The sequence below is a fragment of the Streptomyces sp. enrichment culture genome (assembly GCF_964273255.1).
Lineage (GTDB): Bacteria > Actinomycetota > Actinomycetes > Streptomycetales > Streptomycetaceae > Streptomyces.
Genome location: NZ_OZ186835.1, coordinates 4099552 through 4214214, shown reverse-complemented (window position 1 = coordinate 4214214; position 114663 = coordinate 4099552). Strand labels below are relative to the sequence as shown.

General features: G+C 72.4%; 103 protein-coding genes, 2 tRNA genes and 1 pseudogene (1 of these 106 only partly in view). 60 read left to right on the top strand and 46 right to left on the bottom strand.

The features are described 5' to 3' along the window. Nucleotides 1–63 precede the first annotated feature (63 nt). A complete protein-coding gene (locus tag ACSU53_RS18305; RefSeq protein WP_437029080.1) occupies nt 64–1002 on the top strand; it encodes a hypothetical protein in 939 nt (312 codons plus the stop codon). 65 nt (nt 1003–1067) lie between these two features. Here ACSU53_RS18305 and ACSU53_RS18300 read toward each other — a convergent pair whose 3' ends face one another. After that, nucleotides 1068–1733, bottom strand: coding sequence for a YdcF family protein (locus tag ACSU53_RS18300; RefSeq protein ID WP_437029078.1), 666 nt, complete (start codon nt 1731–1733; stop codon nt 1068–1070). Beyond that, a complete protein-coding gene (locus ACSU53_RS18295) occupies nt 1730–2524 on the bottom strand; it encodes a GntR family transcriptional regulator (protein WP_437029076.1) in 795 nt (264 codons plus the stop codon). Before ACSU53_RS18295 ends, ACSU53_RS18300 begins: the two co-directional genes overlap by 4 nt. Nucleotides 2525–2921: 397 nt before the next feature. Between ACSU53_RS18295 and ACSU53_RS18290 the strand changes: the two genes are divergently transcribed. From ACSU53_RS18290 to ACSU53_RS18215, 16 genes are all read left to right on the top strand, one after another. Then, complete coding sequence (locus ACSU53_RS18290; protein WP_391663111.1) at nt 2922–3095, top strand: hypothetical protein; 174 nt, start codon at nt 2922–2924, stop codon at nt 3093–3095. 93 nt (nt 3096–3188) lie between these two features. After that, the gene (locus tag ACSU53_RS18285; RefSeq protein WP_437029074.1) at nt 3189–3458 is read left to right on the top strand and encodes a DUF6284 family protein; all 270 of its coding nucleotides are present in this window, start codon (nt 3189–3191) and stop codon (nt 3456–3458) included. Beyond that, nucleotides 3455–3736 carry a DUF6303 family protein gene (locus tag ACSU53_RS18280; RefSeq protein ID WP_437029072.1) on the top strand — a complete coding sequence of 94 codons (282 nt, stop codon included), beginning with the start codon at nt 3455–3457 and terminating at the stop codon, nt 3734–3736. Before ACSU53_RS18285 ends, ACSU53_RS18280 begins: the two co-directional genes overlap by 4 nt. Continuing rightward, nucleotides 3733–4593 carry a protein spdB gene (locus tag ACSU53_RS18275; protein WP_437029070.1) on the top strand — a complete coding sequence of 287 codons (861 nt, stop codon included), beginning with the start codon at nt 3733–3735 and terminating at the stop codon, nt 4591–4593. The genes ACSU53_RS18280 and ACSU53_RS18275 overlap by 4 nt, the downstream gene beginning before the upstream one ends. Next, nucleotides 4593–4946, top strand: a complete 354-nt coding sequence (locus ACSU53_RS18270) for an RRQRL motif-containing zinc-binding protein (protein ID WP_437033268.1) — start codon at nt 4593–4595, stop codon at nt 4944–4946. Before ACSU53_RS18275 ends, ACSU53_RS18270 begins: the two co-directional genes overlap by 1 nt. Beyond that, nucleotides 4943–5260, top strand: a complete 318-nt coding sequence (locus tag ACSU53_RS18265) for a hypothetical protein (protein ID WP_437029068.1) — start codon at nt 4943–4945, stop codon at nt 5258–5260. Before ACSU53_RS18270 ends, ACSU53_RS18265 begins: the two co-directional genes overlap by 4 nt. Before the next feature lie 102 nt (nt 5261–5362). Beyond that, complete coding sequence (locus ACSU53_RS18260; RefSeq protein ID WP_437029067.1) at nt 5363–7486, top strand: FtsK/SpoIIIE domain-containing protein; 2124 nt, start codon at nt 5363–5365, stop codon at nt 7484–7486. Nucleotides 7487–7690: 204 nt separating this feature from the next. After that, a complete protein-coding gene (locus tag ACSU53_RS18255) occupies nt 7691–8155 on the top strand; it encodes a hypothetical protein (RefSeq protein WP_437029065.1) in 465 nt (154 codons plus the stop codon). Nucleotides 8156–8551: 396 nt separating this feature from the next. Then, nucleotides 8552–9439 carry a bifunctional DNA primase/polymerase gene (locus ACSU53_RS18250; protein ID WP_437029063.1) on the top strand — a complete coding sequence of 296 codons (888 nt, stop codon included), beginning with the start codon at nt 8552–8554 and terminating at the stop codon, nt 9437–9439. A 2-nt stretch (nt 9440–9441) separates the two neighbouring features. Beyond that, complete coding sequence (locus ACSU53_RS18245; protein ID WP_437029061.1) at nt 9442–10926, top strand: ATP-binding protein; 1485 nt, start codon at nt 9442–9444, stop codon at nt 10924–10926. Between the two features lie 444 nt (nt 10927–11370). Beyond that, on the top strand, nt 11371–11607 hold the full coding sequence (locus ACSU53_RS18240; RefSeq protein WP_391663100.1) for a helix-turn-helix domain-containing protein: 237 nt from the start codon (nt 11371–11373) through the stop codon (nt 11605–11607). Nucleotides 11608–11687: 80 nt separating this feature from the next. After that, nucleotides 11688–12953, top strand: a complete 1266-nt coding sequence (locus ACSU53_RS18235) for a tyrosine-type recombinase/integrase (RefSeq protein ID WP_437029059.1) — start codon at nt 11688–11690, stop codon at nt 12951–12953. A 340-nt stretch (nt 12954–13293) separates the two neighbouring features. Next, entirely contained in the window at nt 13294–13821 is a 528-nt protein-coding gene (locus tag ACSU53_RS18230; protein ID WP_437033266.1) for a DUF6932 family protein, read from the top strand. Then, nucleotides 13818–14801: a hypothetical protein gene (locus ACSU53_RS18225; RefSeq protein ID WP_437029057.1), complete on the top strand. Its 984-nt coding sequence runs from the start codon at nt 13818–13820 to the stop codon at nt 14799–14801. Before ACSU53_RS18230 ends, ACSU53_RS18225 begins: the two co-directional genes overlap by 4 nt. A 324-nt stretch (nt 14802–15125) precedes the next feature. Then, complete coding sequence (locus ACSU53_RS18220; RefSeq protein ID WP_437029055.1) at nt 15126–16769, top strand: penicillin-binding transpeptidase domain-containing protein; 1644 nt, start codon at nt 15126–15128, stop codon at nt 16767–16769. Nucleotides 16770–16948: 179 nt separating this feature from the next. After that, nucleotides 16949–18619: a penicillin-binding transpeptidase domain-containing protein gene (locus ACSU53_RS18215; RefSeq protein WP_437029053.1), complete on the top strand. Its 1671-nt coding sequence runs from the start codon at nt 16949–16951 to the stop codon at nt 18617–18619. Nucleotides 18620–18844: 225 nt separating this feature from the next. Here ACSU53_RS18215 and ACSU53_RS18210 read toward each other — a convergent pair whose 3' ends face one another. Next, nucleotides 18845–19207, bottom strand: coding sequence for an SsgA family sporulation/cell division regulator (locus ACSU53_RS18210; protein ID WP_437029051.1), 363 nt, complete (start codon nt 19205–19207; stop codon nt 18845–18847). Nucleotides 19208–19501: 294 nt separating this feature from the next. On the opposite strand from ACSU53_RS18210, the gene ACSU53_RS18205 reads away from it, so the two are divergent. Then, nucleotides 19502–20704, top strand: a complete 1203-nt coding sequence (locus tag ACSU53_RS18205) for a serine hydrolase domain-containing protein (RefSeq protein WP_437029049.1) — start codon at nt 19502–19504, stop codon at nt 20702–20704. Nucleotides 20705–20871: 167 nt separating this feature from the next. On the opposite strand, the gene ACSU53_RS18200 is transcribed toward ACSU53_RS18205, so the two are convergent. Further along, entirely contained in the window at nt 20872–21147 is a 276-nt protein-coding gene (locus ACSU53_RS18200; RefSeq protein WP_437029047.1) for a DUF1876 domain-containing protein, read from the bottom strand. 539 nt (nt 21148–21686) lie between these two features. On the opposite strand from ACSU53_RS18200, the gene ACSU53_RS18195 reads away from it, so the two are divergent. Then, on the top strand, nt 21687–22175 hold the full coding sequence (locus tag ACSU53_RS18195) for a hypothetical protein (protein WP_437029045.1): 489 nt from the start codon (nt 21687–21689) through the stop codon (nt 22173–22175). A gap of 72 nt (nt 22176–22247) precedes the next feature. Here the strand turns inward: ACSU53_RS18195 and ACSU53_RS18190 are convergent, their stop codons facing one another. The 3 genes from ACSU53_RS18190 to ACSU53_RS18180 all read right to left on the bottom strand — a co-directional run bounded on the left by ACSU53_RS18190 (nt 22248) and on the right by ACSU53_RS18180 (nt 25883). After that, nucleotides 22248–22775, bottom strand: coding sequence for a YbaK/EbsC family protein (locus tag ACSU53_RS18190; protein WP_437029043.1), 528 nt, complete (start codon nt 22773–22775; stop codon nt 22248–22250). A 157-nt stretch (nt 22776–22932) separates the two neighbouring features. Then, nucleotides 22933–25146, bottom strand: coding sequence for an MMPL family transporter (locus tag ACSU53_RS18185; protein ID WP_437029041.1), 2214 nt, complete (start codon nt 25144–25146; stop codon nt 22933–22935). A 137-nt stretch (nt 25147–25283) separates the two neighbouring features. After that, a complete protein-coding gene (locus ACSU53_RS18180; protein WP_437029039.1) occupies nt 25284–25883 on the bottom strand; it encodes a TetR/AcrR family transcriptional regulator in 600 nt (199 codons plus the stop codon). A gap of 212 nt (nt 25884–26095) precedes the next feature. On the opposite strand from ACSU53_RS18180, the gene ACSU53_RS18175 reads away from it, so the two are divergent. After that, nucleotides 26096–29380, top strand: a complete 3285-nt coding sequence (locus tag ACSU53_RS18175) for a S41 family peptidase (RefSeq protein WP_437029037.1) — start codon at nt 26096–26098, stop codon at nt 29378–29380. A gap of 228 nt (nt 29381–29608) precedes the next feature. Here ACSU53_RS18175 and ACSU53_RS18170 read toward each other — a convergent pair whose 3' ends face one another. The 4 genes from ACSU53_RS18170 to ACSU53_RS18155 form a co-directional block, all read right to left on the bottom strand. Then, a complete protein-coding gene (locus ACSU53_RS18170) occupies nt 29609–29788 on the bottom strand; it encodes a hypothetical protein (protein ID WP_437029035.1) in 180 nt (59 codons plus the stop codon). A 76-nt stretch (nt 29789–29864) separates the two neighbouring features. Beyond that, nucleotides 29865–30749 carry an SDR family oxidoreductase gene (locus tag ACSU53_RS18165; protein ID WP_437029034.1) on the bottom strand — a complete coding sequence of 295 codons (885 nt, stop codon included), beginning with the start codon at nt 30747–30749 and terminating at the stop codon, nt 29865–29867. After that, nucleotides 30746–31804, bottom strand: a complete 1059-nt coding sequence (locus ACSU53_RS18160) for an alpha/beta fold hydrolase (protein ID WP_437029032.1) — start codon at nt 31802–31804, stop codon at nt 30746–30748. Before ACSU53_RS18160 ends, ACSU53_RS18165 begins: the two co-directional genes overlap by 4 nt. Then, entirely contained in the window at nt 31801–33327 is a 1527-nt protein-coding gene (locus tag ACSU53_RS18155) for a flavin-containing monooxygenase (protein ID WP_437029030.1), read from the bottom strand. The genes ACSU53_RS18160 and ACSU53_RS18155 overlap by 4 nt, the downstream gene beginning before the upstream one ends. A gap of 262 nt (nt 33328–33589) precedes the next feature. On the opposite strand from ACSU53_RS18155, the gene ACSU53_RS18150 reads away from it, so the two are divergent. After that, on the top strand, nt 33590–34243 hold the full coding sequence (locus tag ACSU53_RS18150) for a MerR family transcriptional regulator (protein WP_437033265.1): 654 nt from the start codon (nt 33590–33592) through the stop codon (nt 34241–34243). 53 nt (nt 34244–34296) lie between these two features. Here ACSU53_RS18150 and ACSU53_RS18145 read toward each other — a convergent pair whose 3' ends face one another. Continuing rightward, nucleotides 34297–35100 carry an exodeoxyribonuclease III gene (locus ACSU53_RS18145; protein ID WP_437029028.1) on the bottom strand — a complete coding sequence of 268 codons (804 nt, stop codon included), beginning with the start codon at nt 35098–35100 and terminating at the stop codon, nt 34297–34299. A gap of 91 nt (nt 35101–35191) precedes the next feature. Between ACSU53_RS18145 and ACSU53_RS18140 the strand changes: the two genes are divergently transcribed. The 4 genes from ACSU53_RS18140 (at nt 35192) to ACSU53_RS18125 (ending at nt 37396) form a co-directional block, all read left to right on the top strand. Further along, the gene (locus ACSU53_RS18140; RefSeq protein ID WP_437029026.1) at nt 35192–35680 is read left to right on the top strand and encodes a GNAT family N-acetyltransferase; all 489 of its coding nucleotides are present in this window, start codon (nt 35192–35194) and stop codon (nt 35678–35680) included. Further along, nucleotides 35677–36060, top strand: a complete 384-nt coding sequence (locus tag ACSU53_RS18135) for a hypothetical protein (protein WP_437029024.1) — start codon at nt 35677–35679, stop codon at nt 36058–36060. The genes ACSU53_RS18140 and ACSU53_RS18135 overlap by 4 nt, the downstream gene beginning before the upstream one ends. Nucleotides 36061–36495: 435 nt before the next feature. Then, complete coding sequence (locus tag ACSU53_RS18130; RefSeq protein ID WP_437029022.1) at nt 36496–36891, top strand: DUF5958 family protein; 396 nt, start codon at nt 36496–36498, stop codon at nt 36889–36891. A 280-nt stretch (nt 36892–37171) separates the two neighbouring features. Next, entirely contained in the window at nt 37172–37396 is a 225-nt protein-coding gene (locus ACSU53_RS18125) for a hypothetical protein (RefSeq protein ID WP_437029020.1), read from the top strand. A 167-nt stretch (nt 37397–37563) separates the two neighbouring features. On the opposite strand, the gene ACSU53_RS18120 is transcribed toward ACSU53_RS18125, so the two are convergent. The 7 genes from ACSU53_RS18120 to galU all read right to left on the bottom strand — a co-directional run bounded on the left by ACSU53_RS18120 (nt 37564) and on the right by galU (nt 43343). Beyond that, nucleotides 37564–37637, bottom strand: a tRNA-Ala gene (locus tag ACSU53_RS18120). Nucleotides 37638–37718: 81 nt separating this feature from the next. Beyond that, a complete protein-coding gene (gene sepX, locus ACSU53_RS18115) occupies nt 37719–39113 on the bottom strand; it encodes a divisome protein SepX/GlpR (RefSeq protein WP_437029018.1) in 1395 nt (464 codons plus the stop codon). A 172-nt stretch (nt 39114–39285) separates the two neighbouring features. Continuing rightward, nucleotides 39286–39957 carry a GNAT family N-acetyltransferase gene (locus ACSU53_RS18110; RefSeq protein ID WP_437029016.1) on the bottom strand — a complete coding sequence of 224 codons (672 nt, stop codon included), beginning with the start codon at nt 39955–39957 and terminating at the stop codon, nt 39286–39288. 17 nt (nt 39958–39974) lie between these two features. Beyond that, nucleotides 39975–40517: a MogA/MoaB family molybdenum cofactor biosynthesis protein gene (locus ACSU53_RS18105; protein ID WP_437029014.1), complete on the bottom strand. Its 543-nt coding sequence runs from the start codon at nt 40515–40517 to the stop codon at nt 39975–39977. Next, the gene (gene moaC, locus ACSU53_RS18100; protein ID WP_437029013.1) at nt 40514–41026 is read right to left on the bottom strand and encodes a cyclic pyranopterin monophosphate synthase MoaC; all 513 of its coding nucleotides are present in this window, start codon (nt 41024–41026) and stop codon (nt 40514–40516) included. The genes ACSU53_RS18105 and moaC overlap by 4 nt, the downstream gene beginning before the upstream one ends. An 86-nt stretch (nt 41027–41112) precedes the next feature. Then, nucleotides 41113–42435, bottom strand: a complete 1323-nt coding sequence (gene glp / locus ACSU53_RS18095; RefSeq protein WP_437029011.1) for a molybdotransferase-like divisome protein Glp — start codon at nt 42433–42435, stop codon at nt 41113–41115. Then, nucleotides 42432–43343, bottom strand: coding sequence for a UTP--glucose-1-phosphate uridylyltransferase GalU (galU, locus tag ACSU53_RS18090; RefSeq protein ID WP_437029009.1), 912 nt, complete (start codon nt 43341–43343; stop codon nt 42432–42434). The genes glp and galU overlap by 4 nt, the downstream gene beginning before the upstream one ends. 92 nt (nt 43344–43435) lie before the next feature. On the opposite strand from galU, the gene ACSU53_RS18085 reads away from it, so the two are divergent. Then, complete coding sequence (locus ACSU53_RS18085; protein WP_437029007.1) at nt 43436–44050, top strand: 5-formyltetrahydrofolate cyclo-ligase; 615 nt, start codon at nt 43436–43438, stop codon at nt 44048–44050. 201 nt (nt 44051–44251) lie between these two features. Here ACSU53_RS18085 and ACSU53_RS18080 read toward each other — a convergent pair whose 3' ends face one another. Continuing rightward, nucleotides 44252–47113: a penicillin acylase family protein gene (locus tag ACSU53_RS18080; RefSeq protein WP_437029005.1), complete on the bottom strand. Its 2862-nt coding sequence runs from the start codon at nt 47111–47113 to the stop codon at nt 44252–44254. Nucleotides 47114–47385: 272 nt separating this feature from the next. On the opposite strand from ACSU53_RS18080, the gene ACSU53_RS18075 reads away from it, so the two are divergent. The 6 genes from ACSU53_RS18075 to mscL all read left to right on the top strand — a co-directional run bounded on the left by ACSU53_RS18075 (nt 47386) and on the right by mscL (nt 54124). Next, nucleotides 47386–48891 carry a potassium/proton antiporter gene (locus tag ACSU53_RS18075; RefSeq protein WP_437033263.1) on the top strand — a complete coding sequence of 502 codons (1506 nt, stop codon included), beginning with the start codon at nt 47386–47388 and terminating at the stop codon, nt 48889–48891. 668 nt (nt 48892–49559) lie between these two features. Further along, the gene (locus ACSU53_RS18070) at nt 49560–50849 is read left to right on the top strand and encodes an MFS transporter (protein WP_437029003.1); all 1290 of its coding nucleotides are present in this window, start codon (nt 49560–49562) and stop codon (nt 50847–50849) included. Nucleotides 50850–50916: 67 nt separating this feature from the next. Further along, on the top strand, nt 50917–51252 hold the full coding sequence (locus ACSU53_RS18065; protein WP_437029001.1) for an FmdB family zinc ribbon protein: 336 nt from the start codon (nt 50917–50919) through the stop codon (nt 51250–51252). A gap of 263 nt (nt 51253–51515) precedes the next feature. Then, on the top strand, nt 51516–52394 hold the full coding sequence (locus tag ACSU53_RS18060) for an S-methyl-5'-thioadenosine phosphorylase (protein ID WP_437029000.1): 879 nt from the start codon (nt 51516–51518) through the stop codon (nt 52392–52394). A 569-nt stretch (nt 52395–52963) separates the two neighbouring features. Beyond that, entirely contained in the window at nt 52964–53521 is a 558-nt protein-coding gene (locus ACSU53_RS18055) for an RcpC/CpaB family pilus assembly protein (RefSeq protein WP_437028998.1), read from the top strand. 132 nt (nt 53522–53653) lie between these two features. After that, nucleotides 53654–54124, top strand: coding sequence for a large conductance mechanosensitive channel protein MscL (gene mscL, locus ACSU53_RS18050; RefSeq protein ID WP_437028996.1), 471 nt, complete (start codon nt 53654–53656; stop codon nt 54122–54124). 49 nt (nt 54125–54173) lie between these two features. On the opposite strand, the gene ACSU53_RS18045 is transcribed toward mscL, so the two are convergent. After that, nucleotides 54174–54356, bottom strand: a complete 183-nt coding sequence (locus tag ACSU53_RS18045; RefSeq protein ID WP_437028995.1) for a hypothetical protein — start codon at nt 54354–54356, stop codon at nt 54174–54176. 108 nt (nt 54357–54464) lie between these two features. Here ACSU53_RS18045 and ACSU53_RS18040 point away from each other — a divergent pair, with 108 nt between their 5' ends. From ACSU53_RS18040 to ACSU53_RS18030, 3 genes are all read left to right on the top strand, one after another. Beyond that, nucleotides 54465–55514 (top strand): P1 family peptidase, encoded by a 1050-nt coding sequence (locus ACSU53_RS18040; protein ID WP_437028993.1) that lies wholly within the window; start codon nt 54465–54467, stop codon nt 55512–55514. 665 nt (nt 55515–56179) lie between these two features. After that, on the top strand, nt 56180–57412 hold the full coding sequence (locus ACSU53_RS18035) for a L,D-transpeptidase (protein WP_437028991.1): 1233 nt from the start codon (nt 56180–56182) through the stop codon (nt 57410–57412). A 200-nt stretch (nt 57413–57612) separates the two neighbouring features. Continuing rightward, on the top strand, nt 57613–58359 hold the full coding sequence (locus ACSU53_RS18030; RefSeq protein WP_437028989.1) for a DUF6227 family protein: 747 nt from the start codon (nt 57613–57615) through the stop codon (nt 58357–58359). Between the two features lie 358 nt (nt 58360–58717). Here ACSU53_RS18030 and ACSU53_RS18025 read toward each other — a convergent pair whose 3' ends face one another. The 5 genes from ACSU53_RS18025 to ACSU53_RS18005 form a co-directional block, all read right to left on the bottom strand. Then, the gene (locus ACSU53_RS18025) at nt 58718–59122 is read right to left on the bottom strand and encodes a hypothetical protein (RefSeq protein ID WP_437028988.1); all 405 of its coding nucleotides are present in this window, start codon (nt 59120–59122) and stop codon (nt 58718–58720) included. Nucleotides 59123–59362: 240 nt separating this feature from the next. Then, complete coding sequence (locus tag ACSU53_RS18020; RefSeq protein ID WP_437028986.1) at nt 59363–61642, bottom strand: PTS fructose transporter subunit IIABC; 2280 nt, start codon at nt 61640–61642, stop codon at nt 59363–59365. A 214-nt stretch (nt 61643–61856) separates the two neighbouring features. Continuing rightward, complete coding sequence (pfkB, locus tag ACSU53_RS18015) at nt 61857–62804, bottom strand: 1-phosphofructokinase (protein ID WP_437028985.1); 948 nt, start codon at nt 62802–62804, stop codon at nt 61857–61859. Next, nucleotides 62801–63562, bottom strand: coding sequence for a DeoR/GlpR family DNA-binding transcription regulator (locus ACSU53_RS18010; RefSeq protein WP_437028983.1), 762 nt, complete (start codon nt 63560–63562; stop codon nt 62801–62803). Before ACSU53_RS18010 ends, pfkB begins: the two co-directional genes overlap by 4 nt. Before the next feature lie 623 nt (nt 63563–64185). Next, nucleotides 64186–65709, bottom strand: coding sequence for an MFS transporter (locus tag ACSU53_RS18005; RefSeq protein WP_437033261.1), 1524 nt, complete (start codon nt 65707–65709; stop codon nt 64186–64188). Nucleotides 65710–66113: 404 nt separating this feature from the next. Here ACSU53_RS18005 and ACSU53_RS18000 point away from each other — a divergent pair, with 404 nt between their 5' ends. Then, nucleotides 66114–67142, top strand: coding sequence for a helix-turn-helix transcriptional regulator (locus ACSU53_RS18000; protein WP_437028981.1), 1029 nt, complete (start codon nt 66114–66116; stop codon nt 67140–67142). A gap of 90 nt (nt 67143–67232) precedes the next feature. Here ACSU53_RS18000 and ACSU53_RS17995 read toward each other — a convergent pair whose 3' ends face one another. Both ACSU53_RS17995 and ACSU53_RS17990 read right to left on the bottom strand, forming a co-directional pair. Then, nucleotides 67233–68024, bottom strand: a complete 792-nt coding sequence (locus ACSU53_RS17995; protein ID WP_437028979.1) for a TetR/AcrR family transcriptional regulator — start codon at nt 68022–68024, stop codon at nt 67233–67235. Nucleotides 68025–68891: 867 nt separating this feature from the next. Then, on the bottom strand, nt 68892–69890 hold the full coding sequence (locus ACSU53_RS17990) for a sigma-70 family RNA polymerase sigma factor (RefSeq protein WP_437028977.1): 999 nt from the start codon (nt 69888–69890) through the stop codon (nt 68892–68894). 194 nt (nt 69891–70084) lie between these two features. Here ACSU53_RS17990 and ACSU53_RS17985 point away from each other — a divergent pair, with 194 nt between their 5' ends. Further along, the gene (locus tag ACSU53_RS17985; protein WP_437028975.1) at nt 70085–70627 is read left to right on the top strand and encodes an N-acetyltransferase family protein; all 543 of its coding nucleotides are present in this window, start codon (nt 70085–70087) and stop codon (nt 70625–70627) included. Nucleotides 70628–70944: 317 nt separating this feature from the next. Here the strand turns inward: ACSU53_RS17985 and ACSU53_RS17980 are convergent, their stop codons facing one another. Then, on the bottom strand, nt 70945–71730 hold the full coding sequence (locus tag ACSU53_RS17980) for a dioxygenase family protein (protein ID WP_437028974.1): 786 nt from the start codon (nt 71728–71730) through the stop codon (nt 70945–70947). Nucleotides 71731–71883: 153 nt separating this feature from the next. Here ACSU53_RS17980 and ACSU53_RS17975 point away from each other — a divergent pair, with 153 nt between their 5' ends. Next, a complete protein-coding gene (locus tag ACSU53_RS17975; RefSeq protein WP_437028972.1) occupies nt 71884–72399 on the top strand; it encodes a MarR family winged helix-turn-helix transcriptional regulator in 516 nt (171 codons plus the stop codon). 224 nt (nt 72400–72623) lie between these two features. Here ACSU53_RS17975 and ACSU53_RS17970 read toward each other — a convergent pair whose 3' ends face one another. Beyond that, entirely contained in the window at nt 72624–74132 is a 1509-nt protein-coding gene (locus tag ACSU53_RS17970) for an MFS transporter (RefSeq protein ID WP_437033259.1), read from the bottom strand. Nucleotides 74133–74754: 622 nt separating this feature from the next. Next, nucleotides 74755–75399, bottom strand: coding sequence for a TetR/AcrR family transcriptional regulator (locus ACSU53_RS17965; protein WP_437028970.1), 645 nt, complete (start codon nt 75397–75399; stop codon nt 74755–74757). Between the two features lie 385 nt (nt 75400–75784). On the opposite strand from ACSU53_RS17965, the gene ACSU53_RS17960 reads away from it, so the two are divergent. Together ACSU53_RS17960 and ACSU53_RS17955 are read left to right on the top strand one after the other, a co-directional pair. Beyond that, nucleotides 75785–77101: a M6 family metalloprotease domain-containing protein gene (locus ACSU53_RS17960; RefSeq protein ID WP_437028969.1), complete on the top strand. Its 1317-nt coding sequence runs from the start codon at nt 75785–75787 to the stop codon at nt 77099–77101. Between the two features lie 102 nt (nt 77102–77203). Beyond that, nucleotides 77204–77276, top strand: a tRNA-Arg gene (locus ACSU53_RS17955). Between the two features lie 55 nt (nt 77277–77331). Here ACSU53_RS17955 and ACSU53_RS17950 read toward each other — a convergent pair. From ACSU53_RS17950 to ACSU53_RS17940, 3 genes and pseudogenes are all read right to left on the bottom strand, one after another. Further along, nucleotides 77332–77469: pseudogene (locus ACSU53_RS17950) on the bottom strand (DUF2637 domain-containing protein); the annotation flags it as partial. A 111-nt stretch (nt 77470–77580) separates the two neighbouring features. Next, a complete protein-coding gene (locus ACSU53_RS17945) occupies nt 77581–77931 on the bottom strand; it encodes a hypothetical protein (protein ID WP_437028967.1) in 351 nt (116 codons plus the stop codon). Then, nucleotides 77928–78533: a hypothetical protein gene (locus tag ACSU53_RS17940; RefSeq protein ID WP_437028965.1), complete on the bottom strand. Its 606-nt coding sequence runs from the start codon at nt 78531–78533 to the stop codon at nt 77928–77930. The genes ACSU53_RS17945 and ACSU53_RS17940 overlap by 4 nt, the downstream gene beginning before the upstream one ends. Before the next feature lie 693 nt (nt 78534–79226). Here ACSU53_RS17940 and ACSU53_RS17935 point away from each other — a divergent pair. Further along, a complete protein-coding gene (locus ACSU53_RS17935; protein WP_437028963.1) occupies nt 79227–81440 on the top strand; it encodes an MMPL family transporter in 2214 nt (737 codons plus the stop codon). Between the two features lie 140 nt (nt 81441–81580). On the opposite strand, the gene ACSU53_RS17930 is transcribed toward ACSU53_RS17935, so the two are convergent. The 3 genes from ACSU53_RS17930 to ACSU53_RS17920 form a co-directional block, all read right to left on the bottom strand. Further along, a complete protein-coding gene (locus ACSU53_RS17930; RefSeq protein WP_437028962.1) occupies nt 81581–83035 on the bottom strand; it encodes a HAMP domain-containing sensor histidine kinase in 1455 nt (484 codons plus the stop codon). Beyond that, nucleotides 83032–83724 (bottom strand): response regulator transcription factor, encoded by a 693-nt coding sequence (locus tag ACSU53_RS17925; protein WP_437028960.1) that lies wholly within the window; start codon nt 83722–83724, stop codon nt 83032–83034. The genes ACSU53_RS17930 and ACSU53_RS17925 overlap by 4 nt, the downstream gene beginning before the upstream one ends. A 174-nt stretch (nt 83725–83898) precedes the next feature. Beyond that, nucleotides 83899–84501 carry a hypothetical protein gene (locus ACSU53_RS17920; protein ID WP_437028958.1) on the bottom strand — a complete coding sequence of 201 codons (603 nt, stop codon included), beginning with the start codon at nt 84499–84501 and terminating at the stop codon, nt 83899–83901. 431 nt (nt 84502–84932) lie between these two features. Between ACSU53_RS17920 and ACSU53_RS17915 the strand changes: the two genes are divergently transcribed. From ACSU53_RS17915 to ACSU53_RS17905, 3 genes are all read left to right on the top strand, one after another. Then, nucleotides 84933–85109: a hypothetical protein gene (locus ACSU53_RS17915; protein WP_437028956.1), complete on the top strand. Its 177-nt coding sequence runs from the start codon at nt 84933–84935 to the stop codon at nt 85107–85109. 430 nt (nt 85110–85539) lie between these two features. Further along, nucleotides 85540–85887: a GntR family transcriptional regulator gene (locus tag ACSU53_RS17910; RefSeq protein ID WP_437028955.1), complete on the top strand. Its 348-nt coding sequence runs from the start codon at nt 85540–85542 to the stop codon at nt 85885–85887. Further along, the gene (locus ACSU53_RS17905) at nt 85884–86870 is read left to right on the top strand and encodes a DUF1648 domain-containing protein (protein ID WP_437028953.1); all 987 of its coding nucleotides are present in this window, start codon (nt 85884–85886) and stop codon (nt 86868–86870) included. The genes ACSU53_RS17910 and ACSU53_RS17905 overlap by 4 nt, the downstream gene beginning before the upstream one ends. A 159-nt stretch (nt 86871–87029) precedes the next feature. Here the strand turns inward: ACSU53_RS17905 and ACSU53_RS17900 are convergent, their stop codons facing one another. Then, entirely contained in the window at nt 87030–87443 is a 414-nt protein-coding gene (locus ACSU53_RS17900; protein WP_437028951.1) for a thiol-disulfide oxidoreductase DCC family protein, read from the bottom strand. A gap of 650 nt (nt 87444–88093) precedes the next feature. Here ACSU53_RS17900 and ACSU53_RS17895 point away from each other — a divergent pair. The 3 genes from ACSU53_RS17895 (at nt 88094) to ACSU53_RS17885 (ending at nt 91734) form a co-directional block, all read left to right on the top strand. Next, entirely contained in the window at nt 88094–88297 is a 204-nt protein-coding gene (locus ACSU53_RS17895; protein ID WP_437028949.1) for a cold-shock protein, read from the top strand. Nucleotides 88298–88537: 240 nt separating this feature from the next. Next, a complete protein-coding gene (locus ACSU53_RS17890; RefSeq protein WP_437028948.1) occupies nt 88538–90130 on the top strand; it encodes a DEAD/DEAH box helicase in 1593 nt (530 codons plus the stop codon). Between the two features lie 494 nt (nt 90131–90624). Further along, nucleotides 90625–91734 (top strand): hypothetical protein, encoded by a 1110-nt coding sequence (locus ACSU53_RS17885; RefSeq protein WP_437028946.1) that lies wholly within the window; start codon nt 90625–90627, stop codon nt 91732–91734. 224 nt (nt 91735–91958) lie between these two features. Here the strand turns inward: ACSU53_RS17885 and ACSU53_RS17880 are convergent, their stop codons facing one another. Both ACSU53_RS17880 and ACSU53_RS17875 read right to left on the bottom strand, forming a co-directional pair. Continuing rightward, nucleotides 91959–92861, bottom strand: a complete 903-nt coding sequence (locus tag ACSU53_RS17880; protein WP_437033257.1) for an AraC family transcriptional regulator — start codon at nt 92859–92861, stop codon at nt 91959–91961. A gap of 174 nt (nt 92862–93035) precedes the next feature. Further along, complete coding sequence (locus ACSU53_RS17875; RefSeq protein ID WP_437028944.1) at nt 93036–93248, bottom strand: DUF4287 domain-containing protein; 213 nt, start codon at nt 93246–93248, stop codon at nt 93036–93038. A 740-nt stretch (nt 93249–93988) separates the two neighbouring features. Between ACSU53_RS17875 and ACSU53_RS17870 the strand changes: the two genes are divergently transcribed. The 11 genes from ACSU53_RS17870 to ACSU53_RS17820 all read left to right on the top strand — a co-directional run bounded on the left by ACSU53_RS17870 (nt 93989) and on the right by ACSU53_RS17820 (nt 102866). Then, nucleotides 93989–94327: an RNHCP domain-containing protein gene (locus ACSU53_RS17870; RefSeq protein ID WP_437033255.1), complete on the top strand. Its 339-nt coding sequence runs from the start codon at nt 93989–93991 to the stop codon at nt 94325–94327. A gap of 24 nt (nt 94328–94351) precedes the next feature. Then, nucleotides 94352–94807, top strand: a complete 456-nt coding sequence (locus ACSU53_RS17865) for an RNHCP domain-containing protein (RefSeq protein ID WP_437028942.1) — start codon at nt 94352–94354, stop codon at nt 94805–94807. Nucleotides 94808–95303: 496 nt separating this feature from the next. Beyond that, entirely contained in the window at nt 95304–95498 is a 195-nt protein-coding gene (locus ACSU53_RS17860) for a hypothetical protein (protein ID WP_437028940.1), read from the top strand. Nucleotides 95499–95614: 116 nt separating this feature from the next. Next, nucleotides 95615–96022 (top strand): YciI family protein, encoded by a 408-nt coding sequence (locus ACSU53_RS17855; RefSeq protein ID WP_437028938.1) that lies wholly within the window; start codon nt 95615–95617, stop codon nt 96020–96022. An 8-nt stretch (nt 96023–96030) separates the two neighbouring features. Continuing rightward, nucleotides 96031–97176: an RNA polymerase sigma factor gene (locus ACSU53_RS17850; RefSeq protein WP_437033253.1), complete on the top strand. Its 1146-nt coding sequence runs from the start codon at nt 96031–96033 to the stop codon at nt 97174–97176. Between the two features lie 166 nt (nt 97177–97342). After that, nucleotides 97343–97564, top strand: a complete 222-nt coding sequence (locus tag ACSU53_RS17845; protein ID WP_362099531.1) for a CarD family transcriptional regulator — start codon at nt 97343–97345, stop codon at nt 97562–97564. A gap of 1213 nt (nt 97565–98777) precedes the next feature. Beyond that, nucleotides 98778–99602: an SAM-dependent methyltransferase gene (locus ACSU53_RS17840; RefSeq protein ID WP_437028936.1), complete on the top strand. Its 825-nt coding sequence runs from the start codon at nt 98778–98780 to the stop codon at nt 99600–99602. 73 nt (nt 99603–99675) lie between these two features. Beyond that, complete coding sequence (locus tag ACSU53_RS17835) at nt 99676–100368, top strand: nucleotidyl transferase AbiEii/AbiGii toxin family protein (protein WP_437028934.1); 693 nt, start codon at nt 99676–99678, stop codon at nt 100366–100368. Nucleotides 100369–100711: 343 nt separating this feature from the next. Further along, on the top strand, nt 100712–100942 hold the full coding sequence (locus ACSU53_RS17830; RefSeq protein WP_437028932.1) for a hypothetical protein: 231 nt from the start codon (nt 100712–100714) through the stop codon (nt 100940–100942). Nucleotides 100943–101082: 140 nt separating this feature from the next. Further along, nucleotides 101083–101592: a glutathione peroxidase gene (locus ACSU53_RS17825; protein ID WP_437028930.1), complete on the top strand. Its 510-nt coding sequence runs from the start codon at nt 101083–101085 to the stop codon at nt 101590–101592. Nucleotides 101593–102005: 413 nt separating this feature from the next. Continuing rightward, on the top strand, nt 102006–102866 hold the full coding sequence (locus ACSU53_RS17820; protein ID WP_437028928.1) for a MerR family transcriptional regulator: 861 nt from the start codon (nt 102006–102008) through the stop codon (nt 102864–102866). A gap of 275 nt (nt 102867–103141) precedes the next feature. On the opposite strand, the gene ACSU53_RS17815 is transcribed toward ACSU53_RS17820, so the two are convergent. From ACSU53_RS17815 to ACSU53_RS17805, 3 genes are all read right to left on the bottom strand, one after another. Further along, nucleotides 103142–103333: a DUF397 domain-containing protein gene (locus ACSU53_RS17815; protein ID WP_362099549.1), complete on the bottom strand. Its 192-nt coding sequence runs from the start codon at nt 103331–103333 to the stop codon at nt 103142–103144. 260 nt (nt 103334–103593) lie between these two features. Then, nucleotides 103594–104451 (bottom strand): helix-turn-helix domain-containing protein, encoded by an 858-nt coding sequence (locus tag ACSU53_RS17810; RefSeq protein WP_437028926.1) that lies wholly within the window; start codon nt 104449–104451, stop codon nt 103594–103596. 538 nt (nt 104452–104989) lie between these two features. Next, nucleotides 104990–105748 carry a GOLPH3/VPS74 family protein gene (locus ACSU53_RS17805; RefSeq protein ID WP_362099555.1) on the bottom strand — a complete coding sequence of 253 codons (759 nt, stop codon included), beginning with the start codon at nt 105746–105748 and terminating at the stop codon, nt 104990–104992. A 237-nt stretch (nt 105749–105985) separates the two neighbouring features. Between ACSU53_RS17805 and ACSU53_RS17800 the strand changes: the two genes are divergently transcribed. Together ACSU53_RS17800 and ACSU53_RS17795 are read left to right on the top strand one after the other, a co-directional pair. Continuing rightward, entirely contained in the window at nt 105986–108880 is a 2895-nt protein-coding gene (locus ACSU53_RS17800; RefSeq protein ID WP_437028923.1) for a D-alanyl-D-alanine carboxypeptidase, read from the top strand. A gap of 182 nt (nt 108881–109062) precedes the next feature. After that, nucleotides 109063–111171 (top strand): MFS transporter, encoded by a 2109-nt coding sequence (locus ACSU53_RS17795; protein WP_437028922.1) that lies wholly within the window; start codon nt 109063–109065, stop codon nt 111169–111171. 75 nt (nt 111172–111246) lie between these two features. Here the strand turns inward: ACSU53_RS17795 and ACSU53_RS17790 are convergent, their stop codons facing one another. The 3 genes from ACSU53_RS17790 to ACSU53_RS17780 all read right to left on the bottom strand — a co-directional run. After that, nucleotides 111247–112365: an ADP-ribosylglycohydrolase family protein gene (locus ACSU53_RS17790; RefSeq protein ID WP_437028920.1), complete on the bottom strand. Its 1119-nt coding sequence runs from the start codon at nt 112363–112365 to the stop codon at nt 111247–111249. Nucleotides 112366–113033: 668 nt separating this feature from the next. Next, on the bottom strand, nt 113034–113606 hold the full coding sequence (locus ACSU53_RS17785) for a hypothetical protein (protein ID WP_437028918.1): 573 nt from the start codon (nt 113604–113606) through the stop codon (nt 113034–113036). Between the two features lie 192 nt (nt 113607–113798). After that, nucleotides 113799–114663, bottom strand: the 3' end of a protein-coding gene (locus ACSU53_RS17780; RefSeq protein ID WP_437028916.1) for a bifunctional FO biosynthesis protein CofGH. 1724 nt of this gene lie beyond the right edge of the window; 865 of the gene's 2589 nt are visible here — the last part of the coding sequence; its start codon lies beyond the right edge, outside the window; the stop codon is at nt 113799–113801.

Below are 114663 nucleotides of genomic sequence, written 5' to 3'. Positions count from 1 at the left end.
AAGGGCAGCTTTGCCCCCTCTCTACACCTAGACTGTTCAACCCGTCTCAACAGAGGAGGCTAGATGACACCTGAGGAACGCGCGCACGCTCTTGAGTTGACCAGCGAGCTACTGAGCGACATCGAACTTGACCGCATCCCTCTCGACAAACTCCTCCTAAAAGGAGCGCGACTCGCGCGTCTAGCTTCAGACGAAGAATTCTCATCTTGGATACGTAGAGAACTAAACGCGTACAGCACCAAAGATTTCGACGGAAAACTATGGCGGATGACGCAGCGCGGCCGCGACGAGGAGGACGCAATCTACGCAGGGGCCGCCTACCTTGCATCTTCAACGGCCATCCTCGAAGAGGAACTGAGAAGCCTGCGGCTCCCTAACCTATCGGGCGATAACTTGACTGTTCCGTTGAGTCAAACGAGACAGCACATCGTCAAGGTGCGAAACATGATAATCAAGTATAATCGCGTAATAACTGCCGTGAGGGGGATACTGCACGAGTATACATCGAAACACTTTTACAGCTTGCGCTTTTCCGTTCATCAAGGGGAGATGTTCGATGCTGCTAAAGCCAGCATCGACGCACTGTTGGACACTATGCCAGGAGACGCACTCCAGAAGATCGATTCAGCGTACCGGAACATCAAGACTGGCGACCCAGAGTCCATCGCAGGCGCAATGAATAGCGTTCGACGGCTGATCGATAGCGCAGCCGATTCCCTATTTCCTGCCACTAAGGAAATTCGTCGTGGCGGCGACGGAAAAGAAATCAAACTTGGGGAGCAGCAACGCCTGAACCGTATCAAAGCCTACGTTGACGACCACGTCGAGAGCAAAGGACGCGGAGATCGACTGAAGCGATCCCTCAGTGACATCTACGCTCGAGTATCCAGTGGCGTACATAATAACGTTACGGCCGCAGAAGCCACCCATCTATTCCTTTCGACGTACGTACTCCTGGGAGAGGTAATGACGCTGCCGGAAGATGGCAGTCCGGAGGTATAAATAGATCAGCGCAGAATCGGAGTTCTACATGATCACATTGGGTCTCGTAAATGCACTCGCTGCCGTCACTTCCGCTCTGCGACATCCGGCACAAGTCGGCTTGTGAACCCGGCGTCACGCAGGCGCTCGTACGCTGCGACCACGTCCTCGGGTACGCGCTGCTCGGTCATAAATCCCTGTCGCGGGTAGATTATGAGCCGCTGCTGCGCGCCGACCAACATGTCGATGACCAGGCGTGCGTCTCCGATTGAGTCGACGTAGTCAACCAGGGTCATGGGTGTAGACGCGCTGACCCACTCGACTTCGGGCCACAGTTTGCGTGCGGTCGCGTAGGCCCGCCGCTCCTCGTACGGCTTGCTCACCAACAGGACGGACGACACGGCGGCCCCGCGCTCTTCGAGTAGTGCGCGAGAAAAGCGGATGTTCTCTCCTGTGTTCCGGGCCCGCGGCTCCACGAGGATGGCGTCAGCCGGCACCCCCAGGTCCATCGCCCGCTCGCGGTAGTGCTCGGCCTCACCACGGGGCATGCGGTCGCGTGTGGTGCGGCTGGTCGCCCCGGTGAAGACGATCAGCGGCATCATGCCCCGGTGGTAGAGATCGGCGGTTGTGTCCGCGACTCCGAGGTCATGGCTGCCGAGTCCGATCGCGACAGAGCATGGGCGCAGCTCGTGGCCCATCTGCTGGAAGTCCCAGAGCCGTTGTGCGTCGGCCCATGCCTGTGCTGAGATCACTTGCTCTCGCCCTCCGCTTCTGCTGAGTCGGGGACCTTGAAGTCGTACGTCCAGGCGAAGCGCGTCGCCGCGTGAACGCCGATGGCGAACTCCACCACGGTGCCGTCGGCCGTGTACGTCGTCCGATGCAGTTCCACTACCCATTCGCCGGGTGCGAGCTGGAGGAGCTGGACTTCGTCCGCCGTGGGGACGCGTGCGAACAGCGTCTCCTGCATGTGGTCGATCTCGTACCCGGCGTCGTACAGGACACGAAAGCCACCGCCCCGGCCGGCGGGCCCCGGCATCGGGTCGACGATGCGCGTCCCTTCCACGTGCTCCGGGCGGTAGTAGCTGGTCAGCGTGTGCGTCGGCTGCGCGCCTTCCTTGACGACGCGCGCACGTGCGTAGACCTCCGCACCCTCCGGCAGCCCGTGCGCCTGGGCGACGACAGCCGACGCCGGGACACGACTGACCGTTTGGGTCTGTTCGTTCCGCTTGTACGTGCGTCCGGACGCCACGCGGTCCGCGATGAACGCCACTTCATCGCCGTCCCGCCACTTGGCCTTGTCGTACCGCGCGATACCGAGTCGCTTGAGCGGGGCCTGCTCACGGACGACCGTGCCGTGTCCGCGCGACGACGTGACCAGCCCTTCGGCCTCCAACGCCTTGTATGCCGCATGGACCGTGGACTTCGAGCCTTCGCCCGCTTCCACTAGGTCCCTGATCTGCGGCAACTGGGCACCGGGCGTGTACTCGCCGTTCCTGATCTGTTCTGCCAGTCGGTCCGCAAGCTCCCGCCACTTGGGCGCCATGCAGCACTCCTTTCGACATCGACCAGTGAAACACAGTCCCAGGACTGTTGACAGTCCTGGGACTGTGCGCCATGGTCTTACTGAACGGCCCGCAGTCCTAGGACAGCGAGCCGGGGGCGTCCTATTGGGCTGCTCCCATATCGCCCGGAGGGCTCCGTTAGACGGGCTCGAAGGAAGCGCTGGTTCTTTGACAACTGCACAGGTGGGTCCCGCCTCCCCGAGTCGAAAAGGCGGGCCGCGCGACTGGATCGCGCATCGACCCTCGCGGCTCTGGCCGCGCCGGTTGCCTCCGCTGCGCGTCTCGTACGTGCAGCGCTGAGGGGAGCCGGTTCCCCGCCCGCAGTCTCGCGGGCGAGCCGGTCGTCCACTCCGTCCCAGTGACCCGAGAGGGGCAGGCATGCGCCGGATCACCAACCCCAAGCACATCTACGTCGACCACGTCGGCACGGTCGTCGACTACGAGGGCGAGAAGCACGTCATCACCGACGTGGGCGGCGGCTGCTTCCAGATCGTCCGCCTGCGCGACGGCTACGGCCGCAACGTCGAGATCAAGAAGATCGTCCGCCACTGACCGCGGACCCCACCCCCACCAACGGCGCGCCCCCGGAGCGGCAACTCCGGGGGCGCTTTCGGGCCGTTCACCCTGTGAGAGGAACACGACCCAATGAACGTCATCGTCACTGTTCAGGACGCCGTTACGGCGTTCGCCGACTTCATGGAGCCGACGAGCGCGGAGCTGGACGCGATCGAGCGGGAGATGCCCGTCATCCTGGCGGACGTCGACCTGCTCGACGCCTACATCACCACCCTGGACCGCACGCCCACGGAGCTGGACAACCGGCGCATCCGCCGGGCCCGCCGCCGCGCGCTCGCCGCCCGCCTCGCCCTGCTCAACCGGGACGCCGGCGCGAGCCTGCCCGGGGGTGCGGCATGAAGACGCTGACCGCGCAGATGTCGAGCGACGGCAGCGCCTGGCGCCTGTACGTCGTGCTGTACGGCGAGACCGAGTGGCCCACGTTCCGGTGGGAGCGCACGGGGCCGGTGCCCACCATCGCGGAGCGCCGGGCGGCGCTGGCCGCCCTCGGTTACGAGGTGGCGCCGGGCGCGGTGTGGTCCTGGACGGAGGACAGCCGGGACCCCGACGACGACTCCACCGCGGTGGTGCTGATCGCGGCCGTCACGGTGCGCGAGCGGGACGGGGGTGCGGCATGAACGCGAAGACCGTTCTGCCGGCCGTCGCGATGACGGCCGTGTCCATGGTGCTCACCCTCGCGGTCGTCGTCATGTGGCTGGGCACGGCGGTGCCGTGGCCGGTCGCTCTGGTCGTCGGTCTCGGTATCGACGGGGGTTGGCTGGCCACCCTCGCCTACGAGCGCCGCCTCGCCGCCCAGGGCGACCACAACCGGGCCGTGACCGCCGTCGGCTGGTCCTTCGGCACCCTGGCCACCGGCGTCCTGGTCGCCCACGCACTCACCGCGGAGCATTCCGCCGGGGCGTGGCTGGCCGTCGCCTGGCTCCCGCTCGCGGCCAAGGCCCTGTGGCTGGTGCACGCGATGTGGGAGCGCACCGCCCTCACCCCCGTTGCGCTGGACGCGATCCGCGGTATCCAGCAGGAGGCACGCGATGAGGCGGCCGTGGCCCGCGCCCGCCTGCGGGCGGAAGCGGCCACCGAGGAGACGCGGCTGACGGCCGTGACGGAGGCCGGGGCCCGCGTCGCACGGGTGCAGGCGAAGACCGCGCAGGCGCTCGCGGGGGCGTGGTCGACGCTGGAGACGGCCCGCGCGGGCGAGGAGACCGGCAGGGCGCTGACCTGTGTGACGGCCCGCGTCACGCCCGGTGTCACGCCCCGCTGGGAACTGCCGGTGTGGGGGCCGACGGAGCCGGTTGCGGCCCGGTCGTTGGAGAGTGCGCCGGCGCTGACGGATGAGGCGCTGGACGTCATCGTCGACGAGATCCGCACCAGCGAGACCCCGGCCCTGTCCTACCGGGAGATGGCCGCCCGGTTCCGGGCCGCCGGGCATTCCGCGTCCGAGGTCCGCTTGCGGGCCGCGTGGAAGCGCGTGGCGTGATGGGGGCGCTGCCGGTGTTCCGGTGGCGCTACGCCCCGGACGGCTACGCCACCCGCCGCCAACTCCGAGCCCTCGGTTTGCGGCCCGGCGGGCAGGACGTGGCCGCGCAACTGGAGCGGCCCCGCCGACGGCGGGGGCCGCTGGTCGCCTACCTCTACCGCGTCGACCTCGCCGTGCCGGTCCGGCCGATGACCCCGGCACGACGGGCGGCGCTCGCCAAGGCCAATCGGGCGCGCCGCACCTGCCCCGTCGGCCGGCGCGATGCCGGATACGTCATCCCCGCCGCGCTGGGCTGTTGCGTGCCCTGCGCCTACCCGAGCCCCGGCGAGGGGCCGGAAGGGAGCACCGAGTGAGTAACGCCGACCTGCGGCGCCTGGACCGCGAGATCCAGGCGGCGCAGAAGAAGCTCGAAGCGGTCCGCCGGGGCGAGTGGTGGCCGCTGAACGGCAGTGAGCGCCGGGCGATGGCCCGCGCCGTGGCCGCCGGTGGCTACAAGGTCGCCCGGGGCCGCAGCGCGGGCCGCGAGGAACAGCGCATGGACACCACCGGCAACAGCGCCGAGATGCGGCTGACCGCGGAGCTGAACGCCCTGCACGCCGAGCGGCAGCGGCTCATCACCGAGGCCGCCCGCGCCAAGGCGGCGAAGAAGTCGTCCGGCTGGTGGTGACCAGCCACTTCCCCACCGGGGTGGCCGCGCTTTCCACGGCCCCGGCCACCCCGGCTCTCCCTTACTCCCGCCCCGAACGGGGCAGTCAGGAGCCCTTCCAGCATGGCTGAGAACGTCGTTCACCTCCACAAACCCACCGACCCGCCCGACCCGGCGGCCATCACCACCTTGACCGTCGTCCCCGACGTCCCCACGGCACGGCCGGTGCCGTTGTGGGTGCGCTCCGGCCGCGCCGTGAAGACGGCCGTGACGCATGAGCGCACCCGGTCGGCCGGCCGCGCCGTCGTCCGGCACGGCCTCTACACCCTCAACGGCGGGCGGATCGTGGCCCGTCGGGCGTGGGACGGCCGTACCGGGTCCCGCTACGAGCGGATGATCCGCGCGGCGGAAGCCGCGGGGAACCTGGAAGCGGCCGAGGAGTGGGAGGAGCGGCTGCAGCGCTTCCGCGCCGCCCGCCACCACCGCCGCATGGACCTGCTCCACTCCCCCATCGACGCCGCCAAGGGCGTGGCCGTCGGCGCCGGCATGAGCGTCGGCGTGCTGGTTGCCCTCGGCATCGTCATGGCCATCAACACCGGCCAGGCCGGGGACGTCATCACCCCTCTGTCGGCGACCATCGACTTCATCGCCTTACTGATCCGCATCGTTCAGGTGGTGTGGGGACCGGCGATCACCATCGGCCCGTTCCTGGTGCTGCTGGCTCTGTGGTCGGTCGGCCGCAAGCAGCACGCCGCCCCCGCCTGGGCGCTGCCCGCGAACGTCCGCAACGGTGAGGGGGAGCCGATCACGCCGTCCATCGTGGTCAAGGCCCTGCGCGACCTCGGAGTCCCGGCGCTGCGCAATGCCATCAAGGAGATGGGCGACGCCGGCGCCTCGATGCTGGGGCCGATCCGGATCGCCGGATGCGGGGTCGAGGTCGACGTCACCCTCCCGTCGGGGGTGTCCACGGTCGAGGTGCAGAACCGGCGGCGCAAGCTCGCCGAGAACCTGACCCGGCACGAACACGAAGTGTTCATCACCATCCCCCAGGCCGCGCGGACGGTGCGGTTGTGGATCGCCGACTCCGGCGCTTTGGACGAGCCGATCGGCCCGTCTCCGCTGGTCACCGACGACACCCTGACCGCCGACTACGCCAAGGGCAAGGCGCCCTGGGGGCAGGACCTGCGCGGCGACGCCGCCGCCCTGTCCCTCTACCAGCGGCATCTTCTGATCACGGGGTTGTCGAACCAGGGCAAGACGGCCGCGCTGCGGGCGCTCGCCCTGTGGGCGGCGCTGGACCGCCGGGTGGAGTTCCGGATCGCCGACCTCAAGGGCGTGGGCGACTGGGCCATGTTCGATGGCCTGGCCACCATCCTGATCCAGGGCCCGGCCGATGAGCAGGTGATCGAGGCGACCGAGATGGTCGAGGGCCTGGTCGAGGAGATGAACCGCCGGATCGAGGCCCGCCGGCGCGACCCCGGTGCGCTCTTCGCCCCGTTGATCGGGATCGTGGACGAAGCGCAGGTGGCGTTCATGTGCCCGGTCAAGGACGAGGACGGCCGCCCCTATGGCGGCTCCAAGGCCACCTCCCGCTACTTCATGGCGGTGCGCAAGGTCCACAACCAGGGCCGCGCGGTCGACGTGATCCTGTGGGAGGGCACCCAGGACCCCACCGACCAGAACCTCCCCAAACTGGTGCGCGAGGGCGCCCACACCCGCGCCTCGCTCGCCCTGGGCACCGAATCCCAGGCCCGTATGGCGCTGGGGGACAAGGCCGTGGACGGCGGCGCGGCCCCGCACCTGCTGCGCCAGGGCCTGGACAAGGGCACCCTCGTGGTCGCCTCCGACGGGATCGAGATTCCCGCCGGGCAGGCGTCCATCACGGTGCGCACGCACTACATCGACGACGAGGCGGCTGTGGCCATCACCGAGCGGGCCAAGGCCCTGCGCGGCGGCGTCACCACCCTGCACAGCATCGACCGTGGCGAGGAATGCGACCCGCTCGCCGACATCGCCACCGTGCTGGGCAACGACGCCCGGGTGCGCACGCAGGAGGTCATCACCCGGCTCGCCGCACTGAACACGGACGCCTACAGCGGCTGGTCGTTCATCGACCTCAAGCGCGTGCTGGACGCCGCCGGCGCCGAACCCTACAAGTCCGACGGCCGCATGGTCGTCGGCCGCGACCGCGTCGCCCGCGCCCTCGCCGACCGCGACACCGACGATTCCGCTTCCGCCTCCCAGTAGCAGGGAAGCGACCCCCGGCGGGGCAGGGAGGCAGGGAGAACTCCCTGACCGCCTCCCTGACCCGCCTCCCTGGCCCTGACCTGCACGAATGATCGTCCAGGGAGTCAGGGAGGGCCGCAGGTCAGGCCCCCGAAAACCCCCTCCACACGCCACCCCCACGGGGGTGCCTCCGCCTCCCTGAACCGGCAACAGAAGGGATTCCGCATGTTCCCCGAGCACATCCGCCACGCGCCCGTCGAGCGGGCCGTGACCACCTACCGGCCCACCCCGGTACCGCCTGCCGTCGTCCACCCGGCGCCGGTCGTCCCCGTCCAGCCGGGCATGATCCCGGCGGTCGCAAGCGTCGTCCTGCCGGACGGCCGGGTGGTCACCGGCTACGCCATTGACCACCCGCAGCCCGCACCCCTCGCGGCCAAGCCGGTCGTCTCCCGCACGGCGGTGAACGTTGCCCTCGGGGGCGTCGGGTTCCTCGCGGTGTGCGGCGGGCTCATCCTGCTCACCTCGTTCATCGCCGCGCTCACCGCGTTCATCATCCAACTGATCGTCCTGGCCGCCGTGATCTTCGGCGGTTGGATCGCCGTACAACTCTTCAGCGTGAGCGGCCACCGAGGCGGCACGACTGTGAACATCCGTAAGGCCGTGATCAAGCACAGCCACTTTCGCGGCTGACGCTCATCTGTTGCGGCGTTGCCTCCGTCGGAGGTTCGGGGGCGGCCAGAACTCCTGCGTCACCACCCAGCCCACGGCAAGCCCGACGGCCAACGAGAGCGCGCCACCCCACGACTTACCAGTCAGGACGTGCGTGACCACTGCGCAGCATCCGTAGATCACCAACGCGAGGGCGAGTCTCCACAGCCGTAATGCCCAACGCGATCGAACCGATCGGGGCTCAACGCCGCCGCTCTTTCTCTCCTCCGCCATGCACAACCGGCTACCCCGAAGAGCCATGCATGCGCGAAGCGCGCTGCACCACCTAGCCACGTCAAGGGCGGCCCCCGTCTCGCCAAAGTCCGGGGCCGCCCTCGTCCAACCAGTCCGCAATAGACCCATTGGAGGTCTCCCAGCATGACCGAACCCACCCTCATCCGGCGAGTTCCCGGCCCACAGCCGCGGCTGCCCGAACCCCTGCGGACCGCCATGGAGCTGGCCGCGACTGGGGTGCCGGTACTGCCTCTGCGTCAAGGGAAGGTGCCGATCGGCAACTGCCACCGGTGCGCAGGCAACGTGTGCGGCGGCCGGCCGAACATGAAGAGTGCGGGTCCGTGCCGGTGCCCCGGCGTCTGCCACGCGTGGGCCGCCGCCAGCGCCGACCCGGCCGTCCTGTCCTCCCCGGCCTGGAGGGCCGCATGGCGACGGGCCGTCGCCGTCGCCTACCACCCCGGCGGCGCCGGCCTGACCGTGGTCGACCTGGACGACGCGGACGCCGTCGCGTGGGCCCGTACCGCCCTGCCCGCCACCCGGACGGTGCCGACGACGCGCGGTGAGCACTGGATCTACCGGGGTGCCATGACCTCACACAACGCGGTCCGCCCTGGCGTCGACATCAAGTCGACCATGGCCTACGCCCGCTACCTCGGACCCGGCACCGGCATCACGACCGACCTGCCGGACGTCGTCCGCGCCCTGGCGGTGAAGGAGCCGCCCGCGGATCGGCCTGCGCCGCACGCACTCACCGTGCCCGCAGGGTCCGGGGGCGGGGAGTGCCCGCACCGCACGCCCGCCTACCTGGAGCGTGGCATCGCCATGGCCGAGCAGCACATCACCGAGGCGTCCAGTGCGATCCACGCGACCGTGTACCGGACGTTCCTCGCGGTGCTGTCCCGGCACGGCCGGTGTGGCTGCCTCACCGACACCCACATCACACGGCTGTTCACCGCCGCGCAGGCCAAGGGCGAGACCCTGCGGCACTGCACCGACGCGTGGGCCAACGCCCGCACCCGGCTGGGGATGTGACCATGTCCGACGACGACAAGACCCCGGCCCGCGAGGTCATCGCCGACTACGCGCAGCAGCACTTCCGGTACTTCCGCACCGCCGACGGCACCGTGTACGCGCAGAGGAACGGCCACCCCGTAGCCCGCCCGATCCGCTCCCAGGGCACCACGGGCAGCCACCGCCAGGAACTCATGGTCGGTCTCTTCCGTGACGGCCTGGGCGTGTTCAACGGCACCGCCCTCAAGGAGGCGTTGGACTTGATCGAAGCGCTCGCGCTGACCGAGGACGTGCAGCCCGTGCACATCCGCGTCGCTCCCGGATTCGACGGGGCGACGTGGCTGGACCTGGGCCGCGACGACGGGCGGTCGGTCCGTATCCACCCCACCGGGTGGACCATCGCCGTCCCCGACCCGCGCGAGGTGTGCTGGCGGCGCACCCAGCTCACCGGGGAGCTGCCGCTGCCCGCCAAGGACACCGACGGCAAGGGCATCGACGCCCTGCTGAGGCTGTGCAACTTCGCCGGCCCGGCAACCGAGTGCCTGGCCATCGCGTGGCTCATCGGCTGCCTGGAGCCGTCCGTGCCCGTCCCCGCCCCCTTCCTCACCGGCCCGCAGGGTGCGGGGAAGTCCACCGGCGGCCGGATGCTCGTGCGGATCATCGAGGGCATGAGCGGCGACCTGCGCCGTGCGCCGAAGGACGAGGAGAACCTGATCGCAGCGGTGGCCGCCGGATGGGTCACCGCCCTGGACAACCTCTCTCACCTGGCCCCGGACCTGTCCGACCTGATGTGCTGCATCGTCACCGGTGCCGAGACCATCAAGCGCGCCCTGTACACCGACGGCGACGTCGTCCGCGCCCGCTACCGCCGTCCGCTGCTGCTGACCGGCATCGACGTCGGCGTCATCCGCCCCGACCTCGCCGAACGCCTCCTCCCGCTGCGTCTGGAACGCCCGCAGGTCCGGCGGACCGAGGCGGAGCTGTGGGCGGAGTTCGAAGAGGTCCTGCCCGTCATCCTGGGCTCGCTGCTGGACCTCACCGTCAAGGTCCGCGCGGCGGACGCGGACATCCCCACCGACCTGCGCATGGCCGACTTCGCCCACCTGTGCGCCCAGCTCGACGCCGCGACCGGCCTCGGAGCGCTCACCGCCTACCGGGCCGCCCTGGACGACCTCAACGACGACGTCATCGAGGGCGACCTCCTGGCGCAGACCGTGCTCAAGCACGCCGCCGGCTTCGAGGCGGGGGCCCAGCAGCGGATGACGTCCACCGAGTGGCTGCACTGCCTCACCGGCCTCTACAGCGGCGAGGAATGCCGCCCCCTGCCCAAGGGCTGGCCGACCACGGGCAAGGTGCTCTCCGACCGTCTCAAGCGCCTTCAGCCCACCCTCGCCGCCCGGGGCGTCCTCGTCGACTGGGGTCGCACCAGCACGGCCCGCTACATCGAGATGACCCGTCCCCGGGCCACGCCGCCCCAGCAGGGGCACGAGCAGCCGCCGGCGTTCTGACCGGAGGCGCTACGGCCCTCCGGCACAAGCAAGAGGAGCACCCCGGCCAGGCGTGCTCTTCTTGCTGTTCGGCGGCGCCAGCCGCCCTGCAAGGGTCGCGCCGCGAAGCGGCTCCCTCCTCACTCTCTGAGTCGCACCGCACCACAACAGACACCCCCTTCTCTTGTCCGAAGAGAAAAGACTCTGCGTCACCCGCGTCATCCGACGACGGCAAGCAGTCCACAACCTGCCGTTACAGCGGTGACGCAGGTTGCCAGAGGCTGCGTCACCTCGCGTCACCTACGTCATCCGGTGACGGAGGCCCGCGTCACCCGATGACGTGCCCCGAATCCCTGCGTCACCGTAAAACCACAGGTCAGAGCAGTGGGTGTCGCAGGTGACGCGATGACGCAGAAATCCGCACCTCGGACAGACGCAGCCATGCCCTCCCCGCTTGGAGTCCCTATGGCACAACCGGCAGCCCTCGACCCCCGCGCCACTCTCCGCGGCGGCCTCCCCGACCGGTACCTCACCCCCGACGACATCGCCAGGATCTTCGAGGTGCCCCTGGAGACCGTCTACCAGTGGCGCAAGAAGCGCACCGGCCCGCCCGGCTTCCGCATCGGCAAGCACCTCCGCTACGACCCCGCCGACGTACGCGCCTACGTCACCGCCCTCAAGAACAGGGCCACCGCCGCCTAGCCAGGCACCCGCCACAGACAGCAGGGAGAGCCGCCGCCCGCGGCTCTCCCTGCTGTGCGTTGAGAAAGGACCGCCGCCACGTGGCAGGCCACATCCAGGACCGCTGGTACAAGACAGAAACCGACACCACCGGGAAACCCGTCAAGGTCAAGACCGACCGTCACGGAACGGGTCTGCGTTACCGCGCCCGGTACGTCGGCCCGGACGGCACCGAGAAAAGCAAGTCGTTCCGCGACAAGGAGCTGCGGCTCGCCAAGCAGTGGCTCGCGCACATCGAGGCGGACATGTCCCGTGGTCAGTACGTGGACCCGCGAGCCTCCCGGACGACGTTCCGGCAGTACGCGGAACGCTGGGTGCAGACGCACACCGGCGAGATCAACAGCCGTGAGGCCGCGGAGCGTCGGCTCCGGCTGCACGCCTACCCCCACCTCGGCTCGCGCCCGCTCGGTTCCTTCAAGCCCGAGCACATCCGCGCTTGGATCGCCGCCCTTGAAGCCACGGTGCCGGCGGAGTCGCACCGGCGCATCATCGTGGGCACCGTCTCCGCAGCGTTGAGCGCGGCGGTCGATGACGGCCTTCTGAGCAAGAACCCGTGCCGCGCCCGCACGGTGCAGCTCCCGAAGGCCGGCAAGCCGCGCGTCATCCCGTGGACGGCGGAGCAGGTCTTCAGGGTGCGCGCGGCCCTCCCCCGTCGCTACCAGGCCGCCGTGGATGCCGGGGCGGGATGCGGACTGCGACAGGGCGAGATCTTCGGTCTGTCCGTCGACGAACTCGACTTCGAAGGCGGATGGCTGGCCGTGGGCCACCAGCTCAAGCGGATCCGGGGCACGTACGTGTTCGCCCTTCCCAAGGGCGGCAAGGTTCGCGACGTACCGCTTCCCAAGGCCGTGGCCGCCGTTCTCCGGGACCACGCCAAGGAGTGCGAACCGATCGACGTGACGCTCCCCTGGCGTACGCCTGACGGCCCTCTCGTGACCAAGCAGCTCGTCTTCAGCGGAGCCGAGGGCCACCACGTCCGCGTGAGCCACTTCAATGATCACTACTGGAAACCCGCCTTGGCCGCCGCCGGCATCATCCCCGAGGCGAAGCCGGGCGAGCGCTACGCGTCCGCGCGCGAGCACGGGATGCACGCGCTCAGGCACTTCTACGCGTCCGTGCTGCTGGATGCCGGCGAGAGCATCCGGGCCCTGAGCCAGTACCTCGGTCACAGCGATCCGGGGTTCACGCTCCGGACGTACACGCACCTGATGCCGAGCAGCGAGGGACGCACCCGGAAGGCCGTCGACAGCCTCTACCTGGCGTCCAATCCTCAAGATCACGGCCCAGGGACGGCCCAAGCCGCCTGATCCGGCCCCGGCCAGAGACGAACGTCCTGGTCGGGGCCCTACGGGCCCGGACCACACGGACTTCATCTACTTCTGGCCCCTCTACACCGGCCAGGCCATCCCCATCGACGACTGGCGGGCGCGGATGTGGCTGGACACGTGGGTCTGACTGCGGCGGTGTGAGGGCCGGCGGCCCCGGGCCTGCGCCACGCGGCCCGCCGACGGGCCGCGCACCGCCGCGTACCCTGCGCCGGTCCGATCCCGGCGGTGGGCGACACCGCCCGCAGGACGCGGTCCCGTCGCTAGGATCACCGTACCGATCAAGCGCGAGGGGGGATCGGGCACCTTGACCTGCTTACCGATGCTCGACCCGGTCACGGGTCTGCTGCCGCCGGGTCGTTACGCGGCTTCCCTGGACGAGTTGTACACCGTCCTCGTCGCGTCCACGGACTCTGCCGTCCGGCGCGAGATCTGGGGAGAATGGACCACGCACCGCACACTGGTGGAGGCACAGGCCGGACAAGTGGCTCGTATGTGGGTTGGAGGGAGCTTCGTGAGCACCAAGCCCGACCCTGGCGATATCGACGTCACCTACCTGGTCGAGGCCCGGATCTACGATGATCTCGACCGGGAGACGCTGGTGGACCTGGCGGACCTCACGGACGCCGCCTGGTGCGTCGAGCAGGAGATGCGCGTGGACGCCCGGCTCCTGCGCCTTCCGGGGAGACTCCCCGTCTCCCAGATGGTGTCCGGTCTCCTGGACGAGAAGAACAGCACGTCGTTCCGCGATCTCGGTCTCTGCGACGAGGTGTGCCAGGCCGTCAAACCTCCCTTGGTCCACTCGGTCCCCGGTGAGCTGCGGCGCGGCTATGTGGAGGTGTTGCTGTGACACCGCACGCGCCCGTGCCCGACCCGTCGGACAAGGATGCCGTCCGTGAGTGGATGAGACGGATCCGGAACAGCCGCCACCACGGCGGGCGGGAGGCGCCGTCGACGCCGGAGGAGTTCTCGGCCCTTCAGCGCAGTCGGCTGCTGCGCTCCGCCGGGAACCGGCAGGAGGAGACCGAACGCTGCCGGCTCGACGTGGCACTGACCGGGCCGACAACCGCGCACCACCGCGTCGCGGTGTCCACGCTCGGCGCCTTCCTGACGAACCTGCAGGACAGCATTTCCTCCGTGGCTCAGGCTCTCAGCGGCCGCCCCACGCGGTCCGCTTCGATTCCTCGCGACATCCGCGAGGCCACGGCATTGAGCGCCGCCGCCACCTATCCGTCGTCCTTCGGGGTGGCCATGTACGGGCCGGCGCCCGATGAGAGTCAGTACGACCTCTTCGGCGAGCCGTCGGGGCACCTGCGCACGGTGCTCGACGAGGCGGTGAACAAAGTGCTCGACATCGTCGATCTCTCTGAGGGCACCGGCACGTCCAATGACCTGCTGACCGAGCAGCTGGCTCCGTTGGGCCCGAGGTCGCTGAAGCACATCGGACTCCTCACGGCAGGACTCACGGACGCCCGGGTGGGGGTGGGCGTGCGCTGGCAGGGACGCACGGGGGAGGTCAGGCGAAGCCACTGGAACCCGTCCGGGGTACAGAGAGTCCGGCTGCTGTGCGAGGAGAACGAGTTCACCGAGGCGGAACGCATCACGGTGACCGGATGGCTGGGGGCCGCCAGCTCTTTCCGCGGGAAGGTGGAGATCCGCACCGACGGTGGTGACATCATCCGCGCCGACACCGACGAAGAACTGACCGGGCGACTCGACACCTACTTCAACAGGCGGGTCGTGGCCGAGGTCGACGTACAGAGGGTCGTGTTCGCCGGTGGCCGCGAACGCAGACTCTACTCAGTGCTGAGCCTCGCCCTGGCGGACTGACAGCAATCGGCCGCCGGGCCGCCGGGGAGAAACAGCAGAGCCGAAAACGTCCCGGTCCCTCTGCCGAAGTGGTCCGAGCCGCAACCGGACGTCGCGCGGATGCGGGCGCCACCTTCTATCCGGTCGAGACGCTCCCTTCCCGGCCAGGACCACCACCCCTGACCACCGGCCCGTCTGCCGCCCGCATACGGCCCCCTTTCGCTTCGGCCACCGAACGGAAACGGTGGCGCTCCCGTCACGCACCGTGCGTAGAGTGCTCGGGCATCGGGCCTCATGTACACGTCCACACAGCGTGGGGGGACCGGTGGGGAGGGGAGTCGCCCGATGGGCAAGGGGGTCAGGGTCGCCGTCGTCGGCGGGGTGTTCGCCGCGATGGTCGGCGGGGCCGGGTACGGCGCATACACCTTCGTGTCGGCGATCGGCGGGGACGGCGGGGCGGGGGCGTCGGCGGAAGTAGCGCGGTCCGGGCCGCCGGACGGGCGCGAGGTGAAGGAGGCGTCCCGGGCGTTCTTCACTGCCTGGGAGAAGGGGCGGGCGGAGCAGGCGGCGGCGCTGACCAACAACGCGCAGGAGGCCGACGCGCTGCTGGAGGCCTACGGGGACGATGCCCGGATCTCCGGCGTGAAGATCACCCCGGGCACGCCCACGGGGGCCACGGTGCCCTTCCGCGTCCGGGCGACCGTGACGTTCGACGGCAGGACCGCGCCGCTGGAGTACGCGAGCGAACTGACGGTGGTGCGCGGGAAGTCGACCGGGCGGGCGCTGGTGGACTGGGAGCCGTCGGTGGTGCATCCGGATCTGCAGGAGGGCGACACCCTGGTCACCGGGAAGTCGGAACAGCCGCCCATCGAGGCGGTGGGGCGGAACGGCACGGTGCTCACGAAGGCCGACTACCCGTCGCTGGGCCCGGTGCTGGACACGCTGCGTGAGAAGTACGGCGACAAGGCGGGCGGCTCGCCCGGCGTCGAGCTGGTGATCCGGCACGCGGGGGACGCCTCGGGAGAGACGCCCGCCGACACCCCGCTGGTGACCCTGAAGAAGGGCAGGGCGGGCAAGCTCCGTACGACGCTCAGCGCGGCGGCGCAGGCCGCGGCGGAGGAGGCGGTGAAGCCGTACCGCAACGCCTCGGTGGTGGCGGTGCAGCCGAGCACCGGTGAGGTGCTGGCCATGGCCAACCAGCGCGAGGACGGCTTCAACGCGGCCTTCCTCGGCCGGGTCGCCCCCGGCTCCACCATGAAGATCGTGACGGCGGCCATGCTCATCGACCACGGCGTGACCACGATGAACGGCCCGGCACCCTGCCCCGCCACCGCGACCTGGCAGAGCCAGACCTTCAAGAACATCAGCGGGCTGCAGCCGAACGAGAACGCCAGTCTCGCCAACAGCTTCCTGCGCTCCTGCAACACCGCCTTCATCAAGCTGATCGACGAGAAGCCGCTCACCGACGACTCCCTCACCCAGGAGGCACAGAACCGGTTCGGGCTGGGCCGGGACAACTGGAAGACCGGCATCGCCTCCTTCGACGGGCGGGTGCCGGCGGTGAGCGGACCGGACCGCGCGGCGAACGCCATCGGGCAGGGCCAGGTGCAGATGAACCCGCTGACCATGGCCTCGGTGACGGCCACCGCCATCACCGGCACCTTCCGGCAGCCGTACCTGGTCTCCCCCCGGCTGGACGGGCGTCAACTGGCGCAGGCCCAGGGCCTGTCGGCCGGCACGGCGGCCCAGCTCAAGCAGATGATGCGGCTCACCGCGACGCAGGGCACCGGGCAGCAGGCGATGGCCGGGCTCAGTGGCGACATCGGGGCGAAGACGGGCTCAGCGGAGGTCGACGGCAACGCCACCTCGGACAGCTGGTTCACCGGTTTCCGGGGCGACGTCGCGGCGGCGGCCATGGCCCAGCAGGGCGGGCACGGCGGCGACGCGGCCGGCCCGATTGTCGCAGCCGTGCTACGAGCAGCGGGCTGAGCGGGCCGGTTCCGCACGGGGACTCTAGGGTGGGGCCGTCGTGTGTGCACAGGCCCGTCACGACGGCACCAGGAAACGTCCTTGCGCGCCCGAGGCCGGGCAGCGCGACGCCATGGGCCGGTGCCGGCACACCCCAGGGGCTGCGGGGGGCCCGGCGAGCAGCGGAGGAACGGACAGCAGTGGGCAACAGGAAGCGCGTCGTCGAGCGACGGAAGACGAGACCCGCCGTGCTCGGCGGGATGATCGCCGTGGTGGTCGGGGGCGCCGGGGTCGGCGCCTACGCGCTGTTCGGGGGCGGTGCCGCCGCCGAGGACGGTACCCGCTCGGCGTCCGCGCAGCAGGCGGAGAAGGTCAGGACCGGCCCGCTCACCGCCGCCGAGGTCACCGGGACGGCCGAGCGGTTCCTCACCGCATGGCAGAAGGGCGAGGTGCGCGAGGCCGCCGCCCTGACCGACGACCCGAAGGCCGCCACCGCCCTCCTCACCGGCTACACCAAGGACGCCCGAGTCACGGACGTGGCACTGACCCCGTCCGCGCCCGCCGGGGACAAGGTGCCTTTCTCCGTCAAGGGCACGGTGGAGCACGGGGAGATCAGCAAGCCGCTGGCCTACGACAGCGCGCTGACCGTCGTCCGCGATGCCGCGGACGGCGAACCGAGGGTCGCCTGGCGGGCGTCGGTGGTGCACCCCGACCTGAAGGACGGCGACCGGCTGGTCACCGGGGAGTCGGGCACCCCGCCCGTCAAGGCGCTGGACCGGGACGGCGGTGAGCTGACCCGGGCGTACCCGAGCCTGGGCCTGATACTGGACGGGCTGCGCGAGAAGTACGGCAAGACGGCGGGCGGCACGGCGGGCATCGAGCTGCGGGTGGTGCGCGGCACGGCGTCCGAGAAGGCGGAGCTGTCCGACAAGACGCTGCTGGCACTGAGCGAGGGCACGCCGGGCACGGTGGAGACCACGCTGGACCCGAAGCTCCAGGCCGCCGCCGAGGAGCAGGTCGCCAGGAAGCCCCGGGCGTCGGTGGTGCTGGTGCGCCCGTCGACCGGGGAGATCCTCGCGGCGGCGAACTCCTCGCGGGGCTTCAACACCGCGTTCCAGGGCTCGCTGGCCCCCGGCTCGACGATGAAGGTCGTCACGGCCTCGATGCTGCTGGAGAAGAACCTGGCGGGCGTCGACGACAAGCACCCGTGCCCGAAGTACTTCAGTTACGGCGGCTGGAAGTTCCAGAACCTCGACAAGTTCCAGATCAAGGACGGCACGTTCCGGGCCAGCTTCGCCCGCTCCTGCAACACCGCGTTCATCAGCCAGGCGCCGGAGTTGAAGAACGACGACCTGACCAAGCAGGCCCAGCAGGTGTTCGGGCTGTCGAAGAACGACTGGCAGGTCGGGGTGGCCACGTTCGACGGCTCGGTGCCGGTGCAGTCGGACGCGTCGATGGCGGCCTCCCTGATCGGCCAGGGCGGGGTGCGCATGAACCCGCTGAACATGGCGTCGGTGTCGGCGACGGTCAAGGCGGGCGTGTTCCGTCAGCCGTACCTGGTCTCGCCGGAGGTGGACGGGCGGACGCTGGCGAAGGCCGCGCGCACCATGTCACCGGGGACGGCGGCGCAGTTGCGGGACCTGATGGCGTACACGGCGACCTCCGGCACGGCGGCGGAGGCGATGGCCGGGGTTCCGGGTGACAAGGGTGCCAAGACCGGGTCTGCGGAAGTGGACGGGCAGAAGAAGCCCAACGGCTGGTTCACGGCGTACCGCGGGGACGTGGCGGCCGCGGCGGTCGTCCAGCAGGGCGGGCACGGCGGCTCGTCGGCGGGGCCGATCGTGGCGTCGCTGCTGAAGCTGGGCGGCTGAGGCGGGGCGGCTGAGGCGGGGAGGGTTGAGGCGGGGCGACTGAGGCGGGGCGACTGAGGCGGGCGGACGAGACGGGGCGGCCGAGCCGTAGGGCGGGACGGCGTCCGGCCGTCGTCCCGCATCCCGCGTCCGCGGTCCACGGTGCGCTGTCCGCCGTCCGCTGTCCGCTGTCCGCCGCACGGTGCCCGGCCGCTCCCGTGGGAGCGACCGGGCACGGCCGCCGCCTCAGTGCGGGACGGGTTCCGCCGTGGCGGAGTGCGTGCGGTGCAGGAAGCGGGCCAGCACCTTGTTCTCGAACTGCACCACCGACACCCCGCGCGCGGTGTGGAACTCGACCACGGTCTGCACCCGCCCGCACGGCCACACCTGCACGTCACCGTGGCTCACCGGCATGCGCAGTCCCTGCTCCAGCAGTTCCCGGGGGACGACGAACTCGCGCGGCCCGGAACCCGGCAGGGCGATGCGGACGGAACGGGGGTCGGACTCGGGGTCGTACCTCAGCACCACGGGGACGGCTCCGCGGTCGCCCAGCAGCGGGTCCGCGTCCGTGACGATGTGGGCTCGCGCGTACTGCTCGACTACGGACATCGTGGGTCCCTTCGCGGTGCGCTTCTTCAGCTGTGCCGTGTCACCCGTGTACCCACCCCCGTCCAATGTCCCACCAAAGAGCGGAACACGCCCCTCCGGATGCCGTCCCGCCCGGGAGGGGAGACAGGACCGGCAGGAGAGGAAGAGGACCGGGCCCGGCCCGGCTTCGGGGGCAACGGCGGCGTAACGATCGCGCCGGGTGGCCGTGGCCCTGGAATCGCAGGCGGACGGCGTCCGTTGCACCCACTGTCACAGGCGAGCGAAGGGACGGCGGACGTGAACGCGGATGCGGCAATGAACCCGAACCCGGACCCGGACCCGGCCCCGGACGCAGGCGTGGAGGTGCACGGCACGGTGGCCGAGGGCTTCGAGCGCGTGGCCGAGGCGTTCGCCCGCAACGTCACCGTGCTGGGGGAACGGGGCGCGGCGCTCGTCGTGTACCGCGACGGCCGGCGGATCGTCGACCTGTGGGCCGGGACGCAGGACGTCGACGGGACGGCCCCCTGGCGGCGGGACACGGCCCAGGTGGTGCGCTCGGCGACCAAGGGCGTCGCCGCGACCGTCCTGCTGATGCTGCACGAACGCGGGATCCTGGACCTGGACGCGCCCGTGGGCCACTACTGGCCGGAGTTCAAGTCCCACGGCAAGGAGGGCGTGCTCGTCCGCCACGTGCTCGGCCACCGGGCCGGTCTGCCGGTGCTGGACCGGCCGCTCACCCCGGGCGAGGCGTCCGACCCGCTCCGGGCGGACGAGGCGCTGGCCGCGCAGACGCCCGCCTGGGAGCCGGGCACCGACCACGGCTACCACCCGCTGACGTACGGCTGGCTGGCCGACGCCCTGGTCCGGCGGGTGACCGGGCGGAACACCGGCGAGTGGATCGCCGCCGAGATCGCCGGCCCGCTCGGCCTGGACCTCTGGGTCGGGCTGCCCGAGGCGCAGGCCCACCGGGTGGGCCGGGTGGGCCGGATCGAGGGCGCCGAACCGGCCGGTGCGCTCCGGGCCCGCCCCAAACCGGCGGTGACCGAGGCGTACGCCGACCCGGCCTCCCTCACCCGCCGGGCCTTCGCGGCGATCACCCCGTCCCCGGACCAGAACGACCCGGCCTTCCACGCGGCCGTCCTGCCCGCCGCCAACGGCATCGCCACGGCGGACGGGCTGGCCCGCTTCCACGCCGCGCTGATCGGCCCGGTCGACGGCACCCGCCTCCTCGGGCCGGCCACGGTGGACCGGGCCCGCACGCAGGAGTCGGCCGGCCCCGACCGCGTGCTGGTCGTCGGCACCCGGTTCGGTCTCGGCTTCATGCTGCACGGGAGCGCCTCGCCGCTCCTCGGCCCCGGCTCCTTCGGCCACCCCGGCCGCGGCGGCCCCCTCGGCTTCGCCGACCCGGAATCCGGCATCGCGTTCGGCTACGTCACCAACGGCTTCCGCAGGTCGGTCACCGCCGACCCCAGGGCGCAGTCCCTCATCCGCGCACTCCGCGCCTGCCTCGGCACCTGACCGGTCCGCACGACCGCCCGGCGGCAAGGCACGACCGCGACCGGTCGGTGACACGGCCGCACGACCGCCCCGCCGGACGTCCTCCCGACCGCCTGGCCGCGCCTCCGGCCGTCCGCCCGGCCAGCGCGGCCGGGCGGACACCGGTGCACGTGCCCGGACGGGAGCGGTCAGACGTGGATCGGGTGCGAGATGCGCCCCGACGCCTCGTCGATCTCCCCGTGCGCCTTGGTCAGCAACTGCATCGCCAGCTCGTTCAACGCCCGGGCCCCGGCGATCTCCTCCCCCACCCGTGGCTGATTCGCGTCCGTGTGGTGCCGCACCGCGTGCCCGCGTGCCCGTACCTCCGAGCCGTCGGGCAGCCGGACCATCGCGGCCGCTCGGGTGTGCTGGTCGTCCTCGCTGAACTCGAGCTCGACGTGCCAGCCCACAACGGTGTGCGTCATGACGATCACCTCCGGAATCCCTAGTTCCAGGGTGCGCCCGGCTCCGTGCGCGCGCACCCGCCCGGAAGGCCCGGGATCCCCCGGGGCCGGACCGGCCCACCCGCCCCTGCCGTCCCGGCCCCGAGGCCGCCGACCCGCTCCCCGTCGGCGGAGCCAACGCTTCACCGCGCTTATGCCACCTCGTGCCCCTTTTGCCCGCGCGTCGCTTTCCCGCCAGTCACGAACCTGCCCCTGCGGTTCGGGGGGAACGCCGGATACGTTCTCCTCGCCCCGCCGACCACGGGGCACGATCCGGTCCCCTCGGCATTCCGCCCGAACGGGGCTGCGCCACCTGCACCACACCATCCACCACGGGTGGACAACGCGGCGACCACGGCATGCGGACGGGAAGCGGCCACGGGAACGGGTCCCACCGGCGCCCCACCCGCCACCACAGCGACCGGCAAACAGTGCATGACGTACGCCTGATGCCCCCGTCCGCCCCGCTCCGGCCGGTCAGGCGCCCCCGCGCCGGCCTTCGTCCTCATGGGAGACCCCACGTGCGTCGTCGTCCCTCGTCCACGCTCTCGGCCGCCGCCCTGGTGTGCCTCCTCGTCGGTGGGTACACCGACTCCTCCCCGGGTCCCGCCCCGTTGCCTCGGGAGACGCGCTCCCCGGCCTCCCACGGGCCGTCCGGCCCGTCGGCTGACGCGGCGCAGCCGCCCGAGCTGGAGGTTCCCGACGGGGCCGAGGTGCTGGTGGCGGAGACCGTCGGGGCCGGCAACCGGGACCTGCCCGACTTCACGCCCGCGGACCCCGCCTACACGGTGTACGCCGGGTGCACCGGCCCGGGTGAGGTGACGCTCGTCGACCGCGGCGGGCGGGGCTCGTCCCGCCGGCTCGCCTGTGACGGCGTGCCCGTCGTGGGCATCGTGCACACCGGGGGCAGCGTGCACACCCGGGGGGAACCGCAGCGGCTCGCGATGCGCGTGACGGGCGGGGCGAGCACGTGGCGGGTGGCTGTCGTCTCGGGCGAACAGCCTCACTGACCCCACGCACCACCGGTCCGCGCGCCGCGGCCCCACGAGGGACCGGGCGCACGCGGCCCCGAAGGCCGGGTGTCAGGGCCGTCCCGGGCGCTCGCGCACGTCCACCAGCGTGCCGCCGGCGTGGGCGACGAGCGTCCTGGGCTCCATCGGGAAGACGGTGTACGGGGTGCCGGCCGCCGCCCAGACGAGGTCGTGCTGCAGGAGGGAGCGGTCGGCGAGGACCCGGGTGGTGGCCGTCCGGTGGCCGAAGGGCGGGACGCCGCCGATGGCGTAGCCGGTGGCCTCGCGGACGGCGTCCGCCTTGGCGCGGGTGACCTTCTGCGCGCCGAGTTCCCGTCGTACCGCTTCGAGGTCGACGCGGGAGGAGCCGTCCATCAGGACGAGCACGGGCAGCCCGTCAGCGGCGAAGATGAGGGACTTGCAGATCTGGCTGAGTTCGCAGCCGACGGCCGCCGCGGCCTCGGCGGCGGTGCGGGTGGCGTCGGGGAAGCGGCGGACCTCGGCGATCAGGTGCTCCAGGCCGAGGTCCCGCAGCGCCTGCGCGAAGCGGGGGTGGGCCGCGGAGCCGTCGGGGGCGGGGCCGGTGGCGGCGGTGGTCATGCGGGGCACGGTAGCGGCCGGCGGGCCGGGCGGGCGACCGGGGGTCGCCGTGCCCGGCCCGCCGGCCGGTGGGAAGCCGGTGAGGGCGCCCCCGTCCCCACGGGAACCCTCACCGGCTGGTGTGCGGCGGCCGTCGCACGGCCGCTCGGGGGGGCGGTCAGGTCCTGACCAGCTCCCGGTCCTCGTCGCCCTTCTCCTTCTCGGAGCCGGTGCGCAGCCCGTCGCCCTCGACGTCGACGTTGGGCAGGATCCGGTCCAGCCACGCCGGCAGCCACCAGGCGCGCTTGCCGAGCAGGGCCAGCACGGCCGGGACGATCGCCATGCGGACGACGAAGGCGTCGAAGAGGACCGCGATCGCGAGGCCGAAGCCGATCATCTTGACCATGGACTCGCTGGAGCCGATGAAGCCGGAGAAGACCGCGATCATGATCACCGCGGCGGCGGTCACCACCCGGGCGCCGTGCCGGAAGCCGGTGACGACGGCCTGGCCGGGCTTCTCGCCGTGGACGTACGCCTCCCGCATGCGGGTCACGAGGAAGACCTCGTAGTCCATCGCCAGGCCGAAGACCACGCCGACCATGAAGATCGGCATCATCGACATCACCGGGCCGGTCTCCTCGACGCCCATCAGGCCGGACAGCCAGCCCCACTGGAAGACCGCGACGACGGCACCGAGGGCGGCCATCACCGACAGCAGGAAGCCGAGGGCCGCCTTCAGCGGGACGAGGATCGAACGGAAGACCACGATCAGCAGCAGGAAGGCCAGGCCGACGACCAGGATCAGGTAGGGCACGAGGGCGTCGTTGAGCTTCTCCGACACGTCGATGTTCATCGCCGTGGCGCCGGTGACCAGGACCTCGGCGTCGGTGTCGGACCGCAGGTCCTTCCCGGCGTCGCGGATGTCGTGGACCAGGTCCTCGGTGGTCACGGAAGACGGCTTGGACTCGGGGATGACGGTGATGGTGGCGGTGTCGCCGGCCTTGTTGGGGGCGGCGGGGGCCACGGCCACGACGTTGTCGAGTGCCTCGATCCGCTTGCCGGTCTGCTCGAAGACACCCTGGGCGTCGTCGCTGCCCTTGGCGTCGACGACGACCACGAGCGGGCCGTTGAAGCCGGGGCCGAAGCCCTCGGAGAGCAGGTCGTAGGCGCGGCGCTGGGTGGTGGACGTCGGCTGGGAGCCGTCGTCGGGCAGGCCCAGCTCCAGGGAGCCGGCGGGCACGGCGGCGGCGCCGAGGCCGACGACGCCGAGCAGCAGCACGGCGACGGGCCGGCGGATCACGAACCGCGCCCAGCGGGTGCCCATGTTCTCGCGCTGCGGCTTGTCCGCGGAGCGGCCTCCGCCGAGCAGCCTGCTCTTGGCGCCGGCCGGGCGGACCCGGCGTCCGGCGTAGCCGAGCAGCGCGGGGATCATGGTGAGGGCGATCAGCACGGCGATGGCGACCGTGCCGGCGGCGGCCACACCCATCTTGGTCAGCATCGGGATGTTGACCACGGACAGGCCGACCAGGGCGATGACGACGGTGAGGCCGGCGAAGACGACCGCGGAGCCCGCGGTGCCGACGGCCCGGCCGGCCGCCTCCTCGCGTTCGCGGCCCTCGGCGAGTTCGCCCCGGTAGCGGGAGACGATGAACAGGGCGTAGTCGATGCCGACCGCGAGGCCGATCATCGTGGCCAGGATGGACGTGGTGGAGCCCAGGTCCAGGGTGACGGCCAGCGCGGTGATGGTGGCGACGCCGATGCCGACGCCGATCAGCGCGGTGAGCAGCGGCAGTCCGGCCGCGAGCAGGGAGCCGAAGGTGATGACGAGGACGACCGCGGCGACACCGATGCCGATGACCTCGGCGGCCCCGGTCTCCGGGATCGCCTGGAGGGCGTCACCGCCGATCTCCACGGTCAGCCCGGCGTCGCGGGCGTCCTCGGCGGCGGCCAGCAGGGCGTCGCGGGAGGACTCCTCCAGTTCGATGCCGGAGACCTTGTAGGTCACCGAGGCGTAGGCGATGCCGCCGTCCTGGCTGACGCCGCCGCCCTGGTAGGGGTCGGTGACGCGGGCGACCTCGGAGCCGCCGGACAGCTCCTCGACGGTGTCCCCGACGGTCGCCTTGTGGGCGGCGTCGGTCACCTTCTCGCCGTCGGGCGCCTTGAAGACGACGCGTGCGGTCGCTCCGTCGGCACTGGTGCCGGGGAAGCGTTCCTCGAGCAGGTCGAAGGCCTTCTGGGCCTCGGTGCCGGGGATGGAGAACGAGCTGTTCCCGGCCACCGGTGCACCGGCCGCGCCGACGCCGGCGAGGGCGAGCAGGGCGACCCAGATCAGGGCGACGAAGTGCCGTCGCCGGAAGGACAGTCGACCGAGTCGATAGAGGAATGTGGCCACGAGGGAGGTCTCCCGGTCAGTCGTGGTTCTTTCAGGGCAGGGACGTACGGCCCGACGACGTGAGCGGAGGCGTCAGGTACTGGCTGACCGGGGGTGCGGTCAGTGAAGGGGGTGTGGCGGCCGGGGCGGCCGCCGGATCAGCGTGGGGAGACGCCGAGTGCGGGCAGGACCACGGCATCGATGTACGAGGCCAGGAACTCCCGCGTGGGTGGCAGGTCGTCGATCAGTGTCCGCGTGGCGAACGCGCCGACCAGCATGTGCACCATGTACGACAGGGCCGGGTTGTCGGATCTGACCTCGCCGCGGTCGATCGCCCGCCGGAGGATGCGGCTGAACTCCACGACCTCGGGCTCCACCAGGAGTTCCTTGAACGCCTGGCGCAGGTCCCCGTTCGCCTGGATCGCCATGGACAGCGCCCGCATCAGGGCGGCGTTCTGCTCCATGGCGCAGTCGTCCTCGCGCATGATGATCGCGTGCAGGTCGCCCCGCAGGGAGCCGGTGTCGATGTCCGCGATGCCGCCCGGCTGCTGGGACCGCATCGCCTTCACCACCAGCTCCGGCTTGCCGCCCCACTGGCGGTAGAGCGTGGCCTTGCTGGACCGGGTGCGGGCGGCGACGGCGTCCATGGTGAGGGCGTCGTAGCCGACCTCGCGGAGCAGGTCGAGCACGGCCGCGTACAGCTCGGCCTCACGCTCGGGCGTGATCCGGCTGCGACGTGGGGCCGCCGTCTCCGTCATCCCGCTCACCTTCCGTCCCTGGCACCGTGCGAACGACACGGTTTCGTACACGTGACGACGATACCGCCGCCCACTAAGGGAACGAAACCGTTTCGTACGTGTTCTGCGTCACGGCCCCTCCCTCCTGCGGCACGGCATCACGGCCCACCCCACCCGAATGCCCCGGATCGGCCGACTTGCCCGCGCACACCCCCCGGAAAAGCATGGGGAGGGTGACCTACCTGCGCCTGCCGCACCTCTCCGGCGACCTGCTGTGCTTCGTGGCCGAGGACGACCTGTGGATCGCGCCGCTGGACCGGCCCGGCCGGGCCTGGCGGCTGACCGTGGACCGCACCAAACTGGGCCACCCCCGCTTCTCCCCCGACGGCCGGCACATCGCGTACACCAGCTGGCACAGCCTCGACCCCGAGGTGCACGTGATCCCCGTGGACGGCGGCCCCGCCACCCGGCTGACCTACTGGGGCAGCGACGACACCCGGGTCTGCGGCTGGGAGCCGCCCGACGAACACGGCAACGCCGAGATCCTCGCCGTCGCCTCGCACGGCGAACCCTTCTCCTACTTCACCTGGGCCTACAAGCTCCCCTGCGACGGCAGCCCCGGCCGCAAGCTGCCCTGGGGCCCGGTGAGCGACATCCAGACCGCCGAGATCGACGGCGAACGCAAGTCCCTGCTGCTCACCGGCACCCCGCCGCACGAACCCGCCTCCTGGAAGCGCTACCGGGGCGGCGCCACCGGCCGGCTGTGGCTGCACGGCACCCGGCTCCTCGACGGCATCGACGGCCACCTGCACTCCCCGATGTTCGTCGGCGGCCGGATCGCCTTCCTCTCCGACCACGAGGGCGTCGGCAACCTCTACTCCTGCGCCCACGACGGCACCGACCTGCGCCGCCACACCGACCACGACGCCTTCTACGCCCGGCACGCCTCCAGTGACGGCACCCGGGTCGTCTACAGCTGCGCCGGCGACCTGTGGATGGTGGACGACCTGTCCCCCGGCGCCCTCCCGCACCGCCTCGACGTGCGCCTGAGCGGCCCGCGCGCCGGGCGCCGCCGCCACCAGGTGCCCGCCGCACAGCACCTGGACGGCCTCTCCGTCGACGAGACCGGCCGGGCCAGCGCCGTCGTGGTCCGCGGCAGCCTGTACTGGCTCACCCACCGCGACGGCCCCGCCCGCACCCTCACCGACACCCCGGGCGTACGGGTCCGCCTGCCCGAGATGCTCGGCGCGACCGGGCAGGTGGCCTACGTCACCGACGCCGAGGGCGAGGACGCCGTCGAGATCGCCTCCCTGCCCCGCGCCAGCGGCCAGCGTCCCGTCCGGCGGCTCGCCGCCGGACGGCTGGGCCGGGTGCTGGAACTCGTCGCGGACCGCGAGGGCGAGCGGCTCGCCGTCGCCGCCCACGACGGACGGCTGCTGCTGCTCGGCACCGGCGGGGACGGCGACGGGGGCAGCGGGGAGGGCGGCGGCGGCGACGGCGCGGAGGTCACCGAGCTGATCCGCTCCCTCAACGGCCCGGTGCGCGACCTGGCCTTCTCCCCCGACGGGATGTGGCTGACCTGGTCCCACCCGGGCATCGGCCGGTCGCTGCGACAGATCAAACTGGCCCGGCTCGCGGACCGGCTCGTCGTCGACGTCACCAACGGCCGCTTCGAGGACGAGAGTCCGGTGTTCACCCGAGACGGCCGCTACCTGGCCTTCCTGTCCTGGCGCGGCTTCGACCCCGTCTACGACGTGCACACCGGCGACCTGTCCTTCCCGCTCGGCTGCCGCCCGTACCTCGTCCCGCTGTCCTCGGCGACCCCCTCGCCGTTCGCGCTGAACCCGGAGGGCCGCCCGGCCGCGGGCGGGCTGGACCCGGTGGAGCGCGAGGACGCGGCGGAGGGCGAGAACGGCACCGTCACCGTGGAGACCGAGGGCCTGGAGAGCCGGGTCACGCCCTTCCCGGTGGCCGCGTCCAAGTACTCGGCGCTGCACCCCGTCGCCGGGTGCGGGCTGGTGTGGCTGCGCTGGCCGATCTCCGGGGCGCTCGGCGAGACCTTCGCCAACCCGGACGACACCAGCGGCCGGCCCACCCTGGAGCACTTCGACATCGGCAAGGCCCGCAGGACGGAACTCGTCGACCACCTCGACGTGTTCGCGGTCAGCGGCGACGGCACCCGGCTGGTCGTGGCCGACGAGGGCGAACTGCGCGCGGTGCCCGCCACCGAACCCGGCGACAGCGACTCCACGGTGTGGATCGACGCCCGCCGTATCCTGCACGAGGTCGACCCGGCCGCGGAGTGGCGGCAGTCCTACGAGGAGGCCGGGCGGCTGATCCGCGCCTACTTCTGGGACCCGGGCATGTGCGGCATCGACTGGGACGCCGTCCTGGACCAGTACCGCCCGCTGGTCGAACGGGTCGCCTCCCCCGACGACTTCGCCGACCTGCTGCGCGAGGTGCTCGGCGAACTCGGCACCTCCCACGCCTACGTCAGCGCCGCCCGGCGCAACGAGGGCCCCCCGCACTACCAGCGCCGCCAGGGCCTGCTGGGCGCCAACCTCGTACCGCGCGAGGAGGGCTGGACGGTCCGGCGGATCCTGCCCGGCGACGCCTCCGACTCCCGGGCCCGTTCCCCGCTGGCCGGGACCGGCATCCGCGAGGGCGCGGTGCTCACCCACGTCGACGGCCGCCCCGTGGACCCGGTGACCGGCCCCTTCCCGCTGCTCGCGGGCGCCGGCGGCACCACCGTGGAACTGACCTTCGCGCCCGCCGGCGGCGAAGGCCCCCCGCGCCGGGTCGCCGTGGTCCCGCTGATCGACGAACGGCCGCTGCGCTACCAGGACTGGGTCACCAAACGCCGCCAGGTCGTGCGGGAGTTGAGCGACGGCCGGTGCGGCTACCTGCACATCCCCGACATGGGCGGCTCCGGCTGGGCCCAGTTCAACCGCGACCTGCGCATGGAGGTGTCCCGCCCCGCCCTCATCGTGGACGTGCGCGGCAACGCCGGCGGCCACATCAGCGAACTCGTCGTGGAGAAACTGACCCGCACCATCCTCGGATGGGACCTCACCCGCGACGCCCAGCCGGTGTCGTACGCCTCCAATGCCCCGCGCGGGCCGGTGGTGGCGCTCGCCGACGAGGCCACCAGCTCCGACGGCGACATGATCACCGCCGCGTTCAAGCTGCTGCGGCTCGGCCCGGTGGTCGGCCAGCGCACCTGGGGCGGCGTCGTCGGCATGACCGGACGGCACCGGCTCGGCGACGGCACGGTCATCACGGTGCCGATGAACGCGGCCTGGTTCGACGCCTACGGGTGGTCCGTGGAGAACTACGGCGTCGCGCCCGACCTGGAAGCGCTGCGCACCCCGCTGGACTGGGCGGAGGGCCGGTACGCCCAGCTCGACGACGCCGTCCGACTGGCCCTGGAGCTCCTGGAGTCCGAGCCGCCGGCCACACCCCCCGCCCGCCGCGGCCTGCCCGACCGCTCCCGTCCGAAGCTGCCGCCGAGGACGTAGGGGCCCCGGCCGCCGGGGTTCGCCCGCCGGCCGCCGGGGGTTCGCGGAGCACCGTGTCCGGGGCGCACCGTGTCCGGGGCGCACCGTGTCCGGGGCGCACCGTGCGTGGAGAGCACTGTGCCCGGGGAGCACCATGCCCGGGGAGCACCGTCTCCCGGCCGGACGCACGGAGAAGGGGCGCCTCCCTCGGGGCGCCCCTTCCTGCGTCACTCCGCCTCGTGCGGTCCGTCAGACCTCGCGGTCGCGGTCCATCCGCTCCTCGGGCTCCTGCCGCCGGCGCGGGTTGTCCATGTCGTCGTCGCGACGACGGCCGCGGTTCTGCAGCTGCTCCTTGCCCTGCTGGGCCTTCTGCTTGGCCTGCTGCTGGAACTGCTCGGACTTCTCCTGGAACTGGTCCTTCATACCCATGTGGGTTCACTCCCGTGGGGGGTGAGGGGATCTGGCCCGACCAGATTCACACGGGCAGTCACCCTGCGCATGTCGATCACCTACGCTGCGTGACGCGGTGCTCCTCGTCGGCGCTGCCGCCCGCTCCGACCAGCCCCGTCCGCATCCCGGTGAGCCGGTCCGCGAAGCGCCGCATCTCCCGCTGGCCCACGGTCCCGATCATCCCGGGCAGGTAGCCGCGCACGCCCTGCATCCCGCGCAGCCACCACTGCCCGTAGACGTGCGCGGAGCGCCGCTCGATCCCGGCCACGATCCGGTCCACGGCGGGACCGAGCGGGTACGTCTTGTTCGTCGGCCACGGCAGCCGCTGCCGCAACTCCCGCATGACGTCCTCCTGGTCGGCCCCGCGCACCATGTCGGTGTCCGTCCACGACAGGTACGCCACGCCCACCTTCACCCCGCGGTGCCCGACCTCGGGGCGCAGGCTGTGCGCGTACGCCTCCACACCGGACTTGGAGGCGCAGTAGGCCGACATCATGGGCGCCGGGGTGATCGCGGCGAGGGAGGCGATCTGGAGCAGGTAGCCGCGGGACTCGGTCAGCAGCGGCAGGAAGGCGCGGGCGGTGACCGCCGAGCCGATGAGGTTGACCTCGATCACCCGCCGCCAGGCGTCCGGGTCGGAGTCGGCGAACGGACCGCCCGTCGCCACACCGGCGTTGGCGACCACGATGTCGACCCGCCCGAACCGCTCCCTGACCTCGGCCGCGACCCGGGTCATCGCCTCGTGGTCGGTGACGTCGGCGTACCAGTGGTCGCTGTCGCTGTGCAGCCGGGACGAGACGTCCTTGAGCGCGTCCGGCTCCAGACCGACCAGCGCGACCTTCACGCCGCGCGCGGACAGCTTGCGGGCCAGCAACTCGCCCACGCCGCGCGCCGCTCCGGTGACGACGGCGACCCGTCCTTCGAGACTGACCCTGCTCATGCGGTCTCCTCCACTGGTGCTGCTGCGGGTGCGGTGCGTGCGATGGGTACGGCCGGCGCCGACGGTGCCGCCGGCGCTGCGGACGGTGCCGTCCCCCCGGACACCTCCGGCGCTTCTGCCGCGGCCGGGGCGGGTGCCGCGGCCGCCGGCCCGGCCGTCAGGTGGGTGCTCACCAGGGCGCGGATCATCCCGGTGACCTCGTCCGGCGCCTCGACCGGCGTCATGTGGCCGATGCCGGGCAGTTCGGTGAGCCCGAGGCAGTGCGGCAGCGCGGCGGCCAGCGACCGGGCGTGCACGGGCGGGGTGAGCCGGTCGGCGCTCCCCACGAGGACCTGCGTCGGCACCCTCAACTCCCGTACGCGGTCGTCGAGGTCGAGCAGGTCGAGGACGTGGGACCAGGCGTGGCGCACCTGCCGGGGGCAGGCGTGCACGATGCGGGCACAGGCGTCGACCATGTCCGGTGCCGAACCGGGGCCCATCGTCCCGTACTTGAGGATGCGGCGGGCCATCGGCGTCACCGGGCCGAGCGGCAGCCGGGAGCCGAGGACGCGCCGGGTGAGCGCGGTCCGCAGCCGGCCCGGGCGGATGGGCACCACGGTCGACTCGGCGACCAGGCGGGCGCTGCCCGTGCTGCACAGCAGGACGGCCGCCGCGTGGGCGGTGAGGGCGGGCCGGCCGGCGGCGGCCAGGACGGTCATCGCGCCCATGGAGTGCCCGGCGACGACGGCCCGTTCACCGGGTGCGAGGGTCGCGGTGAGCACGGCCTCCAGGTCGTCGGCGAGCGCGTCGGTGCTGCACGCGGCACTGGCCGGGCTGCGGCCGTGGCCGCGCTGGTCGTAGACGACGACCCGGTGGTCGGTGGCCAGTTCGCGGATCTGCGCCGCCCAGAAGGCGGTCGAGCAGGTCCAGCCGTGGGCCAGGACGACCGCCGGCGCCCCGTCGGGCCCGTGCGTCTCGACGTGCAGCCGGGCGCCGTCGGCGGAGACGACCGTCAGTTCCCTCACCGGTGCGGGCGGGGCGTACGGCCCGGCGGTGACGTGTGCGGGCCGGCTCACGCGCCCACCTCCGTGGTGTCACCGGCACCGGCCGGAGCGGCGGCGGACGCCGCGGAGGCCCGCAGCACCGCGTACTCGGCGAGGTCGACCCGCCGGGTCTCGCGGCGGAACTCGCTCGTGGTGCCCGGCCAGATGGTGGTGTTGCGGCCGCTCGCGTCGAGGTACCAGCTGGTGCAGCCGCCGGTGTTCCACACCGTGCGCTTCATCCGCTCCTGCACCCGGTGGTTCCAGGCGCGCACCGCGCTGGGGCGGGCGTCGAGGGCGACCCGGCCGCCCAGGACGTCGAGCTGACGCAGGTAGTCGGCCAGGTAGTTCAGCTGGGACTCGATCATGAGGATCATGGAGGAGTTCCCGAGGCCGGTGTTCGGCCCGATGATCGTCATCCAGTTGGGGAAGCCGGCCGCCGCCGCGCCGCGCAGCGCCTGCATCCCGCCCTCCCAGGTCTCGGCGAGGGTCTTGCCCTCCGCGCCGACGACCCGCTCGGCGATGGGCATGTCGGTCACGTGGAACCCGGTGCCGAAGACGATCGCGTCGACCTCGGCCTCGCTCCCGTCGGCGGCGACCACGGTGGAGCCGCGCACCTCCCGCAGGCCGCTCGCGACGACGTCGACGTTGGGCTCGGCGAGCGCCGGGTAGTAGGTGCTCGACAGCAGGATCCGCTTGCACCCGATGCGGTAGTCCGGGGTGAGCTTGGCACGCAGGGCCGGATCCTTGATGGCGCGGCCCATGTTGCGCTTGGCCAGCTGCTCCACGAAGCCGAGCTGCCCGGGGTGCTTGGTGAACGCCTGCACCTGCAGCTCCCGCACGCCCCAGAGCAGTCCGCGGCGCAGCTGGGTGGTGAAGGGCAGCGTGCGGTGCAGGGCACGCTCGGCGGCGCCGATCGGCCGGTCGACGCGGGGCAGGACCCAGGCGGGGGTGCGCTGGAAGAGGGTGAGCCGGGAGACCAGCGGCTGGATCGAGGGCACGATCTGGATGGCGGACGCCCCGGTGCCGACCATGGCGACCCGCTTGCCGCGCAGGTCGTAGTCGTGGTCCCAGCGGGCGGAGTGGAACACCTTGCCGGGGAAGGTGTCGAGTCCGGGGATGTCCGGGACCTTCGGTTCGGACAGGGGCCCGGTGGCGGAGACGACGACGTCGGCGCTGAGGCTGCCGCTGCTGGTCTCGATGTCCCAGCGCAGCCGCTCGGCGTCCCACACCATCCGCTTCACCTCCGAGTCGAAGCGGAGGTGGGGGCGCAGGCCGAACGCGTCGGTCACGTGCTCCAGATAGGCGCGGATGTGCTCCTGGCCGGAGAAGGAGCGGGGCCAGTCGGGGTTCGGCGCGAAGGAGAAGGAGTACAGGTGCGACGGCACGTCGCAGGCGCAACCGGGGTAGCTGTTGTCGCGCCAGGTGCCGCCGACGCTGCCCGCCCGCTCCAGGACGACGAAGTCGGTGATCCCCTCGCGCCGCAGCCGCACGGCGGCCCCCAGACCGCCGAATCCCGACCCGACCACCGCGACCCGTACATGCTCGTGCTCGGCCATCCCAAAGCCTCCACGCATCGCTCAAGAACCCTGCCAGTGAACACTGGCGCAATGGGGAGCGTAGAGCAGCGCCGTACTGATGGGTAGGGGTCGGGGAGGGAAAGTTACCGCCGGTAGGCAGGCCCGCTTCCCGGGCGGGCGGGACGGCGGAAGCAGGCTCTAGGCTGCTGATGTGGCAGAAGACGGCAGGGAACCCGGTGAGCGGCACGAGGGGCACGAACGGCACGAGGGGCACGAGGGGCACGAGCGGCGCGAGTACCGCATGGAGGAGCTGGCCCGGCTGGCGGGCATCACGGTGCGCACCCTGCGCTTCTACCGCGAACGCAAGCTGATCCCGCCGCCCCGCCGCGAGGGCCGCATCGCCTGGTACGACGACCATCACCTGGCCCGCCTGCGCACCATCACGGCCCTGCTGGAACGCGGCCACACCCTCAACGGCATAGCCGAACTCGCCGAGGCCTTCGACCACGGCCGGGACGTCGGCGAACTCCTCGGCGTGGGCGCCCCCACCGAGGAGACCCCGGTCCGCCTCACCCCCGAGGAACTCGCCGACCGCTTCGCCGGACAGGTGACCCCGGAGAACCTGGCGGCGGCCCTGGAGCTCGGCTACCTGGGCACCGACGGCCAGGAGATCGTCCACATCAGCCGCCGCCTGCTGGACGTCTCCTCCGCCCTGGTCCGCGAGGGCATCCCGCTGGCCGAGGTCCTGCACGCCGGCGCGGTGGTCCGCACCCACGCCGACGCCCTGGCCGACCTGTTCGCCGACCTCATCCTGCGCCACGCCCCCGAGGAGGCCCTGGACCGCCTGCGCCCGCTGGCCCGCAGCGTCGTCGACTCGGAGCTGTCCCTGGCGCTGGACCGGCGGCGGCGCAGGCAGCCGGAGACCGGCGGAACCGGTGAGCCTCAGGCGCCGTAGACCACGGGCACGGGGGAACGTCCGGCGCCGTACGGCACGGTCGCCGGGGAACGTCAGGCGCCGTAGACCACGGTCACCGGCGCGTGGTCCGACCACCGCTCGGCGTGCGTGGCGGCCCGCTCCACGTACGCCTTGACCGCCCGGCCGGCGAGCCCGGGGGTCGCCATCTGGTAGTCGATGCGCCACCCGCTGTCGTTGTCGAACGCCCGCCCGCGGTACGACCACCACGAGTAGGGCCCGTCGACGTCCGGGTGCAGCGCCCGCACGACGTCGACGTACCCGCCGTCGTCCGGGTCGAGCACGCGGGACAGCCACTCCCGCTCCTCGGGCAGGAAGCCCGAGTTCTTGGTGTTGCCCCGCCAGTTCTTCAGATCGGCCTGCTCGTGGGCGATGTTCCAGTCGCCGCACACCACGACCTCGCGCCCCTCGTCCGCGGCGCGGTCCCGCAGCAGCTTGAGGTGGGCGCGGAACTCGCCCATGAAGCGCAGCTTCTCCTCCTGCCGCTCGGTGCCGACCTCGCCGGAGGGCAGGTACAGGGAGGCGACCGTCACGCCGGGCAGGTCCGCCTCCACGTACCGCCCGCTGCCGTCGAACTCGGCCGAGCCGAATCCGATCCGCACACGGTCGGGCTCGCGCCGGGTGTACAGGGAGACCCCTGCCCGCCCCTTCGCCGCCGCGGGCGCGTGCACGACGTGCCACCCCTCGGGCTCCCGCACGTGCTCGGGCAGCTGGTGCGGTTCCGCGCGCACCTCCTGCAGGCACACCACATCGGCGGAGGTCCCGGCCAGCCACTCCACGAAGCCCTTCTTCGCGGCGGCACGCAGACCATTGACGTTGACAGAGGTCACAGTGAGCACCGGGGCACCATACCGCTACCCTGGACAAGGTCCAATTCCGGACCGAATTAGTGCTGCTGCTCACCCGGGGTCGTGTTTTACCGTGCTCGACATGAACATCCGCCCAGTCCCCTACGACCACCCCGACGCCGTGAAGCTGGACGCCGAGGTACAGGCCGAATACGACATCCGCTACGGCGACGGTGGCGACGCCACCCCCATGGACCCGGCGGACTTCACACCCCCGAACGGCACCTACCTGATCGTCTACGACGACGACGGCGTCCCCGTCGCCTCCGGCGGCTGGCGCGCGCAGAACGCCAACGGCGAGGGCAACCGGGACGGCGACGCGGAACTGAAGCGCATGTACGTGATCGAGCCCATGCGGGGCCGCGGCCTGGCCCGCCGCGTTCTGGCCGCCCTGGAGGCCGACGCCCGCGCCGCCGGCCGCGTCCGCATGGTCCTGGAGACCGGCACCAAGCAGCCGGAGGCCATCGCCCTGTACACCTCCAGCGGCTACGAGCCCTGCGAGCCGTTCGGCTACTACCGCTTCCACGAGGAGAGCCGCTGCTACGCCAAAGCGCTGCGTTCCACCGAATGACGGCGGCACGGCCTCCGGCCGAGCGGGTCCTCGCCCGCTCGTACACCACCGGTGACGGCGGCACCCGGTTCGGTGTCGACGCCCTGACGGTCACCCACCCTCCGGACGGCCACCCCGTGCCGGCCTACCGCCTCACGGTGGAACGCCCCGACCGCCCCCGCGAACGCTGGGCGTTCACCCTCCCGCTGTCCGACCGCTCCTTCACGGACGTCCTCACCTCCCCGGCCCCGGACCCGGCCCGCCTGGCCCCACTCGTCCACCTGGTCCGGGCGCTGCTGGAGGAGTGGTGGGACACCAGGGCCCACAACCAGCGGTCGGCGCGCATGGGGCAGCGACTGGACCGAGACGGCGCGGCGGGCGGCGGGCCGGAGGCCCCGTGAGCGCGCGGCACGCCGGCTTTCCGCGTGCGGTCGCGGTGGCTGCTGTAATTTCCCCCTGCACAGGGGCCACATGCTCGGGGGGTGGGGGAAACAATGGCAGGACTGGCGTTCGTCTTCGTGTTCCTGCCGTGTCTCGCCATCATCAGCTTCACGTGCTGTGCGGCATGCCGAGCTCAACAGCACAAGGCGTTCAAGGTGTTGGCCTCCGCATGCCTGTGCCTCGGCCTCGTGTCCGGCCTCGTTCCCGTGGGGGTCCTCATCTGGGCGTCCACCCTGTAGGCGCCGTGCGCGGGCGTACCTCCTCGACGCCCTGCACCCGCTGCGGACCACCGTGGGCCCGACGCCTCCCAGGACGCGACCGATCCGGCGGTGCCGTTCGGCGTCCTGGTCACCGCTACGGGTCGGTCCGGGTCCGCCCCCCCCCGGGAGGGAGTCATGCACGAACGCGACGTCCTGCTCAACGAACTGGCCCAGGGGCTGCGCCCGATGTCCCAGGGCCTCGCATGGTTCGACAGCCTCGGCCGGGAAGAGCAGTCCGAGGTACTGCTGTTCCTGCGCCATCACTGCGTCCAGGCCCGCGCCGTCGCCGAGGACGCACCGGAGAGCATCCGCCGTGCCGGGCTGCGCCCCACGCACACGCCCGCGGTGCTGCTCTCGCGGGGCCGGATCGGCGAGCAGTTGGGCAAGATCGCCGGTCTCGGGCCTGTCGACGAACGCCGCAAGGCGTTCAGGCTGTTGATGGCGGTGCTCGCGATCGCCGACGCGCGACGCCGTGAGCGCTTCTGCCGCGACGGCTGCGGTCACTGGTGGCACAGCCTGCCCGCCGCCTGACCGTCCAGCCGTCCAGCACCCCACTCCCGCCGGCCCGGCAAGCCCGCGGTGCGCTCTGCCCCGGGGCGTGCTTCGCTGCCGCACGACATGGTGGTCGCTGTACTTCGCTGCTGTGGCGCAGCTCCCTGCGGAGGGCACGTTGGCTCCTCCGCCGCATCTTCGGCCGCCGGACGGCAGACCCGTCGAGACGACGCTGCTGCGCCCTCCCCGGACTGTGAGCGGCTCGGGCTGCCTCGTAGTCTCGTTCCGTCAACACGGCAAGGACGGGGGCGTTCACTCGATGGCGAAGCCGGTACGTGCAGCACTGGGGGAAGCCTGGCTCACCTGCCAGATCTGCCGGGGAGACCTGTTCCGCGAGCGGGAAGTCCTGCTCAACAGCACCGGCATGGAGTTCATGAAGCTGGCCTGGGCCAATGAGAGCGCCACCGGGCTGATCTGCTGGCGGTGCGGCTACGTCCATCTCTTCGTCAACAGGGACATCAAGCTCTACCGAGCGGACAAGTGACGGAGGCAGACGCCGGCGGCCTGGGCGGCACCGGGGCATCGCGCGCGGGGCGAACCGGGCAAGCACCTTGGGAAGCAAGATCCGAAGCAGTTGCTGTGCTTCGCTGCCGCACAGCACGACACGTCGAAGCCCCGGCCGGGAGATCCCGACCGGGGCTTCGAGCTGCGTGGACCTGAGGGGATTTGAACCCCTGGCCCCCTCGATGCGAACGAGGTGCGCTACCGGACTGCGCCACAGGCCCTTGCAACGAGTGAAACTTTAGCACCCCGATCCGGCTGCTCGGAAATCCGTTGCCGGTGGGCCCCGGACGCCGGGTGCCGGGCTACTCGTTGGCGGCGCGGGGGCGCTCCCCGTCCTCGTACTGGTCGAAGAGCGGGGTGCGGCCGCGCTCGCGGGCGCGGCGCGCGGAGGCGGCGCGGCGGGCGTCGGTGCGGCCGTCGCCGTCGGTCCGCTCGTCGGCGCCGGCCTCGGCCTCGTCGGGTTCCCCGGCGGCCGGGGTCTCCTGCGGGCCGGGGGTGACGGCGCTGGAGCGGGCCGAGCTCCAGGTGTCCGGGGCGCCGAGGTCGACGTCGCTGGTGGCGCGCGGGGCGACGGGGGCGGTGACGTAGGTGGGGAGCGGGACGGGGACCGGGTCCCAGCTGTCGCTGCCCTGGCCCGGGCGCCGCTGCCGCTCCCGCTGCTGGTCGACCCACTCGGCGTGGTCGGTCTGCTCGACGAGGGCGCGCCGGTCGGCCGCCAGGGCGGAGAGGCCCGGGTCGGTGTCGGAGCCCGCCTCCGGGCCTTCCGGCTCGTCGGGGTCGGCTTCGGCCGGGGACGGGCGGCGGCGCGGCCGGGGCTCGCGCTCGCGCAGCCGCTGAGCGGCGGCCTCGGCCTGGCGGCGGTCCATCTGGTAGGCGAAGCGGCGGCGCTCCTGGGAGCGCAGGTGGGCGATGTAGGCGCTGAGCAGCACGGCGGGGACGCCGGGTGCCCACAGGAAGGCGAGTCCGCCGACCGCGGCGACGATCGCGCCGAGGGTGAAGGCGAGGAAGAGCACCGTGGTGGTGCGGCGACGGCGTGCGAGCACCTTCGAGCGCCGGGCGCGCGCGGCGGCCTGCGCCGCCTGGGCCCGCCGGGCGCGCTGGGCCGCATGGGCGGCGCGGGTGGCGTCCTGGGCGGCGCGGATGGCGTCGGACGGCCCGTCGGAGTCGTGCCGGGCGTCGTGCCGGGCGTCGTGGGCGGGGCGGCGGCCCGGGTGGTCCGCCCCGGCCGTCCGGCTCTCCCGGCTCTCCCGGCGGGCGGGCGGGACGAGGCCGGGGTCCGCGCCGGGGGCCGGCGGGCGCCGGCCGTGGCCGTCCGCCCGGTCCGTCCCGTCCGCCGCGTCCTGCCCGTGCTCGCGGCCGGTGCCGTCCGCGTGCTCGTGCGGAGGGCGGGAGGCCGGGTCCGGGAAGGTCACCCGGGTCTGCGGGCGGGTCCTGGACACGGCGAAGGCCCGGACGTCCACCGAGTCGGTGATCGCGTCCGGGTCGTGGACGTGCTGCTCCTCCTCGAAGGAGCGCGCCCGGTCCTTGGCGTACCGGCGCTCCATGCCCGCCCGTCCGGACAGCAGTCGGATGGCGGTGCTGAAGCGTTCCGTCGGACGGGCCTCGTTCAGCTCGTCCTGCCTACGGAGCCACATCGGCACCAAGTAGGCGGCCCAGGCCCCGACGATGACTGCGTAGATGAGGCCGCTGCTGCTCACGCCTCACACGGTAGAGGGGTTTGCGTGGGGCCATCCGCCAATTGAGCCGGTGTGTCGCACGATCTGGCTGATATTTCGAACTTTTCTTGTGACCGGTGCGATCAGCAGACCGCTCGACCCGTGAATTCGGGGCCCGGAGACGGTCACCACCCGATCAATTTCGAACATTTATTCAATTACCGGGGCGGTGCGGGATACCCGGGTGGCGTGGTCCGCGCTCCGCGCTCCCCTCGGACGCGCCGGGCCTGGTCCGCCGGTCGCGTGACCGGCGCCAACGGGCCAGCAGGCCCTCGGGGACCTCCTCCGCGGTGAGGGCGAAGACGAGGTGGTCGCGCCAGGCGCCGTCGATGTGGAGATAACGGGGACGCAGTCCCTCCTCGCGGAATCCGAGTTTTTCCACGACCCGCCTGCTGGGTCCGTTCTCGGGGCGAATGCAGATCTCCAGGCGGTGCAGGCCGACGGTGCGGAAACAGTGGTCGGCGGCCATCGCCACGGCCGTCGGCATCACGCCGCGCCCGGCCACGGCCTCGTCCACCCAGTACCCCACGTGCCCGGAGCACATCGAGCCCCAGGTGATGCCGGCGACGGTCAACTGGCCTGCCAGGCGGCCCTGGTACTCGATGACGAACGGCAGCATCCGGCCCGCGTTCGCCTCGGTCCGCAGGTGCCGGACCATCTGACGGTAGGTCGGCCGGTGGACGACGGGGCCGGAGGGCGTGGGCGGCGGGATAGTCGCCTCCCAGGGCCGCAGCCAGTCCCGGTTGCGCCGGTTGACCTCACGCCAGGCCCGCTGGTCGCGCAGCTTTATCGGCCGGAGGACGATGTCGCCGTCCACCAGCTCCACGGGCCAGGAGGGGCGGTTCAGCGCGCACCCCCGCTCCGGGCGTCGGGGCGCTCGTGGTCACCACCGCGCAGCTGGTCGACGGCGTGCCGCAGCAGGGGTTCCAGGACGGCGAGGCCGTCCTTCACCCCGCCGGTGGAACCGGGCAGATTGACGATCAGCGTGCGGCCGGCGACACCCGCGAGGCCGCGGGAGAGCGCGGCCGTCGGCACCTTCTCGCGGCCGTACGCGCGGATGGCCTCCGCGATGCCGGGCACCTCGTGGCCGATGACCCGCCGGGTGGCCTCGGGGGTGCGGTCGGTGGGCGAGATGCCGGTGCCGCCGGTGGTCACCACGACGTCGTAGCCGGTGTCGGCGGCGGCGCGCAGGGCGGCCTCCACGGGGTCGCCGTCGGGGACGACCTGCGGGCCGTCGACGGCGAAGCCGAGGCGGCGCAGGCCGTCGGCGATCAGCGGCCCGCCCCGGTCCTCGTAGACCCCGGAGGCGGCCCGGTTGGAAGCCGTGACGACCAGCGCCCGGTACGGCGCGGGCGCCGTGTCGCCGTCCGGTGCGCCGGGGGTCATGTCCTGCTCCAGTCGCCGGACTTGCCGCCCGTCTTCTCCTCGACCCGCACGTCCGTGATGACCGCCTCCTTGTCGACCGCCTTGACCATGTCGATCACGGTGAGCGCCGCGACGGAGACCGCGGTGAGCGCCTCCATCTCGACGCCCGTGCGGTCCGTCGTCCTCACCGTCGCCGCGATCTCCACGGCGTCGTCCGCGACCGACAGGTCCAGTGTCACACCGGACACCGCCAAGGGGTGGCACAGCGGGATCAGGTCGGGGGTGCGTTTGGCGCCCATGATGCCCGCGATGCGCGCGGTGGCCAGGGCGTCCCCCTTCGGGACGCCCTCACCGCGCAGCAGCTCGACCACGCGGGGCGAGACGAGGACGCGGCCGGTGGCGCGGGCGGTGCGCGCGGTGACGTCCTTGCCGGAGACGTCGACCATGCGGGCGGCGCCCGCCTCGTCGATGTGCGTCAGACGGCGCTGCTCGGAGGGTCCGGGGGTGTCCCCCCGGGAAGGCACGGTCATGATCGTGTGGCGCTCCCGGTCCGGGCCCGTCGCGGTGCGGCGCACGGGCCTGCTGTGCGCGACACGGTACCGCCAACCCGGGCCGGTCAGCCGAGCAGGACCACCTCGGCCGCGGCACCCGGTTCGAGGGACTCGACGTCCTCGGGGACGACGATCAGCGCGTTGGCCCGGGCGAGCGCGGCCACCAGGTGGGATCCGGCGCCGCCGACCGGCGTCACCGCCCCGTCGGCGTAGCGGCCGCGCAGGAACTGGCGGCGGCCCTTGGGCGAGGTCAGGGGGTGGTCCGCGGTGAGGGTCGCGCGCGTCCGGGGCCGGTGGATGTCGGTGAGGCCCATCAGGGTGCGGATGGCGGGGCGGACGAACAGCTCGAAGGAGACGTAGGAGGAGACCGGGTTGCCGGGGAGCGCGAGGAGCGGGGTGTGGTCGGGGCCGATGGAACCGAAGCCCTGCGGCTTGCCGGGCTGCATGGCCAGCCGGCGGAAGTCGATGCCGCTGCCCGGTTCGTCCTCGTCGGCGACGGACGACAGGGCCTCCTTGACCACGTCGTACGCCCCGACGCTGACGCCGCCGGTGGTGACCATGAGGTCGGCCCGCACCAGCTGGTCCTCGATGGTGTCCCGCAGGGTGGCGGCGTCGTCGGTGACGGCGCCCACCCGGTAGGCGATGGCGCCGGCGTCCCGGGCGGCGGCGGTGAGGGCGAAGCTGTTGGAGTCGTAGATCTGCCCGGGGCGCAGTTCCTCGTCGGGCTGGACGAGTTCGCTGCCGGTGGACAGCACGACTACGCGCGGGCGCGGGCGCACCCGGACCGTGCCCCGCCCGATGGCGGCGAGCAGGGAGATCTGCGGCGGGCCGAGCACGGTGCCTGCCGTCAGGGCACGGTCCCCGGCCCTCACGTCGCTGCCCCGGGTGCGCACGTGCGCACCGGCCGGGGCCGCCCGGTGGACCCGGACCTGCCCGGTGGCGCCCTCGGGGGCGAGGCTGCGGGCCCGCATCCCGGTGGCGGGACCGCCACCGAGGCCGCCGTCGGTCCACTCGACGGGGACGACGGTCTCGGCGCCCGGCGGGAGCGGGGCACCGGTCATGATGCGGGCGGCCTGGCCGGGACCGACGTGGATCAGGCCGGCCTGGCCGGCGGCGACGTCACCGACGACCTCCAGGGCCGCCGGGTACTCCTCGCTCGCGCCGGCGACGTCCGCGACCCGCACCGCGTACCCGTCCATGGAGCTGTTGTCGAACGGGGGCAGGGACACCGGCACCGTGATGTCCTCGACCAGGACGCAGCCCTGGGCGTCGAGGAGGTGCAGTTCGATGGGCTCGAGCGGGCGGACGGTGGTGAGGATGTCGTCCAGGTGCTCGTCCACCGACCAGAGGTGGTCCGGGCCTGCGGTGCGGGGCGCGGCGGTGCTCAACGTTGCTGCATCTCCTCGGTGACGAAACGGCGGAGCCAGGTCCGGAAGTCCGGGCCCAGGTCCTCACGTTCGCACGCGAGCCGGACGATGGCACGCAGGTAGTCGCCGCGGTCGCCGGTGTCATAGCGGCGTCCCTCGAAGACGACGCCGTGCACCGGGCCGCCGACCCCTTCGTCCGCCGCGAGCTGCTGGAGGGCGTCGGTGAGCTGGATCTCGCCGCCGCGGCCGGGCTCGGTCTTGCGCAGTATCTCGAAGACGGCCGGGTCGAGCACGTAGCGGCCGATGATGGCGTAGTGGGACGGCGCGTCGGCGGCGTCCGGCTTCTCGACCAGACCGCTGACCCGGACGACGTCGGCGTCGGCGGTCGCCTCGACGGCGGCGGAGCCGTAGAGGTGGATCTGCTCGGGCGCCACCTCCATGAGGGCGATGACGCTGCCGCCGTGCTGGGCCTGCACGTCGATCATGCGCTGGAGCAGGGGGTCGCGCGGGTCGATCAGGTCGTCGCCGAGGAGCACGGCGAAGGGCTCGTCGCCCACGTGCGGGGCGGCGCACAGCACGGCGTGTCCCAGACCCTTGGGGTCGCCCTGGCGGACGTAGTGCATGGTCGCCAGGTCGCTCGATTCCTGCACCTTGGCCAGGCGGTCGGCGTCGCCCTTCTTCTCGAGGGCGGACTCCAGTTCGTAGTTGCGGTCGAAGTGGTCCTCCAGGGGGCGCTTGTTGCGGCCCGTGACCATGAGGACGTCGTCGAGGCCGGCGGTGACGGCCTCTTCGACCACGTACTGGATCGCCGGCTTGTCGACGACCGGGAGCATCTCCTTGGGAGTGGCCTTCGTGGCCGGCAGGAACCGGGTGCCGAGGCCTGCTGCCGGGATGACAGCCTTGCTGATCCGAGGGTGTGACTGAGACATGGCGGCCACACTATCCGGTGGCTTTGCGGGGAATCTGCTACTCCGGTTACTTCCTGCTCATATGAACATATTGGAACAGGACAGGGACAATCTTGAGATACAACCGCCGCGCGAACGACCCTGACAAACGCTCCCTACGAGGGGAGATCCTCGCGGTGAGGAAGGGGTTGACGGCCGATGACATCCGGGTGTCGGCGTCCGCGCTCGCCCGGCAGGCCCTCGGCCTGCGCGAACTGGAACACGCGCGCACCGTCGCCGCGTACGTCTCCGTCGGGAGCGAACCGGGCACGCTCGCACTGCTCGACGCGCTGCGCGCGCGGGGCGTGCGCGTCCTGCTCCCCGCGCTCCTGCCCGACAACGACCTGGACTGGGGCCGTTACGAGGGACCGGACTCCCTGGCGCCGGTCCGGCACGGCGGACGCATGACCCTGCTCGAACCGGCGGGCGAACGCCTCGGCCCGGACGCCGTCACCGAGGCGGACGTGGTGCTGCTGCCGGGGCTCGCCGTGGACGCGCGCGGGATGCGGCTGGGCCGCGGCGGCGGCTCCTACGACCGCGTCCTCGCCCGCCTGGAACGCGCCGGCGCACGTCCGGCTTTGGTGGTGCTGCTCTACGACGGCGAGGTGGTCCCCCGGGTGCCCGAGGAACCGCACGACCGCCCGGTACGCGCGGCGGTGACGCCGTCGGGGGTACAGCGCTTCGGCTGACGCGGGAGCGGGGCGGGGGCGGGAGCGTGACGAGGCGGACGGGGAAGGGCGAGGGGGCCACGGCCTGGGGGCTCCGGGCCGCTCCCGACGGGGCGCGTAGGTGCCGGGGTACGGAGACGGGAGGGCGGTCGCCGCGCGGAGGGTGCGCGGCGACCGCCCTCCCGGTCACTCGGTCACTCGGTCACTCGGGCTCAGCCGGGGTCAGGGTTCCAGCTTCAGCGTGTTCTCCGTCTTCGCGTCGACCGCCTTGCCCGTGTACGCCCACGGCAGCAGCTCGCCCTTGGCCCACTTGTCGGTCTGGTCGACGTAGTGGGAGCTGTAGGCGTGCCCGGAGGCGCCGGTGAGGTTGATCCACCGCGACTTGTCGAAGTCGTCGAGGTTGACCACCATCCGCATCGACGGGACCCAGATGACCCCGTAGCCGCCGGCGGCGTTCCAGCCGGTGGCGTTGACGGTGGCCTCGCCGCCGCTGAGCTTCCACGGGCCCCGGTTCAGGGCCTTGCGCAGGAAGTTGGGGCCCTCGGTGCCGAGCGTCTGGTTCTCGAGGAACAGCCGGTGCAGCCGGCCCCAGCTCCAGGTGTCGAGGTCCTTGCCCAGCTTGGCGGTCAGCTCCCAGCGGGCGTCGATCATGGCCCGCTTGAACAGGTCGTCCCGGTTCTTGTCGGCGCCCGGGCGGGTGCCCCGCTCGGGCGTGGACCACCAGTCGCTGTCCTGGTCCTTCTTCAGGGTGGTGACCACCTCGAACCACCGGTCGCCGCCGTCGGGCTGCGCCTGGTCGGCCGCCCGCCGGCCGCACTCGCGCACCTTCTCGGCCTCGTCCGCCGGCCCGGTGGTGTTGACCGGGTCGACCCACAGGCACTGGCCCTCGACGCGCAGTTCCTTGGGCAGCTTGTGCCCGAAGGCCAGCTTCAGGATGTTGCGCCAGACGGAGTTGAAGTAGGCCGCGGCGGCCGAGTCGGCGTCCTGGGTGTAGTCCCAGCCCTCCAGCAGCTTCTGTGCCTCACGGACGTCCGGGTCCCCGGTGTCGATCTTGAGCAGGTCGGGCACCAGACTGCGGGCGATCTCGCTGTGGTTGTCCAGCTGCATCTGCCGCATGTCGTTGGTGGAGATCTTGCCGCCGTCCTTGATCTTCAGCTTGATCAGGTCGTTGATCCGCTGGCTGCGCGCCCCGTATCCCCAGTCGGTGGTCAGGGTGTACGGGTAGGCGTCCGGGTCGACGACGGCCTGGTTGGCGGTGACGATGTAGCCGCGCTCGGGGTCGAACTCGTAGGGCAGGGCGTCCTGCTCGATCCAGCCGGTCCACTCGTAGTCCGGGTCCCAGCCGGGCGCCGGGACGGAACCGTCGTGCTGCTTCGCGCGGGTGGGGATCTTCCCGGGCAGGGTGTAGCCGATGTGGCCGTCGGTGTCGGCGTAGACGAGGTTCTGCGACGGGACCTCGAAGAGGGTGGCCGCCTCGCGGAAGTCGTCCCAGTTCTTGGCGCGGTTCATCGCGAAGACGGCGTCCATGGTGCGGCCGGCGTCCAGCGCGGTCCAGCGCAGCGACACGCCGTAGCCGTCGCCCCGGTCGGGTGCGGCGGCGGCGACGGTGGCCTTCTTGCCGGTCCGCACCAGCTCGTCGGAGCGGTCGGAGAGCAGGGGGCCGTTGTTGGTCTCCCGGACGACGATCTTGCGGGACTTCCCGCCGGCGACCCGGATGGTCTCCTCGCGGCTCTCGAAGGGCACCACCTTGCCGTCGTACTGGTAGCCCTCGCCGGTGATCTTCTCCAGGTAGAGGTCGGTGACGTCGACGCCGGAGTTGGTCAGGCCCCACGCGATGTCCCCGTTGTGGCCGATGACCACGCCGGGCATGCCCGCGAACGTGTAACCGGTGACGTCGTACTGGCAGGTCGCGGAGACGCTGCGGCAGTGCAGGCCCATCTGGTACCAGACGGAGGGCAGCGAGGCCGACAGGTGGGGGTCGTTGGCCAGCAGGGGCTTGCCGGTGACGGTGTGACGGCCGTGCACGACCCAGGAGTTGGAGCCGATGCCGTCGCCGTTGACGCCGACCGCGGTCGGCAGGTCCTTCAGGACGTCCTGGAGGCCGGCGAGCTGCCCCTCCAGACCCGAGCCCGCGCCTTCGGTTCCCTGCGCGCCGCCCCCGCCGGTGCCGGTGCCGGTGCCGGTGCCGTCACCCGTGCCGGTGCCGGTTCCGGTGCCGGTGCCGGTGCCCTCGGGAGTGCCGCCGAGGCCCGTGCCGGTGCCCGTGCCGTTGCCGTTCGCTCCCTGGCCGGTTCCGCCCTGCTCGAAGGCTCCGGTGAGCTCGTTGTACTGGCCCTCCGCGATGACCGGCTTGTTCCGGCTGTAGGGGTACTTCGGATACAGGTCGGCGATCTGCTTCGGGCCGAGGCGGCTGGTCATCAGGGCCCGGTCGATCTCGTCCTGCATGTTCCCGCGCAGGTCCCAGGCCATCGCCTTGAGCCACGCCACCGAGTCCACCGGCGTCCAGGCGCCGGGCTTGTAGTCGTTGGTGAAGCCCAGCGCCGCGTACTCGAGGGAGAGTTCCTTGCCGTCCTTGCCGTCGAGGTAGGCGTTGACGCCCTTGGAGTACGCGTCGAGGTACTTCTTCGTCGCGGGCGACAGCTTCTTCTCGTACTCCTCCTTCGCGATCCGGTCCCAGCCCAGGGTGCGCAGGAAGGCGTCGGTGTCGACCTGGCCCTCGCCGAACATCTCCGACAGCCGGCCGGAGGTCATGTGGCGGCGCACGTCCATCTCGTAGAACCGGTCCTGCGCCTGCACGTAGCCCTGCGCCATGAACAGGTCCTCGTCGGAGTCCGCGTAGATCTGCGGGATCCCGTTGCCGTCGCGCTTGACGTCCACGGGACCGGAGAGGCCCTTCAGCGTGATGGTGCCCTCGGTCTGCGGGAACGAGGCGCGCACGGTGCTGATGGACCAGTACGCCGCGTAGGCGACACCGCCGATCAGTGCCAGCACCAGCACGAGGGCCATGAGACGGAGTTTGCGCCCCTTCTTCCGGCCGGGCGTACCGGCCTGCTGACCCGTGGAGGCGGTGGTGTCGGTGGGCATCGCTGTCCTTGCTGTCCTAACGCGAGCGGCAGGTCGGGCTGTGCTTTTAGCTGAGCGCTGGAGCAACGATAGGCGCAGGGCCCCGCGCCACTTGACGCAAGGTCGGGAACCAGCCCGGACGGACGTTCGATCTTGCCCTGATCGGCGTCAAGAACGCGTCAAGACTTAGGTAAAGTAACGAAGTGGGGTGCCGTGGCATCGGGACCCGGGTCCCGGCGCGCGACACGAGCGAGCCCGCGCGCGGTGCGCACGCGTCACGGAAGGATCGGCCGCTGACTGTCCACCACCTCAACCAGCTGTTGCTCGTCAGCTCGCTCGTGCTGCTCGTGGCCGTCGCGGCGGTCCGGATCTCCTCGCGCAGCGGGCTCCCCAGTCTGCTCGTCTACCTGGGCATCGGCATCGCCATGGGTCAGGACGGCCTCGGCGGCATCCAGTTCGACAACGCCGAGCTGACGCAGGTCATCGGGTACGCGGCCCTCGTCGTGATCCTGGCCGAGGGCGGCCTGAGCACGAAGTGGTCGGAGTGCAGACCCGCGCTGCCCGCCGCCACCGCCCTGGCGCTGGCCGGCGTCGCGGTGAGCGTGGGGGTCACCGCGACGGCCGCGCACTTCCTGGTCGGGCTGGAGTGGCGGCAGGCGCTGATCATCGGAGCGGTGGTGTCCTCGACGGACGCGGCGGCCGTGTTCTCCGTGCTGCGCAGGATCCCCCTCCCCCGCCGCGTGACGGGCACCCTGGAGGCCGAGTCCGGCTTCAACGACGCCCCCGTGGTCATCCTCGTCGTCGCCTTCTCCGCGGCCGGACCGGTCGAGCACTGGTACGTGCTGATCGGCGAGATAGCGCTGGAGCTGGCCATCGGTGCCGCCCTCGGGCTCGCGGTGGGCTGGCTCGGCTCCTGGGGGCTGCGCCACGTCGCCCTCCCCGCGTCCGGGCTCTACCCCATCGCCGTCATGGCCATCGCCGTCGCCGCCTACGCCACCGGTGCCCTCGCCCACGGCAGCGGGTTCCTCGCCGTCTACCTGGCCTCGATGGTGCTGGGCAACTCGGGCCTGCCGCACTGGCCCGCCACCCGCGGCTTCGCCGAAGGGCTCGGCTGGATCGCCCAGATCGGCATGTTCGTGCTGCTCGGCCTGCTCGTCTCGCCGCACGAACTGGGCGACGACATCGTGCCCGCCCTGATCATCGGGCTGGCGCTGACCATGGTGGCCCGGCCGCTGAGCGTGGTGCTGTGCCTGGTGCCCTTCCGGGTGCCCTGGCAGGAACAGACCCTGATGTCGTGGGCGGGACTGCGGGGCGCGGTGCCCATCATCCTGGCGACGATCCCGATGGTGCAGGAGGTCGACGGCAGCCGCCGCATCTTCAACATCGTCTTCGTCCTCGTCGTCGTCTACACCCTGGTCCAGGGGCCGACCCTGCCCTGGCTGGCCGGCCGCCTGCGCCTGGGCAGCGGCCCGGAGGCCGCCGACCTCGGCATCGAGTCGGCCCCGCTGGAGCGGCTGCGCGGCCACCTGCTGTCCGTCGCCGTCCCGGAGGGCTCGCGGATGCACGGGGTCGAGGTGGCGGAGCTGCGCCTGCCGGCCGGTTCCGCGGTCACCCTGGTCGTGCGCGACGGCACGTCGTTCGTCCCCCTGCCGGCGACCGTGCTGCGACGCGGCGACGAACTCCTCGTCGTCGCCACCGACCCGGTACGGGACGCCGCCGAGCGCCGGCTGCGGGCGATCGGCCGCGGCGGCAAGCTGGCCGGCTGGCTGGGCACGGACGGTTCCCGGGCGGTGCGGTGACAGGCGGGGGCAGCTGCAGGCTTGGCTCGCCGCTCGGGCTCCTCGGCTCCCCAGGCTTCTCGGTTCCTCGGGCTCCTGGGGCTCCTCGGCTCCCCAGGCTTCTCGTCTCCTCGGGCTCCTCGGGCTCCTCGGGCTCCTCGTCTCCTCGGGCTCCTCAAGCTCCTCAAGCTCCTCACGGCCGCTTGCCCCGGAGGCCGGGATGCCCCCGCGGGGATGCCCGCCGGCCGGGATGCCGACGGGGTGCCTGCAGCACCGTCCGGTTCGCAGGCCTGGGCGGCTGGGCGGGGGTGACCTCGGGCGGCGGGTCGCATGGCCTCGTGCCGGGGTGCCCTCAGGACCGGAGGTCCTCGGATCCGGTTGCTTTGCTCCCGTGCCCTGTTGCCCTCGTGCCGGAGTGACCTCTTGCCCGGGCGTCCTGATGCGCGCATTCACAGGCATCCGCCCTGGTGGTGCTCCTTTTCACAGGCACCGCTCCCCCACATGCCTGTACCATGCAGGCGAGACCCCAGATCGAACCAACTCTGCCTGATGCAGAGCTGGCGCGACCGTATGGCGGCCGGCACGCCCTGAGCTGTGGCACCGGTATCTACCGCAGTCAGCGCAAGAGGACAGCTCTCGGCGCGCCCCTCAGCGGGCCTGCGCTACCAGGCGGCAGAAAGGCACGGGCCGTGGCATCCACGGTCACCTCGTCGGAGAAGTCGGCGGCCACCTCCCGCCCGGGATACGGCCAACTGTTGCGCACCCGCGGTGCCTGGACCTTCCTGGTCCCCGGTTTCGCGGCACGCCAGCCGTTCGCCATGCTCACCCTCTCCATCGTGCTGCTGGTGCAGCACACCACCGGCTCCTACGGAGCGGCCGGTGCCGTCGCCGCCGTCACCGGCGTGTCGATGGCCCTCTTCGCCCCCTACAGCGGCCGTCTCGCCGACCGTCACGGGCAGCGCGCCGTCCTGGTGCCCGGCGTGCTGGTGCACGCCCTGTCCGGGGTGACCCTGACCGCGCTGGCCCTGACCGACGCCCCGCTGTGGGTGCTGTTCGTCGCCGCGGTGCCCACCGGCGCCTCGGTGCCGCAGGTCGGGCCCATGGTGCGGGCCCGGTGGGGCGTCAAGCTGAAGAAGGACTCACCGCTGATGAACACGGCGGCGGCCTTCGAGTCGGTCACCGACGAGTTCACCTTCGTCGTCGGCCCCCTGCTGGCCACCGCCCTGTGCACGACCGTCGACCCGGCCGCCGGACTGCTCGCCGAGGCGTCCCTCACCCTGGTCGGCGGCCTGCTGTTCGCCGCCCAGAAGGGCACCCAGCCCGAGGTCGCTACCGACCGGCGCACGCGCGTGAAACACGCCTCCGCGCTGACCGTGCCCGGGGTGCGAGTGCTGATCGTGATCTTCCTGGGCATCGGTTCCGTGTTCGGCGGCATGCAGGTGTCGCTGGCCGCGTTCTCCGAGTCCATCGACCGGCCCGCCCTCAACGGCGTCCTGTACGGCGTCTTCGCCGCGGGCAACATGCTCGCCGGCATCGCCTGCGGGGCCATCGCCTGGAAGACCGCGCCCCAGCGCCGGCTCCTGATCGGCTACGCGGCGCTCGCCGTGACCGCGTCCGCCCTGTGGACCGCCCACTCGGCACTGCTGCTGGCCGCGCTCGGCCTCCTCGTCGGCATGTCCATCGCGCCTTCCCTGATCACCGGCTACACCCTGGTGGACGACCTGGTTCCCGCGGGCGCCCGCACCGAGGCCTTCACCTGGCTGACCGGCGCCGTCGCCCTCGGCCAGGCCGCCGCGGTGACCGTCGCCGGACAGCTGGAGGACCGGCTCTGGGACGGCGCCGGGTTCCTGGTGCCGATGGGGGGCACGCTGCTCGCCCTGATCACCCTCCTGGCCCTGCGGTCACGGCTGGTCCCGGCCCCGCGCGGCCGCACCGTCGCACGTGGCATGGGTCACCGCGCGCCCGTCGCAGTGGACTGATCCCGCGGAATACGTCACTATGGACCGTCGTTAGCACTCATCGAGTGAGAGTGCCAGGAGGAAGACAGTGCCGACCTACCAGTACCAGTGCACCGAGTGCGGCGAGGGCCTCGAGGCGGTGCAGAAGTTCACCGATGACGCTCTCACCGAGTGCCCGAACTGCCAGGGCCGCCTGAAGAAGGTGTTCTCGGCGGTGGGCATCGTCTTCAAGGGCTCCGGCTTCTACCGCAACGACAGCCGCGGCTCCTCGTCGAGCAGCTCGCCGGCGTCGAAGTCGTCGTCGTCCGACTCCTCCTCGTCCTCGGCATCGTCGTCCTCCTCGACGTCGTCCTCCACTACCTCCGGCTCGGGCGCGAGCTCGTCGTCGGGCTCCGGCAGCTCGACGAGCACGACCGCCGCGTAGCGCCCGCTCGGGCTCACCTGCCACTGACCCCGTCGCCTTCGGGCGGCGGGGTTTCGGCGTGGGGCGTGTCGGGGTGGGGCGTATTGGGGTGGGGCGTATCGGCGTGAGGCTGGTCGGCTCGGGGCTGGTCGGCTCGGGGCTGGTCGGCTCGGGGCTCGTCCGCGCGGTGCGGGATCGAGGCCGGAGCCGTGTGGTGGCACGGCGGGCGGTGCTGCTGGTTCGGGCCCGGTTCGGAGGGCCAGGGGGCCGTTAGGGTGCGGGGCATGGCGAACAAGGCGAACGCTCCTCAGCCTGCCACCGGGCCGACCGCGACGGCGGACATCGGCGTGATCGGCGGCTCCGGTTTCTACTCCTTCCTCGACGACGTGACCGAGGTGCAGGTCGACACCCCCTACGGGGCGCCCAGCGACTCCCTCTTCCTCGGTGAGGTCGCCGGCCGACGGGTCGCGTTCCTCCCCCGTCACGGACGCGGGCACCACCTGCCGCCCCACCGCATCAACTACCGGGCCAACCTGTGGGCGCTGCGCTCGGTGGGCGTGCGCCAGGTGCTCGGGCCCTGCGCGGTGGGGGGTCTGCGCCCCGAGTACGGACCCGGCACGCTGCTGGTCCCGGACCAGCTCGTCGACCGGACGAAGTCCCGTGCGGGCACCTACTTCGACGGGCTCCCGCTCCCCGACGGAACCGTTCCGAACGTGGTGCACGTGTCGCTCGCCGACCCCTACTGCCCCACCGGGCGGGCCGCGGCCCTGAAGGCGGCCCAGGGGAAGGACTGGACCCCGGTGGACGGCGGAACGCTGGTGGTCGTGGAGGGGCCGCGCTTCTCCACCCGCGCGGAGTCGCTGTGGCACCAGGCGCAGGGCTGGTCCGTGGTGGGCATGACCGGTCACCCCGAGGCCGCCCTCGCCCGCGAGCTGGAGCTCTGCTACACCTCCCTGACCCTCGTCACCGACCTCGACGCCGGCGCCGAGACCGGTGAGGGCGTCTCCCACGACGAGGTCCTGCGGGTGTTCGCGGCCAACGTGGACCGGCTGCGGGGCGTGCTCTTCGACACCGTGGCAGCACTCCCGGCGGCGGACGAGACGCGGGAGTGCCTGTGCGCTTCCGCGCTCGGTGGGATGGACCCCGGGATCCCCCTGCCGTAGGGGGGTGGCTGCGGGCCAGGATCGTCCGGGGAGGCGGCCGGTTGCGTTCAGGGGCCTCGGTGCATTGGTGCGTGCGTTGGTGCGTTGGTGCGTTGGTGCGTGCGGAGGTTTTCCTTCGGGTGACGAAGTTGTCCACAGGGCCGTGCACGTCCACAGGCCCCAGCGAGCTGCGGTGACAGACGCCATCGTGGAGATCGCAAGCCAGCCGATCCCTCGTCACAGGTGGTGGTCCCGTGTCGTCGTCCGTGTGGTCGTCCGTGTCCAACCGTCCCCCGTCCCGGTATCCCTCTTCCGCCCCTCTCGGCCCCGACTCACCTCCCGGCCCGCCCTCTCTCCCCCCACGCCCCCTTCCGGCTCGTTCCCCTGCTTCTCCGGCTTCTCCTGCTTCTCCGGCTGTTCCCCCTGCCGCTGCTCCGCCTCCTGCTGCTCCTGCCTCGTTTCTCGGGTCTTCGGGTTCTTCCGGCACTTCCGTCGTCCGCGCGTCCCCGCCTCCGGGTGAGTGCGCCGCCTGCGGGCACGGCCGCGGTCCCGACGGGCCGAACGGTGCCGAGGTACCGCCGACGTGCGAGGTGCCGCACTTCGCGCCGGTGCGCGTGCGGGCCGGGCTGCTCCATCCCGGCAGGCTGACCGCCCACCGGAGGAGGGCCGTGGCGGCGGGCCTCGCCGTCACGGCTGCCGCGCTCGTGGCGGCAGGCCCGCGGGAGGCCGACCGGTCCCGGGACCACCCCGACGCGGCGGACACCGCGCGCCCGGCCGCCGCGGCGAAGGCCCGGGACCTCGTCCGCAAACGCGGCGCGGCGACGCACGTCACGGCGCCCGTGCGGATCGCCGACGCCGCGACGGTACGACTGCTGCGACCGGGGGACCGGGTCGACGTGATCGCCGCCGACGAACGCGCGACCGGCGGCGCGGCCCGTGTGGTGGCGCGCGGGGCGCGGGTCACGGACGTGCCCGGCCTGCCCGACGACGCCTACGGGAGGACGGGCGGGGAGGACTCGGCCGGCGAGCGTGCGGTCGGCGACGCGATGCACAGCGGGACGCTCGTGGTGTTGTCGGTGCCGCGCGCCACCGCGGCCGAACTCGTCGGCGCGAGCGCCACGGCACGGCTTGCGGTGACACTGTGCTGAACAGTGCCTTTTCGAGCGCCGCGGCCGCGGCGGATCCCTCGTACGAGCGACCCGATTGGACAGGCCGACACGGCGTTGACGTAGGTTGCGGAGCGTTTTGTTCCCACCGCGTACGCGAGAAGAGGCACCGAGTTGAGCGAGCAGAAGGACACCAGCATCTGGCAGGGCTTCAAGGCCTTCCTGATGCGCGGCAACGTCGTCGACCTGGCCGTGGCCGTGGTGATCGGCGCCGCCTTCACGAACATCGTCAACGCGGTCGTGAAGGGTGTCATCAATCCGCTCGTCGGAGCGTTCGGCACGCAGAACCTGGACAGTTACAGCTCGTGCCTGAAGGGCCCCTGCGAGGGGAGCGGCGACGCAGCGACGGGCGTCAGGATTCTGTGGGGCTCGGTCCTCGGGGCGACCCTGCAGTTCGTGATCACCGCGGCGGTGGTCTACTTCCTCATGGTGCTGCCCATGGCCAAGTACCTGGCCCGCGTGGAGGCCCGCCGGAAGGCCAAGGAAGGCACACAGGAAGTGATCGAGGTTTCCGAGCTGGAGGTGCTCAAGGAGATCCGCGACGCCCTGGTGTCGCAGCGGGGCTCCGGCACCAGCGAGCGCTGAGCGTCGCCGGAAGGTGCGTCGGCAGGTCGGCCGGAGGCGGGGGTGTGGGTCAGATGTGGTGGGGCGGCTTCTCGTCGAGGAAGCGCTTCAGATCCGCCGCGCTGTCGCCGGACGGCCGCTCTCCCCACCCGCGGTCCGTGTCGTCGGAGGACTGCTGGTCCAACGGGTCGTCGAAGACCAGCGCCGGCTTCGGCTCGCTCGGTTCGGCGTCGGGGGTGCGGGCAGTGCTCATACGTCCAGGGTACGACCGCGGCCGTCCGCCCCCGCCCCTGCGGCGGTGCGCCGGTCGGCACCGCCCGGACACGGCCCCGGGAGCGGGTCGCTGCTCCAGACTGGCGCCATGACAGTTGACGCTCTGACGGATGTGACCGGCCTGCGCGTCGGACACGCCACGCACACCGGTGACGGCGCGCTCACTGGAGCCACGGTCGTCCTCACACCGGAGGACGGGGCGGTGGCCGCCGTGGACGTGCGCGGTGGGGGCCCGGGAACCAAGGAGACCGACGCACTCGACCCGCGCAACCTCGTGCAGAAGGTCCAGGCCGTCGTCCTGACCGGCGGCAGCGCCTACGGGCTCGACGCGGCGTCCGGGGTGATGGCCTGGCTGGAGGAACGCGGACGTGGGGTGCGCGTGGGGCCCGACCCCGCGCACGTCGTGCCGGTCGTGCCGGCGGCGTGCGTGTTCGACCTGGGGCGGGGCGGCGACTTCCGCGCCCGCCCGGACGCGGCCACCGGACGCGCCGCCGTCGAGGCCGCTGCCGCGACCGCGCCCGGGGCCCCGGTTCCGCAGGGGTCGGTGGGGGCGGGTACGGGAGCCGTGGTCGGACAGCTGAAGGGTGGGATCGGCACCGCCTCGACAGTCCTGGAGTCCGGGATCACCGTCGCGGCACTGGTGGTCGCCAACGCGGCGGGGTCGGTGGTCGATCCGGAAACGGGGGTGCTGTACGGGGAGTTGTTCGCAGGCCGGGTGCGCTACCCGGACCCCGAGGTCCATCGGGCCGCCCTCCGACGGCTCGACGAACTGGCCGAACGCAGCGCCCCTCCCCCGCTCAACACGACCCTGGCGGTCGTGGCCACCGACGCGGCCCTGACCAAGGCACAGGCCCAGAAGCTGGCCGGCACGTCCCACGACGGCATCGCCCGCGCGGTGCGGCCGGTCCACCTGCTCAGCGACGGCGACACGGTGTTCACACTCGCCACGGGCGCCCGGCACCTCGACCCGGCCGACCCGTTGGCGCTCAACGACCTCCTGGCGGCGGGCGCGGACATGGTCACCCGCGCCATCGTGCGCGCGGTCCGGCGGGCCGAGTCGGTGGACGGGCCGGGCGGAGCATGGCCGTCCTACGGGGAGTTGTACGGAGGGGGGGAGCGGAGCAGGCCGGGACGGTGACGAGGGCGGTACCGCTGCCGACGGGAGTTGAAGGGCTCCGCCACCGCCTCAGGTCTCCCTCGGTCTCCCACGGCCGTCTGTCCTCGGTCGTCTGTCGTCCGCCTCTGCCGTCGGCATCAGGCACCACCGCGTTGAGCCCCGCTGCCGCGTGCAGTCCTCACGTTGCCCCGCCCTGACGGCCACTCCCGCGCGTACCGGCAGGGCGGGATCGGGGCACGGGCACGGGGGCACAGGGCACGGGGGCACAGGGCACGGGGGCACAGGGCACGGGGGCACGGGGGCACGGGGCAAAGGTGGACGCGGTGCGTCGACTGAGGCCAGGGGTGCCGAAGTCGAGCACGGGCCCGGCCCGGCCCGGCAGGAGTTTCGGGAGCGCGCCCACTCGCTGCACGCCCCCACGCTGAGCATCCACCGGCTGAAAGGGGCCAGGGGCTACGGGGAGAGGGAGGGAGGGGGGGAGGGGGGAGGACCCCCCGAAGGGGAAAACCCCCCGCCGGCAGCCATCCCCCGCCCCGTTGTCGCGGTTCTGTCACGGCACCGTCCTCATACGGGTCGGACGGAACCCGGGTGGCCGGGTGACCTCTCTTCGTTCGCGTACGCCGCTTACGTGCGTGTAGGGGGCGTTCGGAGTGGATCACCCGCATCGTTCGAATCTGGAGCAGCCCGTGACAACGTCGGACAACGCAGCGCGGCGCGCACTGGCGGCCGGTGCCGCCCTCCTGGTCGGCGCCCTCACCCTCACCGCCTGCGGCGGCAGCGCCCAGGCCGACGGAAGCCGTGACGGCAAGGGTGGTCGGGGCGGCGAACGGGCCGGCAACGTGTCGGTCGCGAAGATAGCCATCTCCGCGAAGGACGGCTCGACCGGTGCATCGATCAACTCGACGGGGGTCAAGGTGAGCGGGGGCCGCCTGACGGACGTGAAGATGACCGTGGCCGACTCGGGCGAGGCGGTGGCCGGTGCGATCTCGTCCGACGGGACCACCTGGAAGCCCGGCAAGCAGTTGGAGCGCGGGACGACGTACCGGATAGCGGCGACGGCGAAGGACGGCAAGGGCCGCACCTCGGCGGCCGACTCCCGCTTCACCACCGTCACGTCCGCCAACAGTTTCATCGGTACGTACACACCGGACAACGGCACCACGGTCGGCGTGGGCATGCCCGTCTCCTTCACCTTCGACAAGGCGATCACGGACAAGAAGGCCGTGCAGTCGCACATCACCGTCACGTCCAGCAGCGGGCAGAAGGTGGTGGGGCACTGGTTCGGCGCCCAACGCCTGGACTTCCGGCCCCAGGAGTACTGGAAGGCCGGTTCCAAGGTCACGATGAAGATCGACCTGGACGGTGTCGAGGGGGCCAACGGTGTGCACGGCGTGCAGAAGAAGACGGTCACCTTCACCGTCGGCCGGTCACAGGTCTCCACCGTGGACGTGAACACCCAGACCATGACGGTCGTGCGGGACGGCAAGACGGTCAAGTCGGTTCCGATCTCGGCGGGCGACGCCGAGCACTCCACCTACAACGGGCAGATGGTGATCTCCGAGAAGTTCACCCAGACCCGCATGAACAGCCGGACGGTCGGTATGGGATCCGAGTACGACATCCCGGACGTGCCGCACGCGATGCGACTGACCACCAGCGGGACCTTCATCCACGGCAACTACTGGTACAACAAGGGAAACCCGCCCTTCGGCCGGCAGGGCACCAGTCACGGGTGCGTCGGGCTGGCGGACGTGCGGGGCGCGCAGGGCGACACGCCCGGCAAGTGGTTCTTCGACAACTCCCTCCTCGGGGACGTGGTGGTCGTGCAGAACTCCCCCGACAGCACGGTCGCGCCGGACAACGGCCTCAACGGCTGGAACATGGACTGGAGCGCGTGGGTCGCGGGCAGCATGGTCTGACGTCGCACCGCACCGTGGATCCGTCGCCGCAACCCCCGGCCGGACGGCAAGTTTTGACGTCCCTTCCGGCCGGGTAGGAATTTCTCGCGCGGCCCGCCCGTTTTCCCGGCGTACGTTTTCTCGGTTCCCGGACATGATGTCCGACCGAGGGGCTACGGTATGCACCCACAAGGTGACATGCAGCAACGCCGGGAGAAGCCTTGAGCGTTCCGTACGAGACGGCAGCGTACGAACCGTCCGACTCGCCCGAGTCTCCGGAGGAGCACCTCGCGCGACTGCTCGGCCGTGCCCTGAACTCGTTCGAGTTGCCGGACGAGACGTTGGCCCGGCTCGACTGCGCCCTCGCACACGACGGCTCGCTGCACTCCGCGCATCACAGTGCCGGCCTGCACCGGGAGACGTACCGACACACCTGGCTGCTCGCCGACGGCTCCGCGCTCACGCTGTGGGAGCTGGTGCACAACACGGCTCGCGACGGGGAGCCCCAGCACGAGGTGTACGTGGACGAGGAGGAGCTGCGGGTCGCCACCGCCCGTCTGCCACTGCCTCCGGACGCCCCGGAGTTCGAGCTCCCGGCGGCGGTGCAGCTTCCCGCGCTGCCCGTCCCCCGGCCCGCCTACGTGCCGGACGACTCGGCGGACCACGCCCGCCGCTTACTGCGCCGGGCGGAGAACACGGACCGGCCGGACGCCCGGACGGCGGCGCTGCTGAGGACGGCTTTCGCGCACCAGATCACCCAGGCTTTCGGCCGTCCGTCGTACTCGGGCAGGTCGGGCCTGTGCTTCGCGCTGTACGAGCACGCGTTCCTGCTGCGGGACGGCGCGGAGGTCTCCCTCTGGGAGGTCGAGCACACGGCCACGCCCGACGGGCGGCACATGTGCGAGGTCTACGTGACGGAGGACGCGGCCCGCGACGCGATGGAGCGCCGGGCGACCCAGGTGCCGTAGACCCGGCGCGTGCCCTCCGCGGCGCTTGCTTCACTGATGCGCCGGGGGGCGTGGGGCAGGGGCAGGGGGCGTCTTCCGGTCGCCTGCCCCGCCGATGACGTGGAGCCGACCAGTGCCCCCGGGGGACTGCCGCCTCGCCGGTGCGGCCGGGCGGACGGGTGTGGGCGCCAGTTGTGCTCGCGCCCCGTGCCCGCTGGTGCCGCGCGGGTTGAGCCGCTGCGCGGCGGGGCGCACGGGCGGCCGGCCTGCCAGGGCGTAGGTGGCCGCGTTGCCTTGGTGGCGTGCGCGAGGGCGGCGGACGGCCGGGGCTGCTGTGCTGCGCCCTCCCGTCCCTCGCTCGGCGCGGCGGCCGGCGGGCTCAGCGGCCGTCGTCGGCGAGGCGTCGTACGAGACCGGCGAAGGCGGCGCGTTCCGCCGGGCTGAGGGTGACGGCCTCCGCCCACGGGCCCGTCTGGCGCTGGCGGGGAATCGTCGGCAGCTGCCGCTTCTGCGCGCGCCCGGTGCCGGGCGTGGGCAGGTGGGGCGTCTGCGGACGGGCGTCCTTCACCCAGCGGCTCAGCCGTGCGGAGATCGGCGTGCGCTCCTGCCCCGCCTGCCCCGCCTGCCCCGCCTGCCCCGCTCCGGCGTGAAGGTCTCCATGACCGCGGCGGCCGTGGCGGCGCAGGACGGTGGCCAGGCCGGCCGCGCAGCTGACGGCGGCCACGGCTGCCAGTGTCAGGGCGGTCGTGCCCGTCACCCTCGAGATCGCGTCGTGCTCAGGCATGCCGCCCAGTACACACCACGGTCCGGGGCCGATGTCCCCGGACCGTGATGATGGTGATCTATCTCGCACTCGGCATGAATGCCTCAGACCACCCGGATGGACGCATGCCGACCCCGCCGTTCCGTCGGGACATCCGCCCTTCTGCCGGGCCGTCCGCCTTCCTCGTGGGCTCCACGCTGCAGCTTCTCGTGGAGCCCACGCTTCCCGTCGTGCCGTGACCGGACCGGTCGGCCGCGTGGTTCAGGCGGCCACGGGCTGGCCGGAGGGAGCCGGCGAGGCCGCCTCACCCTTGCCGCCCGTGCCGTCGGCGGCTGCCGGAACCGGCTTGCGCAGGCCCTTCAGGAGGATCACCAGGGCCGCTGTGACGACCACGCCCGCGGCGATGGCGACCAGGTAGAGCAGCGGGTTGCCGATGAGCGGGACCACGAAGATGCCGCCGTGCGGCGCCCGCAGGGTCGCGCCGAACGCCATGGACAGGGCACCGGTGACGGCACCGCCCACCATGGAGGCGGGGATGACGCGCAGCGGGTCGGCCGCGGCGAACGGGATCGCGCCCTCGGAGATGAACGAGGCGCCCAGGACCCAGGCCGCCTTGCCGTTCTCCCGCTCGGTCCGGTTGAACAGCTTGCCCCGGACCGTCGTGGCCAGCGCCATCGCCAGCGGCGGGACCATGCCGGCCGCCATGACCGCGGCCATGATCTTCATGGCGGAGTCGCTGGGGCTGGCGACCGCGATACCGGCGGTGGCGAAGGTGTAGGCGACCTTGTTGACGGGACCGCCGAGGTCGAAGCACATCATCAGGCCGAGGAGGGTGCCGAGCAGGATGGCGTTGGTGCCGGTCAGGCCGTTGAGCCAGTCGGTCATGGCCTTCTGCGCCTCGGCGATGGGCTTGCCGATCACCACGAACATCAGGAAGCCGACGACCGCCGAGGAGATCAGCGGGATCACCACCACCGGCATGATGCCGAGCAGGGCGGTGGGAATCCGCACCCGCTGGATCCCGAGCACCACCGCACCGGCGATGAGACCGGCCGCGAGACCGCCGAGGAAGCCGGCGTTGATGGTGAGCGAGATCGCGCCGCCGACGAAGCCGGGCACCAGGCCGGGCCGGTCGGCCATGCCGTAGGCGATGTAGCCGGCCAGGACGGGAACGAGGAAGCCGAAGGCGACGCCGCCGATCTGGAAGAGCAGCGCGCCCCAGCTCGCCGCCTCCGTCCACAGGAAGTGGTCCATGACGGACGGCGCTTCGTTGATCTCGTAGCCGCCGATGGCGAAGCCGAGGGCGATGAGGAGTCCGCCCGCGGCGACGAAGGGGACCATGTAACTGACGCCGGACATCAGCCACTTGCGCAGCTTGGTGCCGTAGCCGTCACCGGATGCGGCGCCGCGTTCGACGGGTGTGCCGCCGTCCGCCGCGGGGGCGGTGACCTCGCCGCGCTCGGCCTTCTCCCGGACCTCGGCGATCAGTTCGGCGGGGCGGTTGATGCCGGCCTTGACCCCGGTGTCGACGGTCGGCTTGCCGGCGAAGCGTTCCTTCTCCCGGACGGGCACGTCGTGGGCGAAGATCACGCCGTCCGCCGCCTCGATCACCGCCGGGTCGAGCCGGGTGAAGCCCGCCGACCCCTGGGTCTCGACGCTGACCTCCACACCCGCCTCGCGGCCCGCGTTCTCCAGGGACTCGGCGGCCATGTAGGTGTGGGCAATGCCGGTGGGGCAGGACGTGACGGCGACGATCCGGAAGGGGCGCCGCCCGGACGCGTCCGCCCCGGCGTCAGTACCGACACCCGTACCGGCATCGGCGTCCGCGGCTGCCGTACCGGTGGAACGGGTGGCTGCCGTGGTGGCGTTGGTGCCTTCGGCCGGGCCGGTGGCGCCCTTCGGGTCATCGCTGCTGCCCGTGGCGGCACCGGCGGAGGCCGCCGCCGGTGCCGCCACGGAGTGGGTGGTTCCCGGGGCTCCGCCGGGCTGTGCGGGTGCGGCGCCCTCCGGCTCCGCGGAGCCCGCGCCGGCCGTCGAGCCCGCGTCGGCCGTCGAGCCCGCGTCGGCCGTGGGGGCTGTGGCGTCCGAGGCCGCCGGGGACTCGTCGCCGCGGATGAGTGCCGCAGCGGCCGCCGGGTCGGTGACCTCGCGCAGGGCGGTGGTGAACTCGGCGTTCATCAGCTGCCGGGCCAGCGAGGACAGGATGGTCAGGTGGTCGTCGTCCGCGCCTGCCGGGGCGGCGATGAGGAAGATCAGGTCGGCGGGGCGGTCCGCCGCTCCGAAGTCGACACCGTCCGCGCTGCGCCCGAAGGCCAGCGTCGGCTCGGTGACGTGTTCGCTGCGGCAGTGCGGGATGCCGATGCCGCCGTCGAGGCCGGTGGGCATCTGGGCCTCACGGGCGGCCACGTCGGCCAGGAAGCCGTCCAGGTCGGTCACCCGGCCCAGGGCCACCATGCGCTCCGCGAGGGCACGGGCCGCCGCTTCCTTGGTGTCGGCGGACAGGTCGAGGTCGACCAGGTCCGCGGTGATCATGTCGCTCATCGCGGGCTCCTTCGCACGCGTATCGCCCGGGGGGTGCCGTGGGCGGGGGAGGGGACGGGGATGCGGTGGGGGGAGGCAAGGTCGGGGGGACGGGGAACGGACGTGGGGGAACGGGGAACGGACGTGGGGGGAGGGAGAACGGACGTGGGCGGACGGCCGGGGGCGGGGACGGACGGCAGCGGCATCGGTGGCGGTACCGGCAGGTGGAGGTTCCTCATGTGACCGGCTCCTTCAGCGCGCGGTCGACCGGGATGTCCGCGGTGACCGTCACGGCGGACGGGTCGAGGTCGCTCGGAGCCGGCATGGCACTGCCCGGGGTCTGGACGGCCGCTGCCCCGTGGGCGAGGGCGGAGGCGAGGGCCTCCGGACCGCGTCCGCCGGCGATGAGGAACCCGGCGAGCGAGGAGTCGCCCGCGCCGACGTTGCTGCGGACGGTCTCCACGCGGGCGGTGCCGAACCAGGTGCCGTCCGCGTCGACCAGCAGCTGCCCGTCGGCGCCGAGGCTGGCCAGCACCGCCTTGGCTCCCATCTCCCGCAGCTCTCCGGCGGCCTTGGCCGCGTCACCCACCGTGGCGAGCGGGCGGCCGACGGCCTCGGCGAGTTCCTCCGCGTTGGGCTTCACGACGTCCGGCTGTCCGCTCAGCGCCGCGGTCAGGGCCGGACCGGAGGTGTCCAGGGCGATGCGCACGCCGGCCGCGTGCGCCCGGGTGACCACCTCGGCGTACCAGCTGGGGTCCAGTCCGCGCGGCAGGCTGCCGCAGCAGGCGATCCAGTCGGCGCCCGCGGACTGCCGGTACACGGTCCGCAGCAGCAACTCCTGCTCGGCCGCGCTCAGTTCCGGGCCGGGCGCGTTGATCTTGGTGAGGACGCCGTCCGACTCGGCCAGTGCGATGTTGGACCTGGTGGGGCCTTCGACGGGGACCGGCGCCACCTCGATGCCCTGGGCGTCGAGCAGTTGGGCGACCAGGGCGCCGGGCGCGCCTCCCAGGGGGAGGACGGCCACGGTGCGCCGTCCGGCCGCGGCCACCGCCCGGGAGACGTTGACGCCCTTGCCGCCCGGGTCCACACGTTCGCCGGTGGCCCGGACGACCTCACCGCGGTCCAGTGAGGGGACCTCGTAGGTGCGGTCGAGGGACGGGTTGGGGGTGACGGTGAGGATCATGCGCGTACCACTTCCGTGCCGCCGCGTTCGATCGCGAGGGCGTCGTCCGGGCTCAGCCCGCTGTCGGTGATCAACAGGTCCACGTCGCCCAGGTCTCCGAAGCGGGCGAAGTGTTCCTGGCCGTGTTTGGAGGAGTCGGCGAGGAGCACGACCCGGCGGGCGGCGGCCATGGCCGCACGCTTCACCGCGGCCTCGGCCAGGTCCGGCGTGGTCAGTCCGTGCTCGGGGGAGAAGCCGTTGGCCGCCACGAACAGCACGTCGGCGCGGATCTCTCCGTAGGCGCGCAGGGCCCAGGCGTCCACGGCGGCGCGGGTACGGTGCCGGACGCGTCCGCCGACGAGGTGGAGCTGAAGACCGGGGTGGTCGGCGAGGCGGGCGGCGATGGGGAGGCTGTGGGTCACGACGGTGAGCGACAGTTCCACCGGGAGCGAGCCGGCGAGCCGGGCGATCGTGGAGCCGGCGTCGACGATGACCGTGCCGTCGGCGGGCACCTCGACCAGGGCGGCCTTGGCGATGCGGTCCTTCTCGTCGGCGGCGGTCGTCTCACGTTCGGCGAGGTCCGGCTCGAAGTCGAGGCGCCCGACGGGGATGGCCCCACCGTGCACCCGGCGGACCAGACCCGCCCGGTCGAGGGTCTTCAGGTCCCGGCGGATCGTCTCCGCGGTCACCTGGAACTCCTCGGCCAGGGACACCACGTCCACCCGGCCGCTCTCCCGGGCCAGACGCATGATCGCCTGCTGACGCTCCGGCGCATACATGCCCACTCACCTCCGAACCGTGCCCGAACGTGTGGTTTCACTGTGAAGGGTAGGCCGGAGCGCGCGGAAAGTAAACACTTTCGGGCACAGTCGGGCATGAACGGGTGTCTGCCTGTGCCCGTTTTGTTGGAGCGGTCGGGGGGCGTACGGGCTAGCGGGCGGTGCGCGGCGTTCAGCGCCCGGCGTTCGGCGCGCCCGGCGTTCGGCGCCCGGCGTTCACCTTCACCCGCCGGCCCTCCGTCCCCCTGCCCCCCTGCCCTCGTCCCCGGCTCCCCGGTGCCGGCCTCGGCATCGCACGGGGGCCGCCCTCGCCCGGCCCCTCCATCGGCACCGGCACCGGCACCGGCACCAGCACCAGCACGGCGTGGCACGGCACGGCACGGCACGGCACGGCACCGGATGATGTGACCGACCGAAGCCGGAGGGCCGGGCACCCACCCTGTGGATGCCCGGCCCTCCGGCCGACTCGCGTCGACTTCCCGCTCCGCCGTTCCGCGTCTCCGCCGGTTCCGCGTCTCCCCCGTTTCGCGTTCCCGCCGTTCCGCGTTCCCGCCGTTCCGCGTTCCCGCCGTTCCGCGTCCCCGCGGTTCCGCGGTTCCCCGTTTCCGCCGTTCACTCCCGGGTCAGGACACGAACTCCGGCTTCCGTTCCTCCGCCGGCAGCTCCCCCCGCGTGCTCTCCGTGGCCCCCGCGGCACCGTCACCGACTCCGGCTCCGGAGCCGGGCACCGCGGCGGTGGGCGTCCCGTGCTCCCCCGCTGCCCCCTCCACGTGCTGGGCGGGCCGCTTGGGCAGCGCGGACATCAGCAGGAAGATCAGGCCCAGCACCGCGGCCACCCAGCCCAGGGCGTACTCGAACCCGTCGGCGTAGGCGCGTCCCACCTCGGCGGGGGCCAGCGGCTCGTCGATCACGCCGAAGAAGACCACCGAGACCAGGCCGAGGCCGAGCGCGTTGCCCATCTGCTGCACCGTGTTGATCAGACCCGACGCCGATCCCGCGTGGGCGTGCGGCACCTCCGACAGCACCGCGTCCGTCAGCGGAGCGACGATCAGCCCCATGCCGACGCCCATGACGACCAGTGGCAACGCCATCTGCCAGGAGGAGATGCCCAGGCCGTAGCGCTCGGACTCCCAGATGTAGAGCAGCACGCCGGCGGCCATCACCAGCGCTCCCGCCTGGAGCACCTTCCGCCCGAAGCGCGGTACCAGCAGCTGCACCGACATGCCCGCCGCCACCGAGACGGCGATGGAGAACGGCAGCCCGGTCAGTCCCGCCCGCAGGGCCGTCCAGCCGAGCCCGACCTGCATGTACAGCGTCCACACCAGGAAGAAGACACCGAGGCCGATGCCGAACACCGTCTGCACGGCGATGCCCGCCGCGAAGCTCTTGACCCGGAACAGGGACACCTCGATCAGCGGGGAACCGTCCCGTGCGGCCCTGCCGCGCTCGTACGCCACCAGCAGGGCCAGCACCACCAGCGCGCCCGCCATCGACACGTACCCCCACACCGGCCAGCCCAGCTCGCGGCCGCGGGTGAGCGGGTAGAGCAGCATCAGCAGGCCCAGGGTCACCATTCCGACACCCACGAGGTCCAGCTTCAGGGCCCGTGGGGCCTTCGACTCGGTGATGAAGCGACTGCCCAGCACCAGTGCGGCGAGGCCGACCGGCAGGTTGATCAGGAAGATCGGCCGCCACTCGAGACCGAACAGGTTCCACTCGGTCAGCAGCGCGCCGAGCAGGGGCCCGGACACCGCGCCGAGGCCGACGATCGCGCCGAACAGTCCGAAGACCTTGCCGCGTTCGTGCGCCGGGAAGGTGGCGTGCACGATCGACAGGACCTGCGGCACCATCATGGCCGCCGTCGCTCCCTGGAGGATGCGGGAGGCGACCAGCATCTCCGGGTTCACGGCCAACCCGCACAGGGCCGAGGCGACGGTGAAGCCGCCGACGCCGACGAGGAAGACCCGCTTGCGGCCGTGGATGTCGCCGAGCCGTCCACCGGTGATCAGGCCGGCCGCGAAGGCGAGCGCGTAGCCCGCGGTGATCCACTGGATCTGGCTGAACGTGGCGCCCTCGTCCCGCTGGATGGTCGGGATGGCGATGTTGACGATGGTGACGTCCACGAGGTCCATGAAGGCGGCGGTCATCACGATCGCCAGCGCGAACCAGCGCCGCCGGTCACCGGTCGGCGATGAAGACGGCGAGGGCGAAGCAGACGGCGAGGGCGAGGGCGAGGCGGAAGGATCCGCAGCAGCGCCCGATGAGTGCGCCGGGACGGAACCCGGAGCAGCCGCCGCGTCCTCCGCGAGCCGACCCGAGCCCGAGTCGGTGCCCGAGGGGGTCACGGGGCCCGCCCCCGAGCCGTTGCGGGAGGTGCGGTTCGAAGCGGTGCCGGAGCCGGCGCCGGGCTCGGTGCCGGAGCCGACGCCGGGCTCGGTGCCGGAATCGGTGCCGGGATCAGTGCCGGAGGTGGAGTCCGTGTAGGTCATGCCCCGAAGCTATGAGCCATGTAGGTCAGATCAGGTCCTATTCCTCGGGCATCCTGGAACGCATGACGACGGACACCCCGGCCCGGCTGCTGACCCTCCTCTCCCTCCTCCAGACGCCTCGTGAATGGCCCGGCGGCGAACTCGCCCAGCGCCTCGGGGTGTCCCGCCGAACGGTCCGGCGCGACATCGACCGGCTGCGCGAACTCGGCTATCCCGTCCAGGCGACCCTGGGCTCCGAGGGCGGTTACCGGCTCGTCGCCGGCAAGGCGATGCCGCCCCTGGTGCTCGACGACGAGGAGGCGGTGGCCATCGCGGTCGGCCTTCGGGCGGGCGCCGGACACGCACTGGAAGGCGTCGAGGAAGCGTCCGTACGGGCGCTGGCGAAACTGGAGCAGGTGCTGCCCGGCCGGCTGCGTCACCGCGTGAGCACCCTCCAAGCCGCCACCACTCCCCTGACCAGCGGCGACGGCGCGACCATCGCCCCCGAGACGCTGACCGTCATCGCGTCCACGGTGGCCGGGCACGAACGCCTCCGCTTCGCCTACCGGGCGGCCGACGGCACCGAGTCCCGGCGCCTGACCGAGCCGTACCGGCTGGTGTCGACCGGACGGCGCTGGTACCTCGTGGCGTACGACCTCGACCGCGCCGACTGGCGCACGTTCCGCGTCGACCGGCTGAGCGAACCCTTCGCGACCGGCGCGCGCTTCACCCCGCGTGAGCTGCCCACCGGCAGCGCGGCGGAGTACCTGCGCCAGTCGATGCACCGCCAGCACGAGTCCTACGACCTCGACGTCACCTTCGCGGCCCCGGCCGATGTCGTCGCCCCGCGGCTGCCACCCTGGCTGGGCACGCCCGAACCGCAGGACGAGCACAGCTGCCGGCTGCGCGCCACGGTCGGGGACGTGAAGGAGTGGACGGCGGTCCGCCTGCTGCTCCTCGGCCACGACTTCACCGTGCACGGACCACCGGAACTGGTGGCATGCGTACGGGAACTGGGCACGCGTATGGTCCGTGCGGCCGGCGACGCCCCGACCCCGCCGGCCGCCCGAGGTCAGGCCCGCGGTGACGGCTCCCGGCACACCACCGACTGAGACGTCATCAGCAGCCCCCGTGTCCTGGGCGGCGCGCACGCCGTGGGCGGCGCGGCGCGCACGGCCAACGGGTGGGCAACCCCCTGGCCGTCAGCCGACGTCGCCGGCGACGGCGTCCCAGGGGAAGTGCCGCAGCGCGGCCAGGTTGGCCACGGCCAGTTCGGCGGGGCCCCGCGCGCCCTCGGCCGGGTCGTCACCGGCCGCCCAGTCCTCCGTGGCCGTGCGCACGGCCGCACCGGCGACGGCAGCGGCGAAGCGCAGCCGCGTCCGGACGGCAACGTTGTCGACGTCCACGGGAGCCGGCCCACCGGAGGTCTTCCGACGGGCGGCCACCCGCTCCGCCAGGACGTCGGCCAGCGCCCGGTCCGAGGCCTGGCAGACCTCCGCCCACACCCGGCGCAGCACGGGGTCCGAGCCCGCCAGCCGGATCAGCGTGCGCATCCAGTCCCACGAGGCCGCCGACACCCCGACGCCCGGCGTCAGCGTGTGCCGTACGGCGCCCTCCAGCGCCTGCGGAACGGACACCCCGGCCGGGGCTGCCCGCACCGCCTCCACCCAACGACCGGCGCCCGCCTCGTAGAGCGGCGCGATGGCCTCCTCCTTGGTGGCGAAGTACCGGTAGAACGTCCGCGGGGCGACGCCTGCCGCATGGGCGATGTCCTCCGCCCGGGTGGCCCGCAGTCCTTGCCGGATGAAGAGGCCGGCGGCTGCGCGGGCGATCGTCATACGGGTCTCGGCCTTGCGCCGCTCGGTCAGCGAGGGCGCGGGAGGCGAGGACGGAGACGAGGACGGAGGCGGCGACAGGAGCTGGGGCTCGGACGCGTTCGACGCAGGTGGGGCCGGGCTCGGGGAGGACGGGGGCGTCGGGGTGGTGCTGCTCACGCCCGGCAGGCTATGCCCCTGTGGCACAATCTGCCATCTGGCGGGCCACCCCGGGGTTCAGGTTCGGGGTGGCCCGCTTCTCATGCCCACTCCAGAGGGCCACCGCAGCCCAGACGGCCACGGGGTGTGGGTCGCCGCGCGAACTGGGGCTACGAGCCGCGCCCGCGGGCGCACCGGATGCGGGAGGCGGCTCCGGACCCGGGGTGCGGGCTCCTGAACACCTGCCGGCTTCGGGCCGGCACGGAAGAGCCGGGCCCGGCGCCCGGGGGGGAGGGCGCCGAGCCCGGCTGGGGACGTCCCGGCGCCGGGGGGGGTGTGCGTCGGGACGTGGCTCATCGGGTGCCGCGCACCGTGCGGGTGCGTCGGGCGGTGCTTCGTATCTGATGTCGGCTGCACGTCCTGAGTGGAGCGCGTCGCGTGCGGCCGCGTACGGCCTACCGGTCAGGTCACGCAGGTCGTGCAGGTGGTGCAGGTCGGTGCGTCGTCCGTGGATCGCGCGTCATGAGGCGCGCGCGGTGCGGAGATCGTGCGTCGTGAGGGCGTGAGGCCGTGGAGCCGTGAGGCCTGCCGCGTACTGCGTCGTGCGTCGTGCGTCCTGCGTGCTGCGTGCTTGGGTCGTGCGCCGTGCACTGCGTGGTGCGTCCGCGGTGTTCGGTTCTGCGTGCAACCGGTCGGGCTGGTGCCCGTTGCCCGCTCGGAGGTCTTTTTCCCGGCGCCCGGGGAGTTGAAGCGGCGCGGAACCGCCATTGTTTGCGCGGTCTTCCGCCACCGTGTGCGCCCGGCGGCACCGGCCCGGGGATGCGGGCCGGCCGCCGAGGGAAGGGCCCGCCGCTGAGCGGGACTCCACAGTGACCGACGGGGTCGGCGTCAGGCCACCGCGTCGAAGCCGGTGTCTCGCGCCAGCTTCTTCAGCTCCAGCAGCGCGTGCTTCTCGATCTGGCGGATGCGCTCACGGGTCAGTCCGTGCTCCTTGCCGACCTCCGTCAGCGTGCGCTCACGGCCGTCCTCGATGCCGTACCGCATCTTGATGATGGACGCCGTGCGCTGGTCGAGGCGGCCGATCAGGTCGTCCAGCTCCTCGCTGCGCAGCAGCGTCAGCACCGACTGCTCCGGCGACACCGCGGAGGTGTCCTCCAGGAGGTCACCGAACTGGGTCTCGCCCTCGTCGTCCACCGACATGTTCAGCGAGACCGGGTCACGGGCCCAGTCGAGCACGTCGGTGACGCGCTCCGGGGTGGAGCCGAGTTCCTCGGCGATCTCCGTGGGCTCGGGGTCGCGGCCGTGCTCGCGGTTGAACTCGCGCTGCACGCGCCGGATCCGGCCCAGCTCCTCCACGAGGTGGACGGGCAGGCGGATGGTGCGGGACTGGTCGGCTATCGAGCGCGTGATGGCCTGACGGATCCACCACGTGGCGTAGGTCGAGAACTTGAAGCCCTTGCGGTAGTCGAACTTCTCGACCGCGCGCACCAGACCGGCGTTGCCCTCCTGGATCAGGTCGAGCAGGGGCAGGCCACTGCGCGGGTAGCGGCGCGCGACGGCGACCACCAGGCGGAGGTTGGAGCGGATGAAGATGTCCTTGGCCCGCTCGCTGTCGTCGACCAGGGCCTGGAGCTCCTCGGGGGTGGCTCCGACCTTGTTCTCCTCCTGGCCGTCCAGGATCTGCCGCGCGAACACACCCGCTTCGATGATCTGTGACAGCTCGACCTCCTTGGCGGCGTCGAGCAGCGGCGTGCGCGCGATCTCGTCGAGGTACATGCCGACCAGGTCGCGGTCGGCGATCTCGCCGCCCTGGGCGCGAACACTGCTTGCCGCGGCGACCGTCTCGCCGTTGGCGGACTGACGACGGGCGACGGCACGGGTTGCCATGCGAGCTCCCTTGCGATGGTGAGGTCAGCGGGTGGTGCGGACGCTCGGCACTTTCCTCGTAGGTCTCTCCGGACTCTGCTCGGGTGCCCTGCATCCGTAGGAAACAACGACTGGAATCAGGACAGAATTCCCAACCTGCCCCTCGATTTTTCTGATCATGCAGTACCCTGTCCCGCCGCACCGCGGGAGGCGTGATGTCGTCGGAACGGACAGAGGTCCAGGTCAGGTCGGGCACCGAAGCGGATCTGGAGGCTCTCACCGACCTGTACAACCACTACGTCCGTGAGACGGCGATCACATTCGACACGGCACCCTTCACTCCGGTGGAGCGGCGCCCCTGGCTGCTCTCCCATCCTGTAGACGGCCCGTACCGGCTGATGGTTGCCACGGCCGCCGGAGAGGACGGGGGCCCGGGCACCGGACGCGACGGCGTCCTCGGGTACGCCACGTCCAGCCCGTACCGCACGCGGCCGGCGTACGCGACGTCCGTGGAGACCACGGTGTACGTGGCGCCCGACGCCGGCCGCCGCGGCATCGGCTCACTCCTCTACCGGGCCCTCTTCGAGGCCCTGCGGGGCGAGGACCTGCACCGCGCGTACGCGGCCGTCACCCTCCCCAACCCGGCCTCGGTGCGACTGCACGAACGGTTCGGGTACCGCCACGTCGGCACCCACCGGGAGGCGGGCCGCAAGTTCGGCCGCTACTGGGACGTGGCCTGGTTCGAGAAGGAGCTGTAGCCCGGGCGGCCCGGACCGGCCGCCGAGTGGGGCCGGCTCGACACCCTGCCCGCGGGCCGACGCCCCAGCCCTTCGCCGTCGGCCCCTCCGGGCATCGGGCGCCGCCGTGATCGGGTCCTTCCCGGACATCGGGGGCCTCCGTGATCTGGCGCCGCCGTGATCGGGCGCCGCCGTGATCGACACTCCGTGATGAGACCCCGTAAGAGCCCCCTATCGGACCCTCCGTGACCCACTCCCTCCGTCACCGGTCCGCCCACTGTGCCCTCCGCCACCCGGCCCCATCCCGCGGGTGACGGACGCGCGCCGTGGCCGACGGCTCAGCCGAACTGCACCGACCGCTTGGCCAGCCCCATCCAGAACCCGTCGATCACGGACTTCTGTTCCCCGAGCTCACCAGCGGCGTCCGCGGCGCCCATGGTCACGAAGAGCGGGGCGAAGTGCTCGGTGCGCGGGTGGGCGAGCAGGCCCGCCGGGGACTTGCGGGTGAAGTCGAGCAGGGCGTCCACGTCACGGGCGTCGAGGGCCTCCCGGCCCCAGGCGTCGAACTCCGCCGACCAGGCCGGGATGCCCCCCTGCCGCAGCGCGGCCAGGTTGTGGGTGAAGAAGCCCGAGCCGATGATCAGCACGCCCTCGTCCCGCAGCGGTGCCAGCCGGCGCCCGATCTCCATCAGCTTCACGGGGTCCAGGGTCGGCATGGAGACCTGGAGGACCGGGATGTCGGCCTCCGGGAACATCTCGACCAGCGGGACGTACGCCCCGTGGTCGAGCCCCCGGTCGGGCACGTCCGTCACGGGCATGCCGGGAGCGCGCAACAGCTTGCGGACCGACTCGGCCAGCGCCGGAGCCCCTGGGGCCCCGTAGGTCACCTGGTAGTAGTGCTCCGGGAAGCCCCAGAAGTCGTAGACGAGGGGGACGGTCTCGGTGGCGCCGAGGGCGAGCGGGGCCTCCTCCCAGTGGGCGGAGACGACCAGGATCGCCTTCGGACGGGGCAGGTCGGCGGACCAGGCGGCGAGTTGCCCGGGCCACACCGGGTCGTCGGCCAGGGGCGGAGCGCCGTGGCTGAGGTAGAGGGCGGGCATGCGGTCCTGGGTGACGGCGGTCATGACGACGACTCCTCTCGGCGGCAGGAGGGGCATCGACACGCAGCGCTCGGGATCGGCGCACCCTGCCGGCGTTTTGCTTTAAGTCTCAACTTTCAACCATGACTGTACCCACAGTTCGTTTAATTTTCAAGGAAGGCGGCGTACAGTGGACTCATGAAGACGGCACCCGGATCGGCACACGCCGAGGAACCCCGCTGGCTGAGCGACGACGAGCAGAGCGTCTGGCGCTCCTACATCGACGCCACCACGCTCCTGGAGGACCATCTCGACCGTCAGCTCCAGCGCGACGCGGGCATGCCGCACGTGTACTACGGGCTGCTGGTCAAACTGGCCGAGTCGCCGGAGCGGCGGCTGCGGATGACCGAGCTGGCGATGGCCGCGAAGATCACCCGCTCCCGCCTCTCGCACGCCATAGCCCGGCTGGAGAGGAACGGCTGGGTGCGCCGCGAGAACTGCCCCTCCGACAAGCGCGGCCAGTTCGCCGTGCTGACGGACGAGGGCTACGAGGTGCTGGCCCGGCACGCCCCGGGGCACGTGGAGGCCGTACGCCAGGCGGTCTTCGACCGGCTCACCCCGGAACAGCAGAAGTCCCTCGGCGAGATCATGGGGATCATCGCCGAGGGACTGCAGCCGACCGGAGCGGGAGCGGACCTGCCCTGGCTCCGGTGACCTGGATGCCGTGACCTGGCTCCGGTGACCTGGATGCGGTGACCTGGATGCGGTGACCTGGATGCGGTGACGGTCGAGCGGGCCGAGGCACACCAGACCCGTGGCACCGAGGCGTCACACACGCGCGTCGGGACCGGCGACGTACCGGCCCCGACGTCTGCGCACGACGAGTGTCAGTGCATGACGAGTGTCAGTGCATGACGAGCGTCAGTGCATGACGAGCGTCAGTGCATGACGACCGGTACGGACACCTCCGCCTCCGCCTCGCCGTCGGCGTGCGCACCGGCCCGGGCGTCCGTGCCCCGGTCGGAGCCGGACGAGGAGGTGGCCGCCGAGGAGACCATCACCCCGGTGTCGCCAGGACGGCCCGCGTTGACGAGGGCCGTGGCGATGGCCGCGGCCGCCACCAGGATCCCCACGGCGAACCAGATCGCGCTGGTGTAGCCCTCCACCTGGCCCTGGAGCTGGATAAGTTGCTGCTGGGCCCGGCTGCCCGCGCCGCCGATGCGATCCGCGACGTACGCCGTGGTCGCCGAGGCGGCGATCGTGTTCAGCAGGGCCGTACCGATCGCACCGCCCACCTGCTGCGAAGTGTTGACCATCGCGGAGGCGACACCCGAGTCCCGGGACTCGACGCCCAGGGTGGCCAGGGACATCGCCGGCATGAACGCCGTACCCATACCGAGGCCGAGCAGCAGCATCGCGGGCAGCAGCAGGGCCGCGTACGAGGACCCGATCTCGAGCTGCGTCAGCAGCAGCATGCCCACGGCGGCGACGAGGAAGCCGGGGCCCATCAGCAGCCGGGGAGCCACCCGGGTCATCAGGCGCGCGCCGATCTGGGTGGAACCCGTGATCATGCCCGCGATCATCGGCAGGAACGCGAACCCGGTCCTGACCGGCGAGTAGCCCTTCACGATCTGCAGGTAGTAGGTCAGGAAGAGGAACAGGCCGAACATCGCGATGATCGCCAGGCCGAGCGAGAGGTAGACCCCACCACGGTTGCGCTCGGTCACCACGCGCAGCGGAAGCAACGGTGCCCTGACCCGGGACTCGACGAGCACGAACGCGAGGAGCAGCACGGCGGAGGCGACGAACATGCCGACCGTCATGCCGTCGCTCCAGCCGTTCGACTCGGCACGGGTGAAGCCGTAGACGAGCGCGACCAGACCGAGGGTGGAGAGCACCACTCCCGGGATGTCGAGCGGCGAGCGGTTGCGGCCGCCGGCCGGTTCACGGACGACGAGGAACGCACCGGCGGCGGCGATCACGGCGAACGGGATGTTCACGAAGAACGTCCAGCGCCAGTCCAGGTACTCGGTGAGGAAGCCGCCGAGGATCAGTCCGACGGCGCCACCGCCACCGGCGATCGCTCCGTAGATGCCGAACGCCTTGGCGCGCTCCTTGCCGTCCGTGAACATCACGGCGAGCAGGGACAGCGCGGCCGGCGCGAGCAGTGCGCCGAACACACCCTGCAACGCACGGGCGCCGAACATCATCGCCTCGTTGGTGGCCGCCCCGCCGAGCGCGGAGGCCGCGGCGAACCCGCCCAGCCCGAGCACGAAGGCCCGCTTACGGCCCCACAGGTCGGCGATCCGGCCACCGAACAGGAGCAGTCCACCGAACGCGAGGGCGTAGGCGGTCACGACCCACTGTCGGTTGCCGTCCGAGATGCCCAGGTCCTGCTGGGCGGAGGGCAGCGCGATGTTCACGATGGTGGCGTCCAGGACGACCATCAACTGGGCCAGCGCGATGAAGACGAGAGCCTTCCAGCGGTTGCCGTCCGGCGCCCCCGGATCGGCCCGCAGTCGGGGTGTCGGACGAGACGCCCCGGCCGCCGCCGTCGTCGTTGCCGCAGTCGTTGCCGTTGCTGTCACTGCCGGCGTCGGCGCTGTTGGCCCTGTTCCCACCGAGGTCTTCGAGACGGAAGACGCCGCAGAGGCTGATGAGCCTGCTCCTGCTGCTGCCTCCGATGCCGACGAGGCTGCTGATGCTGATTCAGACATGGGTGTACCCACTTCGGAACGTCGTAAGGAAACGAAGGGACGAATGAGACGGATGAGAATTCGAGGAGAACGAGAAGGAAGAGGTGAGGACCGCCCCGGCACTCGCGGATGCCGGATGCCGAGGCCGGAAAAAGGGTGTCGTCGGCCGGCGACGCGTCACCGGAGCGCCGAAGAGCACGGGCAACGGGACGGCCGCAGGAACGGCGCTGTCGGATGACGGACGGTGGCGTCGAACGCGCTGGAAAGGTGGGAAGGGTCAGAGAGGGAGCGGTCTCACGCCCGACGGGACGGGACGGCTCGGGAACTCCTCTGAACGACTCGGACGGAGTGGGTCGGGGTCACTGGCGACGACTCAGGGACTGCGCAGGACCTCCACGGTCACGGCAGAGCCGGGCAGGACGCCGGGCGCGGGCGCCCGCATCCCGTCCAGGAACAGCTGCAGGTGGCGGTGGACGAAGCGGTCGGCACTCATGCAGGGCGTACCGGCCGGGGGCCGGCTCAACTGCGCGATGCCCACCAGCAGATCGCCGAATTCCACGTCGGTACGGAGCTGCCCGGCCGCCTTGGCGCGGTCCATGAGCTGTGCGACGAGGTCCTCGACGCGCCGGCGCGCGTCCTCCAGGTCGGGGTGGTGCTGGTCGAAGGTGCTCGAGATCATCGGGCACAGCGCGCTGATCCGCTCGTCGGCGGAGGTGTGCGCGAACCGCTCCAGCGCCTCGAAGGCATCCCCGGTCTCGGCGAGCTCCTGCTCGGCCGCCCGCGCCGTACGTTCCATCACGGAGCAGACGACCTCGCGCACCAGCGCGTCGCGGTCGGGGAAGTTGCGGTACACCGTGGCGTTGCCGACACCGGCCCGGCGGGCGACGTCGTCGAGCGGCACGTCGGGGCCGTGTTCGACGAACATCTCCCGGGCGGCGGCGACGATCCGCTCCCGGTTGCGCACGGCGTCGGCACGCAGCCGGGGCGTCCTGCGCTGTACGGGTTCGGCGGTCTGCACGATGCACTCCTGACGATGTGACGATCTTGCGATCTTGCGATCTTGCGATCTGGCCATCTGGCGATCTGGCGATCTGGCGATCTGGCGATCGAGACGGTTCCGCGATCCGGGGACTGACTCCCCGTTTCACGCGAACACAGATCTAAACGGGGACACCCTCCCCGCTTATTTCCCACCGAGAGAACTTCTAGTGTGACCTGCGTCACATCCCTCTCCCTCTCCTCCACTCACCCAGAACCGACCCCCTTTCGGCCCTTCAAGGTCCCCTGACCTCGAAAAACACACAATCGGCCCTGCCGACGGGCGCCCGCGCACCCCACGACGCAGGGTGATCGGGAGGGTGCAGTCGGAAACCGGCGGCTGCCATGTGGAGCGGAGGTCCTGCATGCAGCCGCAGCCGAGCAGCCGTCGGATATCGCCGCGCCGCCTGGCCGCCCTGGCCTCCGTCACCGCCCTGACCCTCGCCGTCGGCACCTCGGCCGGCAACGGCAGCCTCTCCCCCGGCACCTCCGCAGCGGGCGCCGGCCCCAGCGCACCGTCCCCCTCCTCCGCCCACGGCCCCTGCCTGATCGGCAGCTCCCGCGACGTCCAGATGTCCGAGGGCATCCCGACGGGCCCGGGGTACGCCCGCTCCACGGGCACCGTCCGCGCCCTCACCCTGATGATCGACTTCCCGGACGCCGTCGGCGAGGGCGATGCCCTGGACCGCTACCAGGAGTTCTTCCCCCAGACCCGGGAATGGTTCCGCACCAGCTCCTACGGCCGCCTCGACTACCGCACCGACATCCCCATCCCCGACTGGCTGCGCATGCCCAAGTCCTTCCGCGCCTACGGCATAGAACGCGGCGCCCCCTTCGACCCCGGCTACCGCAAGCTGGTGCGGGACATCGTCGAGGCGGCGGATCCCCGGATGGACTTTCGGGCCTACGACATGGTGAACGTCCTCGTCACCCCCAACGCCGGCCCCTCCGCCCTGGACACCGTCCTGTCCGTGACCTTCGCCGGCAACACCGAGGCCCCCACCGCCGACGGCGTCCCCGTCGCCAACGCGTCCTTCGTCTACTCCCGCCAGGACGACGGCTCCGGCTCCTACGACCGGACCGGATACCGGGTCCTGCCGCACGAGAACGGCCACGTCTTCGGCCTCCCCGACCTCTACACCGCCGACGGCGGCGGCGCGGTCGGCCACTGGGACATCATGAGCGAGGACTGGGGCGACAACAACGACTTCCTCGGCTGGCACAAGTGGAAACTCGGCTGGCTGGACTCCGACCAGGTCCACTGCGCCGCCGCCCCGGGAACCCGGGACTACACCCTCACCCCCCTGGCCGACACCGGCGGCCCGAAACTCGCCGTCGCCCCGATCGACGAACGGTCCGCCTACGCCGTCGAGGTCCGCACCCAGGCCGGCAACGACGAGGCCGTCTGCCGGCCCGGCGTCCTCATCTACAGGGTCGACGCCGACGTGGACACCGGCATGGGCCCCATCACCGTCTACGACTCCCGCCGCGACAGCGGAGGCTGCACCCGCAGCCCCAACGTCCACGCCGAACTCTCCGACGCCACGTTCATCCCGGGCGAGAGCTTCGTCGACCGCCACGAGGGGATCCGCGTGACCGTCCTGGAGTCCACCGAACCGAACGGTTCCGACACCGCCGACGGCACCACCCACACCTACCGCGTCCGCGTCACCCGCGAGTAGCCCCCGGCCCGGGCCCCGACCGCCCCACCCGCCGACCCCGATCCGGTACCCTGACGCCTGTGGTCCTCCGCGACCACGGGGCCGACGCACACGGCCCGGACTGCCTTCGTAGCTCAGGGGATAGAGCACCGCTCTCCTAAAGCGGGTGTCGCAGGTTCGAATCCTGCCGGGGGCACAGAGAGAAAGGCCAGCTAGGAGCACCCTCCTAGCTGGCCTTCGTCATTGTCCTAGGAATGGACCAGAAGGGTTCCGCCGAGGAAGGCGACCGCGGGCCAGCCCGCGACGAGGGTGCGCAGCCAGGCCGGCACGTGGTCCAGGTCGAGCAGTCCGGCGGTGGCGACGTTCGCGCCCAGTGACGCGGCGAGGCGATCAGGAACCAGCACCACCGGGCCGCTTGCCGGGCGCACCGTCGCGGCCGACCGACGGACGCCTCACTGGGCGCCGGTAGGGCGGGCAGGCCCCACCGTGACCTGGTGGGCTCAGAGCTCGGGTCCGAGCAGGGTGAGCCGCAACAGCGCGGCGATGACGAGCATCGAGGGGATGACGTACCACCACTTCCGTAGCCACTCTGCCTTGACGAACACCCACGTCAGCAGTGCCATCACAACGGAGAAGGCCAAGCCGATACCGGCCGCGACGTTGGCGTTGGTGACAGCCTGCGTGTCCCAGGGCCCGTCCGGCTCGACCATGTAGGCAGTGAGCACCACATAGCCCGTGACCAGGGCTCCCAGAGCGAGAACGACGGCGCACACACCGGTGCCGAGCCAGCCGGAGGACTTCTGAAGTCGGCTCTCGTGTACTTCGGCCGTCGAACCTGCGCCTCGGCTCACCTGAGCGCCTCCTTGGCGTCGGCCAGCTTCCGGTCGAAGCCCTGACCATACGCCTGGGCGTTCGGGTCCTCGTAATAGGGGCCGCCGTTGTAGCGGGCGGCCAGCTCCTGCATCTGCGCACGGGTCATCTGCTCCGGCGGTACGTCGGCGAAGCCGCTCTCCGCCTTCAGCTGGGCGAGGTACTCCGAGGCGATGAAGATGTTCTTGGCCGGGTCCTTGATCGCATTCACGACGACGTCTCGTTGCATGTCGGTGAGGTGGTGCGGGTCGTAACCGAGGACCTCGGCGGCGCGGCGGACCTGGATGGACAGGGGGCCCATCGAGGTCTGGTCGGGATCCTCGCTGCCGGGAAGGAGTTTCCGTCCTTCGTAGGCTGCGTCGTCGATCCAGCCGGGGTCGCCTTCGACCTCCTGCCAGGCGACGCCCGCGACCATCTCGGGCGGCAGTCCTGCGTCGTGTGCAGCAGCCTTGATGATCTCCTTGTTGGCGGCGATGTACTCACGTCGGCTGTCGTCCGAATTGGACCACAGCCAGTAGTTGTTCCCCTCCGCCCCCGGCAGTCCGTCGATGCGGGTCTGGATCCGCGACAGGGTCTCGTTCACCACGATGTTCCCGCCCGTGGTGGGGATTGCATCGACCTTCGGGCCCGCCCCCGGCAACTGGGCATAGGGGTTGTCGCTCGCGCACTCTTTCTGGGCCTTGGTTACGTTCTGTGGTTCAACCCACGCGGCTACGCAGCCCGTCTGATGCGGCCCGGGTATTGCGCTTCCCCTTACCCGGCCCCCGAGGGCCACGCCATGGTGTGGCGGGCACGCTTGTTCGCTGTGGTGTATTTCGTCGCCGGCTCAGCAGTGGCAGCTGTTGCCGTCCTGGGGTTTCTTGGCAGGTTTCCACCGAGCTGACCTACGCCTGAGCAGCCGGTGACGTGATGCGATGGAGTCGGCGGCGGGGACGACCTCCGGCATGGTCCGCGTGGCGCCGGATCCGTTCGTCGCCCGTGGCTGTGTCGCCCGCCGGGGCCCGAGCACGTGTGTACGCCTTGACCATCGTGGGCTCACCGATGGCGGCTGCGAGGAGCTTCCGCGTCGGCCAAGTGGGCTGCCCTCCGCCTCCGTAACTCGGCGGCCTCGGCGGCCCCGGTCATGGAAACCCGGCGGTGCCGCCGCGCTGGTGCGGGCGCTGGATTCGTGGGTCGGCCGACCGGTCTGCGCACTGCACTAACAGTCGCCTCAGGTTCGCTCGCTAGGAAGTTGGCGTCCAGATGAAGCGAGCAATCCGTATGCAGGAGGCTAGTGATGGCAGGCGACGCGGTGCCGTCCGGGGGAACGCCGGGCGGTCGGTTGGCAGGCCGGTGGGTGCCATGGTTGGTGATCGGTGTGTGGCTGGTGCTGGCGGCGGGCATGGTGCCGCTGAGCACGAAGTTGAGCTCGGTCACCACCGACAGTGCCGTGGACACCTTGCCGGCCAGTGCGGAGTCCACCAAGGTGGCGGCGCTGGAGGACAGTCTCCCCGGCGGTGAGGACAGCACGTTCGTCTTCGTGTACCACCGCGACGACGGCCTGACGGACGCCGATCGTGCGACGGCCGAGCGCCACTACAGCACCCTTGCCGGGCGGTACCCGCCGAAGGCGAAGGCGAAGACGGCGGCGGCCGGAAAGAACGACGAGGACGGTGAGGGCGGCCAGGGACGCGAGGGCCGTGAGGACGGCGAGGGCTCACCGGTGCAGCTGTCCACCGACGGCAAGGCGATGGTGTTCACCCTCGACGTGAGCACGGAGTACGGCCCGCCGGAGGAGATCGTCGGCCCGTTGCGGGACGCCGCGAAGGACCGCCCTGCCGGCCTGGACCTGCACGTGACCGGCCCGGGCGCGATCGACGGCGACATGGATGCCGTGTTCGACGGCATCGACGAGCAGGTGCTCCTCACCACCCTCGCCGTCGTCACGCTCCTGCTCATCCTCACCTACCGCAGCCCGGTGCTGTGGATCATCCCGCTGGTGGCCGTCGGCGCGGCCGCACTGACTGCGATGGGGACCGTCTACCTGCTCGTCAAGGGCTTCGGCATCGTGGTCAACGACCAGAACTCGGCGCTGCTGACGATCCTGGTGTTCGGTGTCGGCACGGACTACGCGCTGCTGCTCATCGCCCGGTACCGGGAGGCGCTGCACCACCATGAGAACGTCCGGGTCGCCATGGTGCACGCGCTGCGCGGTGCGGCGCCGGCCATCGTCGCGTCGGCGGCCACCGTGGTCGCCGGCCTGCTCTGCCTGTTCGTCGCGGATCTGAACAGCACCAGCGGCCTGGGCCCGATCGGTGCGGCCGGCATCCTGTGCGCGCTGGTGGCCATGCTGACGCTGTTCCCGGCGGTGCTCGTGGTGCTCGGCAGGCGGATCTTCTGGCCGGCCGTCCCGCGGTTCAGCACGGCCGTGGAGGAGAAGCGGGGGCTGTGGGGACGGCTCGGCACCGCCATCAGCCGCCGCCGGTGGGTGGCGACGCTCGGCTCGCTCGGAGTCCTCGGCGTGCTCGCCCTCGGGCTGGCGGGCAACACCGGCGCCCTGCGGGAGCAAGACCAGTTCCTGTCCGCGCCGGAGTCGGTCACCGGCTTCACCGTTCTGCGCGAGCACTTCCCGGAGCTCGGCGGTCAGCCGATGACGGTCTTCGCGCGGCCGGCGCACCAGGAGCGGGTGCTCGACGTCGTCGAGGACACTCCCGGTGTGGTCATGGCCGTCCCGGAGCAGACCAGCGGTGACTGGGCCAGCATCTCCGTGTTCCCGGAGGACGCGCCGGACACCGTCGCGGAGTACGACACGATCGAGCGGGTGCGGGCCGCCGTGCACGCGGTGAGCGGGGCGGAGGCGATCGTCGGCGGGCCGAGTGCGGAGAACCTCGACACCGAGGTGACCACCCAGCACGACGAGAAGCTGGTGATCCCGCTGGTGCTCGTCGTCGTTCTGATCATCCTGGGGCTGCTGCTGCGCGCGGTCGTGGCCCCGCTGGTCCTGATGGCCACCGTGGTCGTCTCGTTCGCCGCGGCCTTCGGCGGCAGCGTGTTCGTCTTCGACACGCTCCTCGGCTTCGAGGGGATCGACTACTCGGTGCCGCTGCTGGCCTTCCTGTTCCTGGTGGCGCTCGGCATCGACTACAACATCTTCCTGGCCAGCCGGGCCCGGGAGGAGACCGTGCGGCTCGGCACCGGCGAGGGCATGCTCAAGGCACTCTCGGCCACCGGTGGCGTCATCACCTCGGCGGGCCTGGTCCTGGCGGCCACGTTCGCGGTCCTCGTCACGCTTCCGCTGGTGATGATGATCGAGCTCGGGTTCCTGGTCGCGTTCGGCGTGCTGCTCGACGCCCTGCTGGTGCGGTCGGTCCTGGTGCCCGCCCTCACCTTGCTGATCGGCGAGCGGATGTGGTGGCCGAGCCGGCTGTCCCGCCCGGCGGCGGAGCTGCCGGCCGGTCCACAGGCCCAGCAGCCCCTCGCCGACGACGAGGAGTCCGCACTGCGGCGGTGAGTGCGGCGGCGTGGACGAGATCCGGGACGGGGAGACAGGCCCGTCCCGGATCTCTTTCATGCGGCCGAGGGCACCGCCCTGTCGGGCTCGCGCGCCGCACCGCCGGGGCGGGTCAGCGCGTACTGATCGGCGAGCGCCGGTCAGCGAGTGCCGGTGTCCTCCCCGGAGGCGCGGCGCGCGACCGGGGCGGGCGGATCCGCGGCCGGAAGGCGGAGCCGGAGCAGCGCGCCGCCGCGTGCGGAGCGGGCGACGGTGGCCCGGCCGCCGTGGGCGTCGACGACCCGCTGCACGATCGACAGCCCCAGACCGGATCCCGGCAACGCCCGGGCGCTGTCGGCACGGTAGAACCGGTCGAACACCCGCGGTACGTCGGCGGTGTCGATGCCCGGCCCGGCGTCGTCGACCTCGAGCACCGCCGACGCACCCTCGGCACGGAGGCGGACCTGGACCGGCTGGTCCGCGGGGGACCACTTGCCGGCGTTGTCGATGAGGTTGAGCACCGCCCGCTCCAGCGCGGCGGGACGCCCGTTCACCCACACGGAGGTCACGTCGAGCACGACCTCGATGTCGGGCACACGGGACCGCGCCCGGGTCGCGGCGGCGGCCACCACGTCGGCGAGGTCGAGCACCTCGGTGCTCTCGTCGCTGACGTCACCGCGCGCCAGGTCGGTCAGTTCGGCAACGAGGGTGCCCAACTCGGCCACCTGGGCGCCGACATCGTTGAGCAGCCGGGTCCGGCTCTCCGCCGGCAGTGCGCTGTCCAGGGTGCCGCGCCGGTCGAGCCGGATCAGCAGCTCGACGTTGAGGCGCAGGCTGGTGAGCGGGGTCTTGAGCTCGTGGGCGGCGTCCTCGGCGAGCAGGCGCTGTGCCCGCCGGGACTCCCGGAGCGCGGCGAGCATGTCGTTGATCGACTGGATCAGCCGCCGGATCTCCCCACCGCCCTCGTCCGGGATGTCGGCGTCGAGCTCCCGGGTGTGCGCGACCCGTACCGCGGCGGCGGTCAGCCGGTCGATCGGTGCCAGCCCGGTGCGCGCCACGGCCCGCCCGACGAGGGCGCCGCCGGCCACGCAGAGCAGCCCGATCAGCAGCATGCCGAAGCCGAACCGGTTGACCGGGCCGTCGTCGACGACGCGGGCCACCTGGACCGCGCCGTCTCCCGCCCGCAGCGTGTGGATGCGGTAGCCGTCCTCGTCGCTGTCGTCCGACTCCATCAGGTCGGCCGAGGCGCCCTCCGCCACGCGCCCGGCGTCCTCGCTGACCGGGGGCAGCGGGGGCTGGCCGGCCGGCGTCCGGATCGAGCCGTCGGGCAGGATGAGCCGCACCAGCCGGCCGGATCCGGGATACGGCGGCAGCTGCACCTGCGCCAGACCGGCGTGCTCGGCGTTCGCCGCCAGGGCGCGGGAGTCGGCGCGCAGCTGGTTCTCGGCGGTGTCCCGCAGCTCCCAGTCCAGGAGCTCGCTGGCCACCTGGAAGGCCCCGAACACGCTGACCGCGATGGCCGTCGCCGCGATCACCGTCAGTCTGGTCCGCAGGGACCGCCGGCGCCACCACCGGGTCAGCCGGCGCGGTTCCCGGCCGGTGGCGGACCTGATCATGGAGGAGTCTCCCGCAACGTGTATCCCAGGCCGCGCAGCGTGTAGATCAAGCGCGGCTCACCCCCGGCCTCCATCTTGCGGCGCAGGTAACTCACGTACACCTGGAGGTTGTTGGCGGTGGAGCTCATGCCGAAGCCCCACATCGCCTCGAACAGCGCGTCGCGGGTCAGGACCCGGGTGGCGTTGCAGACGAGGACCTCGAGGAGGGAGAACTCGGTCCGGGTCAGGTGCAGCGGCCGCTCGCCCCGCCACGCCTCGAACCGGTCCGGGTCGAGCCGGACGTCGGCGTACGACAGGATCCGCGACTCCTCGTCGGCGGGTGTGCGCCGGCGCAGCAGGGCCCGCACCCGGGCCAGCAGTTCCTCGGTGGCGAACGGCTTGGGCAGGTAATCGTCGGCGCCCGCGTCCAGCCCGGCGACCCGGTCGGAGACCTGGTCACGGGCGGTCAGCATCAGCACCGGCAGGTCCCGGCCCGCGGCCCGCAGCCGCCGGCAGGTCTCCAGCCCGCCGAGGCGGGGCATCATCACGTCGAGGAGCAGCAGATCCAGCGTGTCACCGTCGGCGCCACCGACGCCGTCGAGCACGGCGAAACCGTTGGTGACGGTGCTGGTGTCGTACCCCTCGACCTGGAGCACCCGCTCCAGCGAGTCACGGATGGCCGGGTCATCATCCGCGATCATGATCCGCACGCCGGCCCGCCCCCTTCCAGTCGAGGTTTTTCCGCTCAGTGTCGCCGGTCGGCCTGAGGCCAGGCTTAGAGCGTCGCAGAGCGACGCAGAGCGTCGTAAGGCGCCGGGAGCCGCAAGGGACCGGGGCCTCCCCGGCCGAAGGCGCCCCGCCAACTGCCCGGGCTTCGGCAAAGGTCAGAGAAGGTCCCGCCAGAAGCGGGCCGTCGCCACCGGGTGCCGGCTGTCGTCGGCCTTGCCCCGTGCCTCGTCGAACTCTTGGTACATGTAGTCGGCCAGGTTCAGGCCGTAGTGGATGATGTCGGTCTGCCACATCGAGAGCACCGGGTGCCCGAAGCTTCCCCGGCCGGCGGGCAGGTACCGGTGGCCGTACACGGGCACCATGACCGGTACGTCCGCCAGGTGACGCCGTGCCGTTTCCAGTGCCGCCGTTCCGTCGGCCGGGCGCTCGCCCCAGCCCTCGTACCAGAACCCGTTGTGCTCGACGCTGAGCAGAACCCCTTCGACGGGCCAGTCGAGCTGTCGACGCAGGCTGTCCAGGTCGCCGCCGCGCCACTCCGGCCAGGGCCTGTGCCAGGTCTGCCCGTCCTCGGGAGGAACGTTGACCGGGAGTCCGGCCGCAAGGAACGCTCGGTGATCGTCCGCGAACTCGAAGCCGTACTCGCGCTCGATGCGCGTGAACTCGGCGTCCGTCAGCCCGGCCTCGAACGCGTAGAGGCCCGTCTGTGCCAGGTGATGTGCGGCCTCCGCACCCAGGCGTGCTCCCTCATTGCTGATCATCGCCGCACGCTAGCGCCGACCGCATCCGGCCGTCACCCGACTTGTGCGTGTGCTCCGGCTCGGCTCGGCTCGGCTTCCCAGTCGTTTCTGTCGCTCTTGTCGCTCTTGTCGTTCCTGTCGTTCCTCCCGCTCCTGTCGTTCTTCTCGTTCCTGTCGTTCTTCTCGTTCCTGTCGTTCCGTCCCGTTCGCGGCCGTTCAGGCGAGACCACGGGCCGGCCGCGCCCCACGAGCAGCCCGCCGTGAACCCCGGGGGATCTGCCCTGTGCGCAGGGCTGCGAAGTGTCGGCGCGGTCGGGAAGCGTGCGCCCCCGAGCAACCTCCCCGGGCCGCCGTGCACCGCCGCGTGGAGCTGTGCGCCTTCCGCGGCGGACGTGTGCCCGGCGATCCTGCACTGGTCCGCGCACGACGGTCGAGACCCGGGGGTGGGAGACGTGGCTCGTACACAGTCCAGGTGTGGAGCGCTCACGGAGAAGGGCACTCGGTGCCGGCGGCTGGCGATGGTCGGTGCGTCGCGGTGCCACCTGCACCGCGGCGAGTGGTCGTCGTACGCCGTCGAGAAGCGCAAGGAAGCCGAGCGCAAGGCGAAGGCGCGCAAGCGGCGCACGTGACGCCGGCCGGTGGGACCGGTGTGAGGTGACGTCCACCGCTGTCGCGGCGACGACGGACAGCGGTGGCGGCGTGCGGTCCGACACGGCCACGGGCGCCCCGCGCGGCACGGGCGGTCGGGCGGTCGGGCGGTCGGGCGGTCGGACGGAAGTCCTCGCACGGGGTGTGCGCGGGGTTCGCATCCTGACGGGGGCACGGGGCACCAGCGCGAAGGCCCTGGACCGATCATGGTCCGGGGCCTTCGGCATGCACGCCAGACATCGACGGCGTAGAGCGCCGACGGAGTCGACGCCTCGCCCCTTGCTCGGCCTCCCGCCCCACCGTCCCACCGCCCCGGCGAGACCCCGGCCTGCCTCAGCACCCTCTCGACGTCTCCGGCTCGCTGGGCACCCATGGTCATCTCACACGCATGGTGCTATCTTCATTAGCACCATGTTGCTGAAGCTGAACACCGCGGACACCCGCCCGCTGCACGAACAGGTGGCCGGGGCGATCCGGCGCGCCATCGCCGAAGGGGAGTGCGCGCCGGGCGACCGGCTGCCCCCGGCGCGCGATCTCTCCCAGGCACTGGGAGTGAACGTCAACACCGTGCTGCGCGGGCTCAGGGCGTTGCGCGACGAAGAACTACTGGAGTTCCGGCGGGGGCGGGGAGTGACCGTGGCGCAGGGTGCCGACGCGCGCTCGGCGCTCCTCGACCGGGTCCGGGACGTGGTGGCCGATGCCGCACGCCTCGGCTACAGCAGGAACGACGTCATCGAGATGGTCAGGGGGATTCCGTGACCGACACGGCAAGACTCAGAAGTGCGGCGGTGTGGGGTGCCGGAGGCTGGGTGGCGGGAGTCCTGGTGCTGCTGGTGGCGCTGCCGCTCGTCGCCGGTGACCGGCTTCCGGACCGGCTGGCGACACACTGGAACGCCGGATCCGGCGAGCCGGACTCGTCCATGCCGCTGTGGGCCGCGACGGCCTTTCCGGCGCTGATCTGGGTGCTGCTGACGACCGTGGTCCTCCTGGCCCTGTGGAGAACCCGTGGCAGCAGCGGCCCGGCGAGCGGGTGGGTTGGAGCGACGCTGGGGTTCAGCGGTGTGATGCTCCTCGGGACGCAGGCGTCGATCGTGCAGGCGAATGTGGACCATGCCGACTGGCGCGAGGCCGACTCGGTGACGGGCTGGGTGCTCCTGACCCTGCTTCTCGCGACGGCCCTGGGCGGAGCCGCCCTGCTGACCGGCCGCCGGGCACCCGCCGCGCTGCCGGCGGTGGCCGGGCCGACGATGGAGATACCGGCCGGACAGCGGTTCGTGTGGCTGTCGCGCACGTCCAACCCGTGGCTCCAGGCCGCGGCAGCCGTCTCCGGTGTCGTGGCGGTGGCCGCGGTGGTGGCGTCGGTGGGCGGTCTGGTGGGTTCGGGGGCCGCCCCGCTCGCCGCACCGTTCGCCCTGGCGTCCGTGCTGGTCCTCGGCTGCTCCTCGGTCCAGGCCCGCGTCAGCGAGAAGGGACTGGAGGTCGGGCTCGGTCCGTGGCGCTGGCCGGCCCGGCGGTGGGCGGCGGAGGACATCGCCTCCGCTCGCGTCGAGACGCGGACGGCGGCCCAGGTCGGCGGCTGGGGATACCGGCTGAGCGGGCTGGGGACGACGGTCATGCTGCGCGGCGGCGAGTGCCTGGTGATCCGCACGCGGCAGGGCAAGGACTTCGCCGTGAGCGTGGACGACGCCGAGCGGGGGGCGGCCCTGCTGAACTCTCTGGTCGGTCAGGGCTCGTTGAGGTGAGCGGCGGGGGCGGTCCGGGCCGGGCCGCCCCTGGTCCGCTCGCTCTCGTCGGGGTTCGGCGGGTGGCACGGCCGGTGGGTGACACGGTCGGTGGGTGGCCCGGCCGGTGGGGTGGTCCGGCCGGTGGGTCGTCGTCGACGGAACGTCTCGCCCGGTGCCCTACGGGCCTGCCGGGTCCTCGCTCCGGCGGGCGGGGAGAGCGCAGGCCGGTGTGCCGCCCGGCAGGCGGGTGCGGTTGTTCGCGACGAGCCGATAGACGCCGTGCGCGACCCAGCTGACGGGCGGGAGGGTGAGCAGTGCGCCGAGAACCGCCCATCCCCGGCCGGCCCGCAGCAGGAGCCGGGCGACGGCTTGGGCGCCGCCGTACACGGTTCCGGTCGGGGTGATCCACAGGACCTCGGACTCGGCGCGCCGCTGGGTCGTTCCGAGGGCGCCCAGGTCGGCGAACTGCCACGGGGCGACGGAGCAGTCGGGGCGCAGCAGGCGCTGCAGGACGGTGACCGACGAGGTGCAGAAACCGCAGTCGCCGTCGTAGACCAGTACGGGTACGGGTCCTCCGGGTCGGGTCGGCATGCCTCCAGCCTGCCTCACCCGGCGCTGAGAACGGAGCCCGCAAAGGGTTCGTGGGCCGTCCGTGGGCCCGTGAGTGCCGAGCGCCGCCCTCTGGGCACGGCGCCGTCTAACCGTGGCGGCCGTCTCAGCCGTGGGGGCCATCTCAGCAGTGGGCGGTGTTGCCCCGGCCGTGGGGAATGGCCCCGGCCGTGGGTGGGGCGCCCCGCCGTGAGCTCTGGGTGTCCGTCCGTTCCCGTCCGTCAACGGGGCGGGCGACGGCTCCCTCCCCCGCGTGTGACCTTCGTCGCGCGGAAGAGGGGCGGTCGCGGAACGCCGCCGGACGGGCGATCGCGGTGCCCTGTGCGGGGTCCCGGGCGCTCCTGTGCCGGTCAGGGAGTCGCCAGCGGATCGTGCGGAAGCGACGGCCGCACTCGCGGCGAGCGATATCTGTGTCCGCGGCACCAGAAAGAGAGTGCGGGCCGCAGCGGGTATTTCCCGGCCGTCCACGGGGCGTGGTCAGCGCCGGCGCAGGGCCGATCCCACCGTGCTACGGTCGGTGGAAGTTGCGGGTGTGGTTGGCCGGAAGGTTTTTCCGACGGGGTGATCAACACGGCGACCAGGAGTTCACACACGGTGAATTCCTGACACCGTCTCCGAAGGAGAAACAGAATATGGCCTCTGGCACCGTGAAGTGGTTCAACGCGGAAAAGGGCTACGGCTTCATCGAGCAGGACGGCGGCGGCGCCGACGTCTTCGCCCACTACTCGAACATCGCCACCCAGGGTTTCCGCGAGCTGCTGGAGGGCCAGAAGGTGTCCTTCGACATCGCCCAGGGCCAGAAGGGCCCGACGGCCGAGAACATCGTTCCGGCCTGACACCCGCGCTCACGCGTTCCCGCGGCTGGGGCCCGCACCTCCGGGTGCGGGCCCCGGCTCGCTGATATCCGGGGCGTGTGACGGCAGGAGTCCGTCACACCACCGACCGGCGCACGTTCACACGTTCCCGGCCGGCCGTCCGCCCCCTCACCGAATTCGGCTCGTCTCGAGATTCTCTGCGCTGCTCGTCTGCTGCGGGAATTCCTTGGTGCGCGCCGCATCAAGGAAGGTTTCACGTCCATGCAACGTACCCGCACGTCCCGCGCGAACGCCCGCTCCGCAGGGGCTTCCGGCGGCGGCCGCTCCGGCGGCGGCTCCCCCACCGAGCGCTCCGGAGCCAGCCGTTCCCACGCCGATCGTTCCGGTGCCAACCGCTCCGGCGGCGGCTCCGGTGGCAACCGCTCGGGTGGCCGGCGCCGTTCGAAGGGCGGCGGCGGCAAGCAGCAGGCCGGGCGCCCCGCCGGTGAGTTCGCCCTGCCGAAGACGGTCACTCCGGGTCTGCCCGCCGTCGAATCGTTCGCCGACCTCGACATGCCCGCGCCGCTGGCCGCGACGCTCGGCCGGGAGGGCGTGACCGTGCCCTTCCCGATCCAGGCGGCGACCCTGCCGAACTCCCTGGCCGGCCGGGACGTGCTCGGCCGCGGGCGCACCGGTTCGGGCAAGACCCTCGCCTTCGGCCTCGCGCTCCTCGCCCGTACCGCGGGCCGGCGCGCCGAACCCCGGCAACCGCTCGCCCTGGTGCTCGTCCCCACCCGCGAGCTCGCCCAGCAGGTCACCGACGCGCTCACCCCGTACGCCCGTGCCGTGAACCTGCGGATGGCCACCGTCGTCGGCGGGATGTCCCTCGGCCGGCAGGCCGGCGCGCTGCGGGCCGGCGCGGAAGTCGTCGTCGCGACGCCCGGGCGGCTGCGGGACCTCATCGACCGGGGCGACTGCCGGCTCGGCGAGGTCGCCGTCACGGTCCTCGACGAGGCCGACCAGATGGCCGACATGGGCTTCATGCCCCAGGTCACCGCGCTGCTGGACCAGGTGCGTCCGGACGGGCAGCGGATGCTGTTCTCGGCCACCCTGGACCGCAACGTCGACCTGCTGGTCCGCCGCTACCTGACCGACCCCGTGGTCCACTCCGTCGACCCGTCGGCGGGCGCGGTGACCACGATGGAGCACCACGTGCTCCACGTGCACGACGAGGACAAGCGTCGGACGACCACCGAGATCGCGGCCCGCGACGGCCGGGTGATCATGTTCCTGGACACCAAGCACGCGGTGGACCGGCTGACCAAGCACCTGCTGAACAACGGGGTGCGCGCCGCCGCCCTGCACGGTGGCAAGTCCCAGCCCCAGCGCACCCGCACGCTGACCCAGTTCAAGACCGGGCTGGTGAACGTGCTGGTGGCGACCAACGTCGCGGCCCGGGGCATCCACGTCGACCAACTCGACCTGGTCGTCAACGTGGACCCGCCCACCGACCACAAGGACTATCTGCACCGCGGCGGGCGCACGGCGCGCGCCGGAGAGTCGGGCAGCGTCGTCACCCTGGTGACTCCCGATCAGCGCCGGGACATGAACCGGCTGATGAACGCGGCCGGCATCACCCCCAAGGTCGCGCAGGTACGGTCCGGCGAGCCGGAGTTGAGCCGTATCACGGGAGCCCGGGTCCCTTCGGGCGTGCCGGTCGTCATCGCCGCGCCGCCCGCGGAGCGCCCCCAGACCGCGTCGGCGTCCCGGCGCCGTCGCGGCCGCCGCGGCAGTGCCGGCCAGGGCCGGTCCGCCGGCCAGGGCGCCGCACGGCGCGGCTCGTCGCCGCGTGACGGCCTGGGCTCGGCCGCGTAGGCGCGGACGGAACCGCATCCCGGCCCGGCCCTCTCCCCCCGGCCCGGCCACAGCACAGGAGGCGCCCGCCGACCACGTCGGCGGGCGCCTCCCGTCATCAGTCGGCCCGGTCGGCCTCGGCCTCGTCCTCCCGGGGGCGGGGCCTCGAACGACGCTCCCGGACCGGGGAGTTGGCGAGCCGAACACGCCGGACTGGATGCGGACGGGATGCGGGTGGGCTGCGGGCGGGTCCGTGGCTCGCCGGCGCCGTGGCCCGCCGACGCCGTGGGCTGCCGGGCCGCCGTACCGGCGGTCCGCCCTGTCCGGTGTCGTCGCTGTCCCGGGGGCTTTGACGCCGCCGCACCTTCGTATCGCACCTATTACACAAGCGTCTTGAGCGCGGTCCCGCCGGAGGCGATCATGGGGCGGGCCGCTGAGGGGCCCGCTGGTGGACGCCACGCGCGGGCCGGCCGGCCGGGGTGGGATCGGTTGCAGGAGAAGGGTGGGGGCCCAGCGTGGGCAAGGACGGGGAGTCCATACCGGACGAGGAGTGGGAACGCTTCCTCCGGGAGGCGGAGACGGGGACCGGCAGTGCGCCCAAGGAGCCCTCGGCACGCGCCCGCATGGTGACGCAGCGGCTGCGGGAGCAGACCGCCCCGCCGGCGCCCTGGCGAAGCTACCAGGCACCCCCACGGCGGAGGGGCGGGGGCAGGGCCTGGTACGTGGTCGGCCTGCTGCTCGCGGTGGCCCTGCTGGTCGTGGCCCTGGGGCCGGGCCGGGTGGCCGGGTGGTTCGGGGCCGGCGACGGGGGCGACGAGGGCACGCCGCTGGCCGCGGAAACGCAGCGCCCGGACGGACCGCCGCCGACCGGCCCGGCGTCCCTCCGCCCCACCCTGGACCAGCCGTTCCGCGGGTCCCCGGCGGCCCGGTGGGCCGACGGCTCGGCCGGGATCACGCTCCCCGAGGCCCGGGCCACCGGCTGGATGAGCAAGAACGAGGTCGCGAAGGCACTGAAGAAGTCCCGGGACTTCCTGGCCGCGTCCAGTCTGGACCCGGCGGTGCTGCGCGGGGAGCGGCCGCGCGAGGCGATCGCGATGCTCAATCCCCATCAGAAGGACGTCCAGGACTACGTGGCGACCGCGTTCCGCGCGCCGAGCCGGGAGAACGATCCCCTGTTGCTGTTCAGCCGGTTCGAGAAGTCGAAGGTCCGGCTCGTGGGGGACGTGGTCAAGACCCGTGGACGGATCACGTTCGGCGAAGGCGAGCGCGGTGCGCTCGAGGTGACCACGGACGTCACCTACGTCTACCCGGTCACGCCCGCCGCCGGTGGGAGCGACGAGGTCGTGCGCACCATCGTGCGCCGCGAGGTCGTGATGAGCTGGGACGACCCGGAGAAGGTCTACATCGACCCGGGCACGTTCTCCCTGGTGTCGTACAAGGTGGACAGCACCAACGGTGGCTGCGACACCTTCACCGGTTACCTCACCCCTGCGTTCGGCGCCGAGCGCGCGGCCTCCCCGCCGGGTGACGGCGCGGTCGTCGACCCGTACGACCGGAGCACGTCGATGGACGCGCGCATGCGCGAGGCGGGCGACGCCGGGTGCGGGACCGCCACCCGCTCGTGAGGCCTGGCGCTCCCCGCCGGTGGGCCGGTGGGCCGGTGGGCCGGTGGGCCGGTGGGGGGAGCAGGGGCTGAGCGGCGGCCCTCCCCCGGGGGGCCCACACCTGACCCTCTCGGGACGGCCGCGCGCTCACTCTCCCCTCAACTCTGCCCCCGCTCCCCCTCAGCTCTGGCCCACTCCCCCTCAGTGCTGCCGCCGCTCCTCCTCAGTGCTGCTCCCGCTCCCCCTCAGTGCTGCTCCCGCTCGACCGGCAGCCACAGTTCGGCGTCGGCCTCCGTGCCGTCCGGGGACAGACGGGTGCGCAGGATCTCCGGGCCGGGGCGGGTGCGGTACGGGTTGGAGGGGAACCACTGGGCGTACACGTCGCGCCACAGCTCCTGGATCGCCCGGGGCGCCGGGCCGGAGGTGGTGAACACGGCCCACGTGCCCGCCGGCACCGGCAGGACGGTGGCACCGTCCGGGGCGTCCGGGGCGTCCGGGGCGTCCGGGGCGTCCGGGGCGTCCGGCGACGTGATCACTCCGTGGTAGTAGTCCAGTTCGGTGCCCTCGGCACGACTCGGGTCCAGGTCGTCGCAGACCGCCACGATGCCCCGCGGCTCCTGGTCGGACAGTCTCTCCAGGCGCTCCGACACCTGCGGGTCGATGCCCCGGACGAAGTCGATGATCGCCTGGTTCGGTCCCGCGTGCACCAGGGGTACCCGGGCCTTGAGCCCGACCACGGTGAAGTCCGGCCGGTCCACTACGCGGTAGCGCATGCTGCTGCTCCCTTCGACGGTGAGGCGGAAGGACAGCCGGGGTTGCGAGACGAGCGTCGCGCCCGTGCGCCGGGCCTCTCCCGGGCCGACACCGTGCATGGAACGGAACGCCCGGGCGAACGATTCGCCCGAGCCGTAGCCGTAGCGCACCGCGATGTCCAGCAACGACTCCCGGTCCGCGAGCACCTCCGCCCCCGCGACCGTGAGCCTGCGGCGCCGCACGTACTCCGACAGCGGCATGCCCGCGAGCGCGGAGAACATCCGGCGCAGGTGGTACTCCGACGTCGCCGCCAGACGGGCCAGCTCGGCGACGTCGAGCGGCCGGTCGAGCCGGTGCTCGATGTGCTCCAGGGTCTGGTTGAGACGGTCCAGCACGGTGATGTCCTTCCTCGTGACGATCACCACGCTAGGGAGCGGGGCCGCCCCCGGACCCGACAAGTCGTGCCCGATCCGGTCGGGTCGGGTGGGGCCGAGTGGGGCGGAACGGGGTGGAGCGGGGTGGAGCGGGGTGAGTCGCGTCGGGCCGGGCCGGGCCGGGTGGCGCCACCCCTACGCGGCACTGTCCTCCGCCAGGGTGTGGACGACCAGGGCGTTGGCGTGGCCGTGGCCGAGGCCGTGTTCCGTCTTGAGCCAGGTGACGAGCTCCATGTGCCGGGTGAGCGGAGACGTACGGATGAGGTCCTTCCACTCGTCGATCGGACGGCCGTACTTCTTCTCGATGGAGGGGAAGTAGCTGGCGGGACCCTTCACGGGATTGCTCATGGGTGCCTCGTTTCCGGGGGACGCGAGCGGTCGGCCGCCCGGTGGGCGCCGCTGTCGTGGGGAAGACTCCCGGGGCGCGGAGCATTCATCGGTCCCGGCGCGTGACTCCGGTCACAGCGACATCGCAGTGACATCGCATCCACACCGGCGAGGCAACGGCATCGGTGTCCGTGTCGGTGTCGGTGTCGGTGTCGGTCAAGCCGCGACCGGTACCGGTCGTCCCGTCCGGGCGGCGTGCGGGGAGGCCGGGCCGGCTGCCGGGGCAGGGGCGGCTGCCGGGGCAGGGCCGGCTGTCGGGGGCAGGGGCGGGGCGTCCCGGTCGGTTCGGTGGCGGGTCATGAGGGCGTTGCGGCGGTCATAAATGCGTTGACGTGCGCCGAGGCGGCTTGGTTGGCTTGCGGCTGCTCGCTTCGCTTCGTTCCGCTCCCCGCGGAGACCCCCGGAAAGGGTGTTTTATGACCCGGCTCGTGCCGAGTGCGCCTCGCCGCACCGCATAGTCGTCCGGCGTTCCCGTCGGACCGTGCGGTGGCGCGTCTTCGTACTCGGTTCCGCGTACCTCTGCCCTTCCACGGTTCCCGCGAGCCGTCCTGAGTGCGCGGTTCCCGCTCGGCGAGGCCGCTCGGCCTGCTCTTGCTGTCGTGACCCATTCCCAGCAAGGAGCACTCCGGGTGTCCCACACCAACCGCCATGACCACACCCACGGCAACACCACCCCCGGCAACAGCGACGCCCACAACACACTGAAGGTGTCCACCTTCGCGTGCGCGTGGTGCGGTCTGACCGTGTCCGTCGCCGCGTCCGACGGACAGCGGCGCAATCACTGCCCGTCGTGCCTGCACTCCCGGCACGTCCTCGACCACGTCGAGGGCGGGCCGAGCCAGTGCCACGGGCGGATGTCGCCGATCGCCATCGCCGTGCTGCGCACGGGCGACTGGTGCGTCGTGCACCGGTGCGTGCGCTGCGACGAGCTGACGTCGAACCCCGTCTGCGCGGACGACAACCAGCTCATCCTGATGCGGATGGCGGTACGGCCGCTCGCCCAGCCGCCGTTCCCGCTCGAAGCGTTCGGCACCCTCTGACGGCGCGGGAAGAGGGACGAGACCATGCCACGACGTACGCACTCCGGCACCTCCGGCCGCGATCGGCGCCGCGCCCAGCGGCCGAAGCCCCTGCCGCACCGCCGGGAAGGGCGGGACGGCCGGGACGGGCGGGGCGGGGGCCGGTCGGACGGCTTCCGCTGCGCGGGCTGCCGCCTGGACGTCCCCCGGGACGCGCCGGGCACCGCGCATCGCAACCACTGTCCGAGCTGCCTGGTCAGCCTCCACGTCGACCGCAGGGTGCCCGGGGACCGGGCGTCCGACTGCCGCGGCCGGATGGAAGCCCTGGGAATATCGACGCGGCCGGACGGTGAGTGGATGCTCGTCCATCAGTGCCGGTCCTGCGGCGAGCTGAGCGTCAACCGCATCGCCGGCGACGACAACGCGCTGGCCCTCGTCCGTCTGGCCCTCCGGCCGCTGACGGACTCCGGGATGGCGCATCGGGCCCTGCTCACGCTCTGACCGGGCATCGCCACGAGCGAGGGCTCTCGGACGAGGCGCGCCGGAGTGCGCGCCCGAGCGCCCGAGAGCCCTCGCCGATCCTCACCGGCCTTCACCGGCCCCCACCGGCCCTCATGGGCCCTGCCGTCGTTCCTACAAGTGATGCACTTCCCTTCCGAGCCCGAGCCGGCCCACGAGGGATTTGCCTTCACTTTCTGAATGCACACGCCCCGCAATTGAACAGCGCAGCCGCCGCCTCCCCCCACCCCCGCGCACTCCAGCGAAGAACCGTTTCCCCAGTGGAAAGCGGAGAGGCGACGGTTCCTGGACGGACCCATGTGACGCCCGATGCCACGGGAACCCACGCCGCCCCATTCCGTTTGTCTCCAGGTCTTGTATTCAACTTGTCACACCCCTAACCTCCAGGAAAGGCGAGGCAGCCGCCTTTTCCGTCCGGACTCCGGCCGGAACAAGTGGGCCCCGATGATCCGATCTCGCGGGAAGGGACACCCGCCTCGTGGACTGGAATTCCGTCACTCTGCTCGTTCTGGCCGTCTTCGGCTTCCTGGGTCTGTGCGTCATGCTCGCGGTCGCGCTCCTCCGCCAGCTGCCCGAACTGTTCGAGGCCTGGCACACGGCCAGGCGCTCGCTGCGCGGTCCGTCCGAGCCGCCCGTGTCCCAGCGCTCGGCCCGCCCGCGCAGCGACGACTGAACGCCGGGAGGAAGCCGCCGGAAAATGGTTCCGCGGGGGATGTCGAGAACGCGTGGCCCGCTCCGTCCCAGGGGTGAACGCGACCCACAAGGGGCGCACCGGAACGAGGAGACACCATGGCCAAGTACCTGCTGCTGAAGCACTACCGGGGAGCCCCGGCCGCGGTCAACGACGTGCCCATGGAGCAGTGGACGCCGGAGGAGATCTCGGCGCACGTGCAGTACATGAACGACTTCGCGGCCCGGCTGGAAGGGACCGGGGAGTTCGTCGACGGCCAGGCGCTGGCCCCGGAGGGAACCTGGGTCCGGTACGACGGCGAAGGGCGCCCTCCGGTCACCGACGGCCCGTTCCCCGAGACGAAGGACCTCATCGCCGGCTGGATGGTGATCGACGTCGACACCCACGAGCGCGCCGTCGAACTGGCCGGGGAACTGTCGGCCGCCCCCGGCGCGGGCGGGAAGCCCATCCACGAGTGGCTGGAGCTGCGCCCGTTCCTCACCGAGCCGCCCACCATCACGGAGTGACGTCATCCATGGACGAGTCCCTGCTGCGCACCCTCACGCCGAGCGTGCTCTCCGTCCTCGTCCGCCGCGGAGCCGACTTCGCGGCGGCCGAGGACGCGGTGCAGGAGGCGCTGGTCGAGGCGGTGCGCGGCTGGCCGTCCGGCCCTCCGCGCGATCCGAAGGGCTGGCTGGTCACGGTGGCCTGGCGGAAGTTCCTCGACGCCACCCGCGCGGACGCCGCCCGCCGCCGGCGCGAGGACCTCGTCGAGGAGGAACCGGCGCCCGGCCCCGCGCCCGCCGCCGACGACACGCTCCACCTGTACTTCCTGTGCGCCCACCCGTCGCTGACCCCGTCGTCGGCCGTGGCGCTCACCCTGCGCGCCGTCGGCGGGCTCACCACCCGCCAGATCGCCCGCGCCTACCTGGTGCCCGAAGCGACCATGGCGCAGCGCATCAGCCGGGCCAAGCGCACGGTCTCCGGCGTGCGGTTCGACCGGCCCGGCGACGTCGCCACGGTGCTGCGGGTGCTGTACCTGGTGTTCAACGAGGGCTACTCCGGTGACGTGGACCTCACCGCCGAGGCGATCCGTCTCACCCGGCAGCTCGCGGCCCAGGTGGACCACCCGGAGGTGGCGGGACTGCTCGCCCTCATGCTGCTCCACCAGGCCCGGCGGGCCGCCCGGACCGCGCCCGACGGCAGCCTGGTGCCGCTCGCCGAGCAGGACCGCGGGCGCTGGGACACCCGCATGATCGCCGAGGGGATCGGCATCCTCCAGGCGGCACTGGCCCGCGACCGGCTGGGTGAGTTCCAGGCACAGGCCGCCGTCGCCGCGCTTCACGCGGACGCGCCCAGCGCCGAGGAGACCGACTGGGTGCAGATCGTCGAGTGGTACGACGAACTCGTACGGCTGACCGACAGTCCCGTCGCCCGGCTCAACCGCGCGGTCGCCGTCGGTGAGGCCGACGGGCCGCGGGCCGGACTGGCGGCACTGGCCGGACTGGACCCGTCCCTGCCCCGGTACACCGCTGTGACGGCGTATCTCCACGAACGGGACGGCGACCTCCCGAAGGCCGCACAGCTCTACGCGGAAGCCGCCCGCAAGGCGTCCGACCTGGCCGAACGCGACCACCTGACCCGCCGGGCCGCCCAGCTCAACACGCGCCTGCGCCGCTGACGACGGCCGGCGGCCGAGGCCCCGGGCCGGGTCCGTCGGCGGACGCCTTACCGGTGACCGGAAGGGGGCGGGCGGTGCGCATGGGACTCCGGTCACGGGGTATGTGACCAACAAGCAACCGGAACGGCCTCACCAGGGTGCCGTCTCCGGGCGCATACTGGTGGCAATGACTAAGCCAGGTGCATCGAAGCGATATCTGCCCACCAGCCCCTTCAAGGCCCCGGTCGCGCCGCCGCCCAAGGAGTTCACGGTGGGCGACCAGGTCACGCACGACATGTACGGTCTCGGCCGCGTCCTCGGCATCGAGGACGGCATCGCCGCGCTCGTGGACTTCGGCTCGCGACAGGAGCGGATCCTGAGCCCGTACCACAAGATGACCAAGCTGTAGCGCGTCCGACCAGGGCGGCCGAACCGCCCCGCCGCCTCCGGGACCACACCGCCGGGCGGCGCCACCGTTGTGCCCGGTCACGGCACACCGGGTCCGCGCCGCGGACCCGCACCGAATGGGAGACCCTTCATCGACTCGACCCTGCTCTTCTCCAACCCGGAGGGGACGCCCCGCCACGCCGCCACGACCCTGCCGGTTCCGGCGACGGACCCCTTCCAGGCGCCGGACCTGCCGGACTTCCCCGACGCGGACGACCTGGCGGACTTCCCGGAGGACGAGGACCTGACGCCCCCGGCGACGTCCCGCCCGCCGTCCGCCGGCCGGTCCCGCGGGCGGCCCGCGGACGGCCGAACGGGACGGAACGACCGGAGCGACCGCAGCGACCGGAGCGGCCGCAACGGACGGAACAACCGCAGCGACCGACGCGGCCGACAGGGCCGGCAGGGCGGACAGAACCGACAGGGCGGGCAGGGCCGGAACGGCTCCTGAAGCGACCTGACTGGGCGGGCTATGCGCCGCGGCAGGCCGGAACGGCCGGCCCCGTGCGACGCCGGACGCCTGTGGTGCCGGCCGCCGCAGCAGCGCCCCTGGTCCGAGCATCGGCCCGGGCATCGGCGCAGACCTGGGCCGACGGCCGTCCGCCTCAGGGTGGGAGCGCCCAGCGCCCCAGCGCGTGCGCCGCCGCCCCGCGCAAGCCGACCCCGCGGGGCATGCCCCCAGGCAGGGCACGGCCGATCCCAGCAGCGCCGAGCCGTCGCAGCGCACCACACCCGTCACATCGCACGGTCGCACCGCACCCGTCGCATCGCGCCGGCCCCGCCCCCGCCTCGTCGGCCCCCCGCCTCCCTCGACAACGTGTGGGCCCGGCACAGCACGGCGGCACGCCCCGCCTGACCGATCGAGCACCGGTCGAGCACCGCTGCGTGCCGCCGCGTGCACTGGCATCCCGCTCACGGAGCCCGCCCGCCCCGCACCTCGGTCAGCCCGCGCTCACGGACCCCCGACCCCCCGCCGGCCCGCGCGGCCCGAAGGGCACGGATCACGCCGGACCGGCACCCGTGAACGACCGGCGGGAGCACGCCCGCACCCGGCGCCCGGAGCAGCGCCTCCCAGCCGCGGGGGAGGCCGCCGAAGTACCGTCAACTGGGGCCCGGGCCAGCCAGTTTGACGTAGGTTGGTCGCACTGTTTGCTCACCGCGTAGGAGGCTCAGCCGTGTCGGAGGACATCGCCCAGGACAGTGCCGGGTTCGAGACACGTGCCCGGATCGATACCAGCAGGCCGCACTCGGCCCGTTTCTGGAACTACTTCGTCGGCGGCAAGGACAACTACAAGGTCGACCGGCAGATCGGGGAGCAGATCAAGGAGATCTTCCCGGGGCTGGTCGACGTCGCGCACTCCAGTCGTCTCTTCCTCGGGCGGGCCGTCCGTCATCTGATCACCGAGCAGGGCGTGCGACAGTTCCTGGACATCGGTACGGGGCTGCCGACCGCGAACAACACCCACGAGGTGGCCCAGCGCGCGGCGCCCGAGTCGCGCATCGTCTACGTCGACAACGACCCGATCGTCCTCGCCCACGCCAACGCCCTGCTGACCAGTACGCCCGAGGGCCGCACCGCGTACCTGGATGCCGACCTGTACGACCCCGAGTCGGTGCTGCGTGCCGCCGGCGAGACGCTGGACCTGTCCCAGCCCATCGGCCTGATGATCCTCAACACGCTCGGCCACGTTGCGGACTACGAGCAGGCACGTGATCTCGTACGGCGCCTCATGGCGGGGCTCCCCTCGGGCAGTCACCTGGTGATCTCCGACAGCACCGCGACCAGCGAGGGCATGATCGCGGCCTCCAACGCCTACAACGCCAGCGGCGCGGTGCCGTACCACGTCCGCAGCGTCGAGGAGATCACCGGACTGTTCGACGGACTGGAACTGGTGGAGCCGGGTGTCGTGCGGGTGCCGGAGTGGCGCCCCGAGCCCGACGGTGCCGAGGACGACAACAAGGCCGTCGACGCCTTCTGCGGGGTCGCGCGCAAGCCGTAGACCGGGACGCCGTTGCTCACCCGTCCGCCCCCGCCGTCCGAGCCGGTCGGCGGGGGCGGACGATAATCGGGCCATGGCCTCTGCAGCAGTCGGGACGAACCCCGTGCACGAACGGCTGCGGGCCGATGTCCTGGCGGTCGGGGCGCCGTACGGGCTGGTCCTGGCCGGCGGGGACGCGGTCCGGGCGCACGGGCTGGTGGACCGCCTCACCGGAGGTGTCGACGTGGCCACCGAGCACGCGGCCGGGATGCCGGACATCGTCGCCGGGGTACGGGCCGGGCTGGAGGGGTGCGGCTGGACGGTCACCGTGGTGGAGGCCGACCCGCTCGGCGCCCGCCTGCTGGCCGGGGACCCCGCGACCGGCACGGAGTGCCGGGCCGACCTCCGCAAGGAGGTCTTGTGGCGGCCGCCCGTGCAGACGACGGCGGGGCCCACGCTCTCCCTGGAGGACCTCGTCGGCACGACGGTCCGCGCCCTGGCGGACCGGGGCCTGCCGCGCGACCTCATCGACGTGCACGCCGCCGCCCGGCTGTGGAGCCGCCCCGAGCTGGAGGAGCTCGGCCGCCGCCACGCTCCCGACACGTTCGACCTCGTCGACCTCCAGTCACGCCTCACCGGCACGGACTGGCTCGACGACGCCGAGTTCCGCGCCCTCGGCATCGACCCGCCGACGGCCGGCGCGATCCGGCGCTGGGCCCAGGAATGGGCGGACGACATCGCCGAGCGCCTGCTGGAGGGCGGGGACCCGCCCGAGGAAACGGACTGACCTCGCCCGATGCGCACACCGGTCGGGCACCGCATGTCCGGTCCGGCACGGGCTCAGCGGGTCGGGCAGGGGAATCCCGTCGGGCACCAGGGACCCGGTCGGGCACAGGCGCACCGGCCGGGCGCGGGAGGCGCGAGAACCGGAGCCCGACCCCGCCCCCGCCCCCGGTCCCGCGCCCTGCGCTCCGCGATCCACGCGCCACCGCAGTCGGTGCCCCGCTGGACGTTGCCCCGGTGGGTGCCGGCTCGTTGAGCCGCTGTGTGCGCCCGTCTTGCGGTGCATGAGGAACGAGGTGCGGTGCGGGTGTCGGTGCCACGTCACCCCCGTCACGAGGTGAGCCGGCATGAACGAACAGCAGGCGCGGGGCACACGGTCCACCCGGGGTGTGCGTCGACAGCGGGGCGGGACCGTCGCCTTCCTCCTGGGGCTGGTGGCGGGGCTGGTGTTCTTCGGGTTCTGTCCCGGACTCCCGCACGTCATCGACGAGGGCGCCGTCCTGGTGTCACTGACCGTGGGGGCGCTGGCCCGGTGGACCTGGCTCGCCCGATGCGACAGGTCCGTGACCGGGCCCTGAGAGGGGCGCGGGCGCGCCAGGCCCGAGCGGGGACCGCACGGTTCCCGGGTACCGGCCGGTCCCTGGACGGGGCGGTCGGGGAGGACAGGGCGGCCGGTGCCGGCGTACGGGGCGGGGGTGGCCGGGGCTAGCATCCGGGCATGACGACTGAATCGACGAACGGCAGCTCCCCCCTCGACGTGGAGATCGACGCGCTGAACGGCGGCTCCGCCGCGCTGGCGCAGTACAGCGGGCAGGCCGTGCTGGTGGTGAACGTGGCCTCGAAGTGCGGGCTGACGCCGCAGTACGCCGGTCTGGAGCGGCTGCACGAGCGGTTCGCCGGGCAGGGGTTCACGGTGCTCGGGGTGCCCTGCAACCAGTTCCTCGGGCAGGAGCCCGGCACCGCCGAGGAGATCGCGGAGTTCTGCTCGGCCACCTACGGCGTGACCTTCCCGATGACCGAGAAGGTCGAGGTCAACGGGAAGGGACGGCACCCCCTGTACGAGCGGCTGGTCGGCTTCGCCGATGCCGAGGGCCACAGCGGCGACATCCGCTGGAACTTCGAGAAGTTCCTGATCGGCCGGGACGGCAAGGTGCTCGCCCGGTTCTCGCCGCAGACCGAGCCGGAGTCGGCGGAGGTCGTGGCAGCGGTGGAGAGCGCCCTCGCCTGACCGCGGTGAGGTGACCATCGGGCGCGGGCCGGACCGGTACCCGTCGGACGGCGGCGGGTGGCCCGGGCCGGGGGTGGGGCGGCGACGACGGTGTCCCGCCGGAGGCCGGGCGGGGCGCGGTGCCGACGCGGTGCCTGCGCGAGCCGGGCTTCCGTACACGGCCACGTACACGGCCACGTACACGGCCACGTACACGGCCTCGCACACGGCCACCGGCCGCGCTTCCCCCAAGGGCGACCCCGTGCCGCCACCGGCCACGCGGCGGGGGCCGGCGGTGGCCACCGGTGGTCCCCCGGCTGCCCGCGCGACGAACGCCTCGTGGAGGTTCCCCGGCATCGTTGACCTTGCCCTTGGGGCAGGGCGCAGCGTGTGCGGTGCCGGGCGGACGGACCGCCCGGTGACGGAGGGATCCGGTGGACGAGGAACTGCTGAGCATCGGGGCGTTCGCGGCCCGGGCACGGCTGTCGGCCAAGGCGCTGCGCCTGTACGACCGGCTGGGGCTGCTGGCCCCTGCGCGGGTCGACGACCTGACCGGTTACCGGTACTACCGGGCCGGGCAGGTGGAACGGGCCCGGCTGGTGGCGCTGCTGCGGCAGCTCGACATGCCCCTGGCGCGGATCGCCGAGGTGGTCGACGCGGGCGACGGCGGTCTGGCGGCCGAGCGGCTCGCCGCCTACTGGGCGGACGTCGAGACACGGGTCGCCGGTCAGCGGACGCTCGCCGAGTACCTCCGTGGACGCTTGTCGGGGAGGAGCTCCGAGATGTACGGGAAGTTCGAGGTCGACACGGTGGACATGCCCGAACAGGTACTGATCACCGAGACGCGGCACACGCTGGCGGACGAGTTGCCGGCCTGGATCGGTGCCGCGCTGAGCCGGCTGGAGGAGGCGGCCCACGGGTGCGGGGGCGTGACCGGTGCGCCGTTCGTCGTCTATCACGCCGAGGTGTCGGAGGAGAGCGACGGCCCTGCCGAGGCGTGCGTGCCGGTCGCCGACGAGGCGGCGGCCCGCCGGTGGGCGGAGCGCGCGGGCGCGGCCCGTGGGGCGCGGGTGCGGGTGGAACCCGCCCACCGGCTGGCCCGGACCCGGATCACCAAGGCGCAGGTGGCGCACCCGCAGATCCTGGCCGCGTTCGAGGCGGTGGAGGAGTGGATGGCGGCCGAGGGGCTGTCGGCGGCGGGACCCTGCCGGGAGACGTACTTCGCGGACTGGGACGCGGCCGGTCCGCAGGACCCGGTGTGTGACGTCGCCTTCCCCGTGACGCCTTCCCGGTGACGGGCCGCTGAGCGGCGGGCTCGGCCCGGTCACGGGCCGGGCCCTCTCGGCAAGGACGGCGGACTCGACGAGAGGGCTCCGTGCACCCTGGCACCGCCCGGACCCCGATCGGTACCCAGGACGGGCGGTACCGGTCGTGCTGGTGCCGGGTGCGCCGGTGGCGCCGGGTACGACGGTGGGGTGTGTACCCGTGGTGAGGGTGCGTGCCGGCGTGGTGCCGCGGGCGCCGCACCCCCGGCGCCGTCACCGGGGATTCCGGTGACTCTGGCGTCCGGTCAGGGCTTCACCGAGGCGACGAAGGCGCTCCACGCGTCCGCGGGGAAGGCCAGCTTCGGGCCCTCGGGGATCTTGGTGTCCCCGAGTTCCAGCGCCGCCTCGGTGGTGGACCTGACCATCACGCAGGCGCCGTTGTTGTTGGTGTAGGAGGACGTCTTCCACGCTTCCGTGGCGCCCAGACGAATTGCCATGATCGCTCCGTAGCCAGTTGCTGAGTTGCTGTCACCGGCCTGCGCGTTCCGGCATGGACCCGCAGAACGGATTGCGCCAACCTGTCGTGCTGATTGGCGTGATCGACGCTACTCGCCAACATCCTCTTTCGGAGCAGCCGTTCACTCGACCGGATGGCATATTCCGGATGAGCAGGACGTGCAGGCATGGCAGACCTGTATGATTCCGCCCCGCCTCCGCCAGGAACCCCTTCCGCCCCGTCCGGGCGCCCGGCGGACGGTCAGCGCGCGTAGTCCTTGGCGACGCGTTCCACCAGCTGCCGGGACTGCTCGACGTTCAGCGACTGGGCCCGCAGGTGCTCGTACATCACGGTGTACTTCTGCACGTCGTGCGGCTTCTCCAGGTACAGGTCGCTCGTCACGCCCTCGATGTAGACCACGCTCGAGTCGGCCGCGTCGGCGAACTCCAGGATCGAGTACTGGCCGTTGATCCCGGCGTGCGCGCCGACCTCGAAGGGGAGCACCTGCACGGTGATGTGCGGCAGCTGGCTCAACTCCATGACGTGCTCCAGCTGTTCCCGCATGATCTGGCGGCTGCCGACGACCCGGTGCAGCGACGCCTCGTCGAGCACCACCCACAGCCGCAGCGGCTCCGTCTCGGCGGTGATGCGGCTCTGCCGGCGCAGGCGCACCTCCACCCGCTTGTCGTTCTCCTGCTCGGTGGACTCCGGCGAACCGCCCTGGACGATCGCCTCGGCGTAGGCGCGGGTCTGCAACAGGCCGGTGATGATCTGGGGTTCGTAGACACGCAGCGACTCGGCGTCGGTCTCCAGGCCGATGTAGACGCTGTACGGGATGTCGCCGAAGGCGTGCCACCAGCCCTGCTGACGGGAGTCCTTGGCCATCTGCATCAACGACTCGACGATGCGCTGGTCCTCCACCTCGTAGACCCCGCACAGGTCGCGGACGTCGCGCTGGCTGATGCTGCGCCGGCCGTTCTCCAGGCGGCTGATCTTCGACTGCGACACCAGCAGCCGCTCGGCCACCTCCTCCGCCGTCATGCCCTTGAGCTCGCGGAGCCTGCGCAACTCCTGGCCCAGCCGGCGTCGCCTGACGGTGGGATTGACATTGGACGCCACGGGACGTGCACCTCCGGCTGCGTGCCTCGTACTTGCTCGTACTTGCCACTATGCGTATCTGCTGTTCAGCAGATTGCCACCAAGGTGCTTCCCGCCGCTGGGAAACGGGCGGATGTGCGACGGCTCCGCACGGTCACCCCTCCGACGGGGTGCCGCAACGGGCGTCGGGTGACGTCGTGTTCGACTCGTACCGGGGGCCGGTCGCGGGCACGCCGGGCGGGGCGGCGGGGGGCTCTCGCCCTCACCGCCCCGCCCGGCAGCGGCTCCCGTGACCGGGTCCGAGCGCTCCCGTGGACGGGTCGGCGTGCTCCCGTGACCGGGTCCGTGTCAGCGGCGGACGGACGCGGGTCGCCGGACCGCCCGGACACCTCTCGGGTGGCCCGGCGCCCGGACGTGCGTGCCGTCCGTGCCGCGTCACGGCGCGGGACGGCCCGTCCTTCACGCCGTGGGCGGCCCGTACGCGCGGCGGGTGGCCCCTGAGTCGGGGACGTCGTCCGTTCAGGGGTCACCACGCGTCGTCAGCGGGCCACCCCGCGCGTCAGTGGGCCACCACGCGCGTCATGGACCCGCGGCGCGGTTGGGTCGGCACTCCTCGGGCGGGCTCCGCCGTGCCCCTGCCGCCCGCACCGGGCTGCCGCGCGGCCGCCGACGCCGGGCTGCGGCGCGGCTGCGCGGCCACGCCGTTCTGGACGTCCATCACGGCGTGCGCCACGAGGCCGCCCATCGGGTCGTGCCGGATCAGGTCCCGCAACCGGGAACGCGAGGACCGGCCCTCGTTCCCCGGGTACAGGTGCTTGCCGAGACCCACCGCGTGCGCCAGTGCGGCGAGCGCGGCGGTCCGCGGGTCCGGCGGCACGCCGGTCCGGATCGCGGAGTCCAGCCGGGCCCTGATCTCCCGGCTGATCTCGGTGTCCGTCGCCTGGTAGCGAGTCGTCGGCAGCACCCCGCACATCTGTCCCGCCACGGCATGCACCATGCCGCACCGCTCCAGATGCGAGAGGTAGGTCTGGCGGAGCCCGAGACGGGGCCCGCCTATCCAGTGGACGGCCCGTACCGGAGCGCCGCGCCTGCGCAGCAGCTCCAACGCACTGTCCAGTGTCGGATCTCCAGTCGGCCGTGGTACCACCACGGCGATACGATCCCCGTCTGGGGCTATCCGTCCGGCCAGCGCCAGCTCCACTAGCTGTGCTCCGGCCAGACCGAGGTCGAGCGACTGCGGCTGCGCAGTGGTACCCGTGGTCGGGTCCAGTGCGAGCAACAGAAGCTCCTCCGGAAGTGTTCTGCGGCTCCTGCCCATCCATGCCTCCCCGCGTGGATGTCTGACAGGGTGACCCCTCTCACATTGGTCTGTCGAGGGCGCGTGACCGGTTCGTAAGGGAACCGGTAGGTATGTCGTCCTCGTCTACCACGTGGGGCAGGCCCGCACACAGGACACTGGTACATGGTTCGGACAGCGCTGCCAAGCGCTGTCGCGGGCGGCGGTTCACGGTTCGGTTGGCGCACGCACGGCGTGCGGCACATGGAGGAGGCATCGGTGGCGGGCGAGTCCCCCGACAGGTCGAAGCAGCGTGCGTCGTCGGAAGAACCGACGCCGGGGAGCGCGGGTCCGGTTCCCGAGGCCAGGAGCGAGGCGGAGAGTTCCGCCGAGAAGCGCGATCCCCGGCTGGCGGTGACGCGGGAGCCCTCCTCGTCCGCCTCGGGCTCCTCCGGGGCGTCGGGCTCGTCGACGCGGGGCGGGGTCGACACGGCCACCCGCGTGCTGTCGGTGCGCGAGGCGCGGGAACAGCGGGAGCAGGACGGCGGGACCGGCAAGGGCGCCGATGACGCCGAGGGTGCCGAGCACGCCGAGGGTGCCGGAGAGGCCGCACGGAGCGGTGCTGCGGAAACCGCGTCGGACGCGGAGCCGGCGGCGGACGCCGAGGACTCCGCCGACGCCCAGGACTCCTCCGGCGACGCCCAGGACTCCCCCGGCGGCGCGCGTGACGGTGCCGACGACGACGGCGCCGGCGAGCGTGACGATTCTGCTGTGGCGACGGGCGACGCCCGGCTGCGCCAGGCCGTGGCCGCGTGGGTCCGCACGGCGGACCAGGACCAGGACGACGCGGCCCCCGGGAGCGGTGCCGCCGGCGAGGGCGCCGCCGGCGGCCGGACCGGCGGCGAGAGCGGCGCCGCCGACGTCCCGGCCGACGAGGACGCCGAAGCGGACACCAAGGACGCTGCCGGCACCACGGACACCGCGGGCGAGCCGGACGCCGAGCCTTCCGCCGCCTCCGACCCGTCCGCCGCGTCCGACTCCTCCGGGCCCGCGAAGCCCCTGGACGGCGCTGCCGACGACGAGACCCACGCCGACGAGGTCTCGTCCCCCGGGGACGCCCCGAAGGCCGCCACGGCCGCCTCCCGGGCCTCCGGCGCGCCCGGCAGGACCACCGAGGGCAAGGCCGGCACCGATGCAGACGCCGACGCCGACGACGCCACCGGTGACAGCGATGTCGCACCGAGGGCGCCGGACGACGCAGAAACCGACGACGGCGACGACGGCGAGGACCGCAAGGACACCGACGCCGAGGACACCGAGGACGCCGAGGACGCCGAGGACGAAGGCGCGTCCGGCGGGGAAGAGCGCGGCGCGACCGGGGACGCGGGACGCGAGCGTCCCGTCGATCAGCCCACGGCCGTGTTCCGCACGCCCCGGCCCTCCACGCCCCGCGTCGACCAGCCCACCACCATGCTCAAGCTGGGTGACGCGGCCACCGCGTCCCCCAAGGACGGCCAGGACGGCCAGGATGGCCAGGACGGCAAGGACGGCCAGGACGCCGCCGAGGAGGCCTCCGCCCCGCCCCGGCAGGCCGGCCAGGCCGCGGGAAACGGCAAGGCTCCGGCGGGCGAGGAGAGCGACGAGGGCCCGGAGGACCGGGCCGCCGATCGGGGCGACGCGTCCGGCGCGGACGGAGTCCCCGCCGAATCGCCCGCGGAGCGGACCAGCAAGTTCGTCGCGCTCAAGCCGCTGGACGACCCCGGCACCCGCAAGCCGCCGGTCACCGAGGCGACCACCGCCCTGCGGACCGTGATGCCGGCCGCGCCGCCCTCCGAGCCCACCTCGGCGCTCCCGCAGGTGGAGCCGGAGCGGACCACGCAGCAGCCGCTGCCGCCGAAGCCGCCGCTGGACCTGCTGGCCGAGCTGACCAACACCCCGCCGCCGCCGGAGACGCCGCTGCGGACCGCCGTGCGGCGGGTGAAGATCTGGACCCCGCTGGTCCTGCTGCTCGTGATCATCTTTGCGGTCGTACAGAACATGCGTCCACTGCCCGAACCGACGCTCGAACTCACCGCGAAGGACGGCTTCACCTTCGAGGGCGGCAAGGTCGACATCCCCTGGCCGGCCGACGGGCAGGCGGCGCTGGACGTGCAGGGCATCGGCTCGTTCGGGTCCTCCGGTGAGCAGAAGCCGGTGCCGATCGCCAGTGTCGCCAAGGTCATGACGGCCTACGTGATCCTGCGCGACCACCCGCTCAAGAGCGGCGCACAGGGCCCGATGATCAAGATCGACGACGCGGCGGAGAAGCAGTCCGACGCCGGGCAGGAGTCCACCGTCGACGTCACCGCCGGCGACGAGATCTCCCAGCGGGAGGCGCTGGAGAGCATCCTGATCGCGTCCGCGAACAACGTGGCGCGCCTGCTCGCGCGGTGGGACGCGGGGTCGGAGAAGGCGTTCGTGGAGAAGATGAACGCCGCCGCCGAGGACCTCGGCATGACCAACACGACGTACACCGACCCCTCGGGCCTGAACAACACGACCGTCTCCACGGCCGTGGACCAGGTGAAGCTGGGCAGGGCCGCGATGAAGCAGCCCGCCTTCCGCGAGGTGGCCGCGATGATGTCGTACGACGACTACAAGGGCGTCAACCACTCCAACTGGAACCAGCTGGTCGGCCACAACAACGTGGTCGGCATCAAGACCGGCACCACCACCTCCGCCCTGGGCAACCTGCTGTTCGCCGCGAAGAAGGACGTCGACGGCGAGATGCGGACCATCGTGGGCGCCGTGGTGCGCCAGCCCGCCGGGGGGAAGGACAACACCATCCTGAGCGCGGCGCTGACCGCGGGCGACGAGCTGATCCGGGCCGCGCAGGACGCGCTGGAGTCGGCGACCATCCTGAAGAAGGGCGAGGTCGTCGGGTACGTGGACGACGGGCTCGGCGGCCGTACGCCGGTCGCGGTGACCGAGGACGTGAAGGCCGTGGGCTGGGCCGGGCTGTCGGTGGAGCTGACGTTCGCCGCGGACGAGGTGCCGCACGAGGCGAAGGCGGGGACCAAGGTCGGCTCGCTGACCGTGGGGGACGGCACGAGCAGCGCCGTCAAGGTGCCCGTCGCCCTTCAGGACGATCTCGTGGAGCCCGGCTTCACGGCCAAGCTGACGCGTCTCGCCTGATCGACGGCGAGGCGCGGGCACGCCCCGTCCGCCGGCCGTCCTCCACCGCGGGGGACGGCCGGCGGGGTGCGTGCTAGCGTCACGAATCGGGCAGGTCGCCGGTCCCCGGAACGCGGTGGTGGACACCACGGCGGACGGGACGCTGCCGCGAACAGAAGACGGGACACGGGGAGTGCCTACAGGTGGCCACTGCGGAGCCGACACGCGCCGACGACGCCGATCCGGGCCCGGCCTCGGGTGCGCGAATACCCACGCCCGGAGCACGACACCGCCCGGCGGACCGGCACGCCCCCGGGGCTGAGACCGGCCCGGGTGCCGATGCGGGCGCCGGTACCGATACAGGCACCGGTACCGATACAGGCGCCGGCACCGATACGGGTGCCACTGCCGGAGCCGCAGCCGATGCCGCCACCGGCTGCGCCCCCGCCCCCGCCTCCGCCTCCGCCTCCGGCACGGCCGCGTCCCCGGAGCGGCCCGGACCTGCCGCCTCCGACGCGCCCGCGGGCCCGGCCTCCGCTCCCGTCCCCGCCCCCGGCCGCCCCGGCCGCCCCGACGGGTCCCGTCTGCCCCGCCCGGTGCGGGCCGTACGGGCCCGGATGCTGCGGCACCCGGTGCTGTCCGTCACCGCGCTCGCCGGGGTCCTGCACATCGTCTGGTTCTTCACCTTCGCCAACAGCGGCGGCGACCTCGCGGCGCAGGACGCCTGGGCCGAGTTCGTCGGCCGCCACCCGGACCAGGCGTACAACCTGGCCTGGTACGGCGGCATGCACCCGGTGTCGTACAGCGTGGTGTCCCCGTATCTGATGTCCCTGCTCGGCGTGCGGACGACGATGATGATCGCCGGGACCGTGTCGGCCGGGCTGCTGACCCTGGTCCTGATGCGCAGCCGGAGTGTGCGCAACCCCCTGTGGGCGGCGCTCGCGGGCGTGTTCGCGCTGCTGTGCAACGCGGCCTCGGGGCGGGTGACGTACGGGCTGGGGACGATGTTCGCGCTGGGCGCGGTCGCCGTCGTCTTCTGCTGGCCGTACCGCTGGCGCTACAAGCGGTGGGCGAAGGCGCTGTGCGCGGCCCCGCTGGCGGCGCTGGCGACGATGGCCTCGCCGGTGGCCGGTCTGTTCGTGGGGCTGGTGGCGGTGGCGCTGTTCCTGCAGAAGCGCCGGCCGGGGGCGTGGGCGCTGGGGCTGGCGCCGACCGCGGTGGTGGCGCTGTCGGCCTGGCTGTTCCCGTTCTCCGGCACGCAGCCGATGGGGTTCGGCTCGGTGATCCTGCCGCTGGTGTACTCGGTCCTGGTGGTGTTCCTCGTGCCCCGGGAGTGGCGGACGGTGCGGATCACGGCCGGGGTGTACGGGCTGGGCGTGGTGCTGGTCTGGCTGATCAGTTCGCAGATCGGCTCCAACATGACGCGGCTGGCGATGCTGTTCGCGGGCGTGGTGCTGGTGGCGGCCCTGCCGTTCGCGGTGCCCCGGAGCCGGAAGTGGTACGCGATCGTCGTCGCGTTCGTCGGCTTCACGGTGTGGATCGGGTTCAAGTCGGTCGACGACGTCGTGCACACCACCCCGGCGGCGTCCTGGGCGCGGGAGCTGGCGCCGCTGGTGAACGAGCTCCAGGAGGTCGGCGCGGAGCGGGGCCGGGTGGAGGTCGTGCCGGCCCGTTCGCACCGGGAGGCGTCCGCGCTCGCCCCGTACGTCAACCTGGCCCGCGGCTGGAACCGGCAGGCCGACATGGAGCGCAACCCGCTGTTCTACGACGACACCCTGAACTCGGCGAACTACCACGAGTGGCTGAAGCGCTGGGCCGTGCACTACGTGGTGCTGCCCAAGGACGAGCCGGACGGGGACGGCGGCGAGCGGGAGCGGGAGCTGGTGCAGCGCGGGCTGCCGTACCTGAAGCAGGTCTGGGGCGACGCGAACTGGCAGCTGTTCGAGGTGGTCGACCCGACGCCGCTGGCCGAGCCGAACGCGGCGGTCGAGCGGGCCGAGCAGGGTGCGATGACGATCCGGGTGGAGAAGGCGGGGCGGGTGCTGATCCGCGTCCCGTACTCGCCGTGGCTGGGCCTGGTCGACGCCGAGGGCACGGCGCTGGAGCCGCCTCGGGAGACCGAGGAGTCCGAGAACCGTCCGGAGGGTGAGCCGGCGACGTACGAGAACGTCAACGGCTGCCTGATGGAGACGGAGGAGGACGCCAACGGCGACATGTGGACGGTGCTGCTCGCGCCCGAGCCGGGCACCTACCGGCTGGCGGCGCCGTACAAGTGGTCGCGGGGTACGCCGTGCCCGGAGGAACTGCGCTGACCGGTGCCGGGCGCCCCCGGCCGCACCCGGGTGCCCGCCGGTCGCGGCCCGGCCCGTCCGGCGGGGCCGCGGCGCTCAGACGGCGCGCGGGTACCGGGCCAGCCAGGCGGCGGAGGAGGCGGTGGGGCTGTGCAGGGCGGCGCCCTGGGTCATCTCCATGGCGAAGTCGTCGGCGAGTTCCAGGACGGTGGGGCGGCCCTCCAGCTCGGCGAGCCAGGCCGGGGGCAGGGCCGTCTCGCCGTGCAGGGCGCCCAGCAGTCCGCCGGTCAGCGCCCCGGCGACGGCGCTCGGCCCGTCCTGGTTGACGGCCAGGCACAGGCCGTGGCGCACGTCCTCCGCGACCAGCGCGCAGTAGACGGCGGCGCCGACCAGTTCCGCCGCGGTGCCGGTGCCGCTCAGCCGGGAGACGCGTTCCGGGGTGGGCATGCCCTGCCGGACCGCGCCCAGGGCCTGCTGGAGGGCGTTCGAGACGGTGTCGTGGCCGGGCAGGGCCGACAGCAGGGCGAGGGCGCTCTGCACGGCCGCGTCCGGGCTCTCGCCCCGGGCCAGCGCGTGCACGGTCACCGCGTACGCGCCCGCCGCGAGGCAGGCGTCGGGGTGGCCGTGGGTCTGCGCCGCGCACTCGACGGCGAGCTGGGCGACCAGGTTCGGCTCCCAGCCGACGAGCAGCCCGAAGGGCGCGGACCGGGCGGCGGCCTCCGGGCCGGGGTCGCCGGGGTTCTTGGGGGCCTCGGGGGTGCCCATCGTGTCGTCGCCGAGGCCCAGCAGCAGGGCCCGGGCCGGGTCCCGGCGGGCGTACAGCCACTCCTCGCGGGCCAGCCAGCCGTCGTCCTTGCGGCGCTCGTCGGGCCCCCAGTCGCGCTGGGTGGTGGCCCAGCGCAGGTACGCCCGGTGCAGGTCGGTGGGCGGGTGCCAGGCGCCGGTGTCGCGGCGCACCTGGGCGCGGATCAGCCCGTCCACGGAGAACAGGGTGAGCTGCGTGAGGTGGGTGACGGCGCCTCGGCGGCCGTAGGCGGTGCCGAGGTCGACGACCCCGGCGGCGCCGTGCGCCTCGCGGATGGCGTCGGTGGTGAGGGCCGCCACGGGCGCGCCCAGCGCGTCCCCGAGGGCCACGCCGAGCAGGGTTCCGCGCACCCGGCTGCGGAAGTCCTGCTGCTCGCGGCGCCCCCACACGGGCCCGGTCGTCGCACCCACCCAGACCTCCCAGGACACCGTGCACACGTACGACGCCCAGCACTGTAATCGAACGGGGACGGGCGGCTCACGGGCGCGGAGCGGTATGGACCCGGGGGCCCGAGTGGTCGCGGCTGTGCCCGTCCGGCCGGTTTGCGGCGTCCCGGGCGGGCCGTGTCCCCGGGCTGCCGGGGGCGTGGGAGCGCCGGCGGGCGTGCCCTCGCCCGGCGGGCACCGACGCCACGGGGGCCGCGTCGTCCGGGCCGGGGCCCGCGAGGTCGCGGACCACCTCGTCGTACCGGGTGCGGGCCCAGGTGGAGGCGGGGCTGAGCTGCAGGGCGCGGTCCAGGCCGGCCAGGGCCTCCTCGGGGACGTCGCCCGCGCTCTCGTCGGCGTGGGCCGTCGACGTGCCCCGGTCACGGCGATCCGCTCGGCCTCGCGGAGCAGCCGGGTCCTGCCGGCGCCCGTGCTGCCGTGCGCGTGGAACGGGAACCGGTGGCGCGGGTGCTCGGGCGGGGGCAAGTTCCGTCGGAACGGCTCACGTTCGGCGCTCCGGGCCACCGGGCCGGTGCGTCTGCGCCGCGCGGCCGGGCCCCGCGTCGACAGCCGGCCCCGTGCCGCCGGCCGTCCCCCTCGTCCTCGGTGACGCCGACGCGCTCATCTGTCGCAGGGGCCGGTACGGCAGAGGGTTATTCGACCACCCGTACGGTGGTGCCGGCCGTGCCGAAGGCCCACAGGGCGGTGCCGTCCTCCTTGGGGACGCGGATGCCGCCGGTCTTGGCGCCCGGCTCCGCGGGCGGCGGGGACGAGCCGTCGACGGCGTTGGAGAACGCTATGGAGACGCCCGCCCTGGCGGCGAAGTACATGATGTGCTCGACCTGGACCCCGTCGCTGCCGGTGGTGGCCTCGGTGCGGGTGCCGATCGTGTAGCTGCCGGGCTCCGGGTCGACCGTCCCCGGCCAGACCGGGAAGGTGCGGCGGGCGGCGTCGCTGGCGTCGACCAGCCACACGCGCTTCAGGCCGAGCGAGTAGACGACGCGGCGTCCGGTGCCGGAGTCGGCCGGTACGGCCTCCGGGTTCTTCCGGGAGGGGGAGGCGGACGGCTTCGGGTCGTCGGCCGTCGCGGACGCGCTGGGGGCGCTCGTGGCGGCGGGCCTCGGCTTGGGGCCCTGGTCCGCCTGCACCGCGAGGACGGCCACCACGGCCAGCGCACCCGCGGTCAGCCCGGTCACCCAGGCCCACGAGGGAAGACGGGCAGGCAACGGTACGCATCTCCTCGGTCGGCGGAGTTCCGGCCCCCGAAACCGGAGGTCGGATCATCCTACTGCCCGTTTCCGAGCCCCCTCGGCCCGTCCCCGGGCTCGCCCCGGCCGGAGGCGGCCCCGCTCGCGCTGCCCGCGGATCCCGAGGCCGCCGCCGCTCTCCCGCCTCCCGGCCGGGTCCCTGCCCGCCGCTCAGTCCAGCACCGGCAACAGCTCCGGCAGGTGCCCGTCGGACGCCTCCGCCGCGCGCCTGCGCTCCTCGGGGACCTCCCCGTAGAGCGTCGTGCGCGGCTTCGCCGGGCGGCCGGCCGCCTCGGCCACGGCGACGAGGTCCTTGACCGACTTGTAGGAGCCGTAGGAGGAGCCCGCCATCCGCGAGATCGTCTCCTCCATCAGCGTCCCGCCGAGGTCGTTCGCGCCGGAGCGGAGCATCTCGGCCGCGCCTTCCGCGCCCAGCTTCACCCAGCTCGTCTGGATGTTGGGGATGTGCGGGTGGAGCAGCAGCCGGGCCATGGCCGTGACCGCCCGGTTGTCGCGGACGGTGGGGCCGGGCCGGGCGATGCCGGCCAGGTACACCGGCGCGTTGGTGTGCACGAAGGGCAGGGTGACGAACTCGGTGAAGCCGCCCGTCTGTTGCTGGATGCGGGCCAGGGTGCGCAGGTGGCCGAGCCAGTGGCGGGGCTGGTCGACGTGGCCGTACATCATCGTCGAGGAGGAGCGGATGCCCAGCTCGTGGGCGGTGGTGACGACCTCGATCCAGGTCGCCGCGGGCAGCTTGCCCTTGGTCAGGATCCAGCGGACCTCGTCGTCGAGGATCTCGGCGGCCGTGCCCGGGATGGTGTCCAGGCCGGCCTCCTTCGCCGCGGTCAGCCACTCGCGGACCGACATCCCGGTGCGGGTCGCGCCGTTGACGACCTCCATCGGGGAGAAGGCGTGCACGTGCATCCCGGGGACGCGGGCGCGCACCGCCCGCGCGATGTCGAAGTACGCGGTGCCGGGCAGGTCCGGGTGGATGCCGCCCTGCATGCAGACCTCGACCGCGCCGACGTCCCACGCC

Bases quoted from the DNA above. Each gene is read 5' to 3' on its own strand.
- ACSU53_RS17875 (WP_437028944.1), bottom strand. From the start codon at position 93,248: ATGAGCAATCCCGTGAAGGGTCCCGCCAGCTACTTCCCCTCCATCGAG.
- ACSU53_RS18105 (WP_437029014.1), bottom strand. From the start codon at position 40,517: ATGACCCCCGGCGCACCGGACGGCGACACGGCGCCCGCGCCGTACCGG.
- ACSU53_RS18245 (WP_437029061.1), top strand. From the start codon at position 9,442: ATGTCCGACGACGACAAGACCCCGGCCCGCGAGGTCATCGCCGACTAC.
- ACSU53_RS17815 (WP_362099549.1), bottom strand. From the start codon at position 103,333: ATGGCAATTCGTCTGGGCGCCACGGAAGCGTGGAAGACGTCCTCCTAC.
- ACSU53_RS18280 (WP_437029072.1), top strand. From the start codon at position 3,455: ATGAAGACGCTGACCGCGCAGATGTCGAGCGACGGCAGCGCCTGGCGC.
- ACSU53_RS17960 (WP_437028969.1), top strand. From the start codon at position 75,785: ATGCAGCCGCAGCCGAGCAGCCGTCGGATATCGCCGCGCCGCCTGGCC.
- ACSU53_RS18275 (WP_437029070.1), top strand. From the start codon at position 3,733: ATGAACGCGAAGACCGTTCTGCCGGCCGTCGCGATGACGGCCGTGTCC.
- ACSU53_RS17895 (WP_437028949.1), top strand. From the start codon at position 88,094: ATGGCCTCTGGCACCGTGAAGTGGTTCAACGCGGAAAAGGGCTACGGC.
- ACSU53_RS18305 (WP_437029080.1), top strand. From the start codon at position 64: ATGACACCTGAGGAACGCGCGCACGCTCTTGAGTTGACCAGCGAGCTA.
- ACSU53_RS17975 (WP_437028972.1), top strand. From the start codon at position 71,884: ATGAAGACGGCACCCGGATCGGCACACGCCGAGGAACCCCGCTGGCTG.
- ACSU53_RS17910 (WP_437028955.1), top strand. From the start codon at position 85,540: ATGTTGCTGAAGCTGAACACCGCGGACACCCGCCCGCTGCACGAACAG.
- ACSU53_RS18005 (WP_437033261.1), bottom strand. From the start codon at position 65,709: ATGACCGCCGCCTTCATGGACCTCGTGGACGTCACCATCGTCAACATC.
- ACSU53_RS18255 (WP_437029065.1), top strand. From the start codon at position 7,691: ATGTTCCCCGAGCACATCCGCCACGCGCCCGTCGAGCGGGCCGTGACC.
- ACSU53_RS18180 (WP_437029039.1), bottom strand. From the start codon at position 25,883: ATGACGGAGACGGCGGCCCCACGTCGCAGCCGGATCACGCCCGAGCGT.
- moaC (WP_437029013.1), bottom strand. From the start codon at position 41,026: ATGACCGTGCCTTCCCGGGGGGACACCCCCGGACCCTCCGAGCAGCGC.
- ACSU53_RS17865 (WP_437028942.1), top strand. From the start codon at position 94,352: ATGCCACGACGTACGCACTCCGGCACCTCCGGCCGCGATCGGCGCCGC.
- ACSU53_RS17825 (WP_437028930.1), top strand. From the start codon at position 101,083: ATGACGACTGAATCGACGAACGGCAGCTCCCCCCTCGACGTGGAGATC.
- ACSU53_RS17990 (WP_437028977.1), bottom strand. From the start codon at position 69,890: ATGGCAACCCGTGCCGTCGCCCGTCGTCAGTCCGCCAACGGCGAGACG.
- ACSU53_RS18130 (WP_437029022.1), top strand. From the start codon at position 36,496: ATGCACGAACGCGACGTCCTGCTCAACGAACTGGCCCAGGGGCTGCGC.
- ACSU53_RS18230 (WP_437033266.1), top strand. From the start codon at position 13,294: ATGCTCGACCCGGTCACGGGTCTGCTGCCGCCGGGTCGTTACGCGGCT.
- ACSU53_RS18040 (WP_437028993.1), top strand. From the start codon at position 54,465: ATGACAGTTGACGCTCTGACGGATGTGACCGGCCTGCGCGTCGGACAC.
- ACSU53_RS17830 (WP_437028932.1), top strand. From the start codon at position 100,712: ATGAACGAACAGCAGGCGCGGGGCACACGGTCCACCCGGGGTGTGCGT.
- pfkB (WP_437028985.1), bottom strand. From the start codon at position 62,804: ATGATCCTCACCGTCACCCCCAACCCGTCCCTCGACCGCACCTACGAG.
- ACSU53_RS17890 (WP_437028948.1), top strand. From the start codon at position 88,538: ATGCAACGTACCCGCACGTCCCGCGCGAACGCCCGCTCCGCAGGGGCT.
- ACSU53_RS18140 (WP_437029026.1), top strand. From the start codon at position 35,192: ATGAACATCCGCCCAGTCCCCTACGACCACCCCGACGCCGTGAAGCTG.
- ACSU53_RS18060 (WP_437029000.1), top strand. From the start codon at position 51,516: ATGGCGAACAAGGCGAACGCTCCTCAGCCTGCCACCGGGCCGACCGCG.
- ACSU53_RS18045 (WP_437028995.1), bottom strand. From the start codon at position 54,356: ATGAGCACTGCCCGCACCCCCGACGCCGAACCGAGCGAGCCGAAGCCG.
- ACSU53_RS18010 (WP_437028983.1), bottom strand. From the start codon at position 63,562: ATGTATGCGCCGGAGCGTCAGCAGGCGATCATGCGTCTGGCCCGGGAG.
- ACSU53_RS18165 (WP_437029034.1), bottom strand. From the start codon at position 30,749: ATGAGCAGGGTCAGTCTCGAAGGACGGGTCGCCGTCGTCACCGGAGCG.
- ACSU53_RS18200 (WP_437029047.1), bottom strand. From the start codon at position 21,147: ATGACGCACACCGTTGTGGGCTGGCACGTCGAGCTCGAGTTCAGCGAG.
- ACSU53_RS17845 (WP_362099531.1), top strand. From the start codon at position 97,343: ATGACTAAGCCAGGTGCATCGAAGCGATATCTGCCCACCAGCCCCTTC.
- ACSU53_RS17930 (WP_437028962.1), bottom strand. From the start codon at position 83,035: ATGATCAGGTCCGCCACCGGCCGGGAACCGCGCCGGCTGACCCGGTGG.
- ACSU53_RS18290 (WP_391663111.1), top strand. From the start codon at position 2,922: ATGCGCCGGATCACCAACCCCAAGCACATCTACGTCGACCACGTCGGC.
- ACSU53_RS17980 (WP_437028974.1), bottom strand. From the start codon at position 71,730: ATGACCGCCGTCACCCAGGACCGCATGCCCGCCCTCTACCTCAGCCAC.
- ACSU53_RS17970 (WP_437033259.1), bottom strand. From the start codon at position 74,132: ATGGTCGTCCTGGACGCCACCATCGTGAACATCGCGCTGCCCTCCGCC.
- ACSU53_RS18170 (WP_437029035.1), bottom strand. From the start codon at position 29,788: ATGGGTATGAAGGACCAGTTCCAGGAGAAGTCCGAGCAGTTCCAGCAG.
- ACSU53_RS18240 (WP_391663100.1), top strand. From the start codon at position 11,371: ATGGCACAACCGGCAGCCCTCGACCCCCGCGCCACTCTCCGCGGCGGC.
- ACSU53_RS18285 (WP_437029074.1), top strand. From the start codon at position 3,189: ATGAACGTCATCGTCACTGTTCAGGACGCCGTTACGGCGTTCGCCGAC.
- ACSU53_RS17855 (WP_437028938.1), top strand. From the start codon at position 95,615: ATGGCCAAGTACCTGCTGCTGAAGCACTACCGGGGAGCCCCGGCCGCG.
- ACSU53_RS17985 (WP_437028975.1), top strand. From the start codon at position 70,085: ATGTCGTCGGAACGGACAGAGGTCCAGGTCAGGTCGGGCACCGAAGCG.
- ACSU53_RS18150 (WP_437033265.1), top strand. From the start codon at position 33,590: ATGGAGGAGCTGGCCCGGCTGGCGGGCATCACGGTGCGCACCCTGCGC.
- ACSU53_RS18220 (WP_437029055.1), top strand. From the start codon at position 15,126: ATGGGCAAGGGGGTCAGGGTCGCCGTCGTCGGCGGGGTGTTCGCCGCG.
- ACSU53_RS18205 (WP_437029049.1), top strand. From the start codon at position 19,502: ATGAACCCGAACCCGGACCCGGACCCGGCCCCGGACGCAGGCGTGGAG.
- ACSU53_RS18190 (WP_437029043.1), bottom strand. From the start codon at position 22,775: ATGACCACCGCCGCCACCGGCCCCGCCCCCGACGGCTCCGCGGCCCAC.
- ACSU53_RS17805 (WP_362099555.1), bottom strand. From the start codon at position 105,748: ATGGGCAGGAGCCGCAGAACACTTCCGGAGGAGCTTCTGTTGCTCGCA.
- ACSU53_RS18270 (WP_437033268.1), top strand. From the start codon at position 4,593: ATGGGGGCGCTGCCGGTGTTCCGGTGGCGCTACGCCCCGGACGGCTAC.
- ACSU53_RS17920 (WP_437028958.1), bottom strand. From the start codon at position 84,501: ATGATCAGCAATGAGGGAGCACGCCTGGGTGCGGAGGCCGCACATCAC.
- ACSU53_RS17900 (WP_437028951.1), bottom strand. From the start codon at position 87,443: ATGCCGACCCGACCCGGAGGACCCGTACCCGTACTGGTCTACGACGGC.
- ACSU53_RS17850 (WP_437033253.1), top strand. From the start codon at position 96,031: ATGGACGAGTCCCTGCTGCGCACCCTCACGCCGAGCGTGCTCTCCGTC.
- ACSU53_RS18250 (WP_437029063.1), top strand. From the start codon at position 8,552: ATGACCGAACCCACCCTCATCCGGCGAGTTCCCGGCCCACAGCCGCGG.
- ACSU53_RS18135 (WP_437029024.1), top strand. From the start codon at position 35,677: ATGACGGCGGCACGGCCTCCGGCCGAGCGGGTCCTCGCCCGCTCGTAC.
- ACSU53_RS18020 (WP_437028986.1), bottom strand. From the start codon at position 61,642: ATGAGCGACATGATCACCGCGGACCTGGTCGACCTCGACCTGTCCGCC.
- ACSU53_RS18125 (WP_437029020.1), top strand. From the start codon at position 37,172: ATGGCGAAGCCGGTACGTGCAGCACTGGGGGAAGCCTGGCTCACCTGC.
- ACSU53_RS17935 (WP_437028963.1), top strand. From the start codon at position 79,227: ATGGCAGGCGACGCGGTGCCGTCCGGGGGAACGCCGGGCGGTCGGTTG.
- ACSU53_RS18025 (WP_437028988.1), bottom strand. From the start codon at position 59,122: ATGCCTGAGCACGACGCGATCTCGAGGGTGACGGGCACGACCGCCCTG.
- ACSU53_RS18155 (WP_437029030.1), bottom strand. From the start codon at position 33,327: ATGGCCGAGCACGAGCATGTACGGGTCGCGGTGGTCGGGTCGGGATTC.
- ACSU53_RS18000 (WP_437028981.1), top strand. From the start codon at position 66,114: ATGACGACGGACACCCCGGCCCGGCTGCTGACCCTCCTCTCCCTCCTC.
- ACSU53_RS18210 (WP_437029051.1), bottom strand. From the start codon at position 19,207: ATGTCCGTAGTCGAGCAGTACGCGCGAGCCCACATCGTCACGGACGCG.
- ACSU53_RS18260 (WP_437029067.1), top strand. From the start codon at position 5,363: ATGGCTGAGAACGTCGTTCACCTCCACAAACCCACCGACCCGCCCGAC.
- galU (WP_437029009.1), bottom strand. From the start codon at position 43,343: ATGTCTCAGTCACACCCTCGGATCAGCAAGGCTGTCATCCCGGCAGCA.
- ACSU53_RS18080 (WP_437029005.1), bottom strand. From the start codon at position 47,113: ATGCCCACCGACACCACCGCCTCCACGGGTCAGCAGGCCGGTACGCCC.
- ACSU53_RS17835 (WP_437028934.1), top strand. From the start codon at position 99,676: ATGGCCTCTGCAGCAGTCGGGACGAACCCCGTGCACGAACGGCTGCGG.
- ACSU53_RS18295 (WP_437029076.1), bottom strand. From the start codon at position 2,524: ATGGCGCCCAAGTGGCGGGAGCTTGCGGACCGACTGGCAGAACAGATC.